The sequence below is a fragment of the Hoeflea sp. YIM 152468 genome, assembly GCF_029210485.1.
In the GTDB taxonomy this organism is placed as follows: Bacteria; Pseudomonadota; Alphaproteobacteria; order Rhizobiales; family Rhizobiaceae; genus Hoeflea.
The window spans coordinates 1-113,597 of record NZ_JARGET010000038.1 but is presented as its reverse complement, the minus strand read 5'-3'; the positions used below and the strand labels follow the sequence as shown (position 1 = coordinate 113,597).

At 60.2% G+C, this 113,597-nt stretch carries 107 protein-coding genes, 1 tRNA gene and 1 pseudogene; 46 read left to right on the top strand and 63 right to left on the bottom strand.

Annotation, left to right across the window (positions count from 1 at the left end; genetic code table 11):
- The first annotated feature begins 98 nt into the window (after positions 1 to 98).
- Together rpsO and pnp are read left to right on the top strand one after the other, a co-directional pair.
- Positions 99 to 368 carry a 30S ribosomal protein S15 gene (gene rpsO, locus PZ897_RS18670; RefSeq protein WP_275754257.1) on the top strand — a complete coding sequence of 90 codons (270 nt, stop codon included), beginning with the start codon at positions 99 to 101 and terminating at the stop codon, positions 366 to 368.
- Positions 369 to 713: 345 nt separating this feature from the next.
- Positions 714 to 2,834: a polyribonucleotide nucleotidyltransferase gene (gene pnp, locus PZ897_RS18665; protein ID WP_275754255.1), complete on the top strand. Its 2,121-nt coding sequence runs from the start codon at positions 714 to 716 to the stop codon at positions 2,832 to 2,834.
- 167 nt (positions 2,835 to 3,001) lie between these two features.
- On the opposite strand, the gene PZ897_RS18660 is transcribed toward pnp, so the two are convergent.
- The 3 genes from PZ897_RS18660 to PZ897_RS18650 are packed head-to-tail and all read right to left on the bottom strand — an operon-like array spanning position 3,002 to position 5,791.
- Positions 3,002 to 3,634, bottom strand: coding sequence for a GntR family transcriptional regulator (locus tag PZ897_RS18660; protein ID WP_275754254.1), 633 nt, complete (start codon positions 3,632 to 3,634; stop codon positions 3,002 to 3,004).
- Positions 3,635 to 3,677: 43 nt separating this feature from the next.
- Entirely contained in the window at positions 3,678 to 4,700 is a 1,023-nt protein-coding gene (locus PZ897_RS18655) for a Gfo/Idh/MocA family oxidoreductase (RefSeq protein WP_275754253.1), read from the bottom strand.
- Positions 4,697 to 5,791, bottom strand: a complete 1,095-nt coding sequence (locus PZ897_RS18650) for an isocitrate/isopropylmalate dehydrogenase family protein (protein ID WP_275754251.1) — start codon at positions 5,789 to 5,791, stop codon at positions 4,697 to 4,699. The genes PZ897_RS18655 and PZ897_RS18650 overlap by 4 nt, the downstream gene beginning before the upstream one ends.
- Positions 5,792 to 5,918: 127 nt before the next feature.
- Here PZ897_RS18650 and PZ897_RS18645 point away from each other — a divergent pair, with 127 nt between their 5' ends.
- From PZ897_RS18645 to otnC, 7 genes are all read left to right on the top strand, one after another.
- Positions 5,919 to 6,923: a TRAP transporter substrate-binding protein gene (locus tag PZ897_RS18645; protein WP_275754249.1), complete on the top strand. Its 1,005-nt coding sequence runs from the start codon at positions 5,919 to 5,921 to the stop codon at positions 6,921 to 6,923.
- A gap of 67 nt (positions 6,924 to 6,990) precedes the next feature.
- Entirely contained in the window at positions 6,991 to 7,539 is a 549-nt protein-coding gene (locus PZ897_RS18640) for a TRAP transporter small permease (protein ID WP_275754247.1), read from the top strand.
- The gene (locus tag PZ897_RS18635; RefSeq protein WP_275754245.1) at positions 7,536 to 8,819 is read left to right on the top strand and encodes a TRAP transporter large permease; all 1,284 of its coding nucleotides are present in this window, start codon (positions 7,536 to 7,538) and stop codon (positions 8,817 to 8,819) included. Before PZ897_RS18640 ends, PZ897_RS18635 begins: the two co-directional genes overlap by 4 nt.
- Before the next feature lie 11 nt (positions 8,820 to 8,830).
- Positions 8,831 to 9,121: a putative quinol monooxygenase gene (locus tag PZ897_RS18630; protein WP_275754244.1), complete on the top strand. Its 291-nt coding sequence runs from the start codon at positions 8,831 to 8,833 to the stop codon at positions 9,119 to 9,121.
- Positions 9,118 to 9,912: an N-acyl homoserine lactonase family protein gene (locus tag PZ897_RS18625; protein ID WP_275754242.1), complete on the top strand. Its 795-nt coding sequence runs from the start codon at positions 9,118 to 9,120 to the stop codon at positions 9,910 to 9,912. Before PZ897_RS18630 ends, PZ897_RS18625 begins: the two co-directional genes overlap by 4 nt.
- Complete coding sequence (gene otnK, locus PZ897_RS18620) at positions 9,909 to 11,138, top strand: 3-oxo-tetronate kinase (RefSeq protein ID WP_275754240.1); 1,230 nt, start codon at positions 9,909 to 9,911, stop codon at positions 11,136 to 11,138. Before PZ897_RS18625 ends, otnK begins: the two co-directional genes overlap by 4 nt.
- Positions 11,135 to 11,779 (top strand): 3-oxo-tetronate 4-phosphate decarboxylase, encoded by a 645-nt coding sequence (gene otnC, locus PZ897_RS18615; protein ID WP_275754239.1) that lies wholly within the window; start codon positions 11,135 to 11,137, stop codon positions 11,777 to 11,779. Before otnK ends, otnC begins: the two co-directional genes overlap by 4 nt.
- Positions 11,780 to 11,977: 198 nt before the next feature.
- Here the strand turns inward: otnC and PZ897_RS18610 are convergent, their stop codons facing one another.
- Together PZ897_RS18610 and PZ897_RS18605 are read right to left on the bottom strand one after the other, a co-directional pair.
- Positions 11,978 to 12,910 carry an aldo/keto reductase gene (locus PZ897_RS18610; protein WP_275754238.1) on the bottom strand — a complete coding sequence of 311 codons (933 nt, stop codon included), beginning with the start codon at positions 12,908 to 12,910 and terminating at the stop codon, positions 11,978 to 11,980.
- A gap of 173 nt (positions 12,911 to 13,083) precedes the next feature.
- Positions 13,084 to 13,797: a transcriptional regulator NanR gene (locus PZ897_RS18605; protein WP_275754236.1), complete on the bottom strand. Its 714-nt coding sequence runs from the start codon at positions 13,795 to 13,797 to the stop codon at positions 13,084 to 13,086.
- A 439-nt stretch (positions 13,798 to 14,236) separates the two neighbouring features.
- Between PZ897_RS18605 and PZ897_RS18600 the strand changes: the two genes are divergently transcribed.
- From PZ897_RS18600 to PZ897_RS18575, 6 genes are all read left to right on the top strand, one after another.
- Complete coding sequence (locus PZ897_RS18600) at positions 14,237 to 14,995, top strand: FCD domain-containing protein (RefSeq protein WP_275754234.1); 759 nt, start codon at positions 14,237 to 14,239, stop codon at positions 14,993 to 14,995.
- Positions 14,996 to 15,109: 114 nt separating this feature from the next.
- The gene (locus tag PZ897_RS18595) at positions 15,110 to 16,228 is read left to right on the top strand and encodes a substrate-binding domain-containing protein (RefSeq protein ID WP_275754232.1); all 1,119 of its coding nucleotides are present in this window, start codon (positions 15,110 to 15,112) and stop codon (positions 16,226 to 16,228) included.
- A gap of 98 nt (positions 16,229 to 16,326) precedes the next feature.
- A complete protein-coding gene (locus tag PZ897_RS18590) occupies positions 16,327 to 17,868 on the top strand; it encodes a sugar ABC transporter ATP-binding protein (protein WP_275754230.1) in 1,542 nt (513 codons plus the stop codon).
- On the top strand, positions 17,865 to 18,890 hold the full coding sequence (locus tag PZ897_RS18585) for an ABC transporter permease (protein ID WP_275754228.1): 1,026 nt from the start codon (positions 17,865 to 17,867) through the stop codon (positions 18,888 to 18,890). The genes PZ897_RS18590 and PZ897_RS18585 overlap by 4 nt, the downstream gene beginning before the upstream one ends.
- Positions 18,891 to 18,903: 13 nt before the next feature.
- The gene (locus tag PZ897_RS18580) at positions 18,904 to 19,908 is read left to right on the top strand and encodes an ABC transporter permease (protein WP_275754227.1); all 1,005 of its coding nucleotides are present in this window, start codon (positions 18,904 to 18,906) and stop codon (positions 19,906 to 19,908) included.
- Positions 19,909 to 20,021: 113 nt separating this feature from the next.
- Positions 20,022 to 21,821, top strand: coding sequence for an IlvD/Edd family dehydratase (locus PZ897_RS18575; protein ID WP_275754226.1), 1,800 nt, complete (start codon positions 20,022 to 20,024; stop codon positions 21,819 to 21,821).
- Between the two features lie 205 nt (positions 21,822 to 22,026).
- On the opposite strand, the gene PZ897_RS18570 is transcribed toward PZ897_RS18575, so the two are convergent.
- The 3 genes from PZ897_RS18570 to PZ897_RS18560 form a co-directional block, all read right to left on the bottom strand.
- A complete protein-coding gene (locus tag PZ897_RS18570) occupies positions 22,027 to 23,616 on the bottom strand; it encodes a TRAP transporter large permease subunit (protein ID WP_275754224.1) in 1,590 nt (529 codons plus the stop codon).
- Positions 23,617 to 23,620: 4 nt separating this feature from the next.
- On the bottom strand, positions 23,621 to 24,433 hold the full coding sequence (locus tag PZ897_RS18565; protein ID WP_275754221.1) for a TRAP transporter small permease: 813 nt from the start codon (positions 24,431 to 24,433) through the stop codon (positions 23,621 to 23,623).
- Positions 24,434 to 24,528: 95 nt separating this feature from the next.
- Positions 24,529 to 25,539 (bottom strand): TRAP transporter substrate-binding protein, encoded by a 1,011-nt coding sequence (locus tag PZ897_RS18560; protein WP_275754219.1) that lies wholly within the window; start codon positions 25,537 to 25,539, stop codon positions 24,529 to 24,531.
- Between the two features lie 199 nt (positions 25,540 to 25,738).
- On the opposite strand from PZ897_RS18560, the gene PZ897_RS18555 reads away from it, so the two are divergent.
- Together PZ897_RS18555 and PZ897_RS18550 are read left to right on the top strand one after the other, a co-directional pair.
- The gene (locus PZ897_RS18555; protein WP_275754217.1) at positions 25,739 to 26,473 is read left to right on the top strand and encodes a GntR family transcriptional regulator; all 735 of its coding nucleotides are present in this window, start codon (positions 25,739 to 25,741) and stop codon (positions 26,471 to 26,473) included.
- 26 nt (positions 26,474 to 26,499) lie between these two features.
- Complete coding sequence (locus PZ897_RS18550) at positions 26,500 to 27,291, top strand: SDR family oxidoreductase (protein WP_275754216.1); 792 nt, start codon at positions 26,500 to 26,502, stop codon at positions 27,289 to 27,291.
- A 686-nt stretch (positions 27,292 to 27,977) separates the two neighbouring features.
- Here the strand turns inward: PZ897_RS18550 and PZ897_RS18545 are convergent.
- The gene (locus PZ897_RS18545) at positions 27,978 to 28,883 is read right to left on the bottom strand and encodes a LysR family transcriptional regulator (RefSeq protein WP_275754214.1); all 906 of its coding nucleotides are present in this window, start codon (positions 28,881 to 28,883) and stop codon (positions 27,978 to 27,980) included.
- A gap of 105 nt (positions 28,884 to 28,988) precedes the next feature.
- Between PZ897_RS18545 and PZ897_RS18540 the strand changes: the two genes are divergently transcribed.
- The 8 genes and pseudogenes from PZ897_RS18540 to PZ897_RS18505 all read left to right on the top strand — a co-directional run.
- Positions 28,989 to 29,660, top strand: coding sequence for an RraA family protein (locus PZ897_RS18540; protein WP_275754212.1), 672 nt, complete (start codon positions 28,989 to 28,991; stop codon positions 29,658 to 29,660).
- 81 nt (positions 29,661 to 29,741) lie between these two features.
- Positions 29,742 to 30,698: a tripartite tricarboxylate transporter substrate binding protein gene (locus PZ897_RS18535; RefSeq protein ID WP_275754210.1), complete on the top strand. Its 957-nt coding sequence runs from the start codon at positions 29,742 to 29,744 to the stop codon at positions 30,696 to 30,698.
- Between the two features lie 4 nt (positions 30,699 to 30,702).
- Positions 30,703 to 31,161 carry a tripartite tricarboxylate transporter TctB family protein gene (locus PZ897_RS18530; protein ID WP_275754208.1) on the top strand — a complete coding sequence of 153 codons (459 nt, stop codon included), beginning with the start codon at positions 30,703 to 30,705 and terminating at the stop codon, positions 31,159 to 31,161.
- 18 nt (positions 31,162 to 31,179) lie between these two features.
- Entirely contained in the window at positions 31,180 to 32,697 is a 1,518-nt protein-coding gene (locus PZ897_RS18525; protein WP_275754206.1) for a tripartite tricarboxylate transporter permease, read from the top strand.
- A 5-nt stretch (positions 32,698 to 32,702) separates the two neighbouring features.
- A complete protein-coding gene (locus PZ897_RS18520; RefSeq protein WP_275754574.1) occupies positions 32,703 to 33,590 on the top strand; it encodes an NAD(P)-dependent oxidoreductase in 888 nt (295 codons plus the stop codon).
- Positions 33,587 to 34,654, top strand: coding sequence for an Ldh family oxidoreductase (locus tag PZ897_RS18515; protein ID WP_275754204.1), 1,068 nt, complete (start codon positions 33,587 to 33,589; stop codon positions 34,652 to 34,654). The genes PZ897_RS18520 and PZ897_RS18515 overlap by 4 nt, the downstream gene beginning before the upstream one ends.
- Positions 34,654 to 35,622 (top strand): D-2-hydroxyacid dehydrogenase, encoded by a 969-nt coding sequence (locus PZ897_RS18510; protein WP_275754203.1) that lies wholly within the window; start codon positions 34,654 to 34,656, stop codon positions 35,620 to 35,622. The genes PZ897_RS18515 and PZ897_RS18510 overlap by 1 nt, the downstream gene beginning before the upstream one ends.
- Positions 35,623 to 35,625: 3 nt before the next feature.
- Positions 35,626 to 35,873: pseudogene (locus tag PZ897_RS18505) on the top strand (DUF4147 domain-containing protein); the annotation flags it as partial.
- 108 nt (positions 35,874 to 35,981) lie between these two features.
- On the opposite strand, the gene PZ897_RS18500 reads toward PZ897_RS18505, so the two are convergent.
- The 6 genes from PZ897_RS18500 to PZ897_RS18475 all read right to left on the bottom strand — a co-directional run bounded on the left by PZ897_RS18500 (position 35,982) and on the right by PZ897_RS18475 (position 43,860).
- The gene (locus PZ897_RS18500; RefSeq protein WP_275754201.1) at positions 35,982 to 37,391 is read right to left on the bottom strand and encodes an L-serine ammonia-lyase; all 1,410 of its coding nucleotides are present in this window, start codon (positions 37,389 to 37,391) and stop codon (positions 35,982 to 35,984) included.
- A gap of 2 nt (positions 37,392 to 37,393) precedes the next feature.
- On the bottom strand, positions 37,394 to 38,671 hold the full coding sequence (gene glyA / locus PZ897_RS18495; RefSeq protein WP_275754199.1) for a serine hydroxymethyltransferase: 1,278 nt from the start codon (positions 38,669 to 38,671) through the stop codon (positions 37,394 to 37,396).
- A gap of 79 nt (positions 38,672 to 38,750) precedes the next feature.
- On the bottom strand, positions 38,751 to 39,287 hold the full coding sequence (locus tag PZ897_RS18490) for a sarcosine oxidase subunit gamma family protein (protein ID WP_275754197.1): 537 nt from the start codon (positions 39,285 to 39,287) through the stop codon (positions 38,751 to 38,753).
- Between the two features lie 13 nt (positions 39,288 to 39,300).
- Positions 39,301 to 42,300 (bottom strand): sarcosine oxidase subunit alpha, encoded by a 3,000-nt coding sequence (locus PZ897_RS18485; protein ID WP_275754196.1) that lies wholly within the window; start codon positions 42,298 to 42,300, stop codon positions 39,301 to 39,303.
- The gene (locus PZ897_RS18480; protein ID WP_275754195.1) at positions 42,297 to 42,596 is read right to left on the bottom strand and encodes a sarcosine oxidase subunit delta; all 300 of its coding nucleotides are present in this window, start codon (positions 42,594 to 42,596) and stop codon (positions 42,297 to 42,299) included. Before PZ897_RS18480 ends, PZ897_RS18485 begins: the two co-directional genes overlap by 4 nt.
- A gap of 10 nt (positions 42,597 to 42,606) precedes the next feature.
- The gene (locus PZ897_RS18475) at positions 42,607 to 43,860 is read right to left on the bottom strand and encodes a sarcosine oxidase subunit beta family protein (protein WP_275754192.1); all 1,254 of its coding nucleotides are present in this window, start codon (positions 43,858 to 43,860) and stop codon (positions 42,607 to 42,609) included.
- Positions 43,861 to 43,983: 123 nt separating this feature from the next.
- Between PZ897_RS18475 and PZ897_RS18470 the strand changes: the two genes are divergently transcribed.
- Positions 43,984 to 44,973: a GlxA family transcriptional regulator gene (locus PZ897_RS18470; protein WP_275754190.1), complete on the top strand. Its 990-nt coding sequence runs from the start codon at positions 43,984 to 43,986 to the stop codon at positions 44,971 to 44,973.
- A gap of 221 nt (positions 44,974 to 45,194) precedes the next feature.
- On the opposite strand, the gene PZ897_RS18465 is transcribed toward PZ897_RS18470, so the two are convergent.
- Positions 45,195 to 46,424: an aminopeptidase P family protein gene (locus PZ897_RS18465; protein ID WP_275754189.1), complete on the bottom strand. Its 1,230-nt coding sequence runs from the start codon at positions 46,422 to 46,424 to the stop codon at positions 45,195 to 45,197.
- A gap of 125 nt (positions 46,425 to 46,549) precedes the next feature.
- Here PZ897_RS18465 and PZ897_RS18460 point away from each other — a divergent pair, with 125 nt between their 5' ends.
- On the top strand, positions 46,550 to 47,437 hold the full coding sequence (locus PZ897_RS18460) for a LysR family transcriptional regulator (RefSeq protein ID WP_275754188.1): 888 nt from the start codon (positions 46,550 to 46,552) through the stop codon (positions 47,435 to 47,437).
- Between the two features lie 137 nt (positions 47,438 to 47,574).
- Here PZ897_RS18460 and PZ897_RS18455 read toward each other — a convergent pair whose 3' ends face one another.
- The 5 genes from PZ897_RS18455 to PZ897_RS18435 form a co-directional block, all read right to left on the bottom strand.
- The gene (locus tag PZ897_RS18455) at positions 47,575 to 48,756 is read right to left on the bottom strand and encodes an ABC transporter ATP-binding protein (RefSeq protein ID WP_275754187.1); all 1,182 of its coding nucleotides are present in this window, start codon (positions 48,754 to 48,756) and stop codon (positions 47,575 to 47,577) included.
- Positions 48,671 to 49,486, bottom strand: a complete 816-nt coding sequence (locus PZ897_RS18450; protein WP_275754185.1) for an ABC transporter permease — start codon at positions 49,484 to 49,486, stop codon at positions 48,671 to 48,673. The genes PZ897_RS18455 and PZ897_RS18450 overlap by 86 nt, the downstream gene beginning before the upstream one ends.
- Positions 49,483 to 50,328 carry an ABC transporter permease gene (locus tag PZ897_RS18445; protein WP_275754183.1) on the bottom strand — a complete coding sequence of 282 codons (846 nt, stop codon included), beginning with the start codon at positions 50,326 to 50,328 and terminating at the stop codon, positions 49,483 to 49,485. Before PZ897_RS18445 ends, PZ897_RS18450 begins: the two co-directional genes overlap by 4 nt.
- Positions 50,329 to 50,405: 77 nt before the next feature.
- Entirely contained in the window at positions 50,406 to 51,521 is a 1,116-nt protein-coding gene (locus tag PZ897_RS18440) for a spermidine/putrescine ABC transporter substrate-binding protein (RefSeq protein WP_275754182.1), read from the bottom strand.
- Between the two features lie 37 nt (positions 51,522 to 51,558).
- Positions 51,559 to 52,398, bottom strand: coding sequence for a creatininase (locus PZ897_RS18435; RefSeq protein WP_275754181.1), 840 nt, complete (start codon positions 52,396 to 52,398; stop codon positions 51,559 to 51,561).
- A gap of 107 nt (positions 52,399 to 52,505) precedes the next feature.
- On the opposite strand from PZ897_RS18435, the gene PZ897_RS18430 reads away from it, so the two are divergent.
- A complete protein-coding gene (locus tag PZ897_RS18430; RefSeq protein WP_275754179.1) occupies positions 52,506 to 53,390 on the top strand; it encodes a LysR substrate-binding domain-containing protein in 885 nt (294 codons plus the stop codon).
- 88 nt (positions 53,391 to 53,478) lie between these two features.
- Entirely contained in the window at positions 53,479 to 54,693 is a 1,215-nt protein-coding gene (locus tag PZ897_RS18425) for a M24 family metallopeptidase (RefSeq protein ID WP_275754177.1), read from the top strand.
- 489 nt (positions 54,694 to 55,182) lie between these two features.
- On the opposite strand, the gene PZ897_RS18420 is transcribed toward PZ897_RS18425, so the two are convergent.
- A tRNA-Ser gene (locus tag PZ897_RS18420) sits at positions 55,183 to 55,272 on the bottom strand.
- Positions 55,273 to 55,562: 290 nt separating this feature from the next.
- On the opposite strand from PZ897_RS18420, the gene PZ897_RS18415 reads away from it, so the two are divergent.
- The 4 genes from PZ897_RS18415 to PZ897_RS18400 all read left to right on the top strand — a co-directional run bounded on the left by PZ897_RS18415 (position 55,563) and on the right by PZ897_RS18400 (position 60,490).
- Positions 55,563 to 55,880 (top strand): hypothetical protein, encoded by a 318-nt coding sequence (locus PZ897_RS18415; protein ID WP_275754176.1) that lies wholly within the window; start codon positions 55,563 to 55,565, stop codon positions 55,878 to 55,880.
- A gap of 529 nt (positions 55,881 to 56,409) precedes the next feature.
- On the top strand, positions 56,410 to 57,402 hold the full coding sequence (locus tag PZ897_RS18410) for a BMP family ABC transporter substrate-binding protein (RefSeq protein WP_275754174.1): 993 nt from the start codon (positions 56,410 to 56,412) through the stop codon (positions 57,400 to 57,402).
- Between the two features lie 130 nt (positions 57,403 to 57,532).
- Entirely contained in the window at positions 57,533 to 58,156 is a 624-nt protein-coding gene (locus tag PZ897_RS18405) for a ribonuclease D (protein ID WP_275754173.1), read from the top strand.
- Between the two features lie 1,737 nt (positions 58,157 to 59,893).
- Positions 59,894 to 60,490, top strand: coding sequence for a hypothetical protein (locus PZ897_RS18400; protein ID WP_275754603.1), 597 nt, complete (start codon positions 59,894 to 59,896; stop codon positions 60,488 to 60,490).
- On the opposite strand, the gene PZ897_RS18395 is transcribed toward PZ897_RS18400, so the two are convergent.
- The 3 genes from PZ897_RS18395 to PZ897_RS18385 form a co-directional block, all read right to left on the bottom strand.
- Positions 60,459 to 60,623, bottom strand: a complete 165-nt coding sequence (locus PZ897_RS18395) for a DUF6471 domain-containing protein (RefSeq protein ID WP_275754171.1) — start codon at positions 60,621 to 60,623, stop codon at positions 60,459 to 60,461. The genes PZ897_RS18400 and PZ897_RS18395 overlap by 32 nt on opposite strands.
- Complete coding sequence (locus PZ897_RS18390; protein ID WP_275754602.1) at positions 60,568 to 60,714, bottom strand: type IIL restriction-modification enzyme MmeI; 147 nt, start codon at positions 60,712 to 60,714, stop codon at positions 60,568 to 60,570. Before PZ897_RS18390 ends, PZ897_RS18395 begins: the two co-directional genes overlap by 56 nt.
- Before the next feature lie 89 nt (positions 60,715 to 60,803).
- Complete coding sequence (locus PZ897_RS18385; RefSeq protein WP_275754169.1) at positions 60,804 to 63,335, bottom strand: HAMP domain-containing methyl-accepting chemotaxis protein; 2,532 nt, start codon at positions 63,333 to 63,335, stop codon at positions 60,804 to 60,806.
- A 159-nt stretch (positions 63,336 to 63,494) separates the two neighbouring features.
- Here PZ897_RS18385 and PZ897_RS18380 point away from each other — a divergent pair, with 159 nt between their 5' ends.
- Genes PZ897_RS18380 through PZ897_RS18370 form a run of 3 tightly spaced genes read left to right on the top strand, consistent with a single transcriptional unit; the run spans position 63,495 to position 66,375 of the window.
- Entirely contained in the window at positions 63,495 to 63,713 is a 219-nt protein-coding gene (locus PZ897_RS18380) for a hypothetical protein (RefSeq protein ID WP_275754168.1), read from the top strand.
- Entirely contained in the window at positions 63,640 to 65,076 is a 1,437-nt protein-coding gene (locus PZ897_RS18375) for a glutamine synthetase family protein (protein WP_275754166.1), read from the top strand. Before PZ897_RS18380 ends, PZ897_RS18375 begins: the two co-directional genes overlap by 74 nt.
- Before the next feature lie 12 nt (positions 65,077 to 65,088).
- A complete protein-coding gene (locus PZ897_RS18370) occupies positions 65,089 to 66,375 on the top strand; it encodes an FAD-binding oxidoreductase (RefSeq protein WP_275754165.1) in 1,287 nt (428 codons plus the stop codon).
- A 46-nt stretch (positions 66,376 to 66,421) separates the two neighbouring features.
- Here PZ897_RS18370 and PZ897_RS18365 read toward each other — a convergent pair whose 3' ends face one another.
- Together PZ897_RS18365 and PZ897_RS18360 are read right to left on the bottom strand one after the other, a co-directional pair.
- Positions 66,422 to 66,760 (bottom strand): metalloregulator ArsR/SmtB family transcription factor, encoded by a 339-nt coding sequence (locus tag PZ897_RS18365; RefSeq protein ID WP_275754164.1) that lies wholly within the window; start codon positions 66,758 to 66,760, stop codon positions 66,422 to 66,424.
- Positions 66,761 to 66,771: 11 nt separating this feature from the next.
- Complete coding sequence (locus tag PZ897_RS18360; protein WP_275754162.1) at positions 66,772 to 67,407, bottom strand: SRPBCC family protein; 636 nt, start codon at positions 67,405 to 67,407, stop codon at positions 66,772 to 66,774.
- A 120-nt stretch (positions 67,408 to 67,527) separates the two neighbouring features.
- Between PZ897_RS18360 and PZ897_RS18355 the strand changes: the two genes are divergently transcribed.
- From PZ897_RS18355 to edd, 4 genes are all read left to right on the top strand, one after another.
- Positions 67,528 to 67,881 carry a DUF2200 domain-containing protein gene (locus tag PZ897_RS18355; protein ID WP_275754161.1) on the top strand — a complete coding sequence of 118 codons (354 nt, stop codon included), beginning with the start codon at positions 67,528 to 67,530 and terminating at the stop codon, positions 67,879 to 67,881.
- 129 nt (positions 67,882 to 68,010) lie between these two features.
- Positions 68,011 to 69,486 (top strand): glucose-6-phosphate dehydrogenase, encoded by a 1,476-nt coding sequence (zwf, locus tag PZ897_RS18350; protein WP_275754159.1) that lies wholly within the window; start codon positions 68,011 to 68,013, stop codon positions 69,484 to 69,486.
- Positions 69,473 to 70,195, top strand: a complete 723-nt coding sequence (gene pgl / locus PZ897_RS18345) for a 6-phosphogluconolactonase (RefSeq protein ID WP_275754157.1) — start codon at positions 69,473 to 69,475, stop codon at positions 70,193 to 70,195. The genes zwf and pgl overlap by 14 nt, the downstream gene beginning before the upstream one ends.
- 60 nt (positions 70,196 to 70,255) lie before the next feature.
- Positions 70,256 to 72,073 carry a phosphogluconate dehydratase gene (edd, locus tag PZ897_RS18340; RefSeq protein WP_275754156.1) on the top strand — a complete coding sequence of 606 codons (1,818 nt, stop codon included), beginning with the start codon at positions 70,256 to 70,258 and terminating at the stop codon, positions 72,071 to 72,073.
- 69 nt (positions 72,074 to 72,142) lie between these two features.
- Here the strand turns inward: edd and PZ897_RS18335 are convergent, their stop codons facing one another.
- Positions 72,143 to 72,541 carry a hypothetical protein gene (locus tag PZ897_RS18335; RefSeq protein WP_275754573.1) on the bottom strand — a complete coding sequence of 133 codons (399 nt, stop codon included), beginning with the start codon at positions 72,539 to 72,541 and terminating at the stop codon, positions 72,143 to 72,145.
- A 616-nt stretch (positions 72,542 to 73,157) separates the two neighbouring features.
- Here PZ897_RS18335 and PZ897_RS18330 point away from each other — a divergent pair.
- Both PZ897_RS18330 and PZ897_RS18325 read left to right on the top strand, forming a co-directional pair.
- On the top strand, positions 73,158 to 73,463 hold the full coding sequence (locus PZ897_RS18330; protein WP_275754154.1) for a hypothetical protein: 306 nt from the start codon (positions 73,158 to 73,160) through the stop codon (positions 73,461 to 73,463).
- A gap of 198 nt (positions 73,464 to 73,661) precedes the next feature.
- Positions 73,662 to 73,964, top strand: a complete 303-nt coding sequence (locus PZ897_RS18325) for a hypothetical protein (protein ID WP_275754153.1) — start codon at positions 73,662 to 73,664, stop codon at positions 73,962 to 73,964.
- A 247-nt stretch (positions 73,965 to 74,211) separates the two neighbouring features.
- Here the strand turns inward: PZ897_RS18325 and ugpC are convergent, their stop codons facing one another.
- The 6 genes from ugpC to PZ897_RS18295 all read right to left on the bottom strand — a co-directional run bounded on the left by ugpC (position 74,212) and on the right by PZ897_RS18295 (position 81,171).
- Positions 74,212 to 75,300 (bottom strand): sn-glycerol-3-phosphate ABC transporter ATP-binding protein UgpC, encoded by a 1,089-nt coding sequence (ugpC, locus tag PZ897_RS18320; RefSeq protein WP_275754151.1) that lies wholly within the window; start codon positions 75,298 to 75,300, stop codon positions 74,212 to 74,214.
- 30 nt (positions 75,301 to 75,330) lie between these two features.
- The gene (locus PZ897_RS18315) at positions 75,331 to 76,998 is read right to left on the bottom strand and encodes an alpha-glucosidase (protein WP_275754572.1); all 1,668 of its coding nucleotides are present in this window, start codon (positions 76,996 to 76,998) and stop codon (positions 75,331 to 75,333) included.
- A gap of 19 nt (positions 76,999 to 77,017) precedes the next feature.
- Positions 77,018 to 78,157 (bottom strand): carbohydrate ABC transporter permease, encoded by a 1,140-nt coding sequence (locus PZ897_RS18310; RefSeq protein ID WP_275754150.1) that lies wholly within the window; start codon positions 78,155 to 78,157, stop codon positions 77,018 to 77,020.
- A 12-nt stretch (positions 78,158 to 78,169) separates the two neighbouring features.
- Entirely contained in the window at positions 78,170 to 79,120 is a 951-nt protein-coding gene (locus PZ897_RS18305; protein WP_275754571.1) for a sugar ABC transporter permease, read from the bottom strand.
- A gap of 363 nt (positions 79,121 to 79,483) precedes the next feature.
- Positions 79,484 to 80,833 carry an ABC transporter substrate-binding protein gene (locus tag PZ897_RS18300; RefSeq protein WP_275754149.1) on the bottom strand — a complete coding sequence of 450 codons (1,350 nt, stop codon included), beginning with the start codon at positions 80,831 to 80,833 and terminating at the stop codon, positions 79,484 to 79,486.
- Positions 80,830 to 81,171, bottom strand: a complete 342-nt coding sequence (locus PZ897_RS18295) for a hypothetical protein (protein ID WP_275754147.1) — start codon at positions 81,169 to 81,171, stop codon at positions 80,830 to 80,832. Before PZ897_RS18295 ends, PZ897_RS18300 begins: the two co-directional genes overlap by 4 nt.
- Position 81,172: 1 nt before the next feature.
- Here PZ897_RS18295 and PZ897_RS18290 point away from each other — a divergent pair, with 1 nt between their 5' ends.
- Positions 81,173 to 82,246, top strand: coding sequence for a LacI family DNA-binding transcriptional regulator (locus tag PZ897_RS18290; RefSeq protein ID WP_275754146.1), 1,074 nt, complete (start codon positions 81,173 to 81,175; stop codon positions 82,244 to 82,246).
- Between the two features lie 224 nt (positions 82,247 to 82,470).
- On the opposite strand, the gene PZ897_RS18285 is transcribed toward PZ897_RS18290, so the two are convergent.
- From PZ897_RS18285 to PZ897_RS18275, 3 genes are read right to left on the bottom strand one after another with little or no spacing between them, the layout of a single operon-like run.
- On the bottom strand, positions 82,471 to 82,953 hold the full coding sequence (locus PZ897_RS18285) for a VOC family protein (RefSeq protein WP_275754144.1): 483 nt from the start codon (positions 82,951 to 82,953) through the stop codon (positions 82,471 to 82,473).
- Complete coding sequence (locus PZ897_RS18280) at positions 82,950 to 83,246, bottom strand: hypothetical protein (RefSeq protein WP_275754142.1); 297 nt, start codon at positions 83,244 to 83,246, stop codon at positions 82,950 to 82,952. The genes PZ897_RS18285 and PZ897_RS18280 overlap by 4 nt, the downstream gene beginning before the upstream one ends.
- Entirely contained in the window at positions 83,243 to 84,178 is a 936-nt protein-coding gene (locus PZ897_RS18275) for a LysR family transcriptional regulator (RefSeq protein WP_275754141.1), read from the bottom strand. The genes PZ897_RS18280 and PZ897_RS18275 overlap by 4 nt, the downstream gene beginning before the upstream one ends.
- Positions 84,179 to 84,272: 94 nt before the next feature.
- Here PZ897_RS18275 and PZ897_RS18270 point away from each other — a divergent pair, with 94 nt between their 5' ends.
- Positions 84,273 to 84,740, top strand: coding sequence for a cupin domain-containing protein (locus PZ897_RS18270; RefSeq protein ID WP_275754140.1), 468 nt, complete (start codon positions 84,273 to 84,275; stop codon positions 84,738 to 84,740).
- A 247-nt stretch (positions 84,741 to 84,987) separates the two neighbouring features.
- Here PZ897_RS18270 and folD read toward each other — a convergent pair whose 3' ends face one another.
- Positions 84,988 to 85,887, bottom strand: a complete 900-nt coding sequence (gene folD, locus PZ897_RS18265) for a bifunctional methylenetetrahydrofolate dehydrogenase/methenyltetrahydrofolate cyclohydrolase FolD (protein ID WP_275754138.1) — start codon at positions 85,885 to 85,887, stop codon at positions 84,988 to 84,990.
- A 140-nt stretch (positions 85,888 to 86,027) separates the two neighbouring features.
- Entirely contained in the window at positions 86,028 to 88,778 is a 2,751-nt protein-coding gene (locus tag PZ897_RS18260) for a GNVR domain-containing protein (RefSeq protein WP_275754136.1), read from the bottom strand.
- 870 nt (positions 88,779 to 89,648) lie between these two features.
- On the opposite strand from PZ897_RS18260, the gene PZ897_RS18255 reads away from it, so the two are divergent.
- On the top strand, positions 89,649 to 90,914 hold the full coding sequence (locus tag PZ897_RS18255) for a lipopolysaccharide biosynthesis protein (protein WP_275754135.1): 1,266 nt from the start codon (positions 89,649 to 89,651) through the stop codon (positions 90,912 to 90,914).
- A gap of 4 nt (positions 90,915 to 90,918) precedes the next feature.
- Here the strand turns inward: PZ897_RS18255 and PZ897_RS18250 are convergent, their stop codons facing one another.
- The 3 genes from PZ897_RS18250 to PZ897_RS18240 form a co-directional block, all read right to left on the bottom strand.
- Positions 90,919 to 91,797, bottom strand: coding sequence for a DUF6492 family protein (locus PZ897_RS18250; protein WP_275754133.1), 879 nt, complete (start codon positions 91,795 to 91,797; stop codon positions 90,919 to 90,921).
- A gap of 43 nt (positions 91,798 to 91,840) precedes the next feature.
- A complete protein-coding gene (locus PZ897_RS18245) occupies positions 91,841 to 92,620 on the bottom strand; it encodes a WecB/TagA/CpsF family glycosyltransferase (RefSeq protein ID WP_275754132.1) in 780 nt (259 codons plus the stop codon).
- A 130-nt stretch (positions 92,621 to 92,750) separates the two neighbouring features.
- Complete coding sequence (locus PZ897_RS18240) at positions 92,751 to 93,920, bottom strand: glycosyltransferase family 4 protein (protein WP_275754130.1); 1,170 nt, start codon at positions 93,918 to 93,920, stop codon at positions 92,751 to 92,753.
- A 117-nt stretch (positions 93,921 to 94,037) separates the two neighbouring features.
- Between PZ897_RS18240 and PZ897_RS18235 the strand changes: the two genes are divergently transcribed.
- Positions 94,038 to 95,054: a glycosyltransferase gene (locus PZ897_RS18235; RefSeq protein ID WP_343217470.1), complete on the top strand. Its 1,017-nt coding sequence runs from the start codon at positions 94,038 to 94,040 to the stop codon at positions 95,052 to 95,054.
- 51 nt (positions 95,055 to 95,105) lie between these two features.
- On the opposite strand, the gene PZ897_RS18230 is transcribed toward PZ897_RS18235, so the two are convergent.
- The 21 genes from PZ897_RS18230 to PZ897_RS18130 all read right to left on the bottom strand — a co-directional run.
- The gene (locus tag PZ897_RS18230; protein ID WP_275754128.1) at positions 95,106 to 95,636 is read right to left on the bottom strand and encodes a hypothetical protein; all 531 of its coding nucleotides are present in this window, start codon (positions 95,634 to 95,636) and stop codon (positions 95,106 to 95,108) included.
- The gene (locus tag PZ897_RS18225; protein ID WP_275754127.1) at positions 95,633 to 96,004 is read right to left on the bottom strand and encodes a hypothetical protein; all 372 of its coding nucleotides are present in this window, start codon (positions 96,002 to 96,004) and stop codon (positions 95,633 to 95,635) included. Before PZ897_RS18225 ends, PZ897_RS18230 begins: the two co-directional genes overlap by 4 nt.
- Entirely contained in the window at positions 96,001 to 96,582 is a 582-nt protein-coding gene (locus PZ897_RS18220) for a rod-binding protein (RefSeq protein WP_275754124.1), read from the bottom strand. Before PZ897_RS18220 ends, PZ897_RS18225 begins: the two co-directional genes overlap by 4 nt.
- Positions 96,583 to 96,818: 236 nt before the next feature.
- Complete coding sequence (locus tag PZ897_RS18215; RefSeq protein ID WP_275754122.1) at positions 96,819 to 97,214, bottom strand: hypothetical protein; 396 nt, start codon at positions 97,212 to 97,214, stop codon at positions 96,819 to 96,821.
- A gap of 1 nt (position 97,215) precedes the next feature.
- Positions 97,216 to 97,971 carry a flagellar biosynthetic protein FliR gene (gene fliR / locus PZ897_RS18210; protein WP_275754120.1) on the bottom strand — a complete coding sequence of 252 codons (756 nt, stop codon included), beginning with the start codon at positions 97,969 to 97,971 and terminating at the stop codon, positions 97,216 to 97,218.
- Positions 97,968 to 100,055, bottom strand: coding sequence for a flagellar biosynthesis protein FlhA (flhA, locus tag PZ897_RS18205; RefSeq protein WP_275754119.1), 2,088 nt, complete (start codon positions 100,053 to 100,055; stop codon positions 97,968 to 97,970). Before flhA ends, fliR begins: the two co-directional genes overlap by 4 nt.
- 212 nt (positions 100,056 to 100,267) lie before the next feature.
- Positions 100,268 to 100,534 (bottom strand): flagellar biosynthesis protein FliQ, encoded by a 267-nt coding sequence (gene fliQ, locus PZ897_RS18200; protein ID WP_275754117.1) that lies wholly within the window; start codon positions 100,532 to 100,534, stop codon positions 100,268 to 100,270.
- A gap of 1 nt (position 100,535) precedes the next feature.
- Positions 100,536 to 100,937 (bottom strand): flagellar hook assembly protein FlgD, encoded by a 402-nt coding sequence (gene flgD / locus PZ897_RS18195; protein WP_275754115.1) that lies wholly within the window; start codon positions 100,935 to 100,937, stop codon positions 100,536 to 100,538.
- A complete protein-coding gene (gene flbT, locus PZ897_RS18190) occupies positions 100,928 to 101,377 on the bottom strand; it encodes a flagellar biosynthesis repressor FlbT (protein ID WP_275754114.1) in 450 nt (149 codons plus the stop codon). The genes flgD and flbT overlap by 10 nt, the downstream gene beginning before the upstream one ends.
- The gene (gene flaF, locus PZ897_RS18185; RefSeq protein WP_275754111.1) at positions 101,374 to 101,721 is read right to left on the bottom strand and encodes a flagellar biosynthesis regulator FlaF; all 348 of its coding nucleotides are present in this window, start codon (positions 101,719 to 101,721) and stop codon (positions 101,374 to 101,376) included. The genes flbT and flaF overlap by 4 nt, the downstream gene beginning before the upstream one ends.
- Positions 101,722 to 101,773: 52 nt before the next feature.
- Positions 101,774 to 102,823 carry a flagellar hook-associated family protein gene (locus tag PZ897_RS18180; protein ID WP_275754110.1) on the bottom strand — a complete coding sequence of 350 codons (1,050 nt, stop codon included), beginning with the start codon at positions 102,821 to 102,823 and terminating at the stop codon, positions 101,774 to 101,776.
- Between the two features lie 4 nt (positions 102,824 to 102,827).
- The gene (gene flgK, locus PZ897_RS18175) at positions 102,828 to 104,291 is read right to left on the bottom strand and encodes a flagellar hook-associated protein FlgK (protein WP_275754108.1); all 1,464 of its coding nucleotides are present in this window, start codon (positions 104,289 to 104,291) and stop codon (positions 102,828 to 102,830) included.
- A gap of 31 nt (positions 104,292 to 104,322) precedes the next feature.
- On the bottom strand, positions 104,323 to 105,585 hold the full coding sequence (locus PZ897_RS18170) for a flagellar hook protein FlgE (protein WP_275754106.1): 1,263 nt from the start codon (positions 105,583 to 105,585) through the stop codon (positions 104,323 to 104,325).
- Positions 105,586 to 105,703: 118 nt separating this feature from the next.
- Positions 105,704 to 106,375: a winged helix-turn-helix domain-containing protein gene (locus PZ897_RS18165; RefSeq protein ID WP_275754104.1), complete on the bottom strand. Its 672-nt coding sequence runs from the start codon at positions 106,373 to 106,375 to the stop codon at positions 105,704 to 105,706.
- Between the two features lie 272 nt (positions 106,376 to 106,647).
- Positions 106,648 to 107,193 carry a transglycosylase SLT domain-containing protein gene (locus tag PZ897_RS18160; RefSeq protein WP_275754569.1) on the bottom strand — a complete coding sequence of 182 codons (546 nt, stop codon included), beginning with the start codon at positions 107,191 to 107,193 and terminating at the stop codon, positions 106,648 to 106,650.
- Positions 107,180 to 108,634, bottom strand: a complete 1,455-nt coding sequence (locus PZ897_RS18155; protein ID WP_275754103.1) for a flagellar hook-length control protein FliK — start codon at positions 108,632 to 108,634, stop codon at positions 107,180 to 107,182. Before PZ897_RS18155 ends, PZ897_RS18160 begins: the two co-directional genes overlap by 14 nt.
- Positions 108,631 to 110,088: a chemotaxis protein gene (locus tag PZ897_RS18150; RefSeq protein ID WP_275754101.1), complete on the bottom strand. Its 1,458-nt coding sequence runs from the start codon at positions 110,086 to 110,088 to the stop codon at positions 108,631 to 108,633. Before PZ897_RS18150 ends, PZ897_RS18155 begins: the two co-directional genes overlap by 4 nt.
- Positions 110,089 to 110,090: 2 nt before the next feature.
- Positions 110,091 to 111,290, bottom strand: a complete 1,200-nt coding sequence (locus PZ897_RS18145) for a flagellar motor protein MotB (protein ID WP_275754100.1) — start codon at positions 111,288 to 111,290, stop codon at positions 110,091 to 110,093.
- On the bottom strand, positions 111,287 to 112,006 hold the full coding sequence (locus PZ897_RS18140) for a hypothetical protein (protein ID WP_275754098.1): 720 nt from the start codon (positions 112,004 to 112,006) through the stop codon (positions 111,287 to 111,289). Before PZ897_RS18140 ends, PZ897_RS18145 begins: the two co-directional genes overlap by 4 nt.
- Before the next feature lie 210 nt (positions 112,007 to 112,216).
- A complete protein-coding gene (locus tag PZ897_RS18135) occupies positions 112,217 to 113,191 on the bottom strand; it encodes a flagellin (RefSeq protein WP_275754096.1) in 975 nt (324 codons plus the stop codon).
- Positions 113,192 to 113,480: 289 nt separating this feature from the next.
- Positions 113,481 to 113,597 (bottom strand): flagellin (locus PZ897_RS18130; protein ID WP_275754568.1); only part of this gene is annotated, 117 nt, incomplete at its 5' end.

Here is a 113,597-nt window from a genome sequence, read left to right as displayed (position 1 = left end):
GCCGTTATCGCCGGTTTGTCCGGCCTGACGTTCGAGGCCCTTGCTGGACGACATCCCGGCAGCGGGCGCCATATCCATCCAGACTGAAAGGATTTACGATGTCGATTACGCCTGAGCGCAAGGCTGCGCTGATCGAAGAATATGCAATCAAGCCCGGCGATACCGGGTCACCGGAAGTCCAGGTTGCGATTCTGACCGAACGGATCAACAATCTGACCGGCCACTTCAAGGACAACAAGAAGGACAACCACTCACGGCGCGGGCTGTTGACGATGGTGTCCACGCGTCGCTCCCTGCTGGATTATGTCAAGCGCAAGGAAGAAGCGCGATACACCGCGCTGATCGCCCGTCTGGGCATCCGCCGCTAAACTGCTGTTCGGCGGGCGACGCGATCCGCATCGCCCGCCGAAACCTTTCTCCGGTCTCCGATCCAGCCAATGGAAAAGGAACCGTGGCGCTGCGGCGCGCACCATCAGGCCCAGAGGGCCACACGTCGCGCCGAAACCGTTCTGCTCTCCGGGCACTCCGGATCAGAACACCCAAAATAGCCTGTCATGGGGCAGGATTGCCGGATGCTTTCGCCGCCATATGCCGCGCGGCCAGACACAAAGCCTCCCGCTGTCTTGCCCGAGATGCGCTCAATCAAACGGGGCAGTGAAGCGCAAGGCCGATAAAAACGGCCGGCCCACATGCCCGCACACGAAGGACAAGACATGTTCGATACCCACAAGGTCGAGATTGAATGGGGCGGTCGTCCGCTCACACTGGAAACCGGCAAGGTTGCCCGCCAGGCTGATGGCGCGGTCATCGCCACCTACGGCGAAACCGTCGTGCTCGCCACCGTCGTTTCGGCCAAATCGCCCAAGCCCGGCCAGGATTTCTTTCCGCTGACCGTCAACTACCAGGAAAAGACCTACGCGGCCGGCAAGATCCCCGGCGGCTATTTCAAGCGCGAAGGCCGCCCGAGCGAGAACGAGACGCTGACATCGCGCCTCATCGACCGCCCGCTGCGCCCGCTGTTTCCTGATGGCTACAAGAACGACACCCAGATCATCATCACCGTTCTGCAGCACGACCTGGAAAACAACCCCGACATCCTGGCGCTGGTTGCAGCGTCGGCTGCGCTGACCATTTCCGGCATCCCGTTCATGGGCCCGATCGCAGGCGCCCGCGTCGGCTACATCGCCGGCGACTATGTGCTCAACCCGCATGTCGACGAAATGCCTGAATCAGACCTCGACCTCATCGTTGCCGGTACATCCGACGCTGTGCTGATGGTCGAATCCGAGGCCAAGGAACTCGGTGAAGACGTCATGCTCGGCGCCGTCATGTTCGGCCACAAGGCCATGCAGCCGGTCATCGACGCGATCATCAAGCTCGCCGAAGCCGCTGCGAAAGAGCCGCGCGACTTTGCCGTCGAGGACAACTCGGCGCTGGAAGCCGAAATGCTCGCCATGTGCGAAGCCGGTCTGCGCGACGCCTACAAGAACACCGACAAGACAGCCCGCTACAACGCTCTCGATGCGGTCAAGGCCAAGGTCAAGGAGCACTTTGCTCCGGCTGACGGCGAAGAGCCCCGCTTCAGCAATGAAGTCATCGGCGCCGTCTTCAAGTCACTGCAGGCCAAGGTCGTCCGTGGCGCCATCATCGAGACCAAGAGCCGCATCGACGGCCGCGATTTCTCGACCGTGCGCCCGATCGTCTCCGAAGTCGGCCTGCTGCCGCGGACCCATGGGTCCGCGCTGTTCACCCGCGGCGAGACCCAGGCCATCGTTGTGGCCACGCTCGGCACCGGCGAAGACGAGCAGTATGTCGACAGCCTGACGGGGACCAAGAAGGCCACCTTCATGTTGCACTACAACTTCCCGCCTTACTCGGTTGGTGAAACCGGCCGCACCGGTTCGCCCGGCCGCCGCGAAATCGGTCACGGCAAGCTCGCCTGGCGCGCGATCCACCCGATGATGCCGTCCGCGGACCAGTTCCCCTACACGCTGCGCGTCGTCTCGGAAATCACCGAGTCCAACGGGTCGTCCTCGATGGCCACAGTCTGCGGCACATCGCTGGCGCTGATGGATGCAGGCGTGCCTCTGGCCAAGCCTGTCGCCGGTATCGCCATGGGCCTGATCAAGGAAGCCGACGACTTTGCGGTTCTCTCCGACATTCTGGGTGACGAGGATCACCTCGGCGACATGGACTTCAAGGTCGCAGGCACCACCGACGGCATCACCGCCCTGCAGATGGACATCAAGATCGACGGCATCACCGAAGAGATCATGAAGATCGCGCTTGGCCAGGCCAAGGACGGCCGCTTGCACATTCTGGGCGAGATGGGCAACGCGCTGACGGAAAGCCGTGGCCAGCTGGGCGAGTTCGCGCCACGCATCGAAGTCATGAACATCCCGGTCGACAAGATCCGTGACGTCATCGGCACAGGCGGCAAGATCATCCGCGAAATCGTTGAGAAGACCGGCGCCAAGATCAACATCGACGACGACGGCACCATCAAGATTGCCTCGTCCTCGGGCAAGGAAATCGAGGCCGCCAAGAAGTGGATCCACTCGATCACGGCCGAGCCGGAAGTCGGCGTGATCTATGAGGGCACCGTGGTCAAGGTTGCCGATTTCGGCGCCTTCGTCAATTTCTTCGGTCCCAAGGACGGTCTGGTCCACATCTCCCAGCTCGCCGCCGAACGCGTCGCCAAGACCGCAGATGTGGTCAAGGAAGGCCAGAAGGTCTGGGTCAAGCTGCTCGGGTTTGACGAGCGCGGCAAGGTCCGCCTGTCGATGAAGGTCGTCGATCAGGAAACCGGCAAGGAAGTCGAAGCCGGCGAATAAGCCGCGTTACGTTCGGTTGACGGCGGGGAACCGCCAGATGGCCATGCCATGAAAAATGCCCCCGGATCGCAATGATCCGGGGGCTTTTTGTTTGAGCGCCGTGCCGTCGAGCTGAATCCTCAAGGATTCCCTGTTCGGCTCAAGCTGAATGAAATTGACAGGCTATATCAAACCCGGCGAAGCCCGTGCTGGTGGAGCAGATTGATCAGCATATCCTTGGCCTCTGTCCTGTGCATCCAGTGCACCTGGCGGGCGGCCTTGGAATCACCCTTGGCGATAGCCTCATAGAGCGCGCGATGGTCCTGATTGGATTTGCTGGGCATTGGCCGCATATGCAGCGTCAAGGCCCGTGCCCGGCGGACCTGGTCGTTGAAATTTGAAACGATGGTCTGGATGCGCTTGTTGCCGCCCAGGCGGACAAGTTCGTCATGGAAGGCGGCGTCGGCGCGGGCCCAGCCTTCGCGGTCATTGGCTGCCACGCTGGCTTCCATCTCGACAATCGCGGTCTTCAGCCGGGACAATTCCTGTTCCGAATAACCGGCGTCAGCAGCGAGCGAGGCGGCGAGGCTTTCAAGCTCGGTCAGCACCTCGTAGATCTCGCGCATGTCGTCGGCCGACAGGGCTGATATCCGGACGCCCTTGCGCGGTCTGACTTCCAGCAGACCCTGCGATTCGAGCACCAGCGTCGCCTCGCGCACCGGTGTTCTCGACATGCCGAGCTTTTCCGCGAGTTCGCTTTCAAGGTGATCTGACCCTGGAGGCAATTCGCCGGCAAAAATCAACGCTCTGAGAGCATCCACCGCCCGAATACTCTGAGATTTTGCCTTTGCTTCCTCCGACACCCTACACCCCTTGTTTGCGACCCTCGCTTGCTGACCGGTAGATCGCTTCTTCCACCTCTATAACACGAAGATAATCGGCCGCAGTGTTTTCGAACGGTCTTCTTTCCAGCAGGCCCTCGACGACATGACGCTGAAGCGCAAACACGCAATCACCGGCAAAGCCGCGCCAGTCTTTTGGCTCCAGCAGCGTCCGCGTCGCGGTCTCACCGAAAGAGCGCAGATAGAGGGCGCCGTTGCCGGCAAGAGTAATGGTCCCGGTGGTGCCTTCCAGCAGCGCTTCACCCAGTGTGGTGCGGGTGTTTTCGGATGCGTGATCAAGATGCCGGTTGCCGTCGAAGATGGCCCGGACGCCGTGATCGAAATCGAAAATGATGTAGCCGGCATCCTCTCCGGCAATCACCGGGTTCATTTTTCTCAGATCAGCATAGACTGCCTGGATATCTCCGAGCAGGAATCGGAACGTGTCGATCCAGTGCACTGCGGTCTCGTGGACGAGAAAGCGCTCCATCTTCTGAAAATAGGGCTGCCGCGAGAGATAGGCATCAGGGCCTTGTCCATCGCCGGTCCGCAACCGGAAAGTCAGTTGATGAACATCACCGATGTCGCCGGCGGCAAGAGCGCGAGCCATCTCCCGATACCAGGGCTGGAAGCGGAAATTCTCGTGCACGATCAGCGGAACGCCTTTGTCCGCAGCGAGAGAGACCGCCGTCCGAGCTTCATCAAGTGAAGTGCAGAACGGCTTCTGGCATATGATCGCCGTGACGCCGTGCTCCAGAGCCGCCTTGATTGCACCCAGATGGGTCTCGGGCGGCGTGATGATGTCGAGCAGGTCCGGCGTCGTCGCTTCGAGCATGTGCCCCAGATCGCTGAATGCCGGGTAACCGGTCTGCCGGGCCTTCTCGATGTTCCTGTTGGCAATGCCGACCAGCTCCACCGCTTCAATCCGCTCCCAGGCGTCAAAGTGAAACTGGCTGAAATATCCCGCCCCAAGACAGGCGACCCGTATGGTATTGTCCAAGATCACGCCCTTGCTGTTATCTGTTCCAGAACCGCCTCGGCGGCGGCTTCGGTGCCGCTGGTTCCGCCAAGATCGCGGGTCAGGACGCTGCCATCGGCAACCACCTGATACACCGCGTCGCGCAATTTCGCCCCATCAGACACCATCGTTTCGATGTTGTGCTTCGTGCCGAGCCAGTCAAGCATCATGGCGGCCGACAGGATCATGGCGAATGGATTGGCCACGCCCTTTCCGGCAATGTCGGGGGCTGATCCGTGACACGGTTGGAACACCGCGTGATTAAGCCCGATATCGGCAGACGGCGCCAGTCCAAGCCCGCCCATGATGCCGGCGCCAAGATCGGACAGGATGTCGCCAAACATGTTTTCGGTGACCAGCACATCAAACAGCCAAGGCTTTTCCACCATCCAGAGTGCGGTCGCGTCGACATAGGCATGGTCTGCGATAAGGTGAGAATACTCCTTGGCCACGCCATCGAAGATCTCGCGGAAAAAGGCAAAGGCGCGAAACACATTGGCTTTGTCGACGCAGGTCACACGGCCCTTGCCGGTTCCCAGGGCCTTGCGTTGCTGGGCATAATCAAATGCGAACCGGAACAGTTTTTCACTGGTCTTGCGCGTGATCAGAAGCGTCTCGCGTGCCTCATCCTTGCTGACCGCCCCTTTGCCCATGGAGAAAAACAGGCCTTCCGTGCTTTCCCGGATCAGGACGAAGTCGATCGACTGGCCGCCTGAAAGCTTGAGCGGGGTCGGTTGACCCTGCACCACCCGGACAGGGCGAACCCCGGCAAACAGGTCGAGCTCGATCCTGAGATCCAGCTGCGGCGAAATTTCGGTTCCGTCCTGATAGCGAACGGAGGGCAGCCCCATGGCCGCCAGCAAGATCGCATCGGCGTTCCGTGCCGTCTCCATTGACGCCACTGGCAGCGACTCTCCGGTTTGCGCATAATGAGCGGCGCCGGCCGGGGCTTTGGAAAAGGCCAGTCCGTAATCCTGCTGCTGTTTTGCAAGGGCTTCAAGAATGCGTATCGTAGGGGCAGTGATTTCGGGCCCGATGCCGTCACCTTCAAACACCGCAATTTCAAATGACTGGACCATAAGTTTCCCCTGAGTGATCGACCGATGCTGAAAACACCGGATTTGTCCGCAAAACGAATTTGACAATGAATTTGTTAATGTATACGTTAAATAATTGCAACACTGATTTTTTGCCTGGGAGGACAATATGAACACTCTGCTCAAGACGTTGACCGTGACAACCGCGCTAATGGGCGCGCTGGGGGCCGGCGCCAATGCCCAAACGGTCCTGAAGTTCAGCCACACCGACAATCCTGGCGGATCCCGGCAGGCGGCTGCCGAGGTTTTTGCCGAGAAGGTGAAGGAATATACCGAGGGCCGCTACGAGATTCGCATATTCCCTGCTGGCCAGCTTGCCAACGACCCGAAGGCGATCGAGCAACTGCAGCTTGGCGGTGTCGATTTCACCGTCTCTGCGACCGGATCCTACGCCACTCACCTGACCACCCTCAATCTCACCGCAATGCCGTTCCTGGTCGACACCTACGAGCAGGGCTGGGAATTCTATGATAATTCCGAATGGCTCAGGGGCGAATTCGACAAGCTGCCTGAAGTTGGTTTCCGGGTGCTGGCCACTTGGGAGGCGGGGTTCCGCAGTTACACCACCAAAGATCCGCTGACATCTCCGGCCGATGCGGCAGGCAAGAAAATGCGCGTGTTTCCCAACGACATGATCCGTTGGACCATGGAAGCGGTCGGCTTTCAGACCGTGGTGATGCCGATCACCGACGTGTATCTTGCGATCCAGCAGGGCACCGTCGATGGTCAGGAGAATCCGGTTGATACGATCAAGTCGCTCCGCTTCTACGAGGTCGCGCCCCACATCACGCTGACCCGGCATGTCTACAGCCCGTTGCCGTTGACGATTTCGGAGAAGACCTGGCAGGCCTTTTCGGACGCCGACAAGGAAGCGGTCAGGAAAGCCGCAGCCGAATCCTCTGCCTTCAGCCGCGACTTGGTCAAGAACTCGGTCAATGCGCAGCTTGAGGAAATGACTGCAGAGGGCGCCAAGGTGTCGACGCCCGAGATTGGGCCGTTCCGGGAAGCCGTCGCATCCGTCTATGACCAGGCGCGCGGTGTCTATGGCGCGGAAGCCGTTGACAAGGTGCTGGCCGATGCCGCCAAGATCCGTGAGATGATGCCGGCGAAATAGGCTTTCGTTAATCGTAAACCCGGGATCAGGACCGTCGCGGTCCTGATCCTTTGTCTGGGACTTTGGCATGGATTACAGGGCAATCTATCCGCTTGCATTACGGGTTATAAGTCGCTTGATCGATCTGTGTCTGGTGCTTGGCGGTCTATCAATCGTGACGCTTGTTTTTGTCAACGCAACACTTAGGGGCGCGGCGGGATTTGATCTTGCCTGGTCGCTGGAAGTCACCGCCTTCCTTCTGCTCTGGACGACCTTTCTCGGCTGTGCAGCGGCAATCGCCCGCGGCGCACATATGCGCGTCACCGAGATCGTCGAGCTGTTCGTGCCAAAAGCACTCCACCGCTTCCTCTCCGCTGCGATCAATTTCATTGTGCTGGTGATGATGCTGAGCCTGATTGTCGAGGGCTATTCGATCTCTAGCCATACCTGGGCGCAGCGGACGACGGTGCTGTATTGGCCGGTCGGTTTTCTTTATGCCTCGATGCCTGTGGGCATCGCGCTGTCGCTGATTTTCCATACCTTCAACATGGTGCATGACTGGCGTTCGCCACCGGGGGGCGATGGCCTGACGGTTGCCCACCATGTCGATGGCGCCGATACGGGAGCCGTGCTGTGATCCTGCTTTTCGTTGTCGCGGTGTTTCTCGTCACCGTGTTTGTCGGCGTGCCGCTGGTCTGGGCGATCCTGATCACAGCCGTTCTGCCGATCATCGTGTTTGATTTGGGCTATCCGCTGCAGGCGCTCTATCTCAATTTCATCGGCGGGGTCGAACCCAACCATTTTCTCGCCATTCCGCTGTTCATCGTGGCGGGTGAACTGATGAGCCGCGGCGGTGTCGGCATGCGCATCATCGGCTTCGCCAGGGCGGCCTTCGGCTTCATGCCGGGCGGGCTGGGCATGGTGGTGGTCGGCGCTTCGATGATCTTCGGCGGCATCTCCGGGTCGGCGATTGCCGACAGCGCCGCAATCGGTTCGGTGATGATCAAGAACATGGCCAAGGAAGGCTATGACAAGGCGTTTGCCGCCGGGCTGGTCGCTGCCGCCGGGACCATCGGCATCATCATCCCGCCATCGATCCCGATGCTGATCTACGGATTTGTCGGCAATGTCTCGGTGGCCGATCTGTTTCTGGCCGGAACGATTCCTGGCATCATCTTCGGCCTCGCCTTCATGCTGGTCTGCTATTATGTCGGCAAATCAACCGGCTGCGATCCTGGTGGCCGCACCACCACACGGGCGGAACTGTGGAGTTCGTTTGTCGGCACCGCACCCGCACTGTTCATGCCGATCCTCATTCTCGGTGGAATTTTCAGCGGCTGGGTCACCCCCACCGAAGCGGCTGCGCTGGCCGTGGTCTACGGGCTGGTGGTCACGATCTTCGTCTACCGGGATTTCCGGATCAAGGACCTGCCGCAATTGATGGTCGATGCCTTTGTCACCAGTGCCACGGTGATGGTGGTGATCGGCGCGACCACGGTTCTCGGCTGGTTGATCACGCTCGAGCAGATGCCGCAGGTGCTGGTTGCCTTTGTGCAGGACCTGTCATCAAGCCCCTGGGTCTTTCTCATCCTGGTCAATCTGGTGCTGCTGATCCTCGGCCTGGTTCTCGATCCCGTGCCGGCGATCCTGTTGACCGCGCCGCTGTTCCTGCCGACCGCGCAGGCCTTCGGCATCGATCCGGTGCATCTGGGCGTGATCATGACCTGCAATGTGGCGGTCGGGTTGTTTACTCCGCCGGTCGGAGCCACCCTCTATGTCGCCTCGCGCATCTCCGGCGTCGGGGTGCTTTCCATCGCGCGCAGAATGGGCATGCTGTACTTTGCCGCCATCGGCGCGCTGTTGCTGGTCACCTATGTTCCCGCCGTGTCGATGACATTGGTCTATCTGTTTCGTTAAGTGAGGTTGGTATGTTTGCTGTTGTTGTCACGTTCAAGATAAAGGCCGGCATGATCAACGAGTTCATGCCGCTGATGCTCGAAAATGCTCAGGCCTCGCTGCGCGATGAGCCCGCTTGCCATCAGTTCGATGTCTGCACCGATGCGGCGCAGCCCGACAGTGTTTTCCTCTACGAGATCTACTCAGATCTTGCCGGCTTCGATGCACACAGGCAGACGCCCCATTTCAAGAAGTTCGACGCCGCCGTTTCGCAAATGATCGAGTCCAAGGACGTGCGCACCTTCGCCCGCGTGCATCAATGATCTGGGAAGTCTACGCCCTCAAATATGCCGACCGCAATTCGCGGACGCGCAAGGACAGCTTCCTCTTCGACGACAATCATGACCAGCCGCATGCGATGGATTATTTCATCTGGGTGCTCAAATGCGGTGACCAGGTCATTGTGGTCGATACCGGCTATGACGAAGCTGAAGCGCGGCACCGGGATCGGCCGATTATCCGGGAGCCGGCAGCCGCCTTGCAGGGGATCGGCCTCAAGCCGGAAGACATCACCACCCTGATCGTCACCCATCTGCATTACGATCATGCCGGTGGTCTCAACCAGTTTCCCAATGCCACCATTCATCTGCAATCCGCCGAAATGGCATACGCCACCGGGCCCTGCATGTGTCACGATACGCTGCGGATGCCGTTTTCCGCCGATCATGTCTGCGAGATGGTCCGGCGGGTCTATTCCGGTCGTGTGATGTTCCATGATGGCGATGGGGAAGTCGCCGATGGGGTGACGGTGCATTGCATCGGCGGCCATTCGCGCGGGCTTCAAGCCGTCCGGGTGCGCACAATGTCCGGGTGGCTCTGTCTGGCGTCTGACGCCGCGCATTATTATGAAAACGTGTTTGCCAGAAAGCCGTTTCCGATCGTGGTTGATCTGCAAAACATGCTTGATGGGTTCGATCGGATATCCGCGCTTGCCAGCGATCGCAGCCTGATTGTTCCCGGCCACGATCCTCTGGTGATGAATCTTTTCGAGTCGGCCGGGCCGGACTATGCCGTGCGGCTCGACACCGGACCGACAAAGGAATTCAGACTGTGAAGATCGGCGTGATTGCGGATGATTTTACCGGCGCCTCGGACATTGCGCTGACGCTTGCCGAAGCCGGCATGAAAACCCTGCTTCTGGCCGGCCTGCCGGAACATCCGGTCACCGGTTGCGATGCCGCGGTGATTTCACTCAAATCGCGCACCGCGCCGCTCGAACAGGCAATCCGCCAATCGTTGCAGGCGTGCGACTGGCTCACAGGGCAGGGCGCTGAACAGATCATCTTCAAGGTCTGCTCCACGTTCGACTCCACCGATCAGGGCAATATCGGGCAAGTCACCGAGGCACTCGCCGAACGGCTCGGCGAGACCGCTGTCATCGTTTGCCCGGCCTTCCCGGAAAATGGCCGCAGCGTATATCAGGGCCATCTGTTCGTGGGCGACAGATTGCTCAGTGAGAGCGGCATGCAGAACCATCCGCTCACCCCGATGCGTGAGTCTGATCTGCGCCGCGTTCTCGCCCGGCAAACCCGGTGGCCGGTGGCGCATGTGCCGGCCCAGGTCGTTGCCAGGGGGACGGGCGCAGTCGCCGAAATGCTGACCTCCGGCAAGGCAATGTTCATTGTGGATGCGATCGAGGATGATGATCTTGTGACCATCGGCGCTGCTGCAAAACACCGCAAATTGCTGTGTGGCGGTTCCGGTATCGCGCTCGGCCTGCCCGGGAATTTCGGGTTTCGCTCTGCATCTCCCCCCTGGACCGGTCATCCCGGCAAGGGGGCAGTCCTGTCGGGATCCTGTTCGGTGGCGACGCGGGCGCAGATCGCCGCATACAGCAAAGTCGCGCCATCTCTGGAACTGACAGCCGATGCCGTGATGGCGGGTAAGCACAGCGCCGAAAGCGTCGCTGACTGGGTGATGGCCGAGGCGCACAAGGCGCCACTGGTCTACTCGTCGGCGGACCCCGAAACGGTCAAGGCCGCGCAACAGAAATACGGTCAGACGATTGTCGCAGACCGGATCGAGGGCTTGTTTCGCGAACTCGCTGCAGAACTGTCTCGTCGCGGAATATCTCAGATCGTGTCCGCCGGCGGCGAAACCTCAGGTGCCGTCGTCGCCGGGTTGGGAGCCCGCCAATTGACCGTCGGCACACGGATCGCGCCCGGCGTGCCGGCCTTGCGTGTGGATGACCGCGCGCTGGTGATCGCGCTCAAGTCCGGCAATTTCGGCGATGAGAATTTTTTCGCCCATGCCATCAAGATGCTCTCGGAGGACCGATGACTGAGGAAACCCGGATCCGCGACGATATCGCCAGATGGGCAAAGTCGATTTTTGAGCGCGGTCTGACAAACGGTTCGTCCGGCAATATTTCCGCGCGGCTTTCCGATGGCCGCGTTCTGGTCACGCCAACCGGGGCCAGCATGGGATTCATCGATCCGGCGCGGATCAGCCTGCTGGATGCGTCAGGCCGATTGATCAGTGGAGACCCGCCGACCAAGGAAGTGCCGCTGCACAGCGCTTTTTACGACACCCGGCATGGCGCCGGCGCCGTCGTGCACCTGCATTCGTGTTACTCGGTGGTGTTGTCGGTGCTGCCCGAAACCGATCCGGAAAACGTGCTGCCGCCGATCACTGCCTACAGCGTCATGAAGCTGGGGCGCGTCAAGCTGCTGCCCTATTTCATGCCCGGCGATCCGGCCATGGGTGACGCCGTGCGCGGCCTGCTTGGCAAACGGTCTGCCGTGCTGCTGGCCAATCACGGGCCGGTCGTCTGCGGCAAGGATCTCGATGCCGCAGTCTATGCCATGGAGGAACTGGAGGAGGCCGCCAAGCTCACCCTGCTGTGTCGCGGTCTGTCGCCACACCTGTTGACGGAAGCACAGCTCGGCGGCCTCGTTAAGACATTCGACGTAGACTGGTAGGGATCTGTTTCAGGACAGCGACGTTCCGTTCAGGGCGGCGATCCAAGGCGCGGTTGCCCAAACGCGCCACCGGATTGTCCATTGTGTCACAGCAGTGCTGCGCCCGGCATTGCGGTGTTGCCGCACCCTTTTGGTGGAACGTCTGGCTTCCACGAGCCACGAACAGGATGCGCATGGCGCGACATGCAGTGGTCTTGGTCAGGCTTCTTCCGACCGGTCGGTTGCAGGCGCCGGAGTGGGGCTGAGCCGGGTGACCTGCGCATGGAGATCGTCCGACAATTCGAAATCGATCGCATCCAGCGACGGCTGCAATTGAGATGCATTGCGGGCGGAGATCAACGTCGAGGTGACCGCCGGATGCCGGGCCACCCATGCCACGGCGAGCGTCGCAGCGGGGATCGCCAGACGTTCCGACAGATGGCGCAGCTCGCGGGCGGCTTCGTGCATCCACGACTGTGCATAGCGCGCCGCATAGGTGCGATCATCTTTAAGCCGGCCCGCCGCCCCATCTGCGTATTTGCCGGTCAGCAACCCGCCGCCCAGCGGTGAATAGGGGCAGACGGAGATGCCCTGATCTTCACAGGCCGGCAGAATCTCGGCCTCTGCCTGCCGTTTGACAAGATTGTACATCGGTTGGCAAACGTCGATCTGCGTGTCGAATGTCGCACAAACTGCCTGTGCCTTCATGATTTGCCACGCCGCGAAATTGGACACCCCGATGTGGCGGATCAGGCCCCGAGACTGCATCTCGGCCAGGGTGCCAAAGGTCTCCTCCAACTCCGTTTCGGGGTCGAACCGATGCAGATAGTAGATATCGATACAGTCGACCCCCAACCGTTTGCAGCTTAGCTCATGGGAAGCCCGCAGATTGTCTGACGACGCGGGGCGGTCATTCGGTGCCTTCGTGGCGACGAGGACATCATCGGCCATCGGGGCGGCCAGTTTGCCCAGCATTTGCTCGGAGGCGCCGCCCGTATAGCTGTAAGCCGTGTCGAAGAGATTGATCCCGGCACCAATGCAGGCCTCAAACATCTCGCGCGCGTCGTTTTCATCCGCGGTCCGGCCAAATTGCATGGCTCCAAATCCCAGTCGCGAAACAGGCGTTCCATTCTTCGTCTCAATGCACTTCATCGGTTGACTTTCTGGGAGGGGGTTGCCTTGTCAGCGCCGGGAGCCGCTCGTCGTTTGCGCAAATGCAGGTCTCGGCCGCCACTTTTTTTTGACAGGATTGTCTCGTCACCGGAGATATTGCATGACCCCAGCCGCCGCGGTCATATCGCAATCGTGGAGCGAAGAGGTTCCTTTCACGACGCCGCTTTTTGCATGTAAAGCGCGCGGGACCGCTCCAGATGCTGGATCATAGCTTTTTCCGCCGCCTCGGCATCATGGGCTGCAATGCACTCGATAATCTCTTCATGCTCTGCCAGTGTGGTGCTTTCCTTGCCGGTCCAGATCAGCATTTCGGTATGGTACTCCTTGAGCCAGCTCAGCATCGCCTCGCTGAAGGCGATGTAGATCGGGTTGCGGGAAATGACGGCAATCTGCGTATGAAGCAGCATGTCGGCTGAAATAAAGGCTTCGGCATCGCCCAGGGCCAGCCGTTGCCGGGCGACGATTTCGCGCAACCGTTCGACATCTTCGTGAGATGCTTTCTCGGCGGCTTCCCTCACCATGCCGCGTTCAAAAAAAATCCGGGCATTTTTGAGATGCTCGAGGGAATCCTTGGAAGACGCGAGCATCATTTTCGCTGTCGCATCGACCTGGTTGATGATCGATCTTGCCGACAGTTTGAGCACCTTGGCGCGTTCGCCGTGGGAAATCGCCACCAGCCCCATGCTTGCAAGCGCCTGCATGGCTTCACGGATTGCCGGGCGACCGACCTCGAAGCGAACCATCAGTTCACGCTCGGACGGCATGTCGTCGCCTGGCTGGAGCTCGCCGTCGGTGATGAGACGCTTGAGTCTGTCGAGAACCTCATCGGAAAGCTTGCGTCGAATAATCGGTCCTGAGTGGTCCATCGGCTGTTCTTGCTCCTGTCGCGACGTCACATCCGGAACGGCTGCAACCAATAGCGATCGGTTGGTAACTGGTTGCAATGGTTCGCAGTTCCAATCGGCAGGATCAGTATACCAGTTGGCTGGCAAGATGGAAGTGGCTGCTTGTGATCGATCGGCGCAAAGTGAACTTGCATGATACGAAGTCAAGCAAGTCTTGGCGCTCCGGGAATGGCCCGCGGCGGGGTTTCGGCGCAGTGGCGCCGGCCAGATTTCTGTTCCGCTTGTCTCATGACGAAACAACTCGCCTGAAGGTCAGGGTTGGCGAACGCAGGGCTTGTCACCATTGATCATTTGTTGGTCCAGAACACTTGTAATTCCGAAACATTCTGCTGAAAGAGAAAGTATTTGACTCGAAATGTCGCGGAAGTTATGTATTTGTCCTACAAATAGGAGATGCCAGGTGGCGACGGAAAAACAGACGGCTGGATCAGTCCCAGGCAGCGATGCCGCTGAGTCGGTCGCGGAAAATCAGGATGCAGCCATTCGCCCGCCCTCGCGCTCAGCTGTGGATGAGATGGTTCAGAGCATCCGGGGGCTGATTTCGAGCGAGGGACTGACCGTAGGTGACAATCTGCCGACGGAACGGGAACTGTGTGAGCGATTCGAGGCCAGCCGCAATACGGTCCGTGAGGCAATGCGCATTCTCAAGGCCTATGGCATCGTCTCGGTGCGCCCGAAAGTCGGGGCGACGATCATCGATGACCGCATGGAGCGGGCGCTCGATCTGTTTTCGTTCAACACGCTTGAGGTGTCGCGCGACACATTTGTCGATGTCCAGGGCTTTCGCGGCCTGCTGGAGGTGGCATCTGTGGATGTGCTGTTCGAGAAGATCGTTGCGGCGGACATCGCTGATCTTCACGCCGCCAATGAGGACTTGCGCCACGCCAAAGCCGAGCTGGATGCGTCAGAGGCCGATTTCCGGTTCCACACGCGGCTTGTCCAGATCATGGACAACAAGGCTGTGCTGGATGTCTACAAGATCATGAAGCCGGTGATCCTGAGGATCATGTTGCGCGGCAAGACCCGCCACACGTTCTCGACTTCGACGTTCAGTGAGCACGGTGACATTCTGGAAGCGCTCGAGGCGCGGGATCGCACGGCATACCAGTACAAGATGAAGACTCATCTGGAAAATGGCTTCAGGCACTTCAGCGCCTAGCCGTAAAGAGCTCGCTCTGCCGTTGCGTTGGGAGGCAAGACGGTGAGTTGGGGAAGTGGCCGCCGAAGGCGGCATCAAGGGAGGGCGCAGTTGGGCGCCAAAGGGAGGAAGACCATGAAACATCAAACACTGATAACCGCAGCCGCCGGCTTTATGCTGTCGACCAGCCTCGCACTCGCCGCGCCGGAGGTCGTTGATGGCCCGGGTGCCGATCCGCAGTGCTTCGCTCCGCTGTCGGAAGACACCCAATACTTCCAGTGGCCGGCTAAAGAAGGCCCCTACAAGGTCGCTCTGGTCAACGGTTTCATCGCCAATGACTGGCGCGTGCAGATGATCCGCGTTGCAAAGGCCTTTGCCAACCAGCCGGAAGTCGCCGCGGACCTCGAGGAGTTCAAGGTCGTATCGGTCGGCGAGGACATTGCCGCCCAGATTGCCGCAGCCAACAACTTCATCGATCAGGGCTTTGATGCCATCATCGTCAACGCCAACAACACTTCCGCCTTCGGCTCGGTGGTGCGCAAGGCCAATGCCGCTGGTGTGGTGGTGCTTTCCTTCGACAATGTCATCGATGATCCGATGAACATCCAGATCAATGTCGATCAGGTCGGCCTGGGACGCACCGCAGGAGAGTTCCTGCTGTCGAAGACGGACGCTGATCCGGCCAAATTCCTGTTCGTTCGCGGACCCGCAGGTCAGCCGGTCGATATTGCCCGCGCCACAGGCTTTCAGGAAGTGCTCGATGCTTCCGGCCGCAATGTGGAAGTCACCGAAGTTGTCGGCAACTGGGCGCCTGGCGACGGACAGAAGGTAACCGCCGACGCGATCGCAGCGGGCGGCATGTTTGACGGCATCTACGTTCAGGGCGGCTCGCAAGGACCGGCCCAGGCGATGATCGATGCCGGCAAGTTCATCGTTCCCATGTCCGGCGAAGATGAAAACGCCTTTCGCCAGATGTGCAACGAGTATCACGACAAGGGCATGGTCTGCCAATCTGGCGGCACCGGTCCGGCGCAGTCGGCGATCACCATCAAGACCGCGATTGCGGCTTTGAAGGGTGAGGTCATTCCGCAGTCGATTTCGCTGCCGACATCAATCTCGTTCTCGCCCTACAAGGTGGGCTCGGAGGTGTTTCCGGATCTTCCCGGATCGCTGTTTACCGGCAACAATTTTCCGGACTGCAATATCGGCTTCACCAACGAAGAGATCTCGTCGCAAAGCGGCGACAACAACTAGCCGCACGGGCGACCAAGGAGTGCCGCCGGACCATCTCGGCGGCACGACAATGCGTAAATCGACAGAAACTTGAGTGAAGGCAGGAGCTACCTTTGGCGATGGCAGGTGAAACTACACCCTTGCTGCGCATGGAAGGGATTACCAAGCACTACGGCGGCGTCCGAGCGCTTGAGAATGTCCGTTTTGAATGCGACCGGGGACGAATACATGCCCTTCTGGGGGAAAACGGCGCGGGCAAATCCACGCTGATCAAGGTGCTGTCCGGAGTGGTTCAGCCCAATGCGGGACGTATTCTGCTCGATGGCAGGCCGCAGGTCTTTGCCCGGCCCGCCGCGGCCAACGAGGCCGGGATTGCCTGTATTTTCCAGGAGCTTTCACTGCTGCCAGATCTGACGGTTGCCGACAATATCTGCATTACAAATCCGCCGATGCGGTTCGGCCAAATCGACTATCGCGCCCAGCGAAAGCGCGCCGAAGCCGCGCTGGCCGTGGTCGGAGGCGAGGATATCCACCCGAATGCAACCGTACGCGACCTGCCGCTGTCGCGCCGGCAGATGGTGGAGATCGCCAAGGCGATGGCACGCGAACCAAAGCTGCTGATCCTTGATGAAGCCACGTCCGCGCTCACTGCGGCGGATGTGGCAAAGGTCTTCGCCATGCTCAAGCGCCTGCGCGAGGAGGGGATGGCAGTCGTCTACATCTCCCACCGGATGCATGAGATCGCCGAGCTTGCGGATGACTGCACTGTGTTCCGCAATGGCCAGCATGTTGAAACTTTCACCGCCGGCAGCAAGACCGACAATGCAATGGTGGAAATGATGATTGGCCGGGAATACCAGAACGCTTTTCCGCCGCTGACCAGGGCGAAACCCGATAGCGAACCGGTTCTCAAGGTCGAGAACCTCTCCTGGCAGCGGGAGTTGAACAATATCAATCTGGAACTCCGGCCCGGTGAAGTGGTCGGGTTGGGCGGCCTTGATGGACAGGGACAGCGCCAATTGCTGCTTGCCCTGTTCGGCACGCTGATCGGCACCACCGGCACAATCAGGATTGCCGGCGAAGCGGTCGATATCACCAGTCCGCAGCACGCCAAGTCGGACACTGTCGGGATGGCGCTCATTCCCGAGGACCGCAAGCATGAAGGGTTGATGCTGCCCATGACCGTGCGGGAGAACCTCACCTTCGCCGCCGTCGACCGGATGAGCAAATGGGGTCTGGTCGACCGGTCGGCCGAAGAAGCAGCAATCACGGAAATGGTCGAGCTGTTGAAAATCAGATCCGACGGTATTGACGGCCCGGTGGCAGCCCTCTCGGGCGGCAACCAGCAGAAGATCGTCATCGGCAAATGGCTGATGAACAAGCCGCGCATCATCCTGCTCAACGACCCCACCCGGGGGATCGACGTGGGCACGAAGCAGGAAATCTACCAGTTGCTCCGGCGTCTGGCCGAAAGCGGTGCGGCAATCCTGTTCTACTCCACCGATTATGACGAACTCATCGGCTGCTGTGACCGGGTTCTGGTGCTTTACGATGGCACTGTCATCGAAACCTTGGCCGGTGACCGGCTCACCGAACGCAACCTGATTGCTGCGGCACTCAACATCACAAACACCAGGGATTTGCCGGAGACCGTTCAATGAGTGTGGTACCCTCAACTCAAGCCGCAGCGCCCGCCGGGCGTGCCCGTGACAATTTCAGCCACTGGCTGCTGGCCCAGCGTGGCCTGCTGCTCGCGGTTGCGATCTTTGCCGTCATGTTCCTTGTCTACGGCTGGAAACTGAATGTCGGACTGACGGCCAACATCATCAACACCGCAGCCAACAAGGGGGCGCTGCTCGCGCTCGTTGCCATGGCGCAAACCCTGCCGGTGATCACCGGCGGACTCGACCTGTCGGTGGGAATGATTTTTGTGTTGACCAACTGCCTGGCGTCGGTGGTTGTCGTCGGCGGCCCGGTCTCGGCGTTTTTCGGGATTTTGCTTGTGCTCGGGGTTGGTCTGCTCTGTGGCTTCATCAACGGCGTGATCGTTGTGTACGGCCGGCTGCAGCCGATCATTGTCACGCTTGCCACGGGTGCGGTTTATTTCGGATGTTCACTGGCTATCCGTCCGCAGCCCGGCGGTTCGGTCAATTTCGAGTTTGCCGATCTGATGACCCGTTCCTGGGCCGGGGTGCCGTCAACCGTCATCCTGTTGATCGCCGTTGTGCTGTTGATCTGGATGCCTTACCGCCGGTCCGTGCTCGGGCGCGGGGCCTATGCGATCGGATCGTCCGAACAGGCAGCCTACATGTCGGGCGTGCCTGTAGCGCGCGCGCGGCTGCTGGCCTACACGCTGGCCGGTTTGTTTGCGGCGATTGCCGGTATTCTTCTCACCTGCATCACCTATTCCGGCGCGGCCAAAGCTTCGCTTGCCAACGATTACACTCTCAATTCCATCGGTGCCGTGGTGATTGGCGGAACATCGCTGTTTGGAGGCGTCGGCAGTGCCGTTGGCTCCATATTCGGTGCGTTCGTGATGCGTACCGTTGGCGATCTGCTGATCGTGTTTGACATCAATCCGGTGCTGCAGCCGTTGTTCGTCGGCATTGTCCTGCTGTTCGCGGTGTCGATCGGCTCGCTGAGAATTCTGCGGGTCAAGAACAAACTCGACCTCTACCGGTAAGGAACTCAGCGCAATGACCGGCATGACAAAATCCATCAAGCCACTCGACAAGGCAACAACAATTGCCTTTGGCTGCATCATCCTGCTGCTGGGAGTCGGTGCGATAGCCGAACCGAATTTCCTGTCGGCCACCTATCTGGTTCAGCAGCTTCAGGTGGCGTCCTTTCTGGGCGTCATCGCGACCGGCATGATGATGGTCATTCTTCTGGGCCACATCGATCTCTCGATTCCGTGGACCATTTCGATCGGCGGTATGATGGCCACGGGAGCGAGCGGCATTCTCGGACCGGAGCTGGGCGTGCCTCTGGCGGTCCCCTTCGGCATCGCCTGCGGGATGACGGTCGGCCTTATCAACGGGATCGGGGTTGCCTATCTGCGCGCACCGGCAATGATCTTCACACTCGGCATGAACGCGGTGGCGCAGGGCGTGATGGTCTATCACACCGGAGGTTTCGCGCCGCAGGACAGCGGCACGCCCTTTATGCGGGAGCTTGCGGTGGGGCACCTGGTTCCGGGCGTTCCCAATCCGTTGCTGATCTGGATCCTGCTTGGCGCAGCGACCGTCTTCGTGCTGACGCGGACGACGCTTGGGCGGCAGATCTACGCGATCGGAAACACCGAACGGGCGGTTTTCCTCTCCGGCGTCAATACCCGCCGGGTTCTTGTCATCTGTTTCGTGTTTTCAGGCGCGTGTGCCGCCGCCGGCGGAATCCTTCTGTCCGGCTGGGCCAACCGGTCCTATCAGGCCATGGGGGATGTCTATCTCTTGCCGACCGTGGCCGCCATCGTTCTGGGCGGCACCAATGTGCTCGGCGGCCGAGGCCGGTATATGGGCACGGTCGCCGGCGTGATTCTGATCACGCTCCTGCAGTCGATCCTGTCGGTGCTGCAGCCACAGGTCTATTTTGCCGAGTTTGGCATCAAGCTGCCCGCTGACGTTTTCCGCAACATCGTCTTCGGCGTCGTCATCATTGGAATGCTGTTGCTTTATGCACGGGGAGCGAAGGTGCAATCCTGAGGCCGGTCGCCAGGCCGGCCGTTGCTGACAGCTAAGGCGAAACCGGTTCGCTGGTCTTGAAACAACAGCAAGGGTCCCCGCGACCTCAAACAGCGGGCGAAAGAGGAGATGAAATGTCCAATCGGAAAACAGCTGACGAGTTGCGTTCAAGGCTCTGGTTCTCCAACCCTGACAATCCCGAAATGACGGCGCTCTATGTCGAGCGCTATGTCAATTATGGTTTGACCCGCGCCGAATTGCAGTCAGGCAAGCCGATTATCGGGATTGCTCAAACCGGATCGGACCTGTCTCCGTGCAACCGCCATCATGTGGAACTGGCAAAGCGGGTCCGGGATGGCATCATTGCCGGCGGCGGGGTGCCATTTGAAATTCCGGTGCATCCGATACAGGAAACCGGCAAACGCCCGACTGCGATGCTCGACCGGAACCTCGCCTATCTGGGACTGGTTGAGGCGCTCTTCGGCTATCCGATGGATGGTGTTGTGCTCACCATCGGCTGTGACAAGACCACCCCGGCGCTGCTGATGGCTGCCGCCACGGTCAACATTCCGGCTATCGCATTCTCGGTCGGGCCGATGCTGAATGGCTATTTCCGCAATGAACGCACCGGATCGGGCACCATCATCTGGAAAGCCCGGGAGCTGCATGCGGAAGGCAAGATCGATGACGAGCAGTTTGCCGACCTGGTCACCTCATCCGCGCCATCGGTCGGCTACTGCAATACCATGGGAACCGCCTCGACCATGAACTCTCTGGCGGAAGCCTTGGGCATGCAACTGCCCGGATCCGCCGCGATCCCCGCTCCCTACCGCGAGCGGGGGCAAATGGCCTATTCCACCGGCCGGCGCATCGTCGAGATGGTGTGGGAGGATCTCAAGCCTTCCGATGTCATGACCCGCGCTGCATTTGAGAACGCCATTGTGGTCAATTCGGCGCTGGGTGGCTCAACCAATGCGCCGATCCACCTCAATGCGGTCGCCCGGCATGTGGGAGTTCCGTTGTCCAATGATGACTGGCAGGCGCTTGGTTATCACATCCCCTTGCTCACCAACATGCAGCCTGCCGGTGCCTATCTTGGCGAGGATTTCCACCGCGCAGGCGGTGTTCCGGCGGTTGTCGGAGAATTGATGGAAGCGAAACTGTTGCCGAACCCGGATGCGGTCACTGTCAACGGACGACCGATCGGCGAGAATTGCGGCCACCGCCGCAGCGAGAACGCAGAGGTCATTCTCACGGTGGGAAAACCCATGCTGGCAAACGCCGGGTTTCTCAATATGAAGGGCAATCTGTTTGATAGCGCCATGATGAAGACATCGGTGATTTCGCCGGAATTCCGGCAACGCTATTTGTTGAGCGAGAAGCATCCGGATGCCTTTGTCGGGCGGGCAATCGTTTTCGACGGACCGGAACAATACAACAGCACAATCGATGATCCGGCGCTTGAGGTGGACGAAAATTGCATCCTGGTCATGCGCGGGGCCGGCCCTCTGGGCTATCCCGGAGGGGCGGAAGTGGTGAACATGCGGCCCCCCGGTTACCTGCTGAAAAAGGGCATAACCTCCTTGCCCTGCATTGGGGATGGGCGGCAATCAGGCACATCTGCATCGCCGTCCATTCTCAATGCCTCGCCCGAGGCTGCAGCCGGTGGTGGGCTGGCCTTGCTCAAATCCGGCGACTCCATCCGCATCGACCTGACCACCTGCAGTGTTGAGGCATTGGTGCCGGAAGCGGAATGGGCGCAAAGAGCTGCTGATCTTGCTTCGGCCGGCGGCTATCCGATACCTCAGAGCCAGTCACCCTGGCAGAAGTATTTCCGTGATCTGGTTGAACCGTTCTCGGACGGCATGGTGCTGCGTGGTGCGCCGGAATTTCAGGCTATTGCACAGAAATCGCGGCCTCGCGACAATCATTAGACTGCGATCCCGAGAGCGGTCGAGAACGCCATGTTCCTGAGCCTGGCCGTGCAGCTTCAAGATAACGATGGGCGACCCCGGCGTGTGAGTGCTCGTGACCAGAGCCAGGGCGCAAGCACGGCGCGGTCAGAGCAATCGCACCCGGTTGTGAGCGGTGCCGGCAGCATTTTCGCCGACACCGTTCGGCAGGGAAATCCGGTCTTTCCTAGAGGAAGGTCGTCACCAGCCCCGGCCACAGCAACAGCACCAGCAATGCCAGCATTTGGATGCCGATAAATGGCAGAAATCCCTTGAAGATATCGGTCAGGGTAATGTGTGCGGGGGCGACCGATTTCAGATAGAATGCGGCCGGACCGAAGGGCGGCGACAGGAAGCTGACCTGCATGTTCATCGTGAAAAGGACGCCGAACCAGATGGCGATGTATTTGGGCTCGATGGTTCCCAAGAAACCCAGTTCATCGGGCGGAAGTGCCAGCACGATCGGCAGAAAGACCGGCATGATCAGCAAGACGATACCCACCCAGTCCATGAACATTCCCATGAGCAGAAACACCAGCATCATGACCATGATGACACCCATGGTGGGAAGTTCTGCATTCACAATGAGATTTGCGACATAGGTTGGACCGCCGGCGAGCGTATAGGAGGCTGCAAGTGCGGCTGCGCCCACGGTCACCCAGATGATGGTCCCGGTGGATTTCATGGTGCGCATCAGCGATACCCAGACGATATCGAAGCTCATTTCGCCACGTGCCAGAGTGATCAGGAACACGGCGATGACACCCATCGCCGCAGCCTCGGTGATGCCTGTGATGCCGCCATAGATCGATCCCAGCACAACGCCGATGACAATCAGCGGCGCGACCAGACCCTTGCCCATTTCCCAGCCTGTGCGCACTCTCTCGCGCCCGATCACGAACTGCGCAAGCAGGGCGCCAATGACGAGGAGACCCAACAGATAGATGATGCCGGATGTGGCCGCGACGGTTTGCGCCGCCCCCTCTTCGACGGCCTCCGTGCCGACCGCCATTGATATGAACGCCCGGATGAGCAGGAGTGCCGTGGCGCCCATTGCCAGTACAAGCACGAACCCGGCAAAGAACATCGCCTTTTCCCGGAATGGCGGATCCTCGGGATCGGGCTCGGGAAGCGGGGCCTGATCCGGGTTCAGCTGTGTTCTGACAACAATGTAGATGATGAAGAACAACGCCAGCATGAAGCCGGGCAGGAAGGAGGCTGTAAACAGCGCCTTGATCGATGTTTCGGTGACAAGGCCGTAGAAAATCAGGACGATCGAGGGCGGGATCATGGTTCCCAACGATCCGCTGGCGCAGATCGTGCCGATCGCAAGATTCTGGTTGTATCCGAGCCGCAGCATCTGCGGCAGTGCGATCAGCCCCAGCAACACAACCTCCCCGCCGATAATACCCGACATCGTCGCCATGATGACCGCCATGATCGAGGTGACGATGGCAATGCCGCCACGGGTCCGGCTCAGCCAGACATTCAGCGACGAATACATGTCTCTGGCGATGCCGCTTCGTTCAAGCAGCGCCGCCATGAAGATGAACAGCGGCACCGAGATCAGAACATAGTTGGTCATCTGGCGGTAAACCGCCTGGGCCACCACGGCCAGAGGTCCGCGGCCGAAATCGCGGAACAGAATGTCGGGCCCGAATTTCATCATCAGAACGGAGCAGGCCAGGGCGGCCGATGCAAATCCCAGCGGCATGCCCATGGCAAGAAGCGCAAACAATGCGATCAGCAGGAGCAGAGACAGTGTTCCCATATCCATCGGTCTATTCCTTGATGCTCTTGCGGATGTCTTCGATTTCCACCTCGTCGATGTCGTCGAGGGGAGAGTGGTGCTCGGGCATCTTGTTCCAGTCTGCGATGAGGTTGGACAATGCCTGGATTGCCACCAGCGCCAGTACAATCAGGATGGCGGGCTTGATGGTTGCTGGAAGCGGAGGATCCCAGGCGGTTCCGAAGGTTTCCCAGCGCAGGAACTTGTCACGCGCCTCGTTGTACCCGCCCCAGATCAGCATGAAGGTGAAGACCCAGATCAGCAGCACCGAGGTGATATCCGACAGTTTCTGCAGCCAGCGGGGAAAGAGGTCGTAAACCACATAGATGCGGATGTGACTGCGCTGCTGCATGGCATACAGCCCGGCCAGCAGAAAAATGAAGCCGGCCATCCACAAGGACAATTCGTTGGCCCACAAGGTGGGTTTTTCAAATACGTAGCGCGACACCACTTCAAACAACATCACCAGAACGACGCCGGTGATGCCGATCATCGACACCCGCGAGCAGATCAGGCTGACAATATCGAAAAAGCCTGACGGCTGTTGTTCAATGATGCCGCAGGTGTCGGACAGATAGACACTGGCTGACAACGTGGCCACCGCGCCGGCGATCATTGTCGCCATGACAAGGGGCGCGTCTGACGGAGAGAGGAAATCTCTCATGTTCGTATCAAGATCGAAGAAGAACTGCCCCACGATCAGCAGCGCGGCCAGGAGGACGGTTGCGCAGATACTCGCCATCATCACCCAGTACATCGGTTTGCGAGCTGTTTTGAGCCACAGGCTCTCAGCATTCTCAGCCATTGATTGCCGCCCCCACCCCTTGCGAAGCTACCATTATGCCACGCGACGAGCCCCAAAGGGCTCGCCGCATTTTGCCTGTCCAAGCGTGCCGGAGCCTACTTGATCTTGCCAGTGCGGCGCAGGAAGGCGCGATGCGCTTCGACCAGAGCCTTGGCTTCGGGGGTTTTCTCCGCCCAGCCATCCCAGGCGCGCTGGGCGCCGGCACGGAATTCTGCCCGGTCTTCGGCCGACCAATCGTAGAGGGTGACACCTTGTGCGCGCAGTTTGGTTGCTGCTTCGGCATTGGCGACATCGATGGTCGTGGCGGTTTGCAGGGCGAGTGCCTGCGTTGCGACCTCGAAGATCGCCTTGATATCGTCCGGGAAGCTGTTCCAGACATCGAGATTGAAGGTTACGTGATCGACCGGCATTGAATGGAAGCCGGGGTAAGTGGCGTGATCCACCAGATCGTAGAGACCGAGCCCGACATTGTTGGCGAGGCTGGATGCATCGGCACCGTCGATGATGCCGGTTTCGAGTGACGTGAACACTTCAGTGAAGTCCATGACGATCGGGGACGCGCCCAGTTCGGCGAAGATCTCGGTCTCCAGTCCCGGCGGCGACCGGAACTTCCAGCCCTTGAGGTCTTCCGGCCCGCGAAGTGCCTTGGAGGAGGAGAGCGATTCCTGTCCGCCCGTCCACCAGCCGACGAGGTGCATGTTGTGGGCTTCATAAAGCTCGTTCGCCGCTTCCTGGCCGCCGCCAAAATAGAAAAAGCTGTAAAGCTCATACGGCGTGTCGTAGCCGCCCATCGGGTCCCCAACGAACTGGAAAGCCGGGTTTTTGCCGGTCTGGTAGGCGCCGCCATGCATTTCGCCATCAAGAATGCCGCTGGCAGCGGCATCAAACCCCTCGACGGTGGCAACGACGGAAGAGGACCAGAACATTTCGATGTCCACCCGGCCGCCAGACATGGCTTCGACATTGTCGATGAAGCCCTGTGCAAGCTTTCCCGATACGGTTTCAGCTGCATATTGTGTCTGCATGCGCAGATTGAAATCTGCGGCGTAGGCGTTCGACGCCAGGAATGCTGCGGCAGTGCCGGCGGCAAGCAATAGAACTTTCATTTTTTCCTCCCAGAAAAATTTTATGGTCGCGACGCTCTGCATTCTCCTGAAGTAGTTCCCAAGCCATGTGAAAATACAGGCCGCACTGAAGATGAATACAGATTATACCAGCATGTCAAGTTTTGGTATACCAAATATGGCATAAACCTTCTATGGGTCAGTCAGACGATGAAACTCAGACCACAAGCGAGAACCAGCCGTGCCAGTTAGAAAACCTTCCTCAAAATTGACGGCGATTGCGCGCCAAAGCCTGGGCGAACAGGTTGCCGACATTCTGCGCGAGCAGATCCTGTTGGGGGATCTCAAGCCCGGTGACACCATTCCTGAACGCGAGACCTCCGCAGCTCTGGCCGTCAGCCGCACCCCCTTGCGCGAAGCCCTGCTGATGCTGGAGGTGGAGGGGCTGATCGAGATGGCGCCGGCCAGGACTCCGATGGTCGCGAAACCGTCGCTGCTTGAGGTGACCCACCTTCTGCTGGTGCAGTCGGCTCTGGAGGCGCTGGCAGGTGAGTGTTCCTGTGAAGAGGCGACAGAGGAAGAGATCGAAGAGATCGAGGCAATGCACCAGACCATGCTCGAGATGATGGACAATCCGGATCCGGTCGAGTTCTTCAAGATCGATATGGGGTTTCACGAAGCGATCGTCGCTTCAACCAAGAACCTGCCGCTGATCAAGACCCACAAGCAGTTTCATGCCCGGCTGTGGCGGGCTCGGTTTCTTTCGGCGCGGCGCCGCAGCGCGCGTGAGATGGCGATGATCGATCACGGTCGCATTGTCGAGGGCCTGCGGCGGCGTGACAAGGAACTGGTGTCATCGGCGATGAGGCAACATCTGCGTCTGGCGATCGACAATGTCAGGGTCGCATTCGCCCGCGAGGAAACCGAAAACAACCTTCTATCCGGTGAGAGCGGGCATTCGTCCACGGTTGGATAAGCCTGGGCCCGGTTTGGAGAATGGACATGACGCGCAACCGCTTCGACGTATCAGGCACCACGGTTCTGGTTTCCGGGGGAAGCCGGGGCATCGGCTTGGCCATGGCAGAGGCTTTTGCCCGCGAGGGGGCCCGCGTGATCATATCGGGCCGAAACGAAGCCACACTTGCAGCGATCTGTGAAGCCGCGCAACCCACGCCGTTTGCCATGCGCTATCACAGCTGCGACGTGGCGGTTCCCGAAGCGATCGCCGCCTGTGTTGACGCAGTGGCAAAAGACTGCGGCGGAATCGACACGTTGATCAATTGCGCCGGTGTCAACAAGCGTATGCCGGCGCTCGATTACACAGCGGCGGAGTATGACGAGATCATGGCCACCAATCTGCGCGGTGCCTTCTTCATGGCGCAAGCTGTCGGCAGGCAGATGGTGCAGCAAGGCGGCGGCAGTCAGATCAATATCGACAGCCTGTCGACCCACGCGGCGTTGTCCCAGATTGCCCCCTACAGCATGTCGAAATCGGGGCTGTCCAGCATGACCCGTACGCTGGCGATGGAATGGGGAAAGCATGGCGTGCGGGTGAACGCGGTGGCGCCGGGATTCATCCTGACAGAGCTGACCGAGAAGCTCTGGTCTTCCCCCAAGCTGCGTGCCTGGCACGATACCGTCACGCCCTTGCGGCGTATGGGCACAGTTGAAGACCTGGTGGGGGCTGCAATTTTCTTGGCGTCACCGGCTGCCGGGTTTCTGACCGGCCAGATCATTCGCATTGACGGCGGGATTTCGGCAGGCCTGAACTGGCCGATCGAGGAGGCGCACTGATATCTGCTGGCGCAATCTTCCGGCCCCTGCGCCAGCTCCGTACAATCCCTCCGCGACCATCCTGACTTGCGATGCCCCCACCGGGATTCATGCCTGTCGCGTTCAGATGGATTGATTTGGACGACAACGCGTGCATGCATCGGCTCAAACAGATGCAGCGTCCTTTGCGCCCCAGATGGATGCGCATGAGCGTATCGGCAATAGAAGGTCAGGAGCCAGACTGCAGAATCGCGGCAGGACAACTTGAGATGACCAGTTCCAGGTGCCCGCACGGCACTGCGGATCGGCTTGATGTCCCGGTGACGTGAATCGTGTTCCCCGCACATTGTTGCGACGGATTACAAGTTGCGACGGCTGAGTAGTCAGGTGCTTCTTTTGCCGCCGTGACGGCATGGAGCTTTGGCAGCAACAATAATCTCCAAGCCCAAGGCGGCCCGCTGCTGCGAGACGCCGCAGGCCTGAGTTTGGATCGCTGCTAGCGGCTGATGCATGTCGCGCAAAAGTGTGCAGCGGTTTTGCGACAACGACATGCATAAACAAAGAGCCAAAAAGCGCGTCACCCGGAACCGGTGTGATGCGACGCGCTTTCGCGGCTGATGCCTGTTTGCATCCAGTGCGCAGCGCCATGTCTACTATCAAGGCTGGCTGCGAATTTGGAGCATCCAGGACCGGTGTTGGCCTCGCGCTCAGGAGCCGGCAAGGTATTCGCGCCCCGCGGTTGCGGCGATTTCGGCAAAAGCAGGTAAAGTCGGCAAGGTGCTGTCCTTTCGCCAAGCCAGGCATACATCGACACCCGCAGGATTGTCTTCGATCTGAGCGAAAGAGACGGTCGGAAGCTGTAGGTTTTTCGCGACGTCAGGCACGATCGACACGCCCATCCCTGCGCCGACAAGACCGACAACTGTATGAATTTGTGTTGCCTTCTGGCTGACCATGGGAACAAAGCCCGCAGCTTCGCACATTGCATTGATCCGCGAGTAGAACAACGAACTCTGTTGCCGCTCGAATACGACAAACGGATCGTTCTTCAGGGCGCTGAGCGAGATGCGCCCGACCTGCGCATACGGGTGTGATCTCGGCAACGCGACGATGAACTGTTGCGTTCCAATCGGCCTCGACATAAGGGCGTTGTCCGAAATAGGGGGGCGCAACAATCCGATATCCACCTCTCCCACCCGCAATGCCTGTATCTGTTCGGAAATTGTCATCTCGAAGAGCTTGAGTTCTACGCGGGGAAATCGGGTCCGGAAGGCATTGAGGATCGGGGGCAGCATCCCGTAGGTCGAGGAATTGATAAAGCTGATAGCCAGCGCACCCTCTTGGCCCGCGGCGACGCGCCGGGCCTCGTGTTCAGCTTCCATCACGTCCAAAAGCAGCCGGCAACAACGATTGCGAAAGGCCGTCCCGGCGGCGGTCAATTCGACCTTTCGTTTGGTGCGGTGAAGCAATTGAACCCCCAATGTCGCCTCAAGCGCCATGATCTGGCGGCTCAGCGCGGGCTGCGCGATATGCAGCCGTTCAGCCGCTCGCGAGAAATTCAACTCTTCTGACAGGCATACAAAGCTTCGGATAAGGCGCAGTTCGAGAGTCATCAGTTATATCCATACGGCATTATTCCGGTCCCATTTAGCATTAGACAGCATAGGAACTTTTTTGCAACAAATATGCAGGACAACAGCTGAAGGAGGCGCGGCGCAGTGAATGGATTCCGTATAACTCATGGACACGAACGGGCTGAGGCCTCTATTGTCGAGGCGTTTTCGACTCTTCCAACGGCGATCATCAGCGACAATATGAGCCGCATGGTGGCGGCAGGTCCAGCCGTCCGTCCGATGCACCGCGAGGGATCGCTGGCCGGCACGGCGGTGACCGTAAAGACCCGCCCGGGCGACAATCTTATGATCCACAAGGCCGCTGACATGGTTCAGCCCGGTGATGTGATCGTCGTGGATGCGGGTGGAGATCTCACCAACGCCTTGATCGGGGAGCTCATCATTTCCCATGCCCGTTCACGGGGCTGCGTTGGTTTCGTGGTCAATGGCGCGGTCCGGGACATGGATGTAATCAGCGCGGACACATTCCCGGTCTATGGTGCCGGAGTCAGCCATCGTGGCCCCTACAAGGATGGCCCCGGTGAGGTGAATGTTGCGATCTCGCTCGACGGCATGCTCATTGAGCCCGGCGATATCATCGTCGGCGACATGGATGGCGTTGTGTGCGTCCCAAAGGCCGATGCAGCGCGCATTCTCGAGCTCGCCCGTGTCCAGGAGGACAAGGAGCGCGACATTCAGAAGGCGATCCTGCAATCCACTTGGGATCGTTCTTGGGTTGACGAAACGCTCAAGGCGAAAGGGTGCGCGGGGGTCTGAGCTCTATCGCCAGCCGCGCAGAACACAAACGGCGGTCGGTAGGTTGAACCGTCACAAATTCAAAATTCAAGGGAGGAAACCATGAATATCTTCAAGGGGCTTATAATTGCGGTCGGTCTGGTCGCTGCTGCGCCAGCCGCCGCACAGGATTGGACGCCGGAAAAACCGATCCGGATCGTTGTCGGCTTTGCGCCCGGTGGCGGGACGGACCAGACCGCGCGCCTGATAGCATCGGCTGCACAGGAACTGTTCCCCGTCCCGCTGGTGGTTGAGAATCGCCCCGGAGCCTCGGGGACACTCGCAGCGGAAATGGTCGCCAAGGCCGCGCCTGACGGCTACACACTGCTGGTTGCCGGTGGCAGCGAAAGCACCTCGGTGCCACATCACCGCCAAACCCAGTATAGCCTTGATGATTTCCGGGGTGTCGTCCGCGTCAACCGCGAGCACATGGTGATCGTGAGCAAGGCCGGCAGTGGACTGGACAGCATCGACGCGGTTGTGGAGCGCGCCAAGCAGAACCCCGGCACACTGGCCTATGGGTCGTCTGGTCCAGCGGGCATTCTGCACTCCGCGTTCCTGGTTTTTGGAAAGGAAGCGGGGATCGACATGGTTCACGTCCCTTACCAGGGTGGATCGCCGGCGCTTGCCGCCCTGCTGGGGGGGCATGTGGATTTGACGATCATCACGCCCGGCGATGCTCGCGCGCAACTGGATGCCGGTACGATCAACGTGCTTGCGACAACATCTGATCGCGCCGATCAGATCCCTGAGGTGTCTTCGTTGAGCGAGCTCGGCTACAACGTCAATCTGGAAAACATGAAGGGTCTCGTCGCGCCCGCAGGCACCCCGGATGCGGCGGTTGCCTATCTGCAGGAGCGGTTCGCCAAAGCGATGGAATCGGACGCCTTTACGACGGTCGCTGCGCGCAGCAATATCACGCCAAGTTTCCTGACTGGCGAAGACTTCGAACAGGCGATGCGTTCGATGTCGGACGCGGTGGCTGATGCACTTGCCACCGGCACTCCGGCAACCGAGTAAGCACATGACCGCGAACCGAACGCTCGCACTGGTCTTTGTGGTCGCATCCATCGTCTTTCTGACGGTAATGGTGCCGGAGCTCAACCAGCAGCAGGCCAGTATGGGCGGCGGTTTTTATTCGGTAGGGCCATCGGCCCTACCGACCTTCGCCGGGGCCATGGTGCTATTGTTTGGCGTGGTGATGCTGTTCACAGATCGCCCCGTGCCGGGAGAAGCTGGCGCCTTCACAGCCGGAATTGGAATGGGTCTTCTTCAGATCGGCCTGTTCGGCGCTTATGCCCTGGGCCTTTCAACCATCGGCTTCCTGCCGGCCTCCATCCTGTTTCTGGCCGCCATTTTCCTGATATATCGCGCCAAGAACTGGCTTGTGGCAGCCAGTCTGGCGCTCGGTCTGCCGATCCTGGTCGATGCCCTGCTGCGCAAAATTTTCCTGGTTCCGCTCCCTGGCGCCTCATTTTTCTGACTATTCCGGAGGCTGGATATGGATCCGCTTTTCCAAGCTCTCTACGGGTTCGCTGAGCCCGCGACTTTTCTGACCCTTGTGCTGTCAGTGGTCATCGGACTGATTATCGGGGCGATCCCGGGCTTGTCGGTCAATATCGCGGTCGCCCTGGCGGTCCCCCTGACGATCTTCATGCCAACCGACCAGGCGATGGTGATGCTGATTGGCCTTTACGGCGCGGGCATATTCGGCGGATCGGTTTCGGCAATCCTGCTCAACGCGCCCGGCACACCGGCCTCTGCCGCCACGATTTTTGACGGCTATCCGATGGCGCAACAGGGACTGTCGACCAAGGCGCTCCGCCTGTCTCTCATCAGTTCTGTTTTCGGGGCTGTGTTCTCGATCGGTTTGCTGATCTTGCTCGCGCCACAACTGGCCAGCTTCGCGCTCGGCTTCGGCCCGGTCGAGATTGCCTCGTTACTGTTCTTCACCTTTCTGGTGATCGGCATCCTGTCGGGAAATTCGCTGGTCAAGGGACTGTTCTCGGCAGCGCTGGGAATGGTTCTGGCAACGGTGGGCAGCGATCCCATGCTGGGCATTCCGCGCTTTACCTTTGGCTCGACCGCGCTGATGGACGGACTCACCTATGTGCCGCTACTGGTCGGGCTCTTTGCCGTCGCCGAGATCATCGAGGAGGCCACGCGCGGTTTCTCCCAGTCTCTCGGCAAGGTGGATTTGTCGGGCGAAGACCGCGCCGCCAACCGGATCTCGCTTCGTGAGATCCTCGGCAACATCGTGCCAATGACACGCGCATCTGCCATCGGATCGGCGATCGGCATCCTGCCGGGCATCGGCGCCACAATTGCCTCGTTTCTGGCCTATGCTGATGCCAAGCGCTCAGCAGGTAGCAAGGGGAACTTTGGCAACGGCGATCCACGGGGGGTGATTGCATCCGAAAGCGCCAACAACGCAGTCGTCGGCGCGACGTTCATTCCGACTTTGGCGCTTGGCATTCCGGGTGACGCCGTCACGGCCATCCTGCTGGGCGCGCTGGTTCTGCAAGGTGTCAGCCCCGGGCCGCTGATCTTCGTCAACTCGCCCGATATCGTCTACACGATCTATTTCGCACTGCTGGGCTCCACGCTTCTGATGGGGCTGATCGGGTACCCGGCGATGCGCATGCTGTCCCTGACCCTGCGGATCCCCAAAATCTATCTCATGCCCTGCGTCGCACTGGTTTGCGTGGCCGGCAGCTACGTGGCCCGGAACAACGTTCTGGACGTCTACGTCATGCTCGCCGCAGGCATCCTGGGGTTCATCTTCAACCGCACGAACGTACCGGTCGCACCTTTGCTGATTGCTTTCATCATTACGCCTTCTTTTGAAGAGGCGTTGCGACAGGCGCTGACGCGAAGCCGCGGGTCGTTCGAACCGTTCATGATCAATCCGGTCGCACTCACTTTGGTGGCGATCGTCATCGGACTCGTCGGTCTGACTATCTGGCGACAGGGAAAACTGCGTTCCGAGAAAGCACAAGTCGAGAGAATGGGGGTTTGAGCAACATGATAGGGTTCATCGGACTGGGCGTAATGGGCGCCGGAATGGCACGCAACATCGCCGCATCCGGTCTGAAACTGGCGGTCACCACCTCATCGCCGGAAAAGGCGGAGACATTCCGCGCCTTGGGCGCAGAGATCTGCGCGACACCGGCGGAGCTTGCCACGCGCTGTCAGAAAATCGTCACCTGCGTGCCCGATGCCGCAGCACTGCGCAGCGTTTTCGCGGGCGAAACCGGCTTGGCCGCCCATGCCTGGGACAACGGGTTGCTCATAGATTGCTCGACCATTGCCCCGTTCGAAGCGCAGGAGATGGCACAGCAACTGGCCGTGGTCGGTGGTCGGATCATAGATGCCCCCGTCAGCGGCGGCGCGAAGGGGGCGGCAGACGGCACCCTGACCATCATGTGTGGCGGATCGCAAGACGACGTGGCCGAGGCGCAGCCGGTGCTGCAGGCCATGGGCAAGCACATTCATCACGTCGGTCCGCTTGGAGCCGGGCAGGCGCTCAAGGCCTGCAACCAGCTGATGGTTGCGGTCAACATGATGGGCGTTTTCGAAGCCGTGTCCATGGCGCGGGCCGCCGGGGTCGACCCCAGGGTGATGCGCGAGGTCCTGTCCACCGGTGCCGCGCGCAGCGGTGTTCTCGATGCCCATGCGCTGCGCTACATCGAAGGCACGCTTGACGGCGGGTTCCGCGCCGAACTGATGCGCAAGGATCTCGGCATCGCCAATGCTGTGGGTGCGCATTTCAACATTTCACAGCCAGCCACGGATCTCGCGCATCAATTGATGGTCGCGACCTGCAATGCCGGGTTCGCCAAGCACGACAGCGCAGCGCTTGGTCTGCTCTATGACCGCCTGAATGGCCGCAACGAGGATACCAGCCAATGACTTCTACGCTTGACCTGGACACGATCCGGGATTTTTCCAACGGCGTTTTCGAAGCTGCAGGCCTATCTGCAAAGGATGCCGCGACCGTGACGGATGTGCTGATCCACGCCGACCTGCGCGGACACGGCTCGCATGGGCTCACGCGGATTCCGATCTATGCCGAGCGGATCAAGGCGGGCGTGGTCAAGGCCCGGCCGGACATCAAGCTTGAGCGGCCATCGCCCGGCGTTCTGGTTGTCGATGGCGACAACGGGCCCGGGCCGGTGGTCAGCCTCCGCGCACTCGAAGCAGCACTTCTTGTGGCGCGGGAGAACGGCGTCTGCGTCGCAACTGTTGGCCACTCCAACCACAATGGTGCGGGGTCGTTCTACGTCGAAAAAGCCGTTGCTGCAGGCTGCATCGCTATCGCGATGACCAATGCGCCGCCTTCGATGACCGTGTTTGGCGGTCGACAGGCCGTGCTTGGCACCAACCCGATCACCTTCGGTACCCCGATCACCGGGGACACGCCGGTCCTCCTGGATATGGCGACATCAGTGGTCGCCCGCGGCAAGATCGTTGAGGCGGCCAAGCGCGACGAGGCCATTCCCGAAGGCTGGGCGCTGGACGCGGACGGCAAGCCGACCACCAGCGGTGCGGCTGCCGAAAAAGGCGTTGTCCTGCCGCTGTCCGGCCCAAAAGGCTCGGCGCTGGCCATCATGGTCGAAGTGCTGTGCGGGGTTCTCTCCGGCGGGCGGTTCGCAGGCGCTCTGGGCAATCTTTACAGCGATTTCGTCACGCCGCAGGACATCGGGCATTTCATACTGCTCATTGACGTGTCGCGGACACATGTGTCCGACACGCATGCCGACCGGGTGCGCGACCTGGTCGCCAGCTTGAAGGACTGCGCCCTTGCCGATGGTTTCGACGCCATCCTCATGCCCGGCGAATTGGAACAAGGCCGCGAAGGCCGGACCCGTCAGGCGGGCATCGCCCTGCCAGACAATGTCATCGCCGATCTCGACACCGTTGCCACCGGTCTCGGCTGCGCGCCACTCTCCGGTCTGATCAAAGAGGCTGTTTAATGACGCAGGCAACCGTTCGTATCGTGTTCCTCGACCGGTCGACTCTGTCGCCCGAGACAAAATTGAGGCAACCAATCTTCGCCGCGCAAATCCAAGAGCATCAGCAAACCGATCCTGATCAGGTCGCCGCGCGGATTGCCGACGCCGAGGTAGTGATCACCAACAAGGTGCCGATCAATGCCGAGGCGCTGGCCGCCGCGCCAAAGCTGAAACTGATCGCCGTCGCGGCCACCGGCTATGATCGCATCGACCTGGCAGCCTGCCGGTCACGGGGCATCACGGTCTGCAATATCCAGGGGTATGCCGGGAATACCGTGCCTGAACATACCTTTGCGCTGCTTCTGGCCCTGCAACGCAGCATCGTGCCCTATCGCCAGTCGGTCATCGACGGACGCTGGGAAAAGTCGAACCAGTTCTGTTACTTCGACTATCCGATTGCGGATTTGTCTGGAAAGGTGATGGGCATTATCGGGGACGGCGCCCTTGGCAAGGCGGTTGGCAGGATCGCTGAAGCTTTCGGTATGCGGGTGCTGTTTTCCAGTTACAAGGGGGTCGAGGGGATGGGCCCCCTGTACACACCATTCGAGGAGGTCATGCGGTTCAGCGACGTCATCAGCTTGCACTGTCCGTTGATGTCCTCGACGCGCAATCTGATTTCCGATGCCGAATTCAACATGATGGAGCGTCACCCCCTGCTGCTGAACACCGCGCGGGGCGGGCTTGTCGACGAGGACGCGCTTGAGCGCGCGCTCGACAGCGGACGCATTTCAGGGGCGGGGTTCGATGTGGTTACAACGGAGCCACCGGGCGAGGGCCACGTGATGCGGCGCATCGCCCGGCGCGATAACGTCATCCTGACACCGCATGTCGCCTGGGCCAGCCGCGAGGCGATCCAGGGCCTTTCGGATCAGCTCATCGACAATATCGAGGCCTTCATGAACGCTGCTCCGCAGAATGTTGTTTCATGACCGATGATTGATCCCGAGAAAGAGCCTGAGCTGTTCCTGCGCCATCTCTTTGATGCCGCAGTGGCTGCCGCCGATCCTGCAAAGGGTCTAGCGCAAGCCCTGCCCACGCCCCCTCGGGCCGGACGATTGTCGTCGGCGCCGGCAAGGGCGCGGCCCAGCTTGCCCGCGTGTTTGAACAGCCATGGGCCGGACCGATCGTGGGCCTCGTCGTCACCCGCTACGGGTTTGGGGTGACCTGCGAGCGCATCGAGGCGGGACCGGATGTTGCGTGATCGGAACGCGCAAGGCAAGCGGCGGAATTGAGACGAGGAGATGTGTATCAAGCCATGTTGCCAGCAACTCCGTTTCTGGCACGCTTATCAGCATTCGGGCAGGTTGACCGCCAGGCCGCCCAGAGATGTCTCCTTGTACTTCACGTTCATATCAAGGCCGGTCTGGCGCATCGTTTCAATGCAATTGTCGAGCGGCATGAAATGAGTGCCGTCGCCACGCAGGGCCAGAGACGCAGCCGAGACAGCCTTGATCGCGCCAAGCCCGTTGCGCTCGATGCAGGGCACCTGAACCAGTCCACCCACCGGGTCGCAGGTCATGCCCAAATGATGTTCGAGCGCAATTTCGGCGGCATTTTCCACCTGTTCGTTTGTCCCGCCCAAAGCTGCGCATAACCCGGCTGCTGCCATTGCAGAGGCCGACCCGACCTCCCCCTGACAGCCCACTTCTGCGCCGGAAATCGATGCGTTGTGCTTGACCAGCCCGCCGATGGCAGCAGCCGTGAGCAGAAAGACGCGAATGCCTTCCTGGTTCGCACCAATACAATGATCCCGATAGTAGCGGATCACCGCCGGCACCACACCAGCCGCACCGTTGGTCGGCGATGTGACCACCCGACCGCCCGCCGCGTTCTCTTCGTTCACCGCCATCGCATAGACAATCAGCCAGTCGTTGACGACGTGTGGCTGGCTTTGATTGCGCCCGCGCTCGGCGATCAGCTGATCATGTATGCTCTTGGAGCGACGTTTGACCTTGAGGCCACCGGGCAGAACACCCTCCATCCGCAACCCGCGGTCAATGCACCCATTCATGGCCAGCCACAATGCGTCGAGCCGTGCGTTCAGATCGCCGCCGGAATGGGTGATCTCGTTGGCGCGTTTCATGGCCGCGATGCTCAGCCCGGCTGATGATCCCATGTCCAGCATCTCGCGCGCCAGACCAAACGGATAGGGATAGTCATGGGCGGATTTTTGGTCATGCATATCGCGGGTATCTGACTTCGTTCGCTCCAACTCTTCTGCGGTAGCGACAAAGCCGCCGCCAACCGAGTAATAGGTTTGTGTGTGATACGGGTTGCCTTGCACATCGAAAGCCCGAAGGATCAGACCGTTTGCGTGCCCTGACAGCGGCGGACCGTAGTCAAACACCAGATCTGTCTCCGGATCGAAGACCAACTCGCCCAGATCGGGCGGGTTTACCCGCTTTGCTGCCCGCACTTCCGCTTCGAGCGCTTCGGCCTCGTCGGGATCGAGCGTGTCGGGCAGCAACCCGGTCAGCCCCAGAATGACCGCCCGGTCGGTTGCGTGCCCCTTGCCGGTAAAGGCGAGGCTGCCATGCAGGCTCGCTCCAAGTCGCGCCAGCCGCCCTGCTCCGGGGAGTTTCTCGACGCCGCCTCGCAAATCGTCCAGGAAACGCGCAGCCGCCGTCATGGGCCCCATCGTGTGGGATGACGAAGGGCCAATGCCGATCTTGAAAATATCGAAGACCGAGAGAAACATGATCAGGCGTCCGTGCCACTGTAAATCGGATGCGCCGCACACAGCGCCCGGACTTCCGCCAAAACCTCGGCTTCGACACGAGCATCACCTTCGGGTTGCGCAGCGAGTGCTTCGATCACCCGCAGGGCCAGGGCGCCAACCGTGCGGAACTCGTCCTCGCCGAAACCGCGCGTGGTGCCGGCCGACGTGCCCAGACGGACACCCGAGGTGACAAAAGGCTTTTCCGGATCGAAGGGGATGGCGTTCTTGTTGCAGGTCAGTCCCGCCCGCTCCAATGCCGCCTCGGCGGCCTTGCCGGTCACACCCTTGGGGCGAAGGTCGACCAGCACCATATGACAGTCGGTTCCGCCGGAGACAATGCCCAGCCCGCCCTCAACCAGCACCTCGGACAAGGCCCGTGCGTTGGCAATGACCTGGCGGGCGTAGTCCTTGAACGAAGGCTCGAGCGCTTCGCCAAAACTCACGGCCTTGGCAGCAATCACATGCATCAGCGGTCCGCCCTGATTGCCCGGGAACACAGCGGAATTGAACTTTTTCGCCAGTGCTTCATCATTGGTCAGGATCATGCCGCCGCGCGGTCCGCGGAGCGTCTTGTGGGTTGTCGTTGTCACGACATGGGCATGCGGGATCGGGTCGGGGTATTCGCCGGCCGCAATCAGTCCCGCGTAATGGGCCATGTCGACCATCAGATAGGCACCGACCTCATCGGCAATTTCCCGGAAACCGGCGAAATCGATAGGGCGGGGATAAGCCGACGCACCGGCAATGATGAGCTTGGGTTTTGTCTCAAGGGCGACCTTGCGGACTTCACCCATGTCGATGCGCTGATCGCTCTCGCGCACCTCGTAGCTGACCACGTCGAACCATTTGCCCGACATCGTCACCAGCGAGCCGTGCGTAAGATGTCCGCCATGCGCCAGTGACATTCCCATGATCCGGTCGCCGGGGCTGAGCAAAGCCAGGAATACCGCCTGGTTGGCCTGAGCACCGGAATGCGGCTGGACGTTGACAAAGCCCGCTCCGAACAGCTTCTTCGCCCGCTCGATGGCGATGGTCTCGATGGTGTCGACATGTTCGCATCCGCCATAATAGCGGCGTCGGGGATAGCCTTCAGCATATTTGTTGGTCAGAACAGAGCCTTGCGCCCTGAGCACGTTTTCCGAGACTATGTTCTCGGAGGCGATCAGCTCGATCTGGTTCATCTGGCGATCCAGTTCCAGGTCGATGGCGGTTGCGATCTCGGTATCGGAAATCTGCGAGGATGGAAGGATTTTCAACATTTCGGGATTCCTTTGAAGCCATTGGTATTTCGGCCCGCTCAGGTGCGGACAACGCGGAATTCGACTGGTCGAGCCGTCGTCAATAGCCGCTGGCAAGCTCGCGGTTGGCTATCTGCAAAAGCTCATGAACATGCGGAAAGAATGACCGCCACACTTCCAACCGGAAATGATCGGGTCCGTCGCGCAGCAACACCACCTGAGCCGAGTCGAAAACCGTGCGCTTGGCCATCCCGGGGTGGATTCGGGCAAGATCTATCGGGCAGGCGACTGACAGCAATTCGGCAGCCCGCGCCCCCTCCATGGCGATGGTGATTTCCCGGTCACTGATGAGCGTCAGACTGTGGGGTGTTTCGGGGCGAAATCGGGCAAAGGCTTCCATGATTTGCACGGTCTCCGTCTCGACGGCATGCAACAACCACTCATCCGGACCAAGACACCAGGCGGCGCGGCCATCTTTCGCCTGGCCCTGCCCGATCTTGACCGGCAATTCCAGGCCGAAGGCTTTCGATGCTGCTTCCACGCTTGCCGCAGCAATACGAAGACTGAAGCGGGCAAAGGGCGGAACAATCGTCAGGGAAACCGGCCCCGGGCTATTCGGTGTGACATGGGCGTTCATACTCTGATCCTTCTCATTCGACCTTCAGGCGTTCGCCTGCGGGATCGTAGAACACAGTTCCGGTGACTTTCGCTGCCACAGTGTGTCCGGGCATCGGGATATAAAGCGTCTGGTCCATTTTCTCGTGCCCACCGGCAACCAGGGCCATGGCGATGGATCGCCCAAGGGCTTCGGACCAGTACGACGAGGTGACATGCCCGATCATCTTCATCGGCAGCGGCTGGTTCGGATCCGTCACGATCTGTGCACCCTCCTCCAGCACGATCTTGGGGTCATCGGTCAACAACCCGACCAGATGCTTGCGGTCCCGGGCAACGATGTCGGGGCGCGACAGTGACCGCTTGCCGACAAAATCGGGCTTGGCCTTGCCGATGGCCCAGCCGATTCCGGCATCCTGGGGGGTAACCGTTCCATCCGTGTCCTGGCCGATGATGATGTAGCCCTTCTCGGCGCGCAGCACGTGCATGGTCTCTGTGCCATAGGGGCAGATGTCATATTGACGCCCGGCCTGCATCAGTTTCTTCCACAATGCGCGGCCGTGGCGAGCCGGGACATTGACCTCGAACCCCAATTCGCCGGTAAAGCTGATCCGGAAGAGACGCGAGGAAAATCCCGCGACGGTGCATTCGGCGACCGACATATGCGGGAAAGCGTCTGCGGAAATATCCACACCTTCAACCAGCGGAGCGAGCAGCTTGCGGGCGTTGGGGCCGTTCAGTGCGATGGTTGCCCACTCCTCGGTCGTCGAGGTCAGCCATACCTTGAGGTCGGGCCACTCGGTCTGAAGGTAATCCTCCATCATGTTCAGCACCCGCGCAGCGCCGCCCGTCGTCGTGGTGACGTGGAACAGGTCATCCCGCATCCGCCCGATGACACCATCGTCGCGAATGAAACCGTCTTCACCCAGCAGCAGACCGTAACGACAGCGTCCGGGCGCCAGCTTGGTCCATGGATTTGTGTACATGCGGTTCATGAATTCGACCGCATCGGGACCGGAGACCTCGATCTTGCCGAGGGTGGAGGCGTCGAAAATTCCGATGGACTCCCGGGTTGCCTTGCACTCGCGGGAAACCGCCATGTGCATGGTTTCGCCAGCCTTGGGGAAATACCATGCGCGGCGCCACAGGGCCACGGGTTCAAACGCGGCGCCGTGCTCTTCGGCCCAACTGTCGATCGGGGTTTTGCGTGTGAGTTCGAAATGACTGCCCTTGTGATAGCCCGCAAAGGTGCCAAAAGTTGTCGGGGTGTAAGGCGGCCGGAACGTCGTCAGCCCAACCTGCGGCGCTTCCTTTTGCAAAGCATCGGAGGCGATCATCAGGCCGTTCATGTTCGACATCTTGCCTTGATCGGTGGCCATGCCATTTGTGGTGTAGCGCTTGACATGTTCGATGGAGCGCATGCCCTCACGCACAGCCAGCCGGATATCCTTGGCGGTCACGTCGTTCTGGAAGTCGATAAAGGCCTTCGCTCTGCCCGGGCTCCGGTCGGTCGCGAGTTCCTTGTGCGTCACGCCGTTGCCGGTTCGATCGTCGCTGACATCAAATCTCACGGCATCGCAACTGTGGCCCAGCGCCCGGACTGCTGCGGTCCCGGCCTTTACACCGTCCTCGAGCACGGCTGCAATGCCCCAGAGACCGCGACCGGCGCCGGCAATATGGCATTCCTCGGTCTGCTGACCTGGCAAATAGACATTTTCCTCTGCATCCCAGTGCAGCGATCCCTTGGTATGGGAGAAAAGATGCAGTGACGGCGTCCAGCCGCCGCTCATCAGCAGTGCGTCGCAATCGATGGTTCTCGCCTTGCCGACGCGACCGCCACGAACCGGATTGACGCGCACGGACTTCACCCGCAACCGTCCGGATGTCGCCGTCGCGGTATGACCGGTCAGCGTCTCGATGCCGCGCGCCTTTGCCTGTTGCATCAGGGCAGCCTGGATATCGTTGCGTGTATCCACAATGGCCCCGACTTTCGCCCCCGCATCGGCGAGATCGAAAGCAGCGTACCAGGCGCTGTCATGGCTGGTCAGGATGACCGGTCGATTTCCCACCTTCACGCCATAGCGATTGAGATAAGTCTGCGCAGCGCTAGCGAGCATGACGCCCGGCCGGTCGTTGCCGTCAAAAACCAGCGGTCGCTCGATTGCGCCTTGCCCCAAAACCACCTGCTTTGCCCGCACCCGCCACATCCGTTCGCGCGGGGCGTCCGTTGGCAATTCGGCCAGATGATCGGTCAGCTTCTGGCAAAGTGCGATCATGTTCTGATGATAATAGCCAATCGCGGTCGTCCGCGTCATCAGCCGGACATTCGGCAAGCGCCCCAACTCGTCCAGGGTTGCCTCCAGCCAGTCCCACGCCGCTTTACCATTGATTCCGACCGACGGTTCCGACAACAAGCTGCCGCCCATTTCGGCATGTTCATCGACCACGACAACGTTGACGCCCGTTTGCGCTGCCGCAAGAGCGGCCGCCAGTCCTGACGGCCCGGCACCGACGATCAGCACGTCGCAATACAGATAGCGGCTGGCATAGTGATCCGGATCCACGTCAACGGGGGCCTTGCCCAGCCCGGCGGCGCGGCGGATGAAGGGTTCGTAGACCTTGTCCCAGAAACTGCGCGGCCACATGAAGGTCTTGTAGTAAAACCCGGCCGAAAACAGCATGTAAAGCCGGTCGTTGATCGCGCCCACATCGAATTTCAGCGACGGCCATTTGTTCTGGCTTTCGGTCGTCAGGCCTTGATAGATTTCCTGCACCGTCGCGCGCGTATTGGGCTCAAACCGACCCACGCCGCGGCTGGTTCCGATAAGCGCATTGGGTTCTTCAGAACCGGCGGTGACAGGCCCGCGCGGGCGGTGATATTTGAAGCCCCGGCCCATCAGGTGGACACCATTGGCCAGCAGCGCGGACGCCACGGTATCGCCTTCGCATCCTTCATACGCAACGCCATCGAAGCTGAACCGAACCGGCCGGTCAGCCTTGACGCGGCCGCGGTCTTTTACACGGAAACTGGTCATTTCACGGCCTCCTGAACTGACGTGTCCGGACGGGGTTCACCGGCTTTGTAAGTGCGTAGAAACTTGTCGCTGACCGTATCTCTGAGTGCATTGAAATACCGCGCGCATCCATGAATATGGCGCCAGCGTTCGGCATGAACTCCGCGGGCGTTCGAACGGATGAAGAGGAAATCACGCCATTCCTCATCGCTCAGCTCGGAAGGGTCAGAAGGCCGTGCAATATGCGCCTCGCCGGCATAGGCAAATTCCAGTTCCGGCAGGGTATCATCGCAGTAGGGGCAATGGATCAGAAGCATCGGTTTCTCCCTAATGTGCCACAGCCGCAGCTGCGGCCTCGTCGATCAGACGACCTGTGGTGAAGCGTTCAAGCGTGAAGGGTGCGTTGATGACATGCGGCTCGTCCTTCGCCACGGTCCAGGCAAGAGTATGGGCTGCGCCGGGAGTTGCCTTGAATCCGCCGGTGCCCCAGCCGCAATTGACATAGAGCCCTTTCACCGGGGTCTTGCCGAGAATGGCCGAACGGTCAGGCGTGACATCAACAATGCCGCCCCATTTGCGCAGCATTCGCATCCGGTTGAAGATCGGGAAGACCTCACAGATCGCTGCCACAGTGTGCTCGATCAACGGCAGTCCGCCGCGCTGGGAGTAACTGATATACTGATCGGTTCCGGAGCCGATGACCAGCTCACCCTTGTCGGACTGGCTGATATAGGCGTGGACCGTGTTGGACATGACGACACAGGGAAACACCGGCTTGACCGGCTCGCTCACCAGAGCCTGCAGCGGGTAGCTTTCCAGTGGCATTTTCAGGTCGGCAGATTGCATGATCACCGACGTATGGCCCGCCGCCGACACCGCGATCTTTTTTGCCCTGATGAACCCCTTGCCTGTCTCCACCCCTTCCACGGCGCCATCAGGACCTCGTTTGATCGACAGCACGGGACAATTCTGGATGATATCGACACCACGGGCGGCAGCAGCGCGTGCATAGCCCCAGGCAACCGCATCGTGGCGCGCGGTGCCCGCCCGCTTCTGCAAGGCCGCCCCCATCACCGGATAGCGTGCATCGGAGGCGATGTTGAGCGGCGGGCAGAATTCCTTGGCCTCGGCCGGTGTCAGCCAGCAATTGTCCACACCGTTCAAGCGGTTCGCATGAATATGGCGCTGGAAGCTCTGGACGTCATGGATGTTGTGCGCCAGCATCATGACGCCGCGCTTGGAAAACATCACATTGTAATTCAGCTCGGTCGACAGGTTTTCCCAAAGATCGAGGGCATGATCGTAAAGACCTGCGCTTTCGTCATACAGATAATTCGAGCGGATGATGGTGGTGTTGCGGCCGGTGTTGCCGCCGCCCAGCCAGCCCTTTTCAATTACCGCGACATTGGTAATGCCGTGTTCCTTGGCCAGATAATAGGCGGCCCCGAGCCCGTGACCGCCGGCGCCAACGATGATGACATCGTATTCCGTCTTCGGTTGCGCATCCGGCCATTGCGCGGACCAGTTTTTATTGCCTGTGAACGCATTCTTGAGAAGCGACATGGCGGAGAAATGAGTCATGGACGTGAGCTCCTGGTGGACAGGCGTTTCTGCAGGCCATCATGCCAGAAGGTTTGGTTTTTCACTGTATAAACGCGTCAGATTGGCGTTATAATTGCGCCACACACCAGAATGGGAATTGCCATGCCCGATCCCACCGCGCGCCTGCGCATCGGCTTCATTCTTGCCCGCCGCTTCACGCTGTCCGCTTTCGCCAATTTCGTCGATGTGTTGCGACTGGCGGCGGATGAGGGGGATCGGTCGCGTCCGATCCTTTGCCGGTGGCGGGTGCTGTCAGCGACGATGAATCCGGTCACATCAAGCAGTGGCATTTCGCTTCAGCCGGATGAACGATTGGGAGATCCCTCCCGCTTTGACTACATCGTTGTCGTTGGCGGCCTGATGGAAGAGATGGAGCGACTCGATCCGGATTATGTCGCCTTCCTTGACAAGGCAGCGGAATCGGGCGTGCCGCTGGTTGGGCTTTGCACCGGTGCCTTCATCCTGCACCATGCCGGTTTGATGCAGGGCTATCGCTGTTGCGTCAGCTGGTTCCACCACGATGATTTTCTCGATCAGTTCGAAGGCATACGCCCGGTGTCCGACCAGATATTTGTCGTTGATCGGGACAGGCTGACATGTTCGGGTGGCGTCAGTTCCGCGCATCTTGCTGCCTGGCTGGTCGATCGACATGTCGGCCGTGCGGCGGCGAAAAAGAGCCTTTCAATCATGATAATCGACGAGGCGCTGGCGGCGGATCGGCCGCAACCGGGATTACCCTTGGAGCTCACCACACGCGATCGATTGGTCAAGAAGGCATTGCTTGCGATGCAGCAAACGCTCGATTCACCGTTGACGGTCACTGATTTGGCCGCACGAATGGGCGTCAGCCGCCGCAAACTGGAACGGCATTTTATGGCATCACTTCAAATCAGCCCGTCAGAAGCCAGCAAGCTCATCCGTCTCGCGCAAGCGCGGTTGCTGCTCGAACGCAGTGAACACTCGGTGACCGAGATCGCCAACGAAACCGGCTTCGCCGACATCTCACATTTCATCAGGGTTTTCCGCGCCACGGAAGGACTGACCCCGGAGGCATGGCGGCGACAGAACCATCTGCCGCAGATGGCAAAATGAAAAAGGGCGGGCCATCACTGCCCGCCCCTGTCTGGTTTGTCTTTGCCTTGCAACACGCGCGACTTCCCGGCCCGTGCTGAATTCCATGACACCAATGCCCGCCGATCTGGCGCCCCGCTCCTCACCACTGCCGTGATTGATGTTTTCAAGTCAGACCCGGAGTGGGGCCGGGCTCAGCCCCGGCATTTCAGCGCCGGGGCGGCATTGATAGAAGGAGCAGATCAACCCTTGCCCTTGACGATGAGATGATCGGGGCCGTACGCGAAGCCGGTGATGTTGGTATTGCCCTTGTTGTTGTCGTCGGTGATGACAAGGATATCATGCTCACGGTAGCCGCCTGCGCCCGGCAGGTCGTTCGGTACAGTGATCATCGGCTCCATCGACACGACCATGCCAGGCTCCAGCACGGTGTCGCAATCCTCGCGCAATTCAAGCCCCGCCTCGCGACCGTAATAATGGCAGAGCACACCGAACGAATGGCCGTAACCGAAGCTGCGGTACTGCAGCAGGTTTTCGGCGGCATACATTTCGTTCAACTCCTTGGCGATGTCGCTGCACTTGGCACCCGGCACCAACAGTTCCTTGCCCCGGTCATGCACAGCGCAGTTGACGTTCCACAGGCGGATATGCTCGTCGCTTGCCTCTTCACAGAACAAGGTGCGCTCCAGGGCCACGTAATAGCCAGCCACCATCGGGAAGCAGTTCAAGGACAGGATATCGCCCTTTTCAATCCTGCGGCTGGTCACCGGATTGTGCGCGCCATCGGTGTTGATGCCCGACTGGAACCAGGTCCAGGTGTCCAACAACTCGCCATCCGGCCAGACCCGGGCGATCTCACGCACCATCGTCGCCGTGGAATGCAGAGCGACCTCATGCTCGGGCACGCCCACTCCAATCGCTTCGACGCAGGCCGCACCACCGATATCTGCAATGCGGGTCATCTTGGTGATATGGGCAATTTCTTCGCTGGATTTGATCATCCGAAGCCGCATCGAAGCCGCGCCGATATCGACGAATTCCATCTGCGGAAATTCAGCTTTCAGCAAGTTCAACGTGTCGATGTTGATGTGATCGAACTCGATTCCCAGCCGCTTGACGCCGCCGGTCAACTCACGAATGGCATGAAAATAATTGTCTTTCTGCCAGTCGGTGTAGGTGATGTTCTTGCCGCCAAAAGTTCGCCGCCAGGGTTGACCGCCGTCGATGCCCGCGCTGATCGATGTAGCGATGGTGTGATCCACCAGGAAACCATAGCGACGGCCGAAATAACAATACAGGAAGTCGGAGTAGTAATTGATGCAATGATAGCTGGTAAACAGCGCCGCATCGATTTTGGCCTCTGCCATATGGGCCCGGATCGCATCCAGGCGCCGTTGCATTTCTGCATCTGAGAAAGTTGGGGTGGCCTTTTCGCCATTGCCCACATAATTCTGAAACCGTTCGCGATCCATCTAATCCTCCATGTTTTCTAAGAGCGGAAACAAATTCCCCCACGGAAGAAGGCAATTAAAAATCCCGGCTGTCAAAAGACGATATTTCAAGATAGCATTACATTTTTTCATCCAGAGGGTCTCGCATGCGCACACCACCTTTGAATGCATTGCGCACCTTTGAGGCTGCGGCGCGCCTTGGATCGTTCAAGGCAGCGGCCGACTCCCTGTTTGTGACCCAATCCGCTGTCAGCCATCAAATAAGGGCCGTTGAAGTCTGGCTTGGTGCGCCGCTGTTTGAACGTGAGGGCAACCGCACCCGATTGTTGCCGCATGGGGTGGAGTTGGCTCGTGCCCTGCGGCAATCCCTGACGGAAATTGAGGCGGCCTGTCATCGCGCCTTGGCCAACAACACACCGCGCCCCCTTGTTATTGCAGCCATTCCTTCGGTCGCCATGTGTTGGCTAATTCCCAAGCTGGGCCTGTTTCGCACAGCCTTTCCCGAGATCGAAACCCGGATCGTCTACGTCATGCATGGCAGAGACATCAATTTTCATGATGTCCACTTGGCCTTCGTGTTCTCGTCGGCCTCCCCGGATATTGCCAATGTCGAAAGCGCATTCTTTCTCGGAGGCGAGAGTGTACCGGTTTGCAGTCCCTTGCTGCTCAACTCTCTTGGACATCAGCCAGAAAATGCAGACGACTTCCTAAGGCTCGGGCTCCTGCATGATGGCGACACGACTGGCTGGCAGAATTGGTTTTTGCAATCTGGCTACACGGCACAAGCCGATCTGGAAGGCGCCACATTTGAAGATTTCAATCTGCTTCGGGCAGCCGCACTGTCTGGGCAGGGTGTCGCCATCTGTCCGATAAAGATGGTGCGAAGCGATATCGAATCGGGAAGCTTGGTACAACTCTCCGGTGAAACGGTCGACGGAGGTTCGAATTACTACCTGCTCTCCGTCATGTCGACTGACGAACGGATATCCGAGCAAGTGCGCGTGTTTAAGAATTGGGCAATGGCAGAACGATAGTCTGCCAATCAGCGGGAGTTTGCCTGCAGGAAGCAAATGAGCGGCTCCCTGTATTCCCGCGATTTGCGATGATCATGCCGATGAGAACGGGTCGGGGAAACGGACCCCGCAGCAGCAATCCGATGTCAGGCGGTCAACTACCCCTCGGACAAGATATGGCATTGGTCTGGATCAAAATACGCGACCACATTTCGATTGTGCCGAACGCCCAGTTTGCGAATTTCCTCGTGAGGTTTTTGGACCTGCAACTCCAGGCCGTCTGCTGTTTCAAGAAATATGTTGGCCATTGCGCCAGAAAATTCTTCTCCGACCACCGTTGCGACAATGCTGTTGAGCAACGGCTTGCTGTCCTCAAGGTCCAATTTCAATTGTTCCGATCTCACCGTAAACGAGATCGAATCTCCTGCCTGTTTTTCCAGTTTTTTCTGGTTTCGGATTTCAAACACGCCCTCTTTGGTCCGGACGCTCAGCGTGTCGCCATTCACCGATGATATGACGCCTGTGAATATATTGGAGGAACCGAGGAATTCGGCGACGAAGCGGTTGGTCGGATGGTGGAAAATTTCCTCCGGCGTGCCAATCTGCTCGACCTTGCCGCGGCTCATGATGATCACCCGGTCTGCCATCGAAAAAGCCTCGGACATGCTGTGCGTGACATACACGAAGGTGATGCCGAGGTCCTTTTGCAGATTTGACAGCACCGACTGCATGCGGACCTTCAGATGCGCATCCAGCGCTGAAAGAGGCTCATCCAGCAACAGGATCTTGGGCTCGGTTACAAGCGAGCGAGCAAGAGCAACACGTTGACGCTGACCGCCTGACAACTGGGCGATGTTGCGATCGGCGAACTCAAGAATACCCAGCCGATCAAGCCATTTGCGGGCTCGCTCGATCCGCTCTTTGCGGGGAACCTTCCGCATCTTCAGTCCGAATTCGACGTTTTCCTGCACCGTTAGAAACGGAAACAGTGCAAGGCTTTGCCACACCATCGGTGTATCCCGGCTCCAGGTCGGCTTGTCACCAACCTCTTCTCCGTCCAGCAGAATGCGCCCCTGACTGGGGGCTTCCAGCCCGGCCAGCATACGCAGCGTGGTCGTCTTGCCACAGCCGGACGAGCCCATGATCGCCAGAAACTCTCCCCGGCCGATCTCGAAACTGACGTTCTCGACGGCAACAAAATTTCCGAAACTCTTGTTGACTTGATCGAAGGCGACGATTGGTGTGTTTTGCATTTTAGTCTTCCGATGCAGAGCGGGAACGTGTGGATGGGGTGCGCAACAACATTTGCGCCAGCACGATAAGGCTGATGGAGGAAACAAAGGCGAGGGAACCGATCGCGTTGATGCGCGGGCTGACTTGTCCTTGCAGGAACCCGAGAACCTTGACCGGGAGCGTCTCGTGAAGGCCAGAGACGAACCAGGCGACGGCAAACTCGTCGAAGGACACCGCCATCGTGATGAACAGCGAAGCGATAATGGCGGGAAACGTGAAGGGAAGCACCACATGGCGCAAGGTGACCCATTCGTTGCCGCCGAGATTCCAGGCGGCGGCTTCAAGATCCGGATCCATCTGTGAAAGCCGCAACCGGATGATCGCCATCGCGAAGGGAGAGCACATCACGCCATGCGCGATTATGATGGAGTACAAATCGCCGGACAAACCGATGCGGGAAAGATAGGCAAGCATTGCCAGGCCGAGAATGACAACCGGAATGGTGGGAGGCAGCAGCGCAAGCGCCATGTAGATCTGTTTGCCGAAGAACTTGTAACGATAATCGGTATAGGCACCGCCAAAACCGAGCACCGTGGCAATCACCGCGACGCAGAAGCCAACGATCATGGTGTTGAAGAATCCGGCCCAGACGAACGGATCCTCCCAGATCAGCCGATACCATTCGGTTGAAAAGGAACCCAGCGGCAACGACGGAAAGCGATCCGAGTTCAGCGAAAAGACGAAGCTGCCGATAATGGGGGCGAAGATGAACACGACGCACAAGAACAGGTGAAACTTCAAGGTTCCGGAAATCATTCGATCGCGTGTGACGGTCATCGGCCGCGCTCCTTGTAGGCAAACCGGATTGAGGCAAAGGCCACGATGAGAAGCGAAACGATCATGGTGATCGCGACGACCGCTGCTCGCGGCCATTGCTGGCCCGATTTCGTAATATCGGTAATCATGATCGAAAGCGTGGGTGGATTGCCGCCACCCAGGTAGAGCGGACTGACAAAATCACCGAAGGAAAGGATGAATGAGAACAGCGCGGCGATGATCAGCCCCACCTTTGCCGAGGGCACGATGACGCGAAACACGGTGGCCAATGGCCCGCAGCGCAGATTGTGTGCCGCCTCGACCAGATCACGGTTGACGAAATTGAGACTGAAGGTCTGCAGCAGGATGACCAGCGGCAGGCACAGGGTGACAAGACCGACCAGGACCCCGAACGTGTTGTTGAGCATCAGCACCGGCCCCAGCCCGAAATATCCGAGCGCAGCGTTGAGGATACCAGCATCGGAGAGGAAGACCTGAAGCGAATAGACCCGGACCAGGTAGCTGGTGAAAAACGGAATCACGAGAATGAAGACGATCCAGCGCTTGGCGCTCTCTGACAGCTTGAACGAAATTGCATAAGCCGCAGGAAAAGCGATCGCGCTGGTCAACACGGTGGCAGCCGTGGCGAGGATCAAACTCCGCAAATAGGCTTGCCAGAACACTTCCCGTGTATAGATGCGGACCCAGTTCGAAACATCAAAATCGGGCTGCATCTGGAAATTCCGCACCGTCCAGAAGCTGAGCGCGACAAGAAAAGCGAGCGGTGCAACAAAGAACAGCAGCTGCCAGATCAACAGCGGCAATGCCAGGGTCAGACCAAAAAGTGATGCGTGGTGCCGCATTGAAAAGCTTTCAGAAGAACAGAGGATCGGAAGGAGGCCCTGTGCGCCGCCCCGGACGGACAGCGCACAGGTCAGCGCTAAGCGCCCTTGTAGTCAGACCAGAAGTCATTCCAGTCTTCAATACCCTGCTGAACCGGCAGTTGCCGGAACTGGATTTGTCCACTCCGGATCATATCCATCACGTTGGCTTCACCGACGACCATTTTCTGGCGTTTGGCTTCGGCCATATTGGTTTCATTGAGGACTTTCCATCCCTTCTGGTTCGGGATCAACGCCGGATAGGCAGCCATGTCTGCAGACTTGGCCTGCCCCTCGGGCGAGGTGATCCACTGGATCCACTTTTTCGCCATCTCGGCGTTTGGCGAGCCCTTGCCGATCGAGAAGCTTTCCGTCCACTGCAGCCCCCCTTGCTCCGGCACAACCGAGCGAACCTTCGCACCATTTTTTTCCAAGGTGCCGGTAATCCAGTCTCCAATTCCGGCAAAGGCCAGCATCTGCCCGTTCTTGAGCGACGAGAAGGTTCCGCCGTAGTCGAAGAAGCCCCCGACCTGAGGACGCAGAGTCATTGTTTTTGCCTTGACTGCATCCCATGCAGCCGCATCGATATCGTAGGGCGATGCATTGCCGGCCCAGAGGCTGGTCTGGCCGAGATTGGGCAGATGCCAATCAAAGTGCCCCAGTTTCCCGGTTAGCCGGTCGTCCGCATAGAGATCGTAGCTCATCGCGTCGGCTTCACTGAACGTGTCCGTGTTATAGGCGACACCTAGAAATCCGAACCGCGTCAACACAGAAAACAGCTTGCCGTCCTTCCAGTGGCCGGGAAATTTCTGGAACTCCGGAAAATAGTCGTCAAAGTGATAATCTTCCGGGTCAAGCTCCTCGATATAACCGGCGGAGTTCAGCTGCTGAACATATTCCGCATCAGAAAGGATGACGTCGTAGGTGCCGGCGGGCGACTGGGCAATGAGACCCAGCATATTGTCACCGCCGGTGTAGTATTTCGGCGTGAACTTGACGTTGTTGGCTTCCTCAAATTCCCCGACAATGTCTGGTTCGGCATGGCCATACCAGGCAAGCATCGACAGATTGACGGTCTGCGCGCTGGCTCGGATCGACAGAAATGGCGCCGCCAGTGTCGTTGCACCGGCAAGTTTGAGAATTTTGCGACGGGTCATAAAAGATAGATCAGACATGTAGTACTCCTCCTGTAAATGGCACTGCTCGGCAGTCTCAACCCTGCTCCACCAACGTTGTCCGAGCTTCTCTTGTCACCGACTCTGCGGCATCGGCAGGCAATGCGAATTCTTTGCGAAGCGCCGAAACAATTCCTTCGGTGCAGACTGAGAGCAGCAGCTCCCCCTTTTCGATCGTGGCGCCGAGAGGCGAAGACAGGGTGCCGCTGGGCGGGGTCCAGTCCGGATTTGCCGGATAGACATCATAGGGTGGAAAGCGAGCGGGCGCGTGCTCGACCGCATCCTGGAGAGAGACAAATTCGGGATAAAGTGAAAGCATCAGCGACGTTTCCAGCACCCCGCCATGCTCAATATCCCAGCCAAGAAAGCCATCGGGATAAAGCTTGGCGATGGCCTCCTCATGGACAAAATCCCAATAGGAAAGAACGACGATCTTCACATCCGTGATGCCGGCCCATTTGAGCTCGCGCAGCGCCAGATCGATCCCTTCGACAATAAACCAGGAGTTCTCGAAATGGCCATTCACGATGCAGAGGTTGCGGGCGCCATGGCGCACAAATTCGCGGATCACATCGCGCAAGGCATTGACCAGGGTTGCCCCATCAAGGCTGGTGGTGCCGGGTAAATGGTTGCCGCCACCGGACTTGGTGTGCGACTTGTAGCCATAGGTGAAGGGGGGAGCGACCAGGGCGCCAATCTCGGTTGCCGCACGACGGGCGAACTCGGTCGGCAAAAGCACGTCCACATGCATCGGCATGTGATGGCCATGTTGCTCCATCGATCCAAGCGGCAACAGGATAGGGCAATCCCCACCCGAGACCCGCCGTTTATATTCGGGCCATGCCAGCTCGGCAGCAAATACAGTCTGGTGGGACATGACATTCCTCGGTTTTTTCCTGTTGATCAAACTACGTTCCATCGACTAGGAATCCAAAATTCATAGTTTCAATGCGGGGATAAGTATTATTTATTATGCGAGCACCATTGAACCTACAAACCGACCTGCTGCGGACATTCGTAACGGCTGCGGATCTCGGAAATTATACGGAAACAGGTCGCGTCCTCGGCCGGACACAGCCTGCAATTTCTTTGCAGATAAAGCGGCTTGAGCAACTGCTCGACCGTCAGCTGGTGAAGCATTCGGGCAAGAAGCTGAACCTGACCGGCGATGGGCAGATGCTTTTGAGTTATGCCCGCCAGATCCTGCAGCTCAACGACAGCGCCGCCTCGCAAATCCGGCGGTCAAATTTGTCCGGCGTCCTGCGGGTCGGCCTGCCGATTGATTATTCGATCGGATTCTTTCAATCGGAAATCGTCAATTTCATGCAGGAAAATACAGGCGTGGAACTCGATATCCTGTGTGGCTGGAGCCGAGACCTCCTGGACCTGCTGCATGCCGATCAGCTCGATATCGTCATTGCTGTCACCGACAGCATGCCCATGCCCTACGTATCTTTGCATTGGTCCGAACGACCTTATTGGGTCTGCGGGCGGGATTTCAGCCTTGCACCCGGCAAGCCGGTACCTCTGGTGGTTCATCCTGAAGGTTGCGCCTACCGCGCCCGAATGCTGCACGCCCTTGAAGCCACCGGACAAAACTGGCGCATAGCGTTTTGCAGTCCTGGCATCAATGCTCTGCAGAATGCGGTGATCAGCGGCCTTGGAATAAGTGCACTCACCAGAAAGACGTACCAACCCGGGATGCGCAAATTGGTCGTTGCGGATGGGTTTCCACCCTTGCCACCCATAAATGTCGGAATTTTCTACAAACACATCAGACTATCTGACGCCGCCATCCGCCTGGTCGAGCGGATTTCCAATGGGGTGGCCGGTTTCCAAAAAACGATAATCGTCCGAAACCATAAATAGTCCTTATCCCCAAATAACGTCAATTAATTTCTGGGATTGAACCAATGAGTGCTAGCTGAAGCAGTGGAAATCGGCAGGCGGCGCACCATTGATGGAAGACATGCTTCACGTAATGGAATGGCACAATGGCGAAAAGGACTATTCGCCATTTTCCGATCAGGAAATGAAGCGTCGCCAGGATGATCTTCGCACCTGGATGGACAGGAACAACGTCGATTCGACGCTTTTGACTTCGCACCATTGCATAAACTATTATTCAGGTTGGCTTTACTGCTATTTCGGGCGCAAATACGGAATGGTTGTAACCGCGAATTCGGCGACGACCATCTCCGCGGGAATCGATGGCGGGCAGCCGTGGCGGCGCAGCTTCGGCCAGAACGTGACCTACACGGATTGGCGCCAGGATAATTTTTACCGCGCCGTCCAGCAACTGACCCACGGCGCCAAGCGGGTGGCGATCGAATTCGACCATGTCTCGCTCGACTATCGAAAGTCGCTTGAAGCAGCATTGCCGGGTGTCGAATTTGTCGATGTTTCCGACGCGTCAATGTGGATGCGGACAATCAAGTCGGGCGAAGAGATCAGGCTTATCAAGGAGGGCGCTCGGATCTGCGATGTGGGCGGCTGGGCGGCTTTCAATGCTGTTCAGGCAGGCGTTCAAGAGCATGAAGTGGCAATCGCCAGCACCAACGCGATGATCCGCGAAATTGCCAAGTCATTTCCGTTTGTGGAGCTGATGGACACATGGACATGGTTCCAGTCCGGCATCAACACCGACGGTGCCCACAACCCGGTTACAAACCGCACCATCGAGCAGGGAGACATTCTGAGCCTGAATGCTTTCCCGATGATTTTCGGCTATTACACCGCTCTCGAAAGAACCATGTTCTGCGGCTCGGTGGATGACGCCAGTCTCGAAATCTGGACCAAGAATGTTGCGGTTCATGAGCGTGGCCTGCGCCTGCTCAAGCCCGGCGCACGGTGCAGCGACATCGCGATCGAGCTCAACGAAATGTACCGTGAATGGGACCTGCTCAAATACAGGTCTTTCGGCTATGGCCACAGTTTTGGTGTGCTGAGCCATTACTACGGCCGCGAAGCGGGCGTGGAACTGCGAGAAGACATCGACACCGAGCTGAAGCCTGGAATGGTGGTTTCCATGGAGCCGATGGTGATGATCCCGGAAGGCACTGCCGGGGCGGGGGGATACCGTGAGCACGACATTGTTGTCATGTCCGAAGACGGGGCGGAAAACATAACCCGGTTCCCGTTCGGGCCAGAACACAACATTGTGGGGCGGTGATGCGGTCAGGTCGTAGGCGCAGTTGGCTCACATGCCTCGCCACACTGGCGGTGTTCGCTGTGACGCTTGCGGGCGTTCCATACAGCTATCGCGCTATGACACAAATCCAACCCCTTCTCGGCGCCTTGGCCTATCTGCCAGCCAGACGCTGATCTGAATTTGGCGATAATGTTCGCAACCGCTCCTTGGATCGGTATTGTCGGACATGGCTTTATCCCCGTAGCCCACGACATCGAGAAATCGCCGGTCCGAATGACTGGCCAGCAAACGGGCGATACCTGAAGCCTACCGAACGGACAGATTGCCCAAGCGGATGCGGATGCGGATGGGCGTTCTGCCGAGAATCAGCTCCAGGTTCTTGGGGATTCGGCGCTGGAATCGATATCCGTTCTCGCGGCGCGTCAAATACATGGCAAAACCCGGGTACATGAGTGGGGACAAGCCCAATCCGGGGGTCTGGAAACCATGTGAAATCAACAGGGTGGTTTATGGCGGAGAGAGAGGGATTCGAACCCTCGAGACGGTTCCCCGCCTACACACTTTCCAGGCGTGCGCCTTCGACCACTCGGCCACCTCTCCGCATATCCGTCTGACGCGCAAGTACCCGGCCATGCCGGCCGATGTCAAGGCGGTCGATCTGCCGGGCAAAGGGTGCCGCAAAGCACCCGGAGTTACCGGTCCGGATCGGGCGGCACTATAGCCAAGACGCCCTGCTTGGCAACCGTAATTCGGCAGCGCGCAGCGACATTATTCAGCGCTGCCGGCTGCAGCGGCGTCAGCTGGCCATTGCGTCAATGAATTTCGGCCATTATGTCTCGGACCGGGCCTGGGTTGCCGGCCTTGTCGACTGTCTCTGTCGGGAGCAAGAAATGCGATTTGTCGCGCGGACGTTGAGCCTTGTCTTTCTGGTATGTGCTGTGCTTGCCGGATTGGTCGACGCCATAAAATCGGTCGCCGCGGGCAGGCTGGTGCTCTCCCCGCTGGCACAATCCTGGTCGTCGGGCAGCCCCGAAACCCTGGCGCTTCTGGAAAATCTGTCGGCTCAGTATTTGCCCGCCTGGGTGTGGGATCCGGGCGTGGCGTGGGTGCTGATGCAGCCGGCCTGTGTCGTCTTGCTGGCGCTGTCGCTGCTGTTTTATCTGGCGGGCTATCGCCGAGCCCGGCTGGCCGGACGCTTTGCCGCCTGACCGGCCGCCGGCGCCGGGTGATGGCAGATCGCGCCGCTCAGGCGCGCGTGCCGCCCCCGAAGTCTCGTCCCGAGGCTCAGGCGCGGCGCTGATCCGCCAGCCGACCAGCCGATTGTCGCCGCTTGACGCCGCGGCCAGAGACAAGGCCCGCCTCACACTCTGCCGAGCCTGCCGGCCGGCTTGAACCAGGACCCCGAACCAGCCGGCACCCCGCGGCGGCACGCGGCACCGCGTTGCACAATGCAAGCGGGGAGGATGCGGCCCGCTGCGGCCCGCAGCGGCCAGCAGCGGCCAGCAGCGGCTTGACCGGAAACGGCGGTCGAGCGCCGCGGGGGGCATCGGCCCGAAGATGACGCGACAGCCATTTGCGTAATCACCACGGTCTCAATTCGGCGTTGGATTTTTCCCAAAAGCCATGCAAGGATACCGGCTTCCGGCCAGCAATGGCCGGCAAATTCCGCAGGTCTGCCCAATTGGGCATGCGGGAGGACCCATAAAGATCAACAGTTAACCTACAGGGCTGCACATCATGAAACGCACGCTTTTGAGCTTCCTCGCCATCGCCGCAATGTCTGCGACCGCCATGGCCGCCGACATCAAGCCGGCCATCATCTACGACCTCGGCGGCAAGTTCGACAAATCCTTCAACGAGGCTGCCTATGTCGGCGCTGAAAAATTCAAGACCGAAACCGGAATCGACTACCGCGATTTCGAGATTGCCAACGACGCCCAGCGCGAGCAGGCGCTGCGCCGCTTTGCCAAGGACGGCAACAACCCGATCGTCATGGCCGGCTTTTCCTGGGCAGCTTCGCTCGAGAAGGTCGCCGCCGACTATCCGGAGACGGATTTCGCCATCATCGACATGGTGGTGGACGCGCCAAATGTGCGGTCCGTGGTCTACAAGGAGCAGGAAGGATCTTTCCTGGTCGGCGTGATGGCCGCCAAGGCGTCCGAGACCGGCACGGTGAGCTTCATCGGCGGCATGGACATCCCGCTGATCCGCAAGTTTGCCTGCGGCTACAAGGGCGGCGTTCTGGCAACCAATCCCGACGCCAAGGTTCTTGAAGCCATGACCGGCACCACGCCTGACGCCTGGAACGACCCGGTCAAGGGCGGCGAGATCACCAAGTCGCAGATCGACCAGGGCTCCGACGTGGTCTATGCGGCGGCCGGCGGCACCGGCATCGGCGTGCTTCAGGCTGCCGCTGATGCGGGCAAGCTCGGCATCGGCGTCGATTCCAACCAGAACGGCCTGCAGCCCGGCAAGGTGCTCACCTCGATGCTCAAGCGCGTCGATGTGGCTGTCTACAATGCCTTCATGGATGCCAAGGATGACAAGTTCTCCTATGGTTTCAGCTCGCTCGGCCTGGCGGAAGATGGCGTGGATTACGCCATGGATGAACACAATGCCGATCTGGTCACCGACGAGATGAAGGCGGCAGTGGAAGCTGCCAAAGCCGACATCATCGCCGGCAAGATCACGGTTCACGACTACATGTCGGACAATGCCTGCCCTTACTGAGGCAGCTGATGGCCCGCGGGCCAACTGACAGGGACGCAGCGGCCGGGCAGCACCATCGCCCGGCCGTTGTCTTGCGCCGGCTGCAAGCCCCGGGCTACAGAGCCGCGCCACCAACAGGGATGTTTCAACCATGGCCCAGATCCGCACCCACACGGGTGACATTTCCGCAGCCGCGATGGCGCGCTACACGCACGACATCGCCATTGACACCGAAACGCTCGGACTGGTGCCGCGCCGCGACCGGTTGTGCGTGGTGCAGCTTTCGCCGGGCGACGCAACCGCCGACGTGATCCAGATCGCCGCCGGGCAGATCCGGGCGCCAAACCTTGCGGCGCTGCTCGAGGACCAGAGCAAGCGCAAGCTGTTCCATTATGGCCGTTTCGATATCGCCGTGCTGTTTCAAAGCTTTGGCGTCACCGCCACGCCGGTGTTCTGCACCAAGATCGCCTCGCGGCTCACGCGCACCTACACCGACCGGCACGGGCTCAAGGATCTGGTCCGGGAACTGCTCGACATCGACCTGTCCAAGCAGCAGCAATCCTCCGACTGGGCCGCCGAAAGCCTCAGCCAGGCACAGCTCGATTACGCCGCCGCCGATGTTCTGCATCTGCATGCGCTGACCGACAAACTCACTGCCCGGCTCAAGCGCGACGGGCGAGAAGCCCATGCCAAAGCCTGTTTCGATTTCCTGCCGACCCGCGCCAAGCTCGATCTTCTGGGCTGGGACGACACCGACATATTTGCCCATAGCTGAGCCGGTCGCGCGCATCTGCGTGTGGATCGGCCCGCCCGAGGCGAGCCTCCCCGAAGTCAGACCGGCCAATATCACGCCGGCCAAAGCCAGACCGGCAAGGCCGGGACATGCCAAGGCGTTGCCGCGCGACGAAGCCGCCGGGGTGTGAACTGGCCTGGCATTCCGGAGGGCCGCACGCGGGCTTTGCCTTACGGAAATGAGGGTTATGTGTGTGCATGTCCGTTCGGGGTCGGATGCAGCCATCTGACCGCGCCATGCACACAGGCTGGCGCAACCTGCGCGCGGCCCGAAACGCGCCGGATGATGTCCGCATCCGACAGGCGGCGCCTTGCACACGCGGAGCCGGCTTATCCACCTGCCCCTCTTCAGGGCTCTCCGTCCGGATTGCTCCGGCCGCAGCCTGGACCGGCCGCGGGCGTGGGTCTCAAGGGTCCGGCACGGACGCTGGTGGCTCAGCGATGGCTCTCGACCGTCACCCGAAACAACGGGTGGGATCGACCACAGCCTGGACACCATGTCCGCCACAGGCCCGGTCCGGTGTCTCGGTTCCTGGCCCGCCAGATGGCTGGCCCGGAGAAAAACCGGCCCGGTGGCTGGCTTTGCACAGCCCGCGTCGATGCAGGCCGCCCGCCAGCGGAGCCCCGATGGCTTTCCGCCTCCCCTCGGGCTTTGCCGCACGTTACGGCAGATCCCGAAAGGCTTTCCCCCCGCCTGGCCCGACACGTTCGCGAACCATCCGGCAGCGGGAGCAGACACAGTGTGGCATGGGGGCGGAATGCGGGGATAAAATTGGCCTGGGTTTTGGCTAGGCCATTGTTCTGATTGAGACGGATTGCTTTTCCCCTCCCCCTTGAGGGGAGGTTGGATTGGGCCGTCATGTCCCGAACCTCGTCATGCCGGACCCCGATCCGGCATCCAGCAGGCGCGCGTCGGCGAGCCGGGAGACACCTTTGTGCTGTGCCGAAGGAGTCTCTCACCGCGCCGACGCGCGGTGGCTGGACCCCGGATCAGGTCCGGGGTGACGGGGTTGAGGGGCTGCCGATGACCGCGCTCATTGGTGGCCGCTGCGGCCATAGGATCTGATGTTCGCGAGGGGGAACCGAAAGTAATCCTGGGTGTGGAGGTTGGATTGGGCTGTGGGTCCCTCGAATTCCGTCATGCCGGACCCGATCCGGCATCCAGCGGGCGCGCGTCGGCGAGCCGGGAGACACCTTTGTGCTGTGCCGAAGGAGTCTCTCACCGCGCCGACGCGCGGTGGCTGGACCCCGGATCAAGTCCGGGGTGACGGGCTCTTGAACTGCACCGAAATCGACTGCTGCCCTACGCCGCCCGTCTAGCAGCGTATTTTCCGTCCGGCAGCGCGGTGACGCGCTTTTCCCCATTACTGGGGGAGAAAGCAAAATCATGATCATAGCGTCCGCTAAGTCATAGATTTTGCCAGAAAGGGGGTGGTCTGCCGGTGCCGAAAATACCCCCTCACTTGCGATATCCAGCACCTGGCTGATGCCAATGCGCTGAAATCGCGGTCTTATGTATCAAAAGCACCAAGCCTAACGATACATCCGCACCGGTCCCTACAACAAAGGACTGTGAAATGATTGCGATTGAAAAACAATCGACTCCACAACCAGACCGTTTCGGGGCATTGTCGCAAACATGTCAATTCGCAGGCTATCCACGGTTGAGTCGCTCTGGTCTCTTTGGAATCTTCTTAAAGAGAATATTTGGATTGTCGCGATGTCCTATGCAGCAACCACGGCGGCGGTTGGTCTGATGTGGTCACAGATCCAATTCATGGCCGCCACACACGGTCTTGTTGTTTACCTGATAACATTCGCAATCATTATCATGTCCGGTCTAGGTGCGATCCTTTTGTACCTAATCATGAAGGGGGACATCGGTTTTAGGCGCGTACTTATCGCTCAGATAAGAACAATGGATCAAAAGGAGTTTACGCAGCTTAAAGACAAGTACACATCACTTGTTTCGGAAATAGCGACCTTTGTGGCGCACCAGAAAGATTTGGAACCGCCTTATCCTCCAGCACCCACTGATGATTCTTCGGAAAGTATAAGGGCGTATCATGACCAGATATCGCGGGATTCTATGTCCCACAGGAATCGACAAGAGGCGCAATTTTGGGATAAATTTGGGGCTAGGATAATAGATCTATCAATCTCATTGAAGAAATCAGGAGTTAGCGAAAATGTAGTCAGTAGGCCGATTTGGTCCATAAATGTTTGGCCAGAGAGCTATCTCTCCGAAGTAGGCGCTGAATTAAGCCGGCTGTCTGCTGCGTACGCTAATGAAGACGAAGATCCTGCATCCCGATAGCGTCAAAGCATTGTAGCAGGAAAGCTGCCGTGAACTTCCCACGCGACAGTTTGTTGCGGACGTTCACTTCCTTTTCGTCAACTCCTATCTTTGCCAGCTTCTCGACTAGCTGTCCGGTCGACGCCGAGCGCATCGCACAGCTCGGACAGGAACATCTGGTAATTGGCCCGTTCGGCCCCGCCCTCGCGGGCGGTCCAGCGGGCAATAAAGGCTTCGATTCCCACTCACGTCTCCCCGGCACGACGCATCCGCCTGTCAAACCGCACAATATGCAACTTGGCCGCGATAGCAAATGCCGAAGTCAGTCCCCGGCTCAGGCGGCGTGGCTCTCTGCCTGGCGGCGCGCGTCCTCGATGTCGAGGCGGAAGCGGGCGACCATGGCCGCGAGTTCGGCAGCTTCCTGGGCCAGGGTGTGGCTGGAGGCGTTGGTTTGCTCGACCATGGCGGCGTTCTGCTGGGTCATCTGGTCCATCTGGTTGACCGCCGAGTTGACCTCGCCCAGGCCGGTGGCCTGTTCGCGGCTGGCCGTCGCCATGGCGCCGACATGGCCCGAAATCTCCTCAATGCGGGTGATGATGCGGGTGATGGCCTCGCCGGTCTCGCCCACCAGCGACACGCCGGAGCGGACTTCCTCGCCGGACCGGGCGATCAGATCCTTGATCTCCTTGGCGGCGGTGGCCGAGCGGCCGGCCAGTTCGCGGACTTCCTGGGCGACAACGGCAAAACCGCGCCCGGCCTCGCCGGCACGCGCCGCCTCGACACCGGCATTGAGCGCCAGCAAATTGGTCTGGAAGGCGATCTCGTCGATGACACCGATGATCTGGGTGATCTTGCCCGAGGCGTCCTCGATGCGGCTCATGGCATCGACGGCGCGGGCCACCACCTCGCCCGAGGCGCGGGCATCGCTGGCGGTGTCACCGGCAAGCTTGTCGGTTTCGGCGGCGCGGCCGGAGGCAGCCCGCACGGTGGCCGAGATCTGATCGACGGCGGCGGCGGTTTCCTCGAGCGAGGCCGCCTGCTGCTCGGTGCGGCGCGACAGATCATCGGCGGCCGAGCGCATCTGGGCGCTGCCCGACTGAATCGAGCCGGCATTGTCGCGGATGCGGCTGAGCGTATCGCGCATCTGCTCGATCGACTCGTTGAAATCCAGCCGCAGCCTGTCGAGTTCGCCGGTAAACGGCGTGTCGATGGTGGACACCAGATTGCCCTGCGACAGGTCGCGCAGCGCGGCGCCGAGCGCATCGACGGCAAAGCGCAGCTGGGCATCGGATTCGGCTTTTTCGGTGTCGGACTGCTGGCGTGCCTGTTCGGCCATTTCGCGGGTGCGGTTGCTCTCGTCCTCGACCCGGATCTTGTCGATGGCATTGGACTTGAACACATCCAGCGCACGGGCCATCTCGCCAATCTCGTCGGCGCGGGCATTGTCGGTGACGTCGACATCGAGATCACCGGAGGCGACATCACGCATGGCGCCGACCAGCCGGGTGATCGGACCCTTGAGCGCGGTGATCAGCAAAAACGCGGCGAGGAGGCCGAAGAGACCGCCGATGGCCGCCGCCGACAGGGTGATGCCGTTGGCGCGCTGCTTGACCGCCTCGGCGCCCTGCTGCTGGCTGCTGGTGAAGCTGAGAACGCCGCTCCAGGCCTGGTTGATGCGGTCGGAGGCTGCCGCAAACAGGGCGGTTTCGGCCTCGCGCTTGGCAATCAGCTCGGCCATCAGTGCCGGAATGGTGACGGATTTGGCGCTCCAGGCCTGGCCGATCGCCTCGAGCACGGTTTCCCCACCATCGGAGAAGGCGATCAGCTGAATGCTCTGATCCACCCGGCTGAGCTTGGCGGCGACGTTCTCGCCGCTGATCTCGTCGGGCATGCCGAGGAAATGCACAATCGCCAGTTCAAGCGCGGACAGGCGCGCGAGGAAATCGCGGCTGTCGCTGATGATCTGCTGACCCTGCAGGATCTGCTGGTCAAGCTCGCCGAACCGGAGGGTGGCGGCGCGGGCAAACTGGGAGGCAAGGCCCTGCAACTGGATGCCGGTGGGACGCAGGCCGCCGGCGAATTTCTGCAGCTCGATCATGCCGGCCGGACCAACATTGCCGGTCTTGAGCGTGTCCAGCAGACCGCCCATATTGTCAACGATCAGGCTCTTGAGTGCAGGCTTGGTGTCGGGAATGGCCTTTGGCAGGTCTCGCTGCATCTTGCGAATGTCACGCTTGAGCGCCTCGGCGGCCTCGAAGGCTGCTTCGGGCGTGTCGGCGGCGTTGATGGCGGTGGCTATCTCGACGACCGTTGTGGCGCCGCCCGTCAGATTGTCAGCCGAGCGCAGCATGGTCTTGGTTTCGTTCTCGGCGTCGGCCAGTCCCTGCCCGACCGTCTCGATGTGCCTGTTGAGACGATTGCGAACCTCACCCAGCTCGGTCAGGGTGTCGGCGAAGCCGGCGCGAAGGCCGGTGACCTCGCCATGCAGCAGCCAGAGGCTGTCGACATCGCCGCGCAGCGCCTCGGCAAGCTGCCGGGATTGGCCAAGAGCATCGGATTCCTGCTGGTTCTCCGCCAGCATCAGCACTTTTTCCATGCGGCCGAGCTGTGCATCGAGGCTCTGCATGACGCTGTCGCGCTTTTCCTCATTCTGATCGTGCAGAAAGTTGGTCATGCCGGCATAGGCTTCCTTGAACCCGCTCAGGGTTTCGATGCTGGCGCTGGTGCCGGTCAGCCGTCCGCCGAGCAGGGAGCCGGTGTAAAGATTGATCGCAGCCAGGCCAACCATGCCCGCCACAAGCGGCATGACCAGCACAATGACTTTGGTCTGAATCGAGAAACGGGCAAGCAGCTTGTCAATACTCATGTGCACGGGTCCTGCGGAAAAAGCTGGAAAACATGCGGAACGCGAACCGCGACGGCAAGGACTGCATCATGCAAACACGCCGGTGCTAAGCCTGGCCGCGTGTTTCCCCCCATTGATCGCAGAATGGCAGTGCAAAGTTAACACGGACTGAACGCAAAGATGGCGCTGCTGAGGCCACACGGTCAAATGGAATTGGCCCGCGCCGGCGAGGCAGACAGCCGCGCCTCAAACGCCACCGCGATGGCTGGCGCAGCCCGGAAAAACCTTTATAACCGGAGCATTCTTGACAAAACCATGGTGATTTATGGCATCTCGCAAGGTCGGCAAAACGGCATCTTTGAAAACAGCGGCCAGGAAACCCTCGACGGCCTATCTTGAAGCCAAGCGCGGCGTCGGCAATTGGGCCGAAGCCACCGAATGGCTCCGGGTCCGCGGCATCGAGGACATCGAGTGCATCACCCCGGATTTCGCCGGCGTGGCGCGCGGCAAGATGATGCCATCCTCGAAATTCACCTCCAACACATCGCTTGCCTTGCCATCGGCGGTGTTCCGGCACACGATCTCGGGCGAGTATCCGGATGAAACCGACGATTTCCGCTATGATCCGCTCGACGGCGACCTCAAGCTGGTGCCGGATCTGTCGACCCTGTCGGTGGTGCCGTGGGAGAGCGACCCGACGGCGCAGGTGATCTGCGACATGGTCACCACCAAGGGCGAGCCGGTGAGCTACACGCCACGCAACGTGCTCAGGCGGATCGTCGGGCTCTATGCCGAACGCGGCTGGAAGCCGGTGGTGGCGCCGGAAATCGAGTTCTATCTGGTGGCGCAATCCGACGATCCGGATTATCCACTGAAACCGCCGCGCGGGCGGTCCGGACGGACGATCACCGGCGGACAGTCCTACTCGATTGCAGGCGTCAACGAGTTCGACGAACTGGTTGACGATATCTATGACTTTTCCGAAAAACAGGGTCTGGAAATCGACACGCTGATCCATGAGGAAGGCCCGGCGCAACTGGAAATCAACCTGCGGCATGGCGATCCGGTGGAACTGGCCGATCAGGTGTTCATGTTCAAGCGGACAATCCGCGAGGCGGCGATCAAGCACGGCATGTACGCCACCTTCATGGCCAAGCCGATGCAGCAATATGCCGGATCGGCGATGCACATCCACCAGTCGCTGGTCGACCTCAAGACCGGCAAGAACGTGTTTTCCAAACCCGACGGCGAGCCAAGCGAGGCGTTCTTCAGTTTTATCGGCGGCATGCAGCATTATGTCCCCAAGGCGCTGGTGATGATGGCGCCCTACGTCAATTCCTACCGGCGGCTGACACCGGACATGGCCTGCCCGGTCAACAATGCCTGGGGCTATGACAACCGCACCACCGCATTCCGGGTGCCGCCGTCCGAACCGGTGGCGCGACGGGTGGAGAACCGCCTGCCGTCGTCGGACTCCAATTCCTATCTGGCGCTGGCGGCATCGCTGGCCTGCGGCTATCTCGGCATTGTCAACGCGCTGGTGCCGAGCGACCCGGCCTACAAGAGCGTCAACGAGGGCTCGGTGGAGCTGCCGCGCGGGCTGCTCGAAGCCGTGTCGGCGCTGGAATCCGAGCCGGCGTTTGCCGAGGTGTTCGGCCAGGAGTTCATCAACACCTATGCCGGGGTCAAGCGTGGCGAGTTCGAGACCTTCATGCAGGTGATCAGCCCCTGGGAACGTGAATTCCTGCTGCTTAACGTTTGAGATTGGTCGCTCATGGCTTACCAAAGTCCTATCGCGCCGGGTGTCTCCTTCTATGAGGCGACGGCCGGCGACCGTCCCGCCTACCCTGCCCTGCCCGGAGCAACGACGGCCGATGTGGTGATCATCGGCGGCGGCTTTACCGGGCTGCAGGCAGCCTACCATCTCGCAGCCGCCGGCAAGGACGTGGTGCTGATCGAGGCGGCGCGCTTGGGCGACGGCGCCTCGGGGCGCAATGGCGGCCAGATCGGCACCGGCCAGCGGGCCTGGGTGGAAGAGAGCGAGGCCGAATTTGGCCGCGCCGCAGCCACACACCAGTTTGCGGTGGCGGAGCGGGCGAAGGCGCATCTGCTGGATTTCGCCACAGCGCACGGGATCGAGGCGGATTACCGGCCGGGGCAGATCTCGGCGGCGCACAAGAAGGGCTATGTCAAGGATTACCGCGATCACGTCCGGATCATGGCGGAAGACTACGGCTATGAGGGCCTGCACTTTCTCGACCGCGACGCGATCGCGGAAAAACTGGGCTCGACGCGCTATCATGGCGGCATCTATGACCGGGCAACCGGGCACATCAATCCGCTGAAATATGTCGTCGGGCTGGCGCGGGCGGCGGCGGCTGCGGGTGCAAGGCTGCATGAGGCGACCCGGGCACGCGCCATCGCGAGCGCCGGCGGCAGCGTGACGGTGACCACCGATCAGGGCCGGATCACCGCCGGCAGGGCGCTGATTGCCTGCAACGCCCATATTGACGGGCTGGAGCCGGTGACATCGGCGCATGTGATGCCGATCCGCTCGTTCATCGGCGCCACCGTGCCGCTGGGCGCCGACAGCCCGGTGATTCCGGGCGGGGAATCGGTCGACGATTCCCGTTTCGTGGTGCGCTATTTCCGCAAGAGCGCCGACGGCCGGCTGCTGTTTGGCGGGCGCGAGGCCTACACGTCTGACAATCCGAGAGATATTTCCAGCCACATCAGGCGGCAGATCGCCGAGATCTATCCGGCGCTGGACAGGGTCGAGATCAGCCATGCCTGGGGCGGTTCGGTCGGCATCACGCTGACGCGGCGGCCGTTCGTGCGCGAGGTGATGAAGAATGTCACCTCGATCGGCGGGTTTTCCGGTCACGGGGTGATGCTGTCGAATTATTGCGGCAAGCTTTATGCCGACCATGTGCTGGGCGGCTCGGAGGATCTCGAGGTGATGCGCAACCTCAAGGTCGGCCCCTTCCCCGGCGGCGACCGGTTCAGAACGCCGCTGCTGTTCCTGGCGCTGACCTGGTTTTCGCTCAGGGACAAGTTTTGAGAGTTTGGGGGCACTAAGCGCGCTGCACACTTTTGCGCGACATGCATTACTGTTCCGACAGGCGCCGTTTCCGCTTGCCGCGGGCAACTTCGGTCGCCAGCGCGTCCAGTTTCGGCTCCCAGTGGCTGCGAAAACGCTCCAGCCACTGGTCAACCTCTCTCAAGGACGCCGTTTCGATGGCGTAGAATCGCCTGGCCCCCTCAGGCCGCACGCTTGCGAAGCCGTTTTCCCTGAGGACTTTCAGGTGTTGCGATACCGCCGCCTGGGTGATGCCGAACTCGCCGTGAATGACCTCGACAACCTCGCCGGAGGAGAGCTCGTTCTGAGCAAGAAGCTCGAGAATGCGCCGTCGTACGGGATCTCCGAGAACATCAAGAGCGTGCATTGCCGCTGTCCCTAGCCTTGAGACACACCCAGGTAAAACCCGGCCGTGCGCTCGGCCGCTGCCTGTGCCTGCAAGGGGGTCTCGCCGCGCGCAATATCCGCTTCCCCCCACAACCGGGCGCTCTGCCGCATGAACCCTTTTCCAGCGGCGGATTTGCTGAAGGCCTCCTCGTCCATCCTCGGCGCGTCCGGGGCTGCCAGGTGCGAGGCAAGGCCGACAAATCCGAGTTCCCACCCGACGCCGACCGCGCCCGGACCGTACTGGTGCCAGAACGCGCTGACGATGGCTGTATGGGTCAGGGTCAGGCGAGTCACGTCCGCTGCTTCAGTGGTCAAGCGCCCCTCCACCCAACTGACATCGGCGTGCATTTCCCAGGTAACGGCAAGATGCCGGGGCGGTTCGCATTCAACGATTTCACCTCCGGCGTTGCCCTTAAACTGGAAACGCCCGCCCAGACGGAGATCGCCCTCAAGCGGCAGAAACCAGCGCGGAATACGTTCGCCATTGGTCAAGGCGTCCCAGAGATCATCCATGTCGGTCTCGTAGAGGCGAGACAGGATCACCGACCGTGCCGGCCTCCCATCCTTTTCCAGGTCGATGACCGAACGGTCGAGCTTTCCAAGGTGCTGCTCAAGGTCACAGGCCATACGGATCTCCCTGCTGCCATGGGTTGATATAAGTTGAAACTTATACGATTCGGGACTATCGTCAATCCGGAATGCTCCAACCGTTCGCTTAAAACGATGTTGCAGACGCTCGAGGCCGCGATGAAAACACACAAGATCTACTCCACCAGCTTCGCCAGCATCTACAAGCTTTATGTCGCCAAGGCCGAGAGGAAGGGCCGCGCCGCGGAGGAAGTCGACCAGATCATTTTCTGGCTGACCGGATACGATCAGGACAAACTGCGTCAACTGCTGGAAGGCATGACCGATTTCGAGACCTTCTTTGCCGGGGCGCCCCGGCTGAACCCGTCACGCTGCATGATCACGGGAGTGATATGTGGTGTCCGCATCGAGGACATCGACGAGCCGGTCATGAAGGAAATACGATATCTGGACAAGCTGATCGACGAATTGGCTAAAGGCAGACCGATGGAGAAAATTCTCCGCTCCGCTTGATCCACGTCTTTGGCGACGCCGTCCCCTCGCTGTTGCAAGGAGGAAACCCCACAGAATACAGCCACGCCCCTAGCTTTATCTAATCGATTAGATTATGAAAAGGCACCGTTCACGGACAGGATGCACCCCATGAGCCAGATCATCATTCCGGTCGATCCCTTCGACTATGTCGTCTTCGGCGGCACCGGCGATCTTGCCGAGCGCAAGCTGCTGCCGGCGCTGTATCACCGCCAGATTGCCGGGCAACTGACCGACCCGACCCGGATCATCGGCGCCTCGCGCGCGGAGATGGACCATGACGGTTACCGGGCGTTTGCGCGGGACGCGCTGAAGCTACACCTCAAGCCACAGGAATATGACAATGACGAGATCGAGCGTTTTCTGGCGCGGCTGTTCTACGTCGCCGTCGACGCCAAGTCGGACAGGGGCTGGCCGGAGCTCACGGCGATCCTCGCGGAAGGGGCTGACCGGGTCAGGGCGTTTTATCTTGCCGTCGGACCGGCGCTGTTTGGCGACATTTCCGAGCGGATCCGCGCCAACGGGCTGATCACCGGGCAAACCCGCATCGTGGTGGAAAAGCCGATCGGGCGGGATCTGCACTCGGCGCGGATGCTGAACCGGACCATCGGCGAAGTCTTCGATGAAGAACAGATCTTCCGCATCGACCACTATCTGGGCAAGGAGACGGTGCAGAACCTGATGGCGCTCCGGTTCGCCAATGCGCTGTACGAGCCGCTGTGGAACTCCGCCCATATCGACCATGTGCAGATCACCGTGGCCGAATCCGTTGGCCTTGAAGGCCGGGCCGGTTATTATGACAAGGCCGGTGCGCTGCGCGACATGGTGCAGAATCATATCATGCAACTGTTGTGCCTGGTGGCGATGGAGCCGCCGGCAACGATGGATGCAGAAGCCGTGCGTGACGAGAAACTCAAAGTGCTGCGCTCGCTCAAACCGATCACCGAGAGCAATGCCGACACCGTCACGGTGCGCGGCCAGTACAAGGCCGGCGCCTCGTCCGGCGGCCCGGTGAAGGGCTATCTGGAAGAGCTTGAAGGCGGCGTGTCGAGCACCGAAACCTTTGTTGCGCTCAAGGCGGAAATCAACAACTGGCGCTGGGCAGGCGTGCCGTTTTACCTCAGGACCGGAAAGCGGATGAGCGAGCGGATCTCCGAGATCGTGGTGGCCTTCAAGCCGATTCCGCATTCGATCTTCGATTCGGCCGCCGGCCGGATCACTGCCAACAAGCTGGTGATGCGGCTGCAGCCGGATGAGGGCGTCAAGCAGTGGATCATGATCAAGGATCCCGGCCCCGGTGGCATGCGGCTCAAGCATGTCTCGCTCGACATGAGCTTCGCCGACAGCTTCGCCGAACGCAATCCGGACGCTTACGAGCGATTGCTGCTCGATGTGATCCGCTGCAACCAGACCCTGTTCATGCGCCGCGACGAGGTTGAAGCGGCCTGGTCATGGGTCGATCCGATCCTGACTGCCTGGTCGGAAACCGGCCAGCCGGTCCTGCCCTATACGGCGGGCACCTGGGGACCGAGCCAGGCAATCGCACTGATTGAACGAGACGGAAGGACCTGGCATGAGACCGACTGATCCATTGCAAACCCATCTTAAGCGAACCAGTTTTGCCAATGGGGCCGAACTGGCAAACGCGCTGGCTGCCCGGGTGGCCGGTGCGCTGACAGCGGCAATCGAGGCGCGCGGCCGGGCAACGCTGGCCGTCTCCGGCGGCACCACCCCGAAGAACTTCTTCATCGCGCTGTCCAATCTGCCGATCGCCTGGAACAAGGTCACCGTGACACTGGTCGACGAACGCATGGTGCCGCCGTCGAACGACCGCTCGAACCATCGCCTGGCCAGCCTGTTCCTGCTGCAAAACCACGCCGCGGAAGCGGCTTTCGTGCCGCTCTACTCCAGCCCTGGCGACGCCACGGCCATGGCAGCGGCAGCAGCCGGCAAGATCGATGCCCTGGCCCCGCCGCTTGATGTGGTGGTGCTGGGAATGGGAACCGATGGTCATACGGCCTCGTTCTTTCCCGGCGGCACGACGCTCGCCGCGGTGACCGACCCGGCGTGCGGCCAGAGCGTGATGGCGATCGAGGCGCCGGGCGCCGGCGAGCCAAGGCTGACGCTGACCTTGCCACGGATCGTGGACGCGGGCCTGATCGTGCTCCATATGGAAGGAGACGAGAAACACAGCGTGCTGACCCGCGCACTCGAGGCGGGCGATGACGCGGAGATGCCGGTGCGTGCGGTGTTGCGCCATGCCAGAACCGCAGTCGAGCTTTTCTGGGCGCCCTGAGACACACCAGCCCCCTCGCCGCCCTGCCGACCCTATCTTATGACTAGAAGGATGCCAGCCATGACTGTCGATCCCCGCATCAAAGCCGTCACCAGCCGGATCATCGAGCGATCCAGGCCAAGCCGCGAGGCCTATCTGGCGCGGCTGCGCGAGATGGCGGAGAAAGGCCCTCACCGCTCGACCCTGTCCTGCGGCAACCTTGCGCATGGCTTTGCCGCCTGCGGCCCGTCCGACAAGGCCAACCTGGCCGGTGACGTGGTGCCCAATCTGGGCATCATCACCTCGTACAATGACATGCTCTCGGCGCATCAGCCGTTCGAGACCTATCCGGAGCAGATCCGCAAGGCAGCGCGCGACGCCGGCGGCGTGGCGCAGGTAGCCAGCGGCGTGCCGGCCATGTGCGATGGCGTCACCCAGGGCCAGCCGGGCATGGAACTGTCGCTGTTTTCGCGGGATGTGATCGCGCTGTCGGCGGCGGTCGGGCTGTCGCACAACATGTTTGACGCAGCAGTGTATCTCGGTGTCTGCGACAAGATCGTGCCGGGCCTGCTGATTGCCGCCTTGAGCTTCGGGCACCTGCCGGCGGTATTCATTCCGGCGGGACCGATGACCACGGGTCTGTCCAATGACGAGAAGGTGCGGATCCGCCAGCTTTATGCCGAGGGCAAGGTCGGCCGGGCCGAGCTGCTCGAAGCCGAATCCAAATCCTACCATGGGCCGGGCACCTGCACCTTCTACGGCACCGCCAATTCGAACCAGATGCTGATGGAGATCATGGGGCTGCACATGCCGGGCTCATCGTTCATCAATCCGGGCACACCGCTCAGAGAGGCGCTGACTGCGGAGGCTGCCAAGCGGGCGCTGGCGATCACCGCACTCGGCAACGAGTTCACCCCGGTGGGGGAAATGATCGACGAACGCTCGATCGTCAATGGCGTGGTCGGACTGCACGCCACCGGCGGGTCGACCAACCACACGCTGCATCTGGTCGCCATGGCGCGGGCCGCTGGCATTCGCCTGAGCTGGGAAGATATTTCAGAGCTGTCGGATGCGGTGCCGCTGCTGGCGCGGGTGTATCCGAACGGACCGGCGGATGTGAACCATTTCAATGCCGCCGGTGGTCTGGGCTTCATGATCGACCAGTTGCTGTCGGTCGGCCTGCTGCACGAAGAGGTGCGCACGGTCTGGGGCAAGGGGCTGTCGGCCTATGCAGTGGAAGCCAAGCTTGGCGAGAATGGCCAGGTCAGGCGCGAACCGATATCCAGGGTCAGCGGCGATCCGAAGGTGGTGACCACGGCCGACAAGCCGTTCCAGCCCAATGGCGGGCTGAAGATGCTGACCGGCAATCTGGGCAAGGCCGTGATCAAGATTTCCGCGGTCAAGCCGGAGCGGCAGATCATCGAGGCGCCGGCGCGGGTGTTTCAGACCCAGGCCGAGCTGCAGGATGCATTCAAGGCGGGCACGCTGACCGGTGATTTTATCGCCGTGGTCCGGTTCCAGGGCCCCAAGGCCAACGGCATGCCGGAGCTGCACAAGATGACCCCGCCGCTGGGTGTGCTGCAGGACCGTGGTCAAAAGGTTGCCCTGGTCACGGATGGCCGCATGTCGGGGGCTTCGGGCAAGGTGCCCGCCGCCATCCATGTCACGCCGGAAGCCAAGGATGGCGGTCCGATCGCGCGGATTGAGAACGGCGACATGATCCGGCTGGATGCGATCGCGGGAACGCTCGAGGTGCTGGTGGATGCGGAGCTGTTTGCCGGGCGGCCCGCCGCTGAGGCCGATCTGAGCCACAATGAATGGGGTATGGGCCGCGATCTGTTTGCCCGCTTCCGCGAGACTGCCGGAACCGCCGACGAGGGCGCCAGCGCGCTCTATTGAAGCTCATCCCGGATTGGCGGATTGCAGGATCCGGACGGGCAGGCAGCGGCAGGTGGCGGTCAAAGCTGGCTACCAGGAGCGCAGATCCATCACCCGGTCACGGTGGGCCGGGTGGGTGCTGAAAACAAAGACCCGGTTCAGTTCGCGTTCGGCCATCATTCGCAGAAAGCGAACTTCGATGGTGTTGTTGGTGTTGATCCGCATCACCACGCAGCCGACCTTGGCAATCCGCGCCTCGGGGATTTCCAGGCAAAATTGCGGCGGAATATGGAACTGGGTGACGATGCCGAGGACGGCGCCGCTCAATGAAATGGCCAGCACCTCGCACCGGCGCGACGCCATGTGCAGCACACCTTTCTCGGTGTATTCGATGCGGGCCTGGTTTCTGGTTTCTTCCATTGGGAACCGCTTCTCGCGGTCGTACATGAAAGATTCTTCCTTTTGCAGATAGTTCGTCCCCGAAGCCATCATCGCCATGGCACGTTCCCCTTCAGTCATGTGCACCAGTTCTACCCCCCACACCAATTCTAGCCCCCAAGGTTTAATAGAAAATGACGCGGCCGCAGATTTCCGGGCATCGCTTTTTGCGCCGGCCCGACGGCCCGGACAGACCGATATCGTCCCAACTTCGATCACTTCCGGTAAGCGGCGATCACGGATCACGTGATCGCGCGTGAGAACCGGCCTGCCTTTCATCACGCAGTGCAGCATCAAGGCGGTTCGGCGGTGAAAATCGCCAAGACCGCAAACCCCGCATTCCGGGGCCAAGGACCGGGTCGAGAGCCGCATCTGTGAACGGTGCAGGTGGCCCGGCGTTGACAATGATGGCCGCTTCACGATCGCGATGATGAGGCAAACCGTTGTATTCACGATGTCATTTTTCCACTGACCTGGAGTTTTGCCGGTTTTGCTCACGGCCGCCGCTCAGCCCGGTCACATCGATGTCATTCGCAAGTCATCCGTGGAAGCCCCAATTTCAGGTCATCGGAACGGCGCGGCCCAAACGACAGACCACCCAGACACGGGCCGCACGCTTCACACCAAGACCACGATCACTGCACACACACCTCAAAGGAAAACGACCATGAACAAGCTCATCATCGCCCTCGGCCTCACACTGGCAACCGCGACCGGCGCTTTGGCCCAGACCACGGCACTCGACGCCTTTGTCTTTCCTGCCAATGACGGCACTGCCGCCCTCTCGACAAGCGGCACTTCCAACGACCTGGTCAGCTATGACCGCGCCGGCAAGGACGGTTCGCCGACTTTTGCAGCGCCGCAGGGCGGCATCGACTTCACCGCAACCGCGTCGACCGGCGGCACCGTCTCCAACGAGCAGATCCGCTACGACCGGGCCGGCAATGACGGCTCGCCGGTCTTTGCCCGCTAACATCTGCCGCCATGCAGGGCCGGTTTTACTCCCGGCCGGTCCTGCGCTCCGCCGCTTCTGATCACGCAGCCGTGATGACAAGACGGTCACGGGCCACGGAACCATTCCGAAGCCCAGCCATTGTCACCCCGAACCACACAGCAAACACATCAACGCTGTCCTCCCAAGACGCGAAAACCATCCCGAAAGGATTGTCTCATGAACAAGCTCATCATCACCCTCGGCCTGACACTCGCAGCCTCGACCGGCGCCTTCGCCGACACCACGGCACTCGACGCCTATGACGTTCCCGCCGCTCAGGGCACCGCCGCTTACGCAGTCGGCACTTCCAACGACCTGGTCAGCTATGACCGCGCCGGCAAGGACGGTTCGCCGACCTTCGCAGCGCCCCAGGGCGGCATTGACTACACCGCCACGGCTTCGACCGGCGGCGGCGTCTCCAACGAGCAGATCAGCTACGACCGCGCCGGCAAGGACGGCTCGCCGAACTTTGCCCGCTAAGACCACCTGATGGATGGGGCCGGGTCCTCCAGCCGGTCGCATCCGTCTCCCGACGGTCTGCCTGTCCCCAAGGGTCTGCGGACCCTCAGGTCTTAAAGCCAAAGCCGGCCCTCCCCCTGCCCGCCACGGCTTCAAGACCCCCCGCGACCCCGCGGCGCCTCACCCTCCGTCAGGCACCCGGGATCCCGCGCAAAAGCCTCGTCCGAAAGGACGGGGCTTCTTGCGTTGAGGAGGCGAGGCGATGAGCTTAGTGCCTGTAGGAATTTCCATCCGCATCAAACAGATGCAGCTTGGCCTGATCGGCCTTGAAGCGCACCGTGTCGCCGCGGTTGATCTTCAGATGGCCCGGCAGCTTGGCAATAATCGGCTCGTGCTCTGTCAGGCCCTCGATATAGAGCAGCGTGACCTCGCCCAGCGCCTCGACAATCGACACCTTGCCTTCAAACAGGAAATCCTCGCCGGTGGAGATGGCAAGATCTTCGGGCCGGACGCCGAACGAGACCTGTCTGCCGGTCTCACTGTCGGCCACGGGGATGCCGGTTGCCACCGATTTTCCGCCAGACAGGATGACCGTTGCACTGGCCCCGGCCTGGCTGATGCTGGCGGGGATGATGTTCATGGCCGGAGAGCCGATGAAGCGGGCGACGAACAGGTTCCTTGGCCGGTCATAGAGTTCCATCGGCGGGCCGACCTGCTCGATATAGCCGGCCGACAGCACCACGATCCGGTCGGCCAGCGTCATCGCCTCGATCTGGTCGTGGGTGACGTAGATCATGGTGGTGTCGGGCATGGATTCGTTGAGCCGGGCGATCTCGATGCGGGTGGCGACGCGCAGCGCAGCATCGAGATTGGACAGCGGCTCATCGAACAAAAATACCTTGGGATCGCGGCAGATGGCGCGGCCGATGGCAACACGCTGGCGCTGGCCGCCGGACAGGGCCTTGGGCAGGCGGTCAAGATAGTCCGTCAGTTGCAGCATGTCGGCAGCGGCCTTGACGCGGCGATCGATCTCCTCGGAGGATTCCCGGGCGATGCGCATGCCGAAGGCCATGTTGTCGTAGACGGTCATGTGCGGGTAGAGCGCATAGGACTGAAACACCATGGCGATGCCGCGCTTGGACGGCGGCACGTCATTGACCACCATGCCGTCGATTTCCAGCGTGCCGCCGGTAATCTCCTCAAGTCCGGCAATCATCCTGAGAAGTGTCGACTTGCCGCAACCGGACGGGCCGACAAAGACGATGAATTCGCCCTGCGCGATATCCAGATCGACCCCGTGTATCACCTCGACATTGCCGTAGGATTTCTTCAGATCCCTGAGTTTCAAGCCAGCCATAGGTCCCTCCCTGTCGCGTCCGTCATTGCTTCACCCGAGCCTGGCGAAAAAAGCATCATAAGGCGCAAGTTCGATTGTTCCGGAACGCAGGATCCCGGAGAAACCATGCCCGTCGAGCGGTTCCAGCACGCCTCGAGGGCAATCGATCATCTGGGTTTCCTCACTCAGGTTGAAAGCGCAGAAAATCGCTTCGTTGCCGTCGCGGCGGATCATCGAGAGCACAGCGTCACCGGTTTCGGCAAATTCGAGTGCGCCCTTGACCAGAGGCCGGTGCGCCCGGCGAAAGGCCAGAAAGTGGCGGTAATGATTAAGCATCGAGGCCTGGACATGATCCTGCGCATCGACCGCAAGCTGGCGATGCTCGGGCGGGATCGGCAGCCAGGGCTCGCCGCTGGTGAAGCCGGCACATTGGTCATGCTCGGACCAGACCATCGGCGTGCGGCACCCATCGCGGCCCTTGAAATCAGGCCAGAACTGGATGCCGTAGGGATCGCGCAGGTCTTCGAAGGCGAGGTCGGCTTCGGTGAGGCCGAGTTCCTCGCCCTGATAAAGACAAACCGAGCCGCGCAGCGACAAGAGCACGCCGACCAGAAGCCGCAGGTAGCGGTCGGAATCGACGGTGCCGCCGCTCCAGCGGGTGGCGTGGCGGACGACATCATGGTTGGAAAAGGCCCAGCAGGCCCAGCCTTCGGGTGCAGCGGCCATGAAATCGGACAGGACGGTGCGGACCCGCTTGACGGTAATCGGGGCATTGGCGAGAAACTCGAAGGCGTAGCACATGTGCATCTTGTCATGGCCGGACGTGTAGTCGGCGACGATCTGCAGCCCGATCTGCGCATCGCCAACCTCGCCCACGGCGGTGGTCCCGGGATATTCATCCAGCACCGAGCGGAACATTTGCAGAAACCCGATGTTTTCCGGACGGTTCTTGTCATAGACATGAAGCTGATGATTGTAGGGATTGACCGCTGGCGCGATGGTGTCGTTGCGCAAGTCCTTCGCCAGCGGCGGGTTGTCGCGCAAGTCCTTGTCATGGAAAAAGAAGTTGATGGTGTCGAGGCGAAATCCGTCGACGCCGCGATCCAGCCAGAAGCGGGCAACATCGAGCAACGCGGCCTGAACTTCCAGATTGTGGAAATTCAGATCCGGCTGGCTGGTGAGAAAATTGTGCAGATAATACTGTTCGCGCTTGCCGTCCCATTGCCAGGCCGATCCGCCAAAGATCGACAACCAGTTGTTGGGCGGGGTGCCGTCGGGCTTGGGATCGGCCCAGGCATACCAGTCGGCCTTCGGATTGACGCGGTCCATCCTGCTCTCAATGAACCAGGGATGCTGATCGGAGGTGTGCGAAAGCACCAGATCGATGATGACGCGGATGCCGTGCTCATGAGCCACCTTGATGAGATAATCGAAGTCAGCCAGGGTGCCGAACATCGGATCGACATTGGTGTAATCCGAGACGTCGTAGCCGAAATCCTTCATCGGCGAGGTGAAGAATGGCGAGATCCAGACCGCATCGACGCCCAGCGAGGCAATGTAGCCGATCCGCTGGGCTATGCCGTTGAGATCGCCGACGCCGTCGCCGCTGGTGTCCTGATACGAGCGTGGATAGACCTGATAGATCACGCCGCCGCGCCACCAATCGGAATCAGGCTGGTTTTCGGCGCCGGTCTGCAGCTTCTTGCCGGCGAGCGTCATGGTTTTCATTCGAACTCCGTTACTTCACTGACCCGGCCAGCAGGCCGCGCACGAGATATTTCTGCATGGCGAAAAACACCACCAGCGGGACCGCGATCGACACGAAAGCCGAGGTTGCAAGGATTTCCCAGTTGCCGCCGCGGGTGCCGAGCAGTTCGACAATCTGCTTGGTCATCACCGTGGTCTCGCCAGTGGAATCGATCAGGAAGACCAGCGCCACCAGCAGATCGTTCCAGGTCCACAGGAACTGGAATATGGCAAAGGAGGCCAGCGCGGGAAACGACAAGGGCAGGATGATCTTGACGAAGATCTGGAAATCGGTGGCGCCGTCGACGCGGGCGTTCTCGATGATGTCGCGCGGCAGGCCGACCATGTAGTTGCGCAAGAGATAGATCGCCAGCGGCAGGCCGAAGCCGGTATGGGCCAGCCAGACCCCGAGATAGCCCTTGCCGATGCCGATGTCGTTGTGCAGCCGCAGGAGCGGGATCAGCGCCAGTTGCAGCGGCACCACCAGCAGGCCGACGACGGCGGCAATCAGCAGCGCGCGGCCGGGAAAGCGCATCCAGGCCAGCGCGTATGCGGCGAAGGCGGCAATGACGATGGGGATGATGGTGGCGGGAATGGTCACCGTCAGGGTGTTGAAGAAGGCCTTGGCCATGCCCTCGCGGTTGCCGGGATCAAACAGCACGAAGCGGTAGTTCTGCAACGTGAATTCCGGCGGTGCGGTGGCGGTGGTGAACACGCGGGGCAAGCGGCTGTCGCCAAAGCTCTCAGGCCCGGAGAGGCGGAAGCCGCCATCGGCGGCGACGGTCAGGCTGGCGCCGTCGCCAACATCGACAACATCGCCCGGGACAAAGGCGTTGGGCGCACGCGAGCTTGTGCCCCATTTGCTGATTTCGACCTTGTCGCTGTCGAACAGGTTGCCGGCAATGACGAATTCGCCATCGACAACGCTCTCGTCGCCGGAAATGCGGATCGCCGGCGCTTGCCGTTCCTGGGTGAACAGCGCATTCCACCAGCCGGTGTTGGCAATCTGGTCGGCGGTCCGGAACGAGGAGACGAACAGCCCGACGGTGGGAAACAGCCACAGCGCCACAAGAACCACGACCGAAATGTGCATGGCCCAGGTGAGTGGCGATTTCTTCGATGATAGACGCATCTGTCGCCTCCCTCAGCGTGTTTCCCTGCGGGCATTGTAGACGTTCCAGGCGAGAATGGGCGTCACCAGCAGCATGATGGTCATCGCGCTGGCGGAGCCGACACCCCAGTCATTGGCCCGGAACAGCTTGTCATACATGTAATTGGCCAGAACCTGGGTCTCCCACTGGCCGTTGGTCATGGCAAAGACGATGTCGAACACCTTGAGTACAACGATGGTGATGGTGGTCCAGACCACAACAATGGTGCCCGAGATCTGCGGCACCTTGATGCGGAAGAAGATCTGGAACGGGTTGGCGCCATCGATGACGGCGGCCTCGATGGTTTCCTCGGGGATGCCGCGAAGGGCGGCCGACAGGATGACCATGGCAAAACCGGTCTGGATCCAGACCAGCACCGCCATCAGAAAGAAGGAATTCCAGTAGGGGATCGTCAGCCAGGTCTGCGGCTCGCCATAGGGCAGTTTGGCCGAGAGCAGCGAGACAACCGAGCCGAGCGACAGCCAGACAACCCAGGCCGCCACGGCGGCAAACGCTGCGCGCAGCACAAGGCCCAACCGGGAGGTAGCCGAGTGGCTTTGGCCACCGCGCAGCAGCGAGCGCGCCATCTGAAAAACCCCGTAGGCCAGAAACGCGGCAAACACGATCAGCACCAGCGCCGGCACGATCTGCAGCACCAGCACCGAGAATGGCCCGCCGTCAAAGCCGAGCCAGGCGGCATTGAGCACACCGATCTGGTCCTGATTGACCGGCCTGGTGTCATAGACCAGCTTCCAGATCACGGCGGCGCCGACAAAGGAAATCGCCATCGGCATGAAGATCAGCGATTTGGCGATATTGCCCCAGGAGATGCGGTCGGTAAGCTGGGCCGCCAGCAGCCCAAAGCCGGTCGAGAAAGCCGGCACCACAATCAGCCACAGCATGTTGTTGCCGAGCGCTTCCCAGAATTTCGGCTCATCCAGCATCTGGCGGTAATTGCCCAGGCCGATGAAGGCGCCACCGGCATTGCGGTCAGTGACCGACAGCCACAGCGTGGCAAACACCGGATAGGCCAGGTAAAGCCCGAGGGCAAAAAGGGCCGGAAACAGGAACAGCCAGGGCCGGATCCGGTTGGCCCGGTTGATGTTGCGGCCGGCGTGCTTGCCGCTGGCGGGAAACAGCACCCGGTCAAGAAACTGGTTGGAAAAATAGAAATAGCCAATGCAGCCGCCAACGCCAACGATGATGGTGATCAAACCCTGAAGTGCCGGATGCATGGTCCCCCCCAATCGGCTTTGACTAATGGAGACCCCGGCGCGACACCGGGATCTCCAGACATGAGCGGGCTGTTACTTCAGCGAATCCCACGACTTCTGGATCGCGGCGGCCACATCCTCGGCGGATTTGCCGCCGGTGTAATCGACCATCCCGGTCCAGAAGGAACCTGCACCGACGCCGCCGGGCATCAGATCGGATGCGTCGAAGCGGAAGGTGGTGGCGCCAAGAAGGACGTCATTCATCTTCTTGAGCGTCGGGTCGGAAAACACATCGGTGTTGACCGCCTTGTAGGGGGTCAGGAAGCCCTTCTGCGCCATCCAGATTTCATGGGCGATCGGCGATTGCAGGAAGGTGATCAGCGCCTGGGCGCCGGGGCTGTCCTTGGTGACGGCCCAGACGGTGCCCGCACCGAGCACCGGCTTGCCCAGATCCTTGCCGGCATAGGCTGGCATGTAGAAGAAATCCGCGTCAGTGCCGACCTGGGTGCCATCGGGGAAGAAGGCCGGGATGAAAGAGGCCTGATGGTGCATGTAGCACTGCGGCGGCGAGGAAAACAGGCCCTTGGGGCTGTCGCGGAAATCGGTGGTGGCAACCGCGCCCGCGCCACCGGCGACAAAGGCGTCATTGCGGGCGAACCAGCCGAATTCCTCGATTGCGCCGATAACGGCGGGATCGGTGAACTTGATCTCGTTGGAGACCCATTTGTCATAGACATCCGGCGCCTGGGTGCGCAGCATCATGTCCTCGACCCAGTCGGTGGCAGGCCAGCCGGTGGCGCCGCCCGAGCCCAGACCGATGCACCAGGGTGTTCCGCCATCGGCGGCGATTTGTTCGGTCAGCGCCTTGAGATCTTCCATGGTTTCGGGGATCTCGTAACCGGCATCCTCGAAGTTTTCCGGGATGTACCAGACCAGCGACTTGACATCGACCTTGTAGAAAAAACCGTACAGGTTTTCCGTGCCGTCCTCGCCGGCATAGGTGCCGAGATCGACCCAGGACTGGCCTGCGGCGTAGTTTTCCCTGACCCAATCACCGGTGCCGTCGGCCAGCGGCGTGAGAAAGCCGCGTTTGGCCATATCGGCGGCAAGGCCGGGTTGCGGGAACACCGCGACATTGGGAGCCGAACCGGCTTCGGCGTCGATCATGATCTGCTGCTCGAAGCTGTCGGAACCGACATATTTGACGTCGGCGCCGGTGGCCTCGGCAAAATAGGCCAGGACTGCCTCGACATTCTCCTGGTCCGGTCCGAGCCAGGGACCGAAGACGGTCACTTCCTCGCCATTGAGCTGGGTGGCCTTGAGAGCCTCAAAGCTTTCCCAATTGAAATCGCCCTCGCCGGGGGTGAATTTGAGATCGGCGGCAGAGGCCGGCCCCAGCATCAGCGCAGCGGTTGCAGCACTCATCAAAAACAGTTTTCTCATAGAAATTTTCCTCCGGAACATTGCCTGGCCTCCTCATGAAGCGAAACAGGCTTTCCCAACCAAGGCCATGATAAACCCAAAGCGCTTTGGTTTGGGTTCAGAGGATTACGTGTGCCGTCTTGAGTCAAGCTGAAAATTTTCAGCCTGCGCAAATTGCCCATCACCCGACCTGTTTCCTCGGATTTTTGCTGCGTTGCAGCGCTATTTCGCATCGCATCATGAAGATGTTTGTTTCTTTCCGCCCCCGGGCCGGGATTAATTGACAGGCTTGGGATGGACGGCGCCCGCCAATTGATATTGAATTCTCCAAAGCGCTTTGAAAGAACGGACACCGCCATTGTGAACCTGAAGCAGCTCTCAGAATTGCTCGAATTGTCGCAGACTACTGTTTCGCGGGCGCTCAACGGTTATCCCGAGGTCAACGAGAAAACCCGGCGACGGGTGCTCGAAGCGGCGCAACAGCATGGCTACAAGCCCAATTCGAATGCCCGCAAACTGGCCACCGGCAGGGCCGGGTCGATTGGCTATGTGCTGCCGGTGGGCAGGAATGTCGATCTTGATCCGCATTTCGTCGAATTCCTGTCAGGCATGGGCGAGCACGCGATGATGCGGGACGTCGATCTGTCGCTGACGCCGGCCTCCTATGAGCGCGAGAGCGAGGCCTATCGCCGCATTGCCGCCAGCCGCTCGGTCGACGGCGTTTATCTGTCGTCGATGCGCAGTGACGAGAAGCGGATCGGGCTGGTGCGGGAGTTGCGGCTTCCGTTTCTGGCGCATGGCCGGGCGCAGTTGCCCTCGGACGGCTATGCCTGCGTCGACATCGACAATGAGGGCGCCTTCCATGACGCGGCGCGGCTGCTGCTGCAGCTCGGGCACCAGCGGCTGGCCTATATCAATGGCGACATGGAATTTGCCTTTGCGGTGCACCGCCTCAACGGGGTCAAGCGGGCGATGGCCGCCTACGGCGTGCCGATGGACAGACTTGCCCATCATTCCGCCGCCATGAACGAGGAAAACGGCTACCGCATCGCCATGACGCTGTTTGGCGAGACCAGCCCGGCCACACGCCCGACCGGCGTTCTCAGCGCCTCGATGTTCACCACGCTGGGCGTCGTGCGGGCCTTGACCCATCTGGGGCTGAGCCTGCCTGACGACGTGTCGATCATCACCCATGACGATGTGTTTCCGTTCCTCAAGCCGGAGCGCTTCTCGGTGCCGCTGACCACCACGCGCTCGTCGATCCGGGCGGCCGGCGCGCGCATCTGCGAACGGCTGGTCGACATCATTTCCGGCGTCGAGACCGACCCGGTGCAGGAAATCTGGCCGGTGGAGCTGATCGTGCGGGCGTCGACGGGCCCTGCCCCGGCAGAGCGCAGGATCGTGCGAAAGCGACCGGCGGAGGCTGCGGAGTAGCGGGCGGGACGCCTTCGAAATCGGAACTGCCATTTCCGGCTTGCATTCCTACACCCTATTCCCCGCCCACCCGCGCGATGAGCTTCTGCGCGCGGGCAGCCTCGTCATGGGACGCAAAATTTCACCGCGTGATGGCTTCAGCTGTCGCCTGGGGTGCCGCACGCGTTCGACAGCGGCACTCAGCTCTTGATGCCGACTTTCTGCTTGGCCGCAGCAGCGCTGCTTCAGTTTCCGTTTGCGGCGGCTTCAAGGGCGGCGATATCGATTCGCTTCATCGTCATCATGACTGCGAAAACGCGTTGCGCCATTTTCCTGTCAGGACTCGTCGTCAGATCGAGGAGCAATCTGGGGGTGATCTGCCACGAATGCCCCCACCGGTCCTTGCACCAGCCGCAGTCGCTTTCCGTGCCGCCATTGCCGACAATGGCGTCCCAATAGCGGTCGGTCTCCTGCTGGCTTTCGGTTAACACCATGAAGCTGACGGCTTCGTTGGGGACAAAAACCGGCCCGCCGTTAAGACCGACAAACTTGCGCCCGAGCACGGTGAACTCGACGGTCAGTTCACTTCCTTCCGTCCCGCCGGGAAAATCGGAAGGCGCGGCATTGACCCGATCAACATGGCTATCGGGGAAAGTCCTGGCATAAAACTCTGCTGCTTTTCTTGCCTCTCCATGGTCGTACCAGAGACAGGTTACGAGATCAGTCATTTGCGGTCTCCTCCGGGCTGGTGTCTGTGGGTGCTTCCAACGCCGAACAGCATTTCGATGTAGCGGCGCAGATGATCGACGGTTTCACGTGCCAACCCCGGATCGCCCGAAGCCTTGGCCAAGATGAAGCCGCCCTGGATTGCTGCCTGCGTGTGACGGGTCAGGCTTTCAGCGGTCCAGTCAGCCTTGATGCCGCGCGCCTGCATGGCAGCCGCGATGTCGGCTTCAAGCGTTGCGGCGTGGCTGAAGATGTCGACACTTGAAGCATTCTGCAAAGGGGTATTTATCTTCATGCGCTGAAGGGATGCAAGAGCTCGGCTATCCGGCTTCGTAACCATTGGTGAGGCGGACTGTTTGAAACCCGACGATGCCAAATCAGAAACAAGCGGACCGGATCGACGAGGATGGGGGGCTCGAAGACATCGAGATCTGCTGATCTGGAAACGCGATGGGCGAACGCGGATGGAAGCAAGGCGATGAGGTCCGAACTGGCGACGGCGCGGTAAACTCCGGAGAAAACCGGCAGAGTCATTGCCACATGGCGTTCGCGCCCGATCTGCGCAAGTGCTTCATCCCCAATACCTTTGGGATTGCCCTCGGTCGAAAACAGGACATGCTGCAGTTCGCAGAAGAGGTCGAGCGGCATGACATCGCCCTGCGCAAGTGCACGCTCTTTTGTCCCTGGATGCGCCTTCCTGGCGATGACAGAGAATGATGAGCTGAAAACCGGTTGACCTTCTGCCCATTCGGGCAATGGCGTTTCCGGAAGCAAGGCAAAATCCACGTTTTGGCTCGCCATGGCGTCGACACGGTCATCGGGGACCAGGTCAACCAGGTGAACACGCAGCGAAGGCGCATGCGCTGTCAAGTATTCGGCCAACGCGGGCATGAGCATTTCAGCAAAGAAGTCGCTGCCCGAAATCCGAAACTTGTGTTCCGCGGTCGCCGGATCGAACGCATCTGGCGCGCGGATCAGCGCTTCGATACGGCTCAACAGGTCTTGAAGCGGTTCTTTCAGAGAAAGCGCGAACTCCGTCGCTTCGAGCTTCTGACCGCTGCGAAAGAACAACTTGTCCCCGAGAGACAGGCGAAGCCTTTTCAGCGCTGCAGATACGGCTGGTTGGGATAGGCCCAAACGCTCACCGGCCCTGAAAGTGGAATGCTCACTCAGGAGCGCATCCAGCACACGCAGAAGGTTCAGATCGAAACTGGATAAATTACTCATGTCAATTGATATCATACAATATATCGATTTAACAGATTAATAGAGCGCGAGTAGGCTTCGATCGGTTCCAACGATCAGCCAAAGGAGGACCAAGATGCTGGATCGCCCTCGGACCTATAACGTTTTAAATATACTTATGAAGTTTCACGCCTTTCCCTCCGAGACGATGGACAGGTTCTGTGTTGTCGAATGTCTTGTTCCCGTTGGTGCAGGAGCGCCACCAAACCACCACGCGGGCGAGACGGAGTCATTCTATGTCATCGATGGTCAGATCGGTTTCATGGTCGATGGCAAGGAAATTCCGGCTGGGCCTGGCGATCATGTCGCAATTCCCGATGGGGCCGTACACGCGTTTGAAGCTATTGGAGACAAGCCGGCCCGTCTCTTGATCATCAACGCGCCCGGGCACATGCACGACCGGTTCTTTACCGGAATCGGACACCCCCTTCCCGAGGGCCAAACCGAACTGCCGGAACCCAGCGAGCCGGATATTCCATCAGTATTGGCCCTCGCGGAGGAAGTGGGCATGACATTTGTGGCTCCGGACCAAGAACGTGCCTAACGCGGCCCACGAATAGAAGGCAAGACGGGTGGGGGTGCAAACAGCGCCTGCCCAAACTATCCAGACATGTGAAATCCGGCTCCGTCCGCTCTGCCGCCATTTGCTCGTCGAAAATGCTGCGCCATGCACGAATGGACGGTCTGACAGGCCGCGCTGCACCAACACGGGCGATCGCCCAAATGTCCGCTCCGCGCCGAATGCTCCGTCGCGCCCGGCAGCCAGGCCGGTCAGGCTGAACCGGTGCGCCTCAGAACGACGGCGGTTTGAGGCCCTGGGCGCGCATGGCGGCGGTGACCGTGTTGGCCATCAGCATGGCGATGGTCATCGGCCCGACGCCGCCGGGAACCGGGGTGATGGTGGATGCGACTTCGGCGCATTCGTCAAAGGCGACGTCGCCGACCAGCCGGGTCTTGCCTTCACCGCGCTCGGGCGCGTCGATACGGTTGATGCCGACATCGATCACCGTGGCGCCGGGCTTGACCCAGTCAGCTCTGACCATCTGCGGCCGCCCGACAGCGGCAACCAGTATATCGGCATTGCGGCAAACGCCGGGCAGATCCCTGGTGCGCGAATGGGCGGTGGTCACGGTGGCGTTGGCGGCCAGCAGCAGCGCCGACATCGGCTTGCCAAACAGATTGGAGCGCCCGATGACAACCGCGTTGAGGCCGGAGAGATCGGCGCCGTGGGTCTGGCGGACAAACAGCATGGCGCCCGCAGGTGTGCAGGAAATCAGCCCGCCGTCGAGATCGCCGGTCATCAGCTTGCCGGCATTGACGACATGCAGGCCGTCAACATCCTTGCCGGGCAGGATCGACTGGATCACCGCGTCGGAATCGAGATGATCGGGCAGCGGCAGTTGCACCAGAATGCCGTGAATTTCACGATCGGCATTGAGCGTGTCGACCAGGGCTTCAAGCTCGGCCTGCGTGGTGTGCGCCGGCAAGGTGTGCTGCACCGACTTGAAGCCGCACTGCTTGGCCATGCGGCTCTTGGACGAGACATAGACATGCGAGGCGGGATCGTCGCCGACAATGACCACCGCCAGCCCCGGGCGCACCCCGGTCTCGGCCTCCAGCGCCTTGCTGGCTGCTGAAACCTGGTCGACAACACCCGCTGCGACGGCCTTGCCGTCAATCACCTTTGCCATAGTCATTCCTCTTCGCTCTGTCGCCTTGCCTTGCCGGTAGCCGGTCAAATTCCAGCGCGCAGCCGGACACTACGAAACCAACCACAAGGGCTGATAGCCTTTTTGCGTCTTCCTGTGTCAAAAAATCCGGGGATGGCGGATCAGGCGCGACGGCGCTGCGTGCCATAGCCACTGATGCGCGCGCGCAAGCCATCCATATCCCGCCGGATCCGCTCCACGGCGGCATCATTCGCCGGACGGACCGGCGGTGATGGTTGCGCAAGCGGTGCAGCCGCCTGCGCTGCGGGCTGCTGAAAGGCTGTGGCGGCGTGTGCCTGCAGGGCCGCTGGATGAATGGCCGCAGGCGGCGCTGGCTGCTGCCATGCCGGGATCGGGGTCGGCGGCGGCTGCACAAACTGCATCGGCTGCACCGGCACGGAAGACTGGGCCGCCTGCAATTGCGGCGCGACGGCAGAGGGCTGCACCGGACAGGACCACGCAACCGGATCAGTCTGCGGATGGAAATGCGGCTGGGCTTGAAGCGGGGTCATCCTCGGGTCCGGCATCGGATAGGCCTGGGCCATGGCAACCGGCGCTGCAGCATAGCCGGCAGGCGCACCTTGCTGCGGCATCGCAGCATAGGGATCAGGCTGCTGATAGCCAGCGAACGGATAGGCCGGCTGCTGGTGGCGCGGATCAGGCCAGGATGCGGGCTGGGCAGGGACCTGTGGCGGACCCGGAGAGTGTGCCTGCGGCTGCGGTTGGGCGGGGTGAGGATATTGCGGCTGGGCCGGAATGGCCGACCAGAGCGGCTGCATCTGGGGGGCGGCTGCGAAGTGGTGCGGCTGAGCCGGCGGATGCGGCAGCTCCGACGGCGCGCGGACAGGCGCGAAGGCTTGCGTCTCGGGAGATCGGGTGGCGGCAGACAGGCCGGGCGCCCGAGCGGCAGAGGCACGGCCGAACAAGACGTCCGGCCGAGACTGACCGGCGTCGGCGGGGTCAGCCTGGCCGGCCCTGGCACCAGCAGACGTCCTGCAGCCGCACTCCGGATGGCGGGATGCGGGTGGCTCAGACGCCTGGTGTTGCCGCGGTGAAGGATCAAAGGTCTGGGCAAACGAAACGGCCAGATCGCCAGCGGGTGCCGCTGACGGCTTGGGCGGAGCCGGTTGCGGGGCGCCGACCTGTTCGGGCGCGAACACGCGAGGGGTTGCAAGCCCGTGCGGACGCTCATGGTCTGCCGGGTCCGTCGGCTGTTGGGTTGGCTCGTGCCGTGGCCCGGTCTGCCGCGTCGTTGCCTCACGCGACGGTGGGGCAGCTTCCACGGCCTCCTGCCGGGCGCGATCCGGCTGGATGTGAGCCGGTCGGGATTGGAAGCCACCGGCTGTGGCCGTGGCACGGGCACCGTAAGAAGCCGCTGCGGTGGCTTCGTCTGCAGCCGCATCGAGGCCAGTTGACTCTTCGTCGCGGCCCCTCCAGCCGCGAGGACCGGAACCGCCGGGCGGCGTGTGCGGTGCCGGACCTTGAGGTCCGGGATAGCCGCCATAGGGCGGGGTCTGAAACCGGGCCTGGGGCGCACCGCCATTGTAGGCGGTGAAGCTCTCGACGGCACCGGCCAGCAAGGCCAAACCGACCCCGGAGAGAAAGCCGGCAACCATCCCGCCCGCAGCAATGAATTTGCGCGATGGTCCCATCGGCCGCAGCGGCGCCTCGGCCGGCGAAATGACCCGGACATTGCGCGTCGACAGATTGGAGCGTTCGCTGGTTTCCCGGGACCGGGTGAGAAACGCCTCATAGATTCCACGGGTGGCAGCGGCCTTGCGCTCGAGTTCGCGCAAGGTAACCAACTCCACCGACTGGTCCATGGCCCGGCTCTTGGCCACCGCCATCTGACTCGCCAGTTCCTGTTCCGTCTGGACCGCGCGCTGCAGTTCGGTCTGGGAACTGGCAACGATGCGGCGCAACTCGGCGCTGATTTCCCGCTTGATCGTCTCAAGCGATGACAGCGCGGCGATATATTGCGGGTGGCGCGGGCCGAGCTGGGTTGCCAGAGATTCCGCGCTCGATTTGGTCTGGGTGTACTGCTTGCGCAACTCGGTGAGATTTGACGACAACAGCTCTTCAGGAAAAGCGCCGGACAGGACCTCATCGATGTTGACCCTGGCGAGATTGTCCGCCTTGACCCGGATGCCGATCTTCATGGCTCTGGCATTGGCGAGCTGTTCGCTCAACGCCAGGATCACCTTGTCATCGATGAATTGTCCGCCGACGCCGACGAGACCGTTTTCGGCCTTGTAGCGTTCGACCTCGCGCTCGGCCAGATCGAGATCTGTGCGCAGCGAATTGATCCGCGTATCTATCGATTCCGACGTCCGCTCCAGCAGGTTGGACTGGGCCTGACCTTCGGAATCGAGATAGGTTTCGACAATCTGATTGGCGATCAGTGCCGATTTGTCCGGGTCCAGCGTGTCGACACCGACGATGATCACAAAGGTCTTTGCATCGCGGGCAACCGATACCGCATCACGCAGGTGGTTGAGGGCCTTCTGCTCCTCCTCCGATGGCCCGCCCTCGCCCGTGAAGATCTGCTTGATCTGCTGCCATCCGGCGCGGATCCCGCCACGGGAGAGCGATCCGTTGAATTCAGGATCGCGATCAAGCCCGAGATCGGCGACGACCTTTTCCAGCACGCTGGTGGACGACAGGATCTGCAACTGGCTGTCCGTGATGGCCAGCACGGCCTCTGTGGACAGCTGCTGATTGCGAACATCATCCTCGGTGACCCGGATTTCGCGCGGATCAACAAACAGGCGGCTTTCGGCATAATATCTGTGCGGGGTTGCCAGCGCCATCACCACACCGAGCACCGCTCCGGCCACCGTCGCCGCGCCGATCAGGTAGCGGAACCTCCACACAGCCGAAATCAGGATGGATGCATCGAGAAGCGGGCGCGAGCCTGGGTCAAAACCGCCCCCATGAGACCCGGCATGCCAATGATCATGATCATCCCGGCTGCGGGGAATGTAAGGCGGCACCGGCGGGGCCACCCGGTCCCGCCAACTGGCCGCTGGCCGCGTGCCGTCCGGCTCGACGGTCTCGCGCCGTGAAGTTGCAGCGTGGTCGGGCGTTGCGGCATCCGGCGCTGCCGGCGCGCCTGACTGCCGGGGCTCGGGTGTGATTGTGTCAAACAGCTGCGCAATTCGGTCGCCGAACTTTTCGCGACTTAAACGGGACGGCTTTGCCCTTGCAGGTGAAGAGGGGCCGGCGGGTGCTGCAGCTGCGGCGGTGGCACGCGACCCGGGTTCCGGCGCGGCGGGGTCGGCAGGCCGCGCGGTTGACAGGCGCGCGGTGCGGTCGCGTACCGACAACAAGGACGGCGACGGACGGGCGACGGCTTTGCCCGCGGGCCTGGCGGTGCCAGCGACCGGACCGGGAGCCGCGAGCGGATCGGCGGCATGGTCAAGCAGAGAACCACGACGGCTCCGGCGGTTTTGATGGTCGATGAAATCGCTCATATCCGGCTTTCGCCGCCCCAATTCGGCAAGAGTCTCAACTTCGTTAAGACAAGCTATAAATTCATGGGTAACAAAAGGTTAATTTCCGGCACTGAGACCCGAAATTGCCGGTTATTCTTCAATAAAGATGACTTCACTGCAATTTCATGAATCGTTAACTTCCGCTGCCGATCCCCCCGGTTCAAACGCCAAATTAACAAATCATGCGTATAGTTTGCGTCAAGAAACGGCGGATGCGGCACTCGCGCCCGCGCTGCCTGACGGTATGGAATGATTGTTCGCCTGAGAGATTTCGCACGCGCCAACAGCGCACTGATCCGGGCCTATCTCTCGCTGGTGGGGGGATCGGCTGGCCGGCTGGTGATTTCGCTTGTCTACTTCATCGCCATTGCCAACACCTTGTCGATCAGCGACTTCGGCCTGTTTGCCACCGCGTCGGCCTGCGGTATCATGCTGTCACGGATGCTGGCCTTCGGCTTTGTCTCTCCGCTCTACCGGATCGCCACGGTCAAGACCCGCTTGCTTGGGGTCTACACCGCCGGCTTTCTTGGCGGGGCGGCCCTGTCGGCTCCCATCATTGCGCTTGCTGCGTGGCTGACCCATTCCGTTGTATTTGCCGATCAGATGCTTCCGGCAACCTTCGCCAAGATCATCGTGGCCGAGGTCTTGTGCTGGCGGATCATGGAGATCGTGGTCATCGTCAGCTACGGCATCAACCGCTTTGGCGCCGGCTCGCTGCTGGTGGTCATTGCAACTGTGCTGAAGACCATTGCCGCGGTGGTGTTTGCCTGGCTGGCCGACGGATCGCTGGCCACCTGGGGCTGGTATTACCTCGCGGCAAACAGCACCGCTGCGGTGATCGCGGTGGTGCTGTTCTACCCGCGGGTCAGGCTGCGCTGGAAACTGGTGCTCTATTTGAACAGGTGGGTCGACGCCATTTCGGTGGCCGGCGCCGAGATGCTGTTTTACGTGCAATCCGAACTCGACAAGGTGCTGGTGCTGTCGCTGGGCGGTCCGGAAACGGCCGGCATCTACGCCATCATCATGCGTCTGGTCGATCTGACCGCTCTGCCGGTTCGCGCCTTCCTGACGGTTCTGACGCAGCGGTTGATGCGCACTTCAAAAATGCTGGACGATCTCAAGACCCGCATCCTGCTGGAAGGCGCAGTGGCGGCGGTCTCGACCGCGGGTCTGTTGGGCATGGCCGGATTTCTGTGGTTGTTCCCCAACGCGCTGGGCAGGAATGTTGCCGTGGCGGCGCCACTGCTGATCCTTGTGGCGCTGGTGCCGGCTTTCCGCAATCTGATCGAGTATCAATCGGAATTGCTCTACGCCACCGGCCGGACGGTGATCCGCATGCTGGTTCTGGCCTCGCTGGGCGTGATGAAGGCGCTGTTGCTGGCCTATATTCTGGGGTTCAAGCTGGATGTGACAGTCTGGGTCGAGCTGTTGAACGCGGCGTTCCTGGTGCTCTATCTGCAATCGGCGCTGCTGACCTATCGCGCGCTGCGCTCGATCAAGAAGCGGCCGATCTGAGCTGCTACTCCGGCGTCACCGAGAATGCCAGACGGCGGATCTCGCTGACCGGCTGGTTGACGAAGGATTGCACGCCGACGGCGACCTGATCGGGGCGCAGTTCATTCATAAAGCTTTCGAGCCCTTCCAGTGTTTCGGGATAGGTCTCGCGGAACCAGAGCATGTGACACAGCGACATGGCGGTTGGCGCGTGGCCCTGGCCGCCCAGAACCTCGTCGGCAAAGCGGCCATAGATGGTGCATTCCGATATTGCGCGTGATGAAATCAGCGCCCGGACCCAGCTCCGGCCCGTCACCTTTTCGATATGATCGAGCAGCGCGCGGGTGGTATCGGCGCGCCAGCCAATGAAGGTGTTGATGTAATCATGGGCCGGGGTGATGGTTGCAGGCAGACCGAGCAGATCACCGGCATGGGCAAGCCATTGCCGGTGCTCGGTCATGGCACCGCTGATGCCGCCATCAATGCGGAACATCCGCATGGTGCCGTTTGCCCACATGGCGGCCGGATCATAGCGCCGCACCATGACGACGTCGGAATCCACCGACAAGAGCATGTCGGCGTCGATGTGGCGGACCAGCGCCATGCGGCGAATCTGCTGGGCATGCCAACCGCGCAAGGGGAGCGAAAACGGGCTGAGCCAGACACGGCGGCGCCCAAGATTTGACGGGTCAGGGAAGGACCGAAGCCAGCGGGGAAACAGATCAGCCTCGCTGACAACACTGCGGCGCGGTCCCTCAAGCGGCTTGAAGGCTGTGACATCGCGCGGCTCGACCAGAAGATAGTGATGCCAGTCACCCGCCAGAAAGCGGTCGAGGCTCTCACACATCAAGGTGCAGCGTTCCAAATCATTGGACCAGGACGCAGTGATAACGGCTGTCTTCATGGCGATACCGGTCGGCTCCTGAAAGCGTGCAGCTGATTGGCGCTCAGGCCGGAACCCCGGATCGCCCGCCCGCACCCAAAATCTTGTAGCGCAAGACGTGGAAGAGGAAAACCGGATTGCCGAGAATGTAGCGACGCCACAGCCGGGACGGTTCGTGAAAAAGCCGCCAGAGCCATTCAAGCCGAAGATTGCGTATTGTCTGCGGCGCCCTTGGCACCGCGCCGGAGACAAAATCAAACAGGGCGCCGACGCCAAAGACGACGCGGCCGTGGCCCGGCCTGATGTTGGCGTCGATCCAGATTTCCTGAGACGGACTGCCCATCCCGACCAGGGTGATGTCAGGATTGATAGCGGACAGATCCTGCAGCACCCTGGCGGAATCGGTCTTATCGAAGAACCCATCCGACACGGCAATAAACTCGTGCCAGGGCGTGGCGGCTGTGAAATTGGCCAGCGCCGCGTCAAGCACCGCCGGCCGGCCGCCGATCAGCGCGACCTTCAGCGGGCGTTCCATATGCACCAGAAGCGCCGGGATGAAGTCGGTGCCATTGAGGTTGGCCGGAAAGGCAGTGCCATGCAGCGCGCGTGATGCAATGTCGACGCCAAATCCGTCTGGCAGCACTTCGCATTTGCTCAACCCCTGCCGGTAGATCGGGTTGCGCATGGCGAGGTTGGCATTGTTGGCGTTGAGAAAATTGAAAATGCGCTGCGGACCATCCCCGACCAGTGCGGCTTTCAGCTTGTCAAGGGCCTGGCACCAGCCGAGTGCCGCAACCCGAATGCCCATAATATCCCGATGCTGACCCTTACTCGATGCTGGCATGACAACTCCGGACACTCTGTTCAAAGGGGATTTCCACGGCGGTTGCCCCGTCGGACATGGTGTTAGCATTTTCTTAACAGTCTGGCTCATTGATTTCGGAATTGCAGTTAAGGGGCAAGTTCACCCTTGATTAACCATTCCGGCAGTGCTCGAGGCCACGCGAAAGAGCACTGACAAGGCGGTCGAGCTGGGCCGCGTGAAACATCCTGCCGTCGCAATCCAGCCTCTCGCCGCTGCGCGAGCGCTCGATCATCGACGTGAGCGCTGCAGCAAATGCGTCCGCATCATCGCTGCTCACGCAGTTCTCCGGCACAGTGGAGATGCCGCGCAGCGCACTCTGCGTGGCCACGCAAGGAAGCCCCATCTCGAAGGTCTCGATGGTCTTGAGCTGGACACCGGTGCCGGTGCGCGAAATCAGCGGAATGACGCGGCAGGAGCGAACAAAGTCACGGGCTTCGGGAACCCGGCCGAGAAATCTGACATTGTCCGGGGCCCTGGGCCTGTCCCCGCCGATGTCACCGGCAATTGCCAGCTGGAATCCGGATGGCAGGCGCGGTGTGATTTCGTCGAGAAACCAGTCGAGCCCGGAACGGTTGGCAGCCCAGGTCCAGGATCCGATCATGCCGGCATCATAGAGCGGCGCGCGCGTGGAAGGCGCCTGAGGCGGCGCCACTGCGGTGACCAGAGGCAGGACCGTCGAGCGATCATCGGCGGCGACACCAAGCGCTGCACGATCGGCATCGGCGAGGGTAAAGACGTGCCGGGCGGCGGCGCAAAGCTGCGATTCGAGCTCCGCAAGCAACCGCGAATCGCGGCCGAACAGAAACCGGGTCAGGCCGCTCGCCGCATTGGAAGCATTGTCTGCGGCGCTGCGGGATTCGACATTGTGGGCAACGAAAACCGCAGGCCAGGCGGAAAACACCTCCAGAAAGGCGCCGGGCAGTTGCACGGAGTTGAGCACCAGTGCATCGATCGGCCCGAGCGCATCCAGGGCGGTTCGAACGTCCTGCGGCGTTGCCGCGTGCATCTTGGCCACAGACACCGGCTCGCCGCGGACGAACGATTCCTTGAGCCACAGCGCCTGCTGCATCTTGCCGACCCGCGCATTGGTGACTTCCAGCCGTCCCAGAAGCCGTGTCTGCTCCGGCGCAGCAGGCGCGTGGCCGGGTTGCAGGAAGCCGATCACCGAAACCTTGTGGCCAAGCAACCTGATCGCATCGACGATCACCCGGTTGGCAATGTCATAGCCAGAGGCGGGTGCAGCCACAGGGACGAGCGATGAAACAAAGACCAGATGCATGCCGATTCCATTCAGATATCACGCCGGAGCCTAGCCGATCGGCTTGAAAGCCGGGTTAAACGCATGGTTCAAATACCGCACCGGAGTTTCAGCAATTCTTCAGGATCCTGTGATTGGATGTTCTCGATCAACCGGGTCCCTGCCATGACGCCTGATGTGCCATTTGTTTCCGAGTTCGCGCGTTCTTCAAACCTCACACCGGACCACATCCGTGTCGTCATCACCGTGCCGACGTTCCGGCGACCGGAACACCTGATGACGACCCTGGATTCGCTGCAGGCACAGGGAATGGGAAGCGAGGTTGCCGTGGTGATCATGGACAATGACGCCGAGGGACTTGAGGGCGCGCGTGCTGCCGCCGACTGGCTTGAGGGTTCGCAGCTCAAAGGCATTGCCATCGTCGCGCACCGGCGCGGCAATTGCCATGCCTACAATGCCGGCTGGGAGACCGCCTTGGCAGAATTTCCCAGATTGACTCATATCGCAGTGATCGATGATGATGAAATCGCCGGGCCGGGCTGGCTGTCGGGGCTGATGGAAACCGGCCGAGAAACCGGGGCGGATCTGGTTGGCGGACCGCAGATTCCCGTGTTCACCGACAAGGCTCTCGACGGCTGGCGCCGGCATCCGGTCTTCACTCCGCATTATCACAGCACCGGCCTGGTGCCGATCCTGTACTCCTCCGGAAATGTGCTGATCTCCCGGGCGGTGCTGGATATGATGCCAAAGCCCTATCTCGACCCGGCGTTCAATTTCATCGGCGGCGGTGACAGCGACTTTTACCGCCGGGCCAGGGCGCGAGGATTCGAATTTGGCTGGAGCGCGGAAGCCGCGGTGATGGAAACGCTGCCCTCGCGCCGGGCGGAATTTTCGTGGCTCAACGCGCGCTCGCTCCGCAACGGTGCGATCTCGGCGATCCTGGAAAAACGGCAATGGCCCGGAATGCCGGGGCGGGTTCGCACCCTGGCCAAATCTCTGGCCCTGCTGGCGGCGTCACCTTTGCGGGGTCTCGGGCTCGGCCTTCGGACCGGCTCGGCAGTGATCGGCCTCTATCACATCCAGGTGGCGGTTGGCCGCTTGATGGAAGAATTCGGCATGGTCAACGAACAGTACCGCAATCCCGAAAGCAATTGACACGCCGTTCGCGGCCGGTGCGCGCGCCGCAGATTGCGCCGGCGCCGGATTTCACTCTGCCAGCGCGGCGGGTTCATCCGATGCGGCATCGACCGTGGCATGATGCTTCAACGAACGGCCTTGCTGGACATTGGATCTGATGTCTTCCTTGGACAAGAAATCGATCTGTTCGACGATGACATCGTGAAACAGGGTCTCGCCGACCCGCGCGTTGAGCGATTCGAGAACCAGCGCCTTGAAGGCGTCGAGATCGAAGCTGACGATGTCGGGAAAACCGATAACCGGTTCGCCGACCAACGCCGTGTAAAGCGCGTCGGTGATGAGGTCGTCCACCGGAACGGTCAATGTCGCTGTCTTCAGCGGGTCGACCGTGTAGGACAACCGGGTAAGGAAATAGCCCTGAACCGCGCCACTGCTGATCACCGGAATCGAGTTGACTTCGCCACGCACGGTTTCCAGACCACCGAACATCGCCGGAGCCGGCTCCATATCGACGTCCTTGCTGGTCATCTGGGCGGAGAAATAAACCGACGCCAGGGCCACGCCGCAGATCCAGACACCGGTGACCAGGAGTTTGATCATGACAATTCTGAGATCCGGAACTGGTCTTCCGAATAGGTTCCGTCAGCTTCCGAGGCGGCAACGGTCTGCTTGATTATGTCCGTAACCTCGCGGACCGCATCCATATGCGCCTTGACCTTGATATTGTTGATTGCCAGCTTGGCTTTGACGCTGTCCAGTTGCGCCTGATGCGCCGGCTGGAGGACCGGCGGGCTGACGCCTGCAAACAGCATGGTCATATCGTAAAGACACCGGCTTTTGATTGAATTGGACCGGGCGAGATCGAACTGCGTATCGCTGCCAATGGCTGCGTTTTCCGCGTCAATGATTGCTTCGAGCCGCGACAGTACGCCGATGATGCGTTGGTCGTGAGAGTTTAGATCAGTCATGCTGTGTCAGGCCTCCGGCTGGATTGTTCGGTTGCGTCGGCAGCGTCATCAGGACCGGCTACATCCGCAAGAATCTGTTTTTGAACTTCATTGACAAGGCTCGTGGCCCGATTGGAGACGTTGGAGCCGATGGCATCGGCGGATTCGGGCTTGGGGACCGCATCAAAGCTGTTGCCCATCAGGCGGTCGGCAATGCCGATGCCGCCACCCTTGGCCAGCACGGCTCCAAGCTGTTCGGCCATCATGCCCTTCCAGATTTCACCGGACATGCCCTTGCCGTAAAGCTGTTCACTGTCCTTGGGCAGCATCGAACCGATGAAGTTCTGCAACATCATCGCCTCGAAGCGCTGGTAGGATTCGGCCTTCTTGTCGTCTGTGGAGACTGCGGCGGCGGAAGCGCGCAGATCTTGCAGTTCGGCGGAGGCCAGCAACTGGTGCTGAAAAGCCGGCGTTGCCGCGGCCTGTTCGGACTTGCGGATCGATGCAGCCTGGAGCACCGCTTCGGCCTTCTTCGCCACGGCGGGGTCGGCCGCACGAACGACGTCAAGAATGATATCGGTTGCCGTTTGTATGGACAAAGAGCTTCCCTCGCAGCAATTGACCGGAAATGATCAGGGATACAGTGCCTTATGAAGCTTACGCTGGCCTTGCGCGGCTGCGCCCGGAGGCCCAACATTTTGCCGGCACAGGCCGCATGCGGTTAGCGATTGCGGTGCCGGGCCTGCCCTATGCCCGGTCCCGCCCGGTTCACCGCGCCTGCCCGTCCGGAGCGGGGTGAGGCCAGAAGGCAGGGTTACAGCAATGTAGCCGCGTGTCAGTCCTGTGGCCGGCGCTGCAAGGCTCCTTCAAGAAGCTCAAGCAGGCTCTCATCGGTTGCCAGGCGATCCTCGACCTGGGCCGCCCTGTCCGCCTGGTCTTCCAGCCGATCCGCCTTGGTCCGTTCGGTCTGCACGCGTCGCTCCTGAATGGCCCTGGTGCCAGCAAGGAACTGCGACTTGGCGGAGAGCTTCTGAAAGCGCAGAGCGTACTGATGGGACATCGCCGCGTGGATAGGATTGAACGAGCCTACCGCCTCGACCAGGGCTTGCTGGGTTGCATCCGTCACGCCCTGTTCATGCACGGTGAAAGAGAGCTCGTTGACCGCCATGTGTTCCATCTGGCGCTGCACCCGGACCAGGCGGGCCAGCTTTTTCGCGCGCGAGGCCGCCATCTCAGATTGCCCCCATGAACAGCGTTTCGAAACCATCGGCAAACAGGGTGAGGAAGGTATTGATGCCGAAGAAAAGCAGGATCAGGCCGCCACACAGAATGAACGGAATGGAGATGAAGTAGACGGGAATCTGTGGCGCAAGCTTGTTGACCATGCCGATCGAGAGATTGAAAATCAGCCCATATACCAGGAACGGGCTGGCCAACCGGAGCACCAGCATGAAGGAGCCGGCCAGCGTGTCAGTCAAGGTCATCAAGGCGAGCCGGGGGTCGAATTCCGTGCCCATCGGCATGAAGCTGTAAGAGCGGACCAGCGAGCCGATGATCATGTGATGAAAATCGGTCAGGAACAGGATAAAGAGCGCGGCAAAGGTGATCAGCGAGGTGATGTGGCCTTCGGCTTCATTCTCGATGAGACCGCCGCCGGGCGCCGCATTGAAGCCGATCGCCATGGACATGCCGGTGCCGGCATATTGCAGCGCAAGAACGATATAACGGGCGACCAGACCGAACGTGACGCCAATCAGCATTTCGCTTCCGACAAGCAGGATGTAGACCCGGCCACCATCGCGCACATTTGGATAGATCGTATCCCAAAGCAGCGGCATCAACGCCAGGGAGACCGCGACAGCCAGGAACAGGCGGATCTGCAACGGCACGCGAAAACTGGAGAAGCCGGGCAGCACCATGAAACAGCCGCCGATCCGACAGAATGTCGCGAACAGGGCCAGCACAGTGCCTTCGGGGTCTTCGATCACGAGATCGCGCCGAGCAACTTGATTTCGATGCCCTTGGCAATTTCGACATGCGAGAGCACCGGCAAGGTTGCAAAAATCCGCTCGACGATCATGCGGACATAGGGACGCGAATCCGGAGATGTGACCAGAACGAAGGGAACGCCCTTGTCCATGAATTCGCGGATTACCTTGGTGGCTTCGCCGGAGAATTCCTCCAACATGCGCGGATCGATGTCGAACTCGATGATTTCACCCTTCGGATCGCGCTTGAGTGCCTGGTGGAAGGCCAGATCCCAGCGGTTGCCCAGCCTTAGCACATTGAGCTGGCCGTTGCGCGCGATGTCGCCGCAAAGCTGCTGGGCCATGCGGATCCGCACATGCTCGACAATCTGCTCGGTCTTGCGCACATGCGGCGCCAGTTCGGCCACCGCCTCAAGGATGAGGTGCAGGTTGCGGATCGACACGCGCTCGGCAAGCAGCAGTTTGAGAACCGCCTGGAAACCGGAATAGGACATGTGCGAGGTGCAGATCTCGTCAGCCAGCTTGCGGTATTCCGGGTCCAGCCGGTCGATCAGAATCTTCATGTCCTTGTAGGACAACAATTGCGGCAGATTGTTGCGGATGACTTCGGACAGATGCGTCAGCACAACGGAGACATTGTCAATCGGCTGGAAGCCCTCGCGTTTGAGATCTTCGCCAAAGTTCTCGGGAACCGACAAGGCCGGCAGTCCGAAGGCGGGCTCACGGATCTCGTCGCCGGGAAGCGAAGGACGATGGGTGCCGGCCAACACCACCAGCAGTTCGCCGACCCTGAGATCGTTGGCGGCCACGGTGGTTCCGTGAATACGGATATGGTAGCTCTTGTCCTTGATCGAGATGTCGTCGGTGACCTTGATCTCGGGGACCACGAAGCCGTACTGGGTTGCGAATTTCTTGCGCATCTTGGCGACGCGGAAAGCCAGCTCCTCGTGCGACCCGAGCAGCTTGGTGGCGACCTGCTTGCCCAGCACCAGTTCGATCTCGGCCGTCTTGAGGATGGATTTGACCGAATCCTTTTCCTTGTCTTTTTCTTCCTGCTCGCTGCGGTGGACTTCCTGGGCTTCCTTGCGCGCCTGCTGGTCGCGCTGCCGCGGAATAATCCAGCTGCCAAACGCCATGCCGGAGGCAAGGACAAAGAATGGCACGAACGGCAGGCCCGGCATCAGCGCCAGGAGAAAGAGCAGGCCGGAGGCGGCAAACAGCGCACGCGGATAGCCGCCGAGCTGGTCGATGACAGCTTCATCGGTCGAGCCGAGCTGGCCACCGCGCGACACCAAAAGACCCGCTGCCAGAGAGACGATCAGCGCCGGAATCTGACTGACCAGCCCGTCGCCCACCGACAGGCGCACGAACACATCGGCCGCCTCGCCGATCTGCATGTCATAACGGGCATAGCCGATGATGACGCCGCCGAACATGTTGATGCCGGTGATCAGCAGACCGGCAATCGCATCGCCGCGCACGAATTTCGATGCACCGTCCATCGAGCCAAAGAAGGAGCTTTCCATCTCGAGTTCGCGGCGACGGTCATGGGCCTGCTTTTCGTCGATCATACCGGCCGAGAGATCGGCATCGATGGCCATCTGTTTTCCCGGGATCGCATCAAGGGTAAAGCGGGCGCCGACTTCGGCAATACGGGTGGCGCCCTTGGTGATGACGATGAAGTTGACCGTGACCAGAATCAGAAACACGATAACGCCAATGACAAAGTCACCGGACATCACCATCTGCGAAAAGCCGCCGATGACATGTCCGGCCGCATCCGGACCAAGATGACCCTCCGACAGGATAACCCGTGTGGTCGCAATGTTGAGCGACAGCCGCATCATTGTTGCGATCAGCAGAATGGTCGGGAATGAGGAGAAGTCGAGAGGGCGCCTGATCCACAGTGCGACCATCAGGATAAGAACGGAAAAAGCGATCGAGAACGCCAGTCCGATATCGATCAGAAAAGCCGGGATTGGCAGAAACAGGATCGACAAGATGGTGACAATGCCGAAGGCAAAGCCCATGTCCTTGCCCTGAAAGCCTGTCTTCTGGATTGCCAGTGCCTGCGGGTTGGCCATATTTGCGGAACTCCGGAACACAACGCGGGCCTCATGCCCGCGCGATAGGTCAGGCGGACCCTAATGGGCGAAGCTTGTGCGAAGGTGTCAGACAACCCGCGCGCGCGGGAGGAAAACCGGTGTGGCAGCGCACAGACTGTGCTGCGCCGACCCGACTGCTCCGGGCCCGAATTCCCCACTGCGGAGCGGAATGGCGCCTTGCCTGCGCGCGGTCAGAAGCCGGATTCGATGCGCTGGAACACAATGTCGGTGAATGTGGAAATCTGGGCGCCGACGAAGGGGGCGGAAACCGCCACCGTGACCAGAATGGCAACGATCTTCGGCACGAAGGTCAGGGTGATTTCCTGGACCTGGGTCAAGGCCTGGACAAAGGCAATGCCGACACCGACGAACATCGCCACAAACACGGCCGGGCCCGAGCAGATCAGCACGGTCCAGATTGCCGTTTGAACAATATCGAGGGCGTCGGTTTCGTTCATCTTAGCGGATCGTCACGCCTGCACCGACAACAACCTTCTCGCCGTTGTCAAGCACGGCAATCAGACCGTCGGAATAGACCTTCACCTCGGAAACGACGCCGGTCACACTGCCATCGCCACTGGTCAAGGTGCGGCCGATGATTGAGCCGGCCTGGTTGAGCGTCGATGACTGCAACAGGCTTTCCAGATTCTTGTTGGTCTGGATCGTCTGCTCGACCTGGCTGAAGGTGGCAAGCTGGGCAATCTGTTCGGTCGCATCCATCGGATCGGTCGGATCCTGACTCTTCATCTGCTGGACCAGCAGGGTCAGGAACGTATCATAATCGAGCGTGGCCTTCTTCGCAGCCGATGTAGCTGCCGAAGCCGAAGCGTTGGTCGTGCTTGTGACTGCGTTCACGTCCATGGCGCCAACTCCTTGCGAATCTGTTCAATGGTTCCGGCTGACATTCCGGCCGTCTCGAGGATCTGCTCTTCGGTGGGATACAGCGCGCGGATCGCCTTGAGCGCCTCGAAGGCCCGTCCCTGGGTGACCATACCATCAATGTGCTTGAGTTCGGTCAGAACTTCTTCGTTCTTGAAACACGTCAGCAACATGACAACCGACTTGCGGAACATGTGCATGGCCTGGCCGGCGCCCTCGGGATTTATCAGCATCATCTGAACGATGAAATAGAGCTGCTTGAGCGGGGTGGTCGCCTGTTCCGGTTGCAAGACGTGGTTCTCGAGCAGAAAGGTCACGTCATTGAGGAACTCGAGCGCTACTTTCCGATCGACACGAAGCACAGCCCCGTTGATGAAAATGCGTTCTCCGGCCTTTAACGAAATGCGCAGTGAGCTTTTCATTTCAGCCCGTCCCTGATGATGATCGAGATATCGATGATGCCCTGGAAATTATCCGACTCACGCTTCCTGATGCGCTCCGTTTCCTTGATAATCCAGATGCCGATCGAAATCAGGTTTGCCCGAAGCTCCTGAGCCAGCTGATTGTCCGGAGACGCAAGATCCTCCACGAACCTCACCCACAGGCGACTGACAAAATAGACCGCTTCTACGGCATCGCGGGATTCCAGACCATTGGCCTTGGCTGCTGTCAGCAACGAAATCGAGTGGTTGATCGCCCCTCGCTCACGTTCCCGCGCTTCAGCAACACCATCCTCCTGAACATCCGCGTAGGAAAATTGGTACATTCAGACGCCCTTCATGTTTGTCACTATGACCCGGCTGATCCGGGTTATGCAGTTACAAGTAATTCATCAAACTCATCTGCTGAATCCGGGCGGTGAGCTTGTAGGAAGTCTCCACCTGGGCCAGCAGTGAATTCATCCGTGTGGAAGCCTCATAGGCATCCACACCTTCCACATCCCCCAGATGCAGGGTGATGATGCGTATCTGTGATTCCAGCGCGACATTCGCCTTGGAGATACGGTTTTCAGATACGCCAAGACCACTGCGCTCGCTGTCGATCCCGGTCACCGCACTGCCGGCATGCTTGATGGCGGCGGCGTTGACGGTGGTGCGGACCTCACTGGAGATGGGCGCATTCATCAGCTCGATTCCGATGACAGCGGCAAGGGCGAAGCTCCGCATGCCGGCTGTATTGGCATTGGTGCTTGAGTTCACCACCTCATTCTTCGAGATGCGGCTGGAGATGTTGACATCCGATGCACTGGACCAATTGGTGTTCCAGTCGACGCTGGCAAAGGATGCCTCCAGGTCGTCGAGGAAATCCTGCATATCGGTGACGCTGATGGCGCCCGCTGCTAGATCAGTCTGAGTGTGGCCGAATTTGGCAAAGAACGCCGCATCAAAAGCAGCCTTTGCCGCGGAGCCAGCCGCCTGGTAATCGTCGAGCGGCTTGATGTTGTTGTTGATGCCTGCAAACAGATATTCGCCGTTCGCCGACGTGTTGATGGCGACAGTGAAAGCATCAAGCGCGGATTCGACATCGCGGCGCGCGATAAACAGGCGGTTGGCGTCGTCGGCACCCTTGACGCCAATAAAGGCTTCCAACATCTGCTGGGCGCTGTCCGACATCAGGCTAAGCGACGCCTGCGAGGCGGAGAGCCGCTGGGTGACAATCGAATTGGAATCGCGGATGTTTTGGAGCCGGGCTACGTCCTGGTTGAGCCGAACGCTTGTCGAGGTCTGTGCACCAAGCGCCAGTCCGACATCCGCATGGCGGCCGGTGACGATCTCCGTCTGCAGCTTCTGCACTTCATTCTGACCGCGGCTGATGGTCAACCGCATTGCGTTCTGCATCGCCTGGTTGGATATGAAACTGGTTTTCATGACTCTACCTCACCGCGTTTATGAGTGTCTGCAGCATCTCATCAACCGCTGAAATCAGACGCGCGGAGGCCTTGTAGGACTGCTCCAGCTCAAGCAGCAGGGACATTTCCTCATCGAGAGATACGCCAGTCATGTTGGAATGGGCTTCGGTTGTACGGAACCGGGAAGCTTCGCGGGATTCAGCCGAGGTTTCGGCCTCGCTGCGATTGAGTTCCAGCCAGCCGATCGATTCCGCTGCAAATCCGGTGAGGCTGATCGAGGGCGAGAGTCCCACTGCCGGATCGAATCCGACCGGTGAGTCGAGCTTCTGGACATAGGCATCCAGTTTTGCCGAGTAGCCGGTCGCGCCCGATGGGTTGGCATTGTAGGCAGCGCCATTGATACCGCCATCACGCAGCAATTGCGGATTGCCGCCAAGCGAGGGAACCAGAGCGGGGTTGACCGTCAGGCTCGCCGCCAGCCCCGGCACCAATGTTGCGCCCGCAGGAACTGTGCCGCCGGCCCAGGTGAACAGACCGGGCATGTCGGGCAGCGCCGGGATAGCCGACTGATCGGTTTCGGCGAATGTGACAATCAGCGCCCGCGCCACCTCGTCGAGATGGCTCTGCATGGTGGTGGCGTAATCGTCGCGAACCTGGACAAGTGCCTGGAGCGAACCGCGCGCCGACGTCGTCGCACCCTGGCCGAGCGGCAGGGGTACGCCATCGATATAGATGTTCTTTCCCGCCACACTCGCCGAAAAACCCGCGGTTTTTTCGAAGGTCACCGGACGTGCCAGGGTTTCAAACAGCGTTGTGCCGTCTGCGGTGTAGAGCGCCATGTCATTGCCGCTGCGGGTGACCGATGTCACGCCGACAATGGCGGTAATCCGCTTGAGGAGCGAATCCCTCTCATCCAAATGGGAATTGACATCAGCGCCGGTCTTGGTGCCTCGATAGACCGCGGTGTTGGTCTCCTCGAACCGCGCCAGAAGCTCGTTGAGGGTATGCACCTGCCGGGCGATCTCCTGATCGGCCTCGTAGCGGACACTCTGGACCGCGGCGGATGCGTCGCGGAGCCCGTTGGCGACGACTGCAGCATCGGCAATGGCTGACTGGGCGAGCGTCGACTCTCCTGGCTTGGCGGAAAACGTCGCCAGGGTGTCACGCATGTTGGCGATCAGCGCTGCCGGCGATGTTTCGTAATCATTGCCACCAAGAATACTCTTCAGGTTGGTCAAGCCGTCCAGCAATGTCTGCTGTCCGCTGGCCATCGCCGTTCCAGTGATACTCTGATTGAAGAGCACCTGGTTCTGGGCGCGCTGAATCGAGACAACCTGAGCCCCAACAATGGATGTGCTGAGCACCGCATCGCGGCGGGCATAATTGGGATTGGAAGAGTTCGATATGTTGCGCGAGAGCACATTTGTCTGTGTCGCGTAATTCGACAAAGACGTTTGCGCAGTGTTGATGGCTGATGACAGTGACATTGATTATACTTTCTTCCTCCCGAGACGACACCTATCGCTTGAGATTGACCAGCACATCCAGCAAATCGGAACCTGTCTGGAATACCTTCGAGTTGGCGGTGTAACTGCGCTGCGAGGAGATCATGTCGGTCAGCTCGCTCGCCAAATCGACATTCGACCCTTCCTGAGCGCCCGAAATGATCTTGCCGAAGGAGCCGGAACTGCCAAAGCCCGTGGTCACCACACCGGAATCGATGCCTTGCGCATATACGTTGCCTGGCAGTGGACGCAGGTTGTTGGGACTGGCCACATTTGCAAGCGCGATGCGATACAAGGGATCGAGGTCACCATTCTCCTTCTTCGCATAGATGGTGCCATCGTCGGAGATCACCACATCAATGACCGCGCTGGGAGAGTTTCCATTGACGTCAGCACCGTCGACCGTGAACTTGTAGTTGAGCTGAGTCATATCCTTGAGATCAATCGTCAGCGATGCACCACCGGGCACGGCCAGCGTGATGTCCTTGGCACTGGCAGCGGTCAAAACACCATTGTTGGCCGGATCGAAATCCAGTGTGGTCGTGGCAAGGGCCGGAGACCCGTAGGGGAAGGACGTGCCGGCGGTGCCTGTCGCACGATCATAGACTGCAACTTCGAACGTATTGTCCGCAGTCTTTGTGTAGTAAAAATCAAGCAGCACTTCCTTGCCGAGATTGTCGTAAACGACCAGCGAACTCTTATGGGTGTACTCGGCTGTCGGCGAGTTCGTTGAAGGCAGCTGTGCCGCGGCAACAGCCGTTTCACTGGCATCAAGGTTGGCCTTGAAATTGCCGAGCGTCGACGGGGTTGCCGAGAGGCTTCCGGCCGAGATGTTGACCGGTACCAAGCCATCGAAACCATTGACAACCGGTGCGGGCACACCGCTGGTGTAGTCGTACCCCATCATCGTGAAGCCGGCGGCATTGACGAGATTGCCATCGCCATTGGGAATGAATGACCCAGCCCGGGTCAGAAACGGATTGCCGTTGGAATCACTGACGATGAAGAAGCCGTCGCCATCAATGGCCAGGTCAGTGGACGAGGTGGTGAACTGCAGCGGCCCAGCCTGATCGATGGAATAGCGAACATTGGTGTTTACGGCACCGGAATTGTAAGCACCGGCACTGCTTGGCAAGATCAAGGATGAGAAGGCAGTTGTCGCCTTCTTGTATCCGGGTGTACTCGAGTTGGCGATGTTGTCAGCAACCGTACTCAGGCGGTTTGCTTGTGCGTTCATTCCTGACGCGCCGGTTTGCATCATTCCGTAAAGGCTCATCGCATAATCCCTCGTTTTCGACTTGCTGCTAGATTAACGTGCGGGCCTTGCGTGAACCTGATTGCCTGCCACCCAGCGGTGACAATCAGCGGGCCGGCGCCCACTGATTTGTGCCGACTTACTTCCAGTCAATCAGGTAACCGAGGAACCGCTTCGAATCGATCGGGTCATACCCAAGCCGCTTGCGCAACTTCTTGCGCAGCTTGGAGATGTGGCTCTCGACGACGTTTTCCTCAACATCTTCATCGAAGATGCCGTAGATAGCATTGAAGATCTGCTGCTTGGTGACCCGGCGGCCGCGGTTTGCCACCAGATATTCCAGAATACGCCGCTCGCGCCTGGGAAGAGCGAAAACACGGTTTTCAATCTCGGGATCACGGCCATCGGAGAAAACCCGGATGGGGCCAATTTCCGTATGGGTCGTCAGCGCAGTAAGGCGCCGGCGAATGGCCGCAGCACGTGCCAGGATTTCCCGAGGGTGGACCGGCTTGCGGACAACGTCGTCAACGCCGCTGTCATAGAATGCAAGCGTCGATTCAAGGGAGGGCGTATCGCTTACCGCAATCACCGGTGCCTGCGAGCGATCCCGGATCGCCCGCGGCAGATCCGTCATCTTCTGCCCCTGACCAATGAGGAATGCCTCTACCGCGTCAAGATCCGAATCTGCGGCGGTGTGAACCCACTCCCCGAATTCGACGGAATCAAAACTTGCTGAAGGAACGCCCTCTCGCCCAAAAAGGGACGTGTAGCCGTCTTTTACCAATTGTCGATCATCAACCACTACGATCATTCGTTTGCCTCCGAATCAGTGTGATGCCTCTTCGCAGTAAGAAGTACGAATCCGCTGAATCGCGGTAAACTATTAAAATCGCATGGTTTGTTTTAATAATTGATTAACCATGTTTTCCGCTGATTTGGCTATATATGGTATGCGACGCGCGCACAGACACAATTTGTCACTGGAAAAGTTAACAAATGGTTAATTTTTTGCTTGTCGTGTTAACACATGCCCAAATCTTGCCAAATTGCCGGAGTTGGGCCAAATCGAGGCAAATACCCTTTTTAGTTGTGTCCGTTGCAAAATGAATCCGCTTGGCTGGTCCAGGCACCATGGCCGCTGGCGATGAGGTTTGAAATCACCCGGCAGACGTAACGTTTCTGGGCCGGATCATTGTTGGGGCCTGCGTGATAGCGCGCGACAGCCATCGTCCATGTTTCGTGGCGGTCATGCAGCCGTGCGAGAAATCTGGCGGCATATTCCACGTTTGCACGCGGATCGAGCATGGCGTCGACAGAGGTAAACTCGGCTCCGTGATAGCGGTGATTGATCTGCATGCATCCCAGATCGATCAAGGTCTTGCCTTCGGCGCGCGCGCGCTCGAACGCGCGCAGCGCTTCGCCACGGTTCCTGGCATAAACGGTGCGGCCCTCAATGTTGAGCGCATAGGGATAGAGCGCGCCCTTGCGGCCTGTCTCGGTCAATCCAACGGAATGCAGGATGCCCGGCGGCACGCCCCAGGTCCGGGCAGCGGCCAGGATCTCAGCCTCGCAGACACCGTCTGTCGCCGCGTCAGCATGACGGGGCGCCAAAGCGTCACAGATAAACACCGTCAGTGCGGCCAGCAGCAGTATTCGGATTATGCTCACGACCCTGACCCTTTTGCTCATTGGATGTTTGACGGCCGGTGCTGTTGCCGCCACTCTCGCCACCGGATGACTGAGCGTCACCTGACCCCTGTCCCTGCTGGCTGCCCTGGAAGCCTGATTGCGGCATCTGGCCGGAGGAGCGATCAGCCCCAGCCACATGCTGGACAGTGATCTGCTCTACGCCGTAGCCCTGCCCCCGCAGCGCCTTGATGATGGATTGGGTATCGTCCTTGAGCTGACGATAGGCTTCTGCTGTTTCGACCTTGATCTCGACAGACAGATCTTCACCGGTCAGCTTGAGGACAGCCGTTACGCTGCCAAGCGAAACCGGATTGAGTTGAAGCTTGAGGGTATGCAGCATCTGTCCCGCTTGCGGCTGCCCAACCAGGCCGAGGCTCTGAGCCGGCGCCATTCGCTGCGCTGCCAAGGCGGCCCCCCCGGCGTCTGCCAATGATCCGGCCAGCATCTGGGCGTTGGCAGACAGTGACAGAGCGGGCATGAAGCGCCTGTTCTCTATGACTTCCACCTTTGCAGATTTCGAGGCGCCGTTGTCTTCCGCCTTCCGCTCCATGCCTTCACCGAGCCGGTTGCCGTCTTGACCACGCAGTGAAACCTTGGCGGCGGCTGCAGCTGGCGCGGCGGCCTCAGCCGAAAGCCCCAGCGTCCGCATGGCTTCCTTGACAGCCGCTGGGTCTGCTGCCCCAGTCGCTGCCTGAGGTTTGGTGCGTGACGGCGCATTCCGGGTTGCCCCGGCCTCGGCACCACCTGATGCCAACACCGCAGGTGCTGTTTTCGCATCTGCGGAGACCGGCATGGCCTTGACCGTTCCAGTTGCCGGGCTAAGGGTGCGGGTGCCGTCTGCGGGTGCAACGGGTCGCTCAGGCGCCTGCCTGACGACAGCAGCAGGATCAATATTCTTCCCGATCTCCACACTGGTCACACTGTTGGCGGGCGCAAGGGCTGGCCCGGCGCCGGCATCAGCTGCGGCGGCTGCATCGGGCTCAACCGTATCCGGAGAAGCCGGTGCGCTGACTGAAGGCTGATCGGGGCTTTCCTGCCCCGCTGGCACTCCCAACTCAACCGATGTTTCTGCGGATGTCTCGCCGGAATAGGCGGCACTGGACCTGAGGGCTGACAACAGGCTCAGCATCTCATCGTGCTGAGCCGCGTCGGCTTCAAGCCGATCCTGTGCGACCGCCGATGCATCCACGTTTTCGGTCTGGTCAATCGCCTCGGCCGTGTCCCGGTCGGCGGCGGCATTTCGCTGTTGCTTCGACAGTGCGGCAGAGAAGGCATCGTTGCGCCCGGCACCGGTCCTGTCATCACGGTTGGCACCTTCTTCATTATTGGCAGTCGGGCGTGCCGGCACCTGCCGCTGCAATACCATATCCAAAGCACTCACGACGCCGTGTCCTCCTCAATTCCCTCAAGCAACTTGTCTATGCGCTCAAGTGTTTGCTTCCGGTCCGATACATATCCCTTGAATGCATCGTCCTCGGCGACTTCGTTGACTTCGCCGCGGGAGGTTGGCGACTTGAAAATCGGGTCAGCCTGCTTCTCACCGCCGACAATGGCTTTGCCGCTTTCCGGCTGCTCCAGAATGGCGGGCAATGCTTGTGTGAGGCTGTCGAGAACAGGTTTACGCACCACTTCATTGGCGATCACCCGTGCGGCTTCCCGCAACGCGCGATCGCGCTGTGAAAGCCTGCGTTCAGACAGCCCGTCGAGGCTGGTGAGCGCGCCATTCACATCATCGGTGGTAATCTTTGCCATGCCGGAATAAAGCTCCGTCATCACCTGCGGGGTCTTGTCGCTTGCGGTGAGCAACGTCTCTGCCTTGTCAGACGCAAACATGGCCAGGTCGCGAAGCCCCCGGATGACCGCCTTGCGGGCAATGCGCAGATAGACTTCACGTTTGCGCGGCCGGTCCATGAAGGACAGGATTTCACCCAACCCTTGCTCGCCCACCTTGGCGTAATGGTGCACCACGAGATCGACCAGCAGGTCAGCATACTGACCCGCATAAGGGGAATTGATGAAACGCCGCGCATACAGCCGGGCATAATGCAGCGCCTCATCCACCATTTCCTTGTGTGCGGCGATGAACAAGGATCGCCGCAGGGCGGCCTCCTCGAGCAAAGTGCCCGGCGCGGTCAACCGCGCCCAATCGAACAGTTCCAGCGCCGCCACATCATTTCTCGAGGCGGTTACATTGGCGGCCACCAGGGTGATGTAGGGCCCGATTTCGGTATCGCGGTAGATCTCCACCACCTCGGCCAGCGAGGTTGTGGTCGTGGCTGCGCGCCCATTGAGGTAAGACCGGAGTACGGTGGTGACTTCGTTGTCAAAATTCCCGAACTTGTCCCTGATGGCGAGGATGTCAAGCGTTGCCGGATTCCCGCCACTCATGGCGTAGATCAGCGCGGCATCGACATTGCGCGGGTCGTCGAAGACCTCCTGCTTGGCCTGGCGCAGGCGGCTGTCGATCACACCGATGAGGAAGCGCTGCATCTCCATTGCCGAGTGGTCGCCATGGACGACGGAGTCCTGAACAAACTGCAAGGAGCGTACCAGCTTGTAAGGTTCGAGAACCTCCATCTGTCCTGCCATGCTAAAGTCGGCATCCACCGGTTCGCCGGCTGCAGCGGCTTCCGTCGCACTCTCGGCCGCTTCCACAGAAGTGGGTTCGGCCGCGTCGCTGACGGCCGCTTGCTCCGATGCAAACGCCGGAACGGCGCCGGCCGCATGAACGCCAGGCTCTGCCTCAGCCGGCTGCGGTTCAGCCCATGCTCCGAATGCGAACATCGCCGCAAAAGCAGCGAAGCTCAATCGGGCCAGATGAGTTACGGGGCGCACCCTCAACTTCCTTCAGGTTCAACGAGTATTTCGATCCGGCGGTTGACTTCGGCATAGGGATTGTCGGGATCCTTGAGACGCCGGTCGGCGAATCCCGTGACCTGGATAACCCGTTCCTCGGCAATACCGCCGCGGACCAGCATGAACAGCGCCGAGCGGGCGCGCGCCGTCGACAAGCGCCAGTTGTCATCATTGCCGGATGTGAAAGGCCGTGCGTCGGTGTGACCGCGAATGGCGATCGCTCCGGGCCGCTTTGCCAGCAACTGGCCGATTTTCTCCATAGCAATCACCAGCTCCCGTTCCGGAACCGCCGAGCCTACCTTGAACATGCCGAAATCCAGCTGATCCGTGATCGACACCAGAAGCCCGTCCACGGTAGGCGTGACCGTCAGGCCGTCAGCGAGTTTGCCAACGTCGCCACCAAGCGCCTTTGCAATTTCATCCCTGAGGCTGTCGGCCTCGGCCATCGCGACACTGGCGTCCGGTTCGGGCGCGCTGTCTGCAACGGCCGGATCAGTCACATCCTGCTGGCCAAGTTCGTCAACCGCATCGAACGGCTGCGGGTTGGTCGGGTAACCGTCATCGTCGACCATCGCCTGGCTTTCGGCAAGCTCCTGCCGTTCCTGCTCGACCTGCTTGTTCCAGAAGTCCGGATCGAAGGGGTCTCGATAGGCGTCGCCGCCGGAGGCGCCGGAGGCCGGTCCCGATTGCTGCGCGCCGCCATCTCCCTTTTCGGAAATATTGGTTTGAGTCCCGGTTTCCTGGGCGATTTCGGCCAGCACGGAATAGGGATTCTCGAAATAGTCCGATTCCGAATATTCCTGCTTTTCACCCGCCGTGCTGTTTTCCTGATTGCCGATGTCCGCGGCCTGTCCATCGGATTTTCCATCGCCATCCGATTTGGATTTCGGCGCCTTTGCCTCCCCATCCTGGGTGTTTCCGACCTGCTTGACGCCGCGGTCAGTCGGCTTTTCGTCCATCAGTTTGATCGGGTTGAAATAGCTCGCGATGGAAGCCTTGCTTTCTTCATTGGCAGCATTGACCAGCCACATGACCAGAAAAAACGCCATCATGGCTGTCATGAAGTCGGCATAGGCGATTTTCCACACACCACCGGAATGACCTTCGTCGCTGCCGCCACCGCGGCGTTTGACGATGATGATCTCGTTCTTTCCCTGATGAGTGGAGGTGCCATCGCTCATGTAAGCGCCTCAGCCAACACCCTTGACCACTCCGACAGACGGCTGGAAAAACGGGTGTTATCGACATCAACCTCGATGTCAAAGCCATCCGTCTCATGAACAACAAGGCGCGCGGGATCACCCTCAACCAGCTCGCCCAATGCTGCAACAAGTTCCGCAGGTCCGCGCACGTGGATTTTCTCTGCGGTCTCAAGCGCCAGCGCTTTGCGGATTTCGCCGGAAAGGACATCAAGAAGGTTCTTGCGTACGGTCTGGTCGACCAGGGGCGCCAGCACAGCTTCAACATCGCTTGCAATCTGCTCTGCGATTTGTGCATTTCTTGCACAGATGATGTCAGGAATTGTCTTGGCTGCGAGTGTTTCCAGCTCTTCCCTCAGAGCCACCAGTTCGGCGGCATGAAGATCTTCAATGGCCAGGTGTTCCGCCTCGAACTGACGGGTCAGCTCGGCCCGAGCCTCGGCTTCGCCCTCTGCCCTGGCCTCGGCACGAATGCTCTCGATATCAAGGCTTGGCAGAGCTGCGGGTCTGGACGCATCGTCTTGATGTTGACCGGCATGGATTCCATTCATGCCGGAGAACTCGAAGTCCGGCAAATAACGAGCGAAGCTGGCCGTCATGAACGTCTCCGTTTGCTGGCGATTGCTGACGGTGGCGGATTCAACTTCTTTCCCTTCATGAAGCGAAGGCGAGACGGCTTTTTCCGACTGCGCCTTCATGCGCGTGGGAAACCTAAAGGGCAAAACTTGTGTGAGAATGACTTCAGGCTGCCCGACCTGATGAATGGCGACTGCCTCACACAAATAGTTTGCCGCTGGCCCGCACCAAGGGCAATTTTGGCGCGGACCAGCTGATCCACCATGTCCGTTGACCGGCGGCACGGCGGAATTCAATCATCCGGCTCGCTCACCAAGTGAGCCGTTCCCAGTTTAATTCTGGAAGAGTGACAGGATGTTCTGTGAGTTGGTGTTGGCGATTGACAGCGACTGAATGCCGAGCTGCTGCTGTGTCTGCAGGGCCTTGAGGCGGGTCGATTCCTCGTTCATGTCCGCATCGACAAGGCGGCCGATGCCACTGTTGATGGAGTCCATCAGATTGGCGACGAAGTCTTCCTGCATCGAGACACGCTTGTTGATCGCGCCAAGGTTGGATGCCGCATCGGTCATCTTGAGCAAGATCGAGTCGACAACCCGGATCATGGAAGTGACTTCACCATCCGTGGTGCCCGCAGTCAGCTTGATCTCGGAGCCACCCGCTGGAGTGGCCGCGCCGTTGTCGAGCAGAAAGAAGTCACCGTCTGCCGAGGCGCCATCGGGGTCAAGCGCATCGGAATCGACGTCCGCGGTCAGCAGTCCGTTTGCTGCATCGCCCAGCGCGGACGCAATCAGGGTGGTCTTCGCGGTGTCGACGTCAAGCGTGGTCACGGTGACGTTGTTGCCGGCGTCACGGTTGAAGCCGCCGACGATTTCCTTGACACCCGGAGCAGCAGCGGTGGTGTTGTTGAGCCAGTTTTCACCGGAGAACGAAGCTGATTCAGAGATCGAGATCAGCTGGTTCTTGAGCTCTGTCAGTTCCTTGTCGATCTTGGTCTTGTCAACGCCAGGCTCGCGGGCTGCAACCAGCTTTGCCTTGATCTCAGAAACCACGTCGATCGAGGCGCTCATACCGGTGTAGGCAATATCGACCTTGGCGGCACCGAGGCCGAGAGCGTCTTTCACGGTCGAAAGCGCCTTGTTGTCGGAGCGCATGGTGGTTGCAATCGACCAATAGGCGGCATTGTCACCGGCTGTATGGACGCGATAGCCCGAAGACACACGCGCTTGCGTCGTCTCCAATTCGGAGTTGATTGTACGAAGTGTTTGCAGAGCAGCCATAGCGGCTGCGTTCGTCATAATACTGGTCATTGTTAAATGCCCCCTAAAATTGCCCAGGGACATACCGGCCACAATTCCGGTTACGATGATCTAGCTTCATGCTCCCGGTTTGGACCCTGTCCAGACATGCCGGTTCATCGTTGGTTACCAAGATGTAAATTCTTATGGTTAATGAGAGGTTAATTCAACCCCCAAATTTGCTAATGGAAACACGGCATTACAAAAATATCCACAAAAAGAAAGCCGCATCGTTTCCGATGCGGCTTTCCCGTGGCTGTTCCGGTGTGTCCGCCCAGCGGCGGCCCCGGCCTGGCTGCTCTTAACGGAACAGCGACAGGATGTTTTCCGAATTGGAGTTGGCAATCGACAGTGACTGAATGCCGAGCTGCTGCTGTGTCTGCAGAGCCTTGAGGCGGGTCGATTCCTCGTTCATGTC

What these genes read in the sequence shown, in the direction of transcription:
- rpsO (WP_275754257.1), top strand. Translation starts at nt 99, where the DNA reads ATGTCGATTACGCCTGAGCGCAAGGCTGCGCTGATCGAAGAATATGCA.
- pnp (WP_275754255.1), top strand. Translation starts at nt 714, where the DNA reads ATGTTCGATACCCACAAGGTCGAGATTGAATGGGGCGGTCGTCCGCTC.
- PZ897_RS18650 (WP_275754251.1), bottom strand. Translation starts at nt 5,791, where the DNA reads ATGGTCCAGTCATTTGAAATTGCGGTGTTTGAAGGTGACGGCATCGGG.
- PZ897_RS18645 (WP_275754249.1), top strand. Translation starts at nt 5,919, where the DNA reads ATGAACACTCTGCTCAAGACGTTGACCGTGACAACCGCGCTAATGGGC.
- PZ897_RS18640 (WP_275754247.1), top strand. Translation starts at nt 6,991, where the DNA reads ATGGATTACAGGGCAATCTATCCGCTTGCATTACGGGTTATAAGTCGC.
- PZ897_RS18630 (WP_275754244.1), top strand. Translation starts at nt 8,831, where the DNA reads ATGTTTGCTGTTGTTGTCACGTTCAAGATAAAGGCCGGCATGATCAAC.
- PZ897_RS18625 (WP_275754242.1), top strand. Translation starts at nt 9,118, where the DNA reads ATGATCTGGGAAGTCTACGCCCTCAAATATGCCGACCGCAATTCGCGG.
- otnC (WP_275754239.1), top strand. Translation starts at nt 11,135, where the DNA reads ATGACTGAGGAAACCCGGATCCGCGACGATATCGCCAGATGGGCAAAG.
- PZ897_RS18610 (WP_275754238.1), bottom strand. Translation starts at nt 12,910, where the DNA reads ATGAAGTGCATTGAGACGAAGAATGGAACGCCTGTTTCGCGACTGGGA.
- PZ897_RS18605 (WP_275754236.1), bottom strand. Translation starts at nt 13,797, where the DNA reads ATGGACCACTCAGGACCGATTATTCGACGCAAGCTTTCCGATGAGGTT.
- PZ897_RS18595 (WP_275754232.1), top strand. Translation starts at nt 15,110, where the DNA reads ATGAAACATCAAACACTGATAACCGCAGCCGCCGGCTTTATGCTGTCG.
- PZ897_RS18590 (WP_275754230.1), top strand. Translation starts at nt 16,327, where the DNA reads ATGGCAGGTGAAACTACACCCTTGCTGCGCATGGAAGGGATTACCAAG.
- PZ897_RS18585 (WP_275754228.1), top strand. Translation starts at nt 17,865, where the DNA reads ATGAGTGTGGTACCCTCAACTCAAGCCGCAGCGCCCGCCGGGCGTGCC.
- PZ897_RS18580 (WP_275754227.1), top strand. Translation starts at nt 18,904, where the DNA reads ATGACCGGCATGACAAAATCCATCAAGCCACTCGACAAGGCAACAACA.
- PZ897_RS18575 (WP_275754226.1), top strand. Translation starts at nt 20,022, where the DNA reads ATGTCCAATCGGAAAACAGCTGACGAGTTGCGTTCAAGGCTCTGGTTC.
- PZ897_RS18570 (WP_275754224.1), bottom strand. Translation starts at nt 23,616, where the DNA reads ATGGATATGGGAACACTGTCTCTGCTCCTGCTGATCGCATTGTTTGCG.
- PZ897_RS18565 (WP_275754221.1), bottom strand. Translation starts at nt 24,433, where the DNA reads ATGGCTGAGAATGCTGAGAGCCTGTGGCTCAAAACAGCTCGCAAACCG.
- PZ897_RS18560 (WP_275754219.1), bottom strand. Translation starts at nt 25,539, where the DNA reads ATGAAAGTTCTATTGCTTGCCGCCGGCACTGCCGCAGCATTCCTGGCG.
- PZ897_RS18550 (WP_275754216.1), top strand. Translation starts at nt 26,500, where the DNA reads ATGACGCGCAACCGCTTCGACGTATCAGGCACCACGGTTCTGGTTTCC.
- PZ897_RS18545 (WP_275754214.1), bottom strand. Translation starts at nt 28,883, where the DNA reads ATGACTCTCGAACTGCGCCTTATCCGAAGCTTTGTATGCCTGTCAGAA.
- PZ897_RS18535 (WP_275754210.1), top strand. Translation starts at nt 29,742, where the DNA reads ATGAATATCTTCAAGGGGCTTATAATTGCGGTCGGTCTGGTCGCTGCT.
- PZ897_RS18530 (WP_275754208.1), top strand. Translation starts at nt 30,703, where the DNA reads ATGACCGCGAACCGAACGCTCGCACTGGTCTTTGTGGTCGCATCCATC.
- PZ897_RS18525 (WP_275754206.1), top strand. Translation starts at nt 31,180, where the DNA reads ATGGATCCGCTTTTCCAAGCTCTCTACGGGTTCGCTGAGCCCGCGACT.
- PZ897_RS18520 (WP_275754574.1), top strand. Translation starts at nt 32,703, where the DNA reads ATGATAGGGTTCATCGGACTGGGCGTAATGGGCGCCGGAATGGCACGC.
- PZ897_RS18515 (WP_275754204.1), top strand. Translation starts at nt 33,587, where the DNA reads ATGACTTCTACGCTTGACCTGGACACGATCCGGGATTTTTCCAACGGC.
- PZ897_RS18510 (WP_275754203.1), top strand. Translation starts at nt 34,654, where the DNA reads ATGACGCAGGCAACCGTTCGTATCGTGTTCCTCGACCGGTCGACTCTG.
- PZ897_RS18500 (WP_275754201.1), bottom strand. Translation starts at nt 37,391, where the DNA reads ATGTTTCTCTCGGTCTTCGATATTTTCAAGATCGGCATTGGCCCTTCG.
- glyA (WP_275754199.1), bottom strand. Translation starts at nt 38,671, where the DNA reads ATGTTGAAAATCCTTCCATCCTCGCAGATTTCCGATACCGAGATCGCA.
- PZ897_RS18490 (WP_275754197.1), bottom strand. Translation starts at nt 39,287, where the DNA reads ATGAACGCCCATGTCACACCGAATAGCCCGGGGCCGGTTTCCCTGACG.
- PZ897_RS18485 (WP_275754196.1), bottom strand. Translation starts at nt 42,300, where the DNA reads ATGACCAGTTTCCGTGTAAAAGACCGCGGCCGCGTCAAGGCTGACCGG.
- PZ897_RS18480 (WP_275754195.1), bottom strand. Translation starts at nt 42,596, where the DNA reads ATGCTTCTGATCCATTGCCCCTACTGCGATGATACCCTGCCGGAACTG.
- PZ897_RS18475 (WP_275754192.1), bottom strand. Translation starts at nt 43,860, where the DNA reads ATGACTCATTTCTCCGCCATGTCGCTTCTCAAGAATGCGTTCACAGGC.
- PZ897_RS18470 (WP_275754190.1), top strand. Translation starts at nt 43,984, where the DNA reads ATGCCCGATCCCACCGCGCGCCTGCGCATCGGCTTCATTCTTGCCCGC.
- PZ897_RS18465 (WP_275754189.1), bottom strand. Translation starts at nt 46,424, where the DNA reads ATGGATCGCGAACGGTTTCAGAATTATGTGGGCAATGGCGAAAAGGCC.
- PZ897_RS18460 (WP_275754188.1), top strand. Translation starts at nt 46,550, where the DNA reads ATGCGCACACCACCTTTGAATGCATTGCGCACCTTTGAGGCTGCGGCG.
- PZ897_RS18450 (WP_275754185.1), bottom strand. Translation starts at nt 49,486, where the DNA reads ATGACCGTCACACGCGATCGAATGATTTCCGGAACCTTGAAGTTTCAC.
- PZ897_RS18445 (WP_275754183.1), bottom strand. Translation starts at nt 50,328, where the DNA reads ATGCGGCACCACGCATCACTTTTTGGTCTGACCCTGGCATTGCCGCTG.
- PZ897_RS18440 (WP_275754182.1), bottom strand. Translation starts at nt 51,521, where the DNA reads ATGTCTGATCTATCTTTTATGACCCGTCGCAAAATTCTCAAACTTGCC.
- PZ897_RS18435 (WP_275754181.1), bottom strand. Translation starts at nt 52,398, where the DNA reads ATGTCCCACCAGACTGTATTTGCTGCCGAGCTGGCATGGCCCGAATAT.
- PZ897_RS18415 (WP_275754176.1), top strand. Translation starts at nt 55,563, where the DNA reads ATGCGATTTGTCGCGCGGACGTTGAGCCTTGTCTTTCTGGTATGTGCT.
- PZ897_RS18410 (WP_275754174.1), top strand. Translation starts at nt 56,410, where the DNA reads ATGAAACGCACGCTTTTGAGCTTCCTCGCCATCGCCGCAATGTCTGCG.
- PZ897_RS18405 (WP_275754173.1), top strand. Translation starts at nt 57,533, where the DNA reads ATGGCCCAGATCCGCACCCACACGGGTGACATTTCCGCAGCCGCGATG.
- PZ897_RS18400 (WP_275754603.1), top strand. Translation starts at nt 59,894, where the DNA reads ATGTCCTATGCAGCAACCACGGCGGCGGTTGGTCTGATGTGGTCACAG.
- PZ897_RS18395 (WP_275754171.1), bottom strand. Translation starts at nt 60,623, where the DNA reads ATGCGCTCGGCGTCGACCGGACAGCTAGTCGAGAAGCTGGCAAAGATA.
- PZ897_RS18385 (WP_275754169.1), bottom strand. Translation starts at nt 63,335, where the DNA reads ATGAGTATTGACAAGCTGCTTGCCCGTTTCTCGATTCAGACCAAAGTC.
- PZ897_RS18380 (WP_275754168.1), top strand. Translation starts at nt 63,495, where the DNA reads ATGGCGCTGCTGAGGCCACACGGTCAAATGGAATTGGCCCGCGCCGGC.
- PZ897_RS18375 (WP_275754166.1), top strand. Translation starts at nt 63,640, where the DNA reads ATGGCATCTCGCAAGGTCGGCAAAACGGCATCTTTGAAAACAGCGGCC.
- PZ897_RS18370 (WP_275754165.1), top strand. Translation starts at nt 65,089, where the DNA reads ATGGCTTACCAAAGTCCTATCGCGCCGGGTGTCTCCTTCTATGAGGCG.
- PZ897_RS18365 (WP_275754164.1), bottom strand. Translation starts at nt 66,760, where the DNA reads ATGCACGCTCTTGATGTTCTCGGAGATCCCGTACGACGGCGCATTCTC.
- PZ897_RS18360 (WP_275754162.1), bottom strand. Translation starts at nt 67,407, where the DNA reads ATGGCCTGTGACCTTGAGCAGCACCTTGGAAAGCTCGACCGTTCGGTC.
- PZ897_RS18355 (WP_275754161.1), top strand. Translation starts at nt 67,528, where the DNA reads ATGAAAACACACAAGATCTACTCCACCAGCTTCGCCAGCATCTACAAG.
- zwf (WP_275754159.1), top strand. Translation starts at nt 68,011, where the DNA reads ATGAGCCAGATCATCATTCCGGTCGATCCCTTCGACTATGTCGTCTTC.
- pgl (WP_275754157.1), top strand. Translation starts at nt 69,473, where the DNA reads ATGAGACCGACTGATCCATTGCAAACCCATCTTAAGCGAACCAGTTTT.
- edd (WP_275754156.1), top strand. Translation starts at nt 70,256, where the DNA reads ATGACTGTCGATCCCCGCATCAAAGCCGTCACCAGCCGGATCATCGAG.
- PZ897_RS18335 (WP_275754573.1), bottom strand. Translation starts at nt 72,541, where the DNA reads ATGGCTTCGGGGACGAACTATCTGCAAAAGGAAGAATCTTTCATGTAC.
- PZ897_RS18330 (WP_275754154.1), top strand. Translation starts at nt 73,158, where the DNA reads ATGAACAAGCTCATCATCGCCCTCGGCCTCACACTGGCAACCGCGACC.
- PZ897_RS18325 (WP_275754153.1), top strand. Translation starts at nt 73,662, where the DNA reads ATGAACAAGCTCATCATCACCCTCGGCCTGACACTCGCAGCCTCGACC.
- ugpC (WP_275754151.1), bottom strand. Translation starts at nt 75,300, where the DNA reads ATGGCTGGCTTGAAACTCAGGGATCTGAAGAAATCCTACGGCAATGTC.
- PZ897_RS18315 (WP_275754572.1), bottom strand. Translation starts at nt 76,998, where the DNA reads ATGACGCTCGCCGGCAAGAAGCTGCAGACCGGCGCCGAAAACCAGCCT.
- PZ897_RS18310 (WP_275754150.1), bottom strand. Translation starts at nt 78,157, where the DNA reads ATGCGTCTATCATCGAAGAAATCGCCACTCACCTGGGCCATGCACATT.
- PZ897_RS18305 (WP_275754571.1), bottom strand. Translation starts at nt 79,120, where the DNA reads ATGCTGGATGAGCCGAAATTCTGGGAAGCGCTCGGCAACAACATGCTG.
- PZ897_RS18300 (WP_275754149.1), bottom strand. Translation starts at nt 80,833, where the DNA reads ATGAGAAAACTGTTTTTGATGAGTGCTGCAACCGCTGCGCTGATGCTG.
- PZ897_RS18295 (WP_275754147.1), bottom strand. Translation starts at nt 81,171, where the DNA reads ATGGCGGTGTCCGTTCTTTCAAAGCGCTTTGGAGAATTCAATATCAAT.
- PZ897_RS18285 (WP_275754144.1), bottom strand. Translation starts at nt 82,953, where the DNA reads ATGACTGATCTCGTAACCTGTCTCTGGTACGACCATGGAGAGGCAAGA.
- PZ897_RS18280 (WP_275754142.1), bottom strand. Translation starts at nt 83,246, where the DNA reads ATGAAGATAAATACCCCTTTGCAGAATGCTTCAAGTGTCGACATCTTC.
- PZ897_RS18275 (WP_275754141.1), bottom strand. Translation starts at nt 84,178, where the DNA reads ATGAGTAATTTATCCAGTTTCGATCTGAACCTTCTGCGTGTGCTGGAT.
- PZ897_RS18270 (WP_275754140.1), top strand. Translation starts at nt 84,273, where the DNA reads ATGCTGGATCGCCCTCGGACCTATAACGTTTTAAATATACTTATGAAG.
- folD (WP_275754138.1), bottom strand. Translation starts at nt 85,887, where the DNA reads ATGGCAAAGGTGATTGACGGCAAGGCCGTCGCAGCGGGTGTTGTCGAC.
- PZ897_RS18255 (WP_275754135.1), top strand. Translation starts at nt 89,649, where the DNA reads ATGATTGTTCGCCTGAGAGATTTCGCACGCGCCAACAGCGCACTGATC.
- PZ897_RS18250 (WP_275754133.1), bottom strand. Translation starts at nt 91,797, where the DNA reads ATGAAGACAGCCGTTATCACTGCGTCCTGGTCCAATGATTTGGAACGC.
- PZ897_RS18245 (WP_275754132.1), bottom strand. Translation starts at nt 92,620, where the DNA reads ATGCCAGCATCGAGTAAGGGTCAGCATCGGGATATTATGGGCATTCGG.
- PZ897_RS18240 (WP_275754130.1), bottom strand. Translation starts at nt 93,920, where the DNA reads ATGCATCTGGTCTTTGTTTCATCGCTCGTCCCTGTGGCTGCACCCGCC.
- PZ897_RS18235 (WP_343217470.1), top strand. Translation starts at nt 94,038, where the DNA reads ATGTTCTCGATCAACCGGGTCCCTGCCATGACGCCTGATGTGCCATTT.
- PZ897_RS18230 (WP_275754128.1), bottom strand. Translation starts at nt 95,636, where the DNA reads ATGATCAAACTCCTGGTCACCGGTGTCTGGATCTGCGGCGTGGCCCTG.
- PZ897_RS18225 (WP_275754127.1), bottom strand. Translation starts at nt 96,004, where the DNA reads ATGACTGATCTAAACTCTCACGACCAACGCATCATCGGCGTACTGTCG.
- PZ897_RS18215 (WP_275754122.1), bottom strand. Translation starts at nt 97,214, where the DNA reads ATGGCGGCCTCGCGCGCGAAAAAGCTGGCCCGCCTGGTCCGGGTGCAG.
- flhA (WP_275754119.1), bottom strand. Translation starts at nt 100,055, where the DNA reads ATGGCCAACCCGCAGGCACTGGCAATCCAGAAGACAGGCTTTCAGGGC.
- fliQ (WP_275754117.1), bottom strand. Translation starts at nt 100,534, where the DNA reads ATGAACGAAACCGACGCCCTCGATATTGTTCAAACGGCAATCTGGACC.
- flgD (WP_275754115.1), bottom strand. Translation starts at nt 100,937, where the DNA reads ATGGACGTGAACGCAGTCACAAGCACGACCAACGCTTCGGCTTCGGCA.
- flbT (WP_275754114.1), bottom strand. Translation starts at nt 101,377, where the DNA reads ATGAAAAGCTCACTGCGCATTTCGTTAAAGGCCGGAGAACGCATTTTC.
- flaF (WP_275754111.1), bottom strand. Translation starts at nt 101,721, where the DNA reads ATGTACCAATTTTCCTACGCGGATGTTCAGGAGGATGGTGTTGCTGAA.
- PZ897_RS18180 (WP_275754110.1), bottom strand. Translation starts at nt 102,823, where the DNA reads ATGAAAACCAGTTTCATATCCAACCAGGCGATGCAGAACGCAATGCGG.
- flgK (WP_275754108.1), bottom strand. Translation starts at nt 104,291, where the DNA reads ATGTCACTGTCATCAGCCATCAACACTGCGCAAACGTCTTTGTCGAAT.
- PZ897_RS18170 (WP_275754106.1), bottom strand. Translation starts at nt 105,585, where the DNA reads ATGAGCCTTTACGGAATGATGCAAACCGGCGCGTCAGGAATGAACGCA.
- PZ897_RS18165 (WP_275754104.1), bottom strand. Translation starts at nt 106,375, where the DNA reads ATGATCGTAGTGGTTGATGATCGACAATTGGTAAAAGACGGCTACACG.
- PZ897_RS18145 (WP_275754100.1), bottom strand. Translation starts at nt 111,290, where the DNA reads ATGAGCGATGGCACCTCCACTCATCAGGGAAAGAACGAGATCATCATC.
- PZ897_RS18140 (WP_275754098.1), bottom strand. Translation starts at nt 112,006, where the DNA reads ATGAAGGCGCAGTCGGAAAAAGCCGTCTCGCCTTCGCTTCATGAAGGG.
- PZ897_RS18135 (WP_275754096.1), bottom strand. Translation starts at nt 113,191, where the DNA reads ATGACCAGTATTATGACGAACGCAGCCGCTATGGCTGCTCTGCAAACA.